This window comes from Erwinia sorbitola, assembly GCF_009738185.1.
Lineage (GTDB): Bacteria > Pseudomonadota > Gammaproteobacteria > Enterobacterales > Enterobacteriaceae > Erwinia > Erwinia sorbitola.
Window position 1 is genome coordinate 1,590,479 of the sequence record NZ_CP046509.1, and the last position, 113,738, is coordinate 1,704,216.

Genomic DNA, 113,738 nt, shown 5'->3' on the forward strand with positions numbered 1-113,738 from the left:
AAGCTTCGCTCACACGTCTGCAAACTGATTATATCGATCTGTATCAGGCACACCGCGATGACTCAGATACGCCCTTACAGGAGACGCTGGCAGCCTTCGATGCGCTGATCAAAGAGGGTAAAGTGCGCGCTATCGGTGCCTCAAACTACTCCGACGACCGCCTGCGTGAGGCGCTGAAAGTCAGTGCTGATAATGGCCTGGCACGTTATGAAACCCTGCAACCAGAATATAACCTCTACGATCGTGAAAATTACGAGAGCGGGCTGGAGCAGGTGGCAGAAGAACACGGTCTTGGAGTGATTAACTACTATTCGCTTGCCAGCGGCTTCCTCAGCGGTAAATACCGCAGCAAAGCGGACGCGGCGAAAAGCGCCCGTGGTCAGGGGGTGGTCGATAAGTATCTGAACGACCGCGGTCTGAAGATAATTAACGCGCTGGTGCAGGTAGCAGAAACCCATCATGCTTCCCCGGCACAGGTGGCGCTGGCGTGGCAGATCGCCCGTCCGTCGATCACGGCACCGATTGTCAGTGCGACCTCGCTCGATCAGGTTGATGAGCTGGCGAAGGCGGCGGTACTGAAGCTGAAAGAAGAGGATCTGCGTCTGCTGTCGGAAGTGAGCAGCTATTAATGTTTGCGGGTCAGGCGTGCCTGACCCCTACCAGTCCGTCAACACCGCAGCAAGGGTCAGGCGTGCCTGACCCCTACCAGCCCGGTAACACCGCAGCAAGGGCAGGCGTGCCTGACCCCTACCAGTCCGGTAACACCGCAGCAAGGGCAGGCGTGCCTGACCCCTACCAGTCCGGCAACACCGCAGCAAGGGCAGGCGTGCCTGACCCCTACCAGTCCGGCAACACCGCAGCAAGGGTCAGGCGTGCCTGACCCCTACCAGCCCGGCAACACCGCAGCCAAGGGCAGGCGTGCCTGACCTCGCGGCAGTCAACACACCTGTAGTGCGAAAGATGTAGGGGATTAGCGGAACATAACCTGCGCCCAGCGCGCCAGTCCTGCGGTCACTGAGCCGAAATCATCGCCGCTGGTCAGCGGGATATCGGGTAACTGCTGTTGCAGCGCGGCACGTAGCACAGGCGATCGTGCGCTGCCGCCGGTCAGGTAAATCACGTCAGGACGGGTGCCGCTGGTGTTTAATGCCAGCGTGACCTGCTCCTGGATGCGCTCCAGCGGCTGGCTGATAGCAGCCTGAAATGCAGCCACGCTGATATCTGTTTCCAGCCCGTTATCGATAAAGTTCATCGCCGTCAGCACCGTATCGCGATCGGAGAGAGCGATTTTGCTCTCCTCTGCCGCCCGCACCAGACGGTAGCTCAAACGCTGCTGCCATACTTTCAGCAGACGCTGCACTTTAAGCGGCTCGGAGGCATCGCGGATCAGATCCTGCAACTGTTTGCGCGATGCTGTTGCGTAGAAGTCGCTCTGTGCCGGAACGTCATTGATCGCCACCGCATTCCACCACGGCAGGGCGGGCAGGCCGGTACCTTTCACGGTTTCACCACCAAGCCCCAGCAGCGGCATCAGCTCTTTAAAAGCCAGCATAATATCCAGGTCGTTACCGCCAACGCGGCAGCCGCTGTGGCCGAGCAGGCTGTCGCCGCGATCGGCTTTATCGTGCCACTGTGGCCCCATCAGCAGCATTGAGCAGTCGGTGGTGCCCCCGCCGATATCCACAACCAGCACGCGGGTCTCTTTATCAAGTGTTGATTCAAAATCCAGCCCGGCAGCCACCGGTTCAAACTGGAAGATCACATCCTTGAATCCGGCACGGCTTGCTGCACGTGCCAGAATACCTTCTGCCTGCTGGTTGGCCTCATCGCCGCCCAGCCCCTGGAAGTTGACCGGGCGGCCAATTACTGCCTGAGTTACGCTGTCGTTCAGGCTGCTTTCTGCCGTCTGACGAATATGCAGCATGGTCGCGCACACCAAGTCTTCAAAGAAAGCGACCTGCTGTGGCTTCAGTCCACTGGCTCCGAGGAAGGATTTGGGGGATTTTACAAACCACACATCTTCCGGGTCATCCATATACTGAGCCAGTGAGGCGAGACCAAATTTAACGCTGGCAGGCAGAACCTCAATATCTTCTTCGCGATTAAAAGCCAGAGCGCGACGCAGCAGCGCCTGGTTTTCTGCCTGCGGGGTTGGAACCTGATGATGACGGAAAAGCCATTCGCTTACTGCATCACGGGTTGGCGCACACAGCATTGAGGGTAAATAGGGCGAGCCCTGCTCTAACGGCAGCAGCCTGGGTGCGCCGTTTTCCATAATGGCAATTGAGCAGTTTGCCGTACCGTAGTCGAAACCGATAAACATCGTTTCCTCCGCTGAGTGTGAAAAAAGGGGGCGACTTTAGCCTGAGTGCGGTATCGGCGCAAGCGGCAAAATAAGGTTTACTCAGACTACTTTTATTTATCCGGCAGCTTTGTATAGAATCGCGCCCACAAAACGGAATAACCGCCCGGTCATTTGGCCAGTGGCATGGAGATGCATGTGAGCTGGTCTGTACTGTTGCTGCTGGTGGCGTTGATGATTGCTCCACTATTACTGGGGATTACTGCGCTGGTGTTATTGCTACGCTGGCGGCATTCCCGCTCGCGCTGGGTTCTGCTGGCGCTGCTGGTACCACAAAGCCTGATCGTTGCATTATTACTCTGGCCGGGCGGGCTGCGTGTTGTGGAGTTTTCCCGTGAGATCCTGCTGCTGCTGGTGACCTTAATTGCCTGGCTGACGCTGTTACTGACGCGCTGGCAGCGAAGTCACGCAGCTCCTCTCCATGCGCTGGTTACCGGCTGGCTACTTTTTATCGTGTTTTGCGCCACGTTCTGGTTTGATCCGGGCCACCAAAGCACCATGAGCTGGACGCGTCACGAAAAGCAGATGCAGCACAATCTGGCGCTGCTGGAGCAGGGCGCGCGTACACAGCTCGACAGACTGCCGGATAACAGCGCCCGTGAACTTTTCTACCGGGCGGCGGCCAGGGACTATCCGGAGCAGACGCTACGCTATTTTATTCGCCGGGGCCTGTCACCGCTAGAGAAGACAGAGTACGGATTTACCCCCCTCAGCAAGGCGATCGAAAGCCATAATGCGGTGGCCGTTAAGCTGTTTCTTGCGGTGCTGACGCCAGCAGAAATCCAGGCGTTGTCCTTTGATTACGATCCGCTGCGCGACCTGCGTCTTGATCCCCCAGAGGGAGAGACGCGCCAGCGGCAGTTTTATAACACCATGGCGCTGTTATTAAAGGCGCGCCCCGACTGGATCCACCCGCGCGATCGATCCAGCCCGTCGTATATGACCACGGCGCTTTTCACCGGAGCTGGCCCGACTGCTGATTTCCTGCTGGCGTACCTGCCAGCGCCGGAAGGTCTCTGGCGGCTGATGCTGCTGGCATTGAATGATGATACGCCAGCGCTGATGGCCGCGCTGCGTCAGCAGCCGTCGCAGCTGGAACAGACGATCTCTGACGGTGCCGGGCGCAGTCTGTTTCTGATGGCGTGGATGATAAAGTATGCCCCGCAGCAAACCCGCACAGCGCTGCTGAACAGCAAGCTGATCATCTGGGATAATTTCCGGCGGCCGGAAGGTAACAACCAGCAGGGTGAGATGAGCAATACGCTGATAGATGAAGCCCGGGGCAACTGGCGTTTTCGCGATGAGTCACCCAGCGTGCTGCAACAGGTACTGATAAGCGCGATTGCCCAGGGCGTGACCCTGTCGCCCACGCAGATGCTGGCCGTGTTCCGCTACGAAGATGAGCCTGAGACTCTGAATATGATGTTGAGTGCCGGGCTGGCGTGTGGCCCGCTAATGTCAGCCAGCGCGCAGCTGCTTACTGACTCCGCACAGGATAGCAAAGTGCGGCGCTGGATCGGCGACGCCTGTCTGCATCGCTGAACAGGGAGCCACAGCAGGTGCAGATGAGGTTATTTAATCGCGAAGTGGCTGTCGGTCAGCAAGGCGGATAGCGGCTGACGTGGTGCGATAACGTCCCCCCACACCGTATTGATGCCGATGGTTGAGAGCGTATCCAGCGCCACCGGCAATTTTACTGGCCCGGCAAGGGTATTAATCCCCAGCCGCTGGGCGTGACCGTGAATAATCGACACCATCATCTCGTCCATCAGATTGCAGTGCACGTTAGCTACCAGTTCGCTGGCGAGGATCAGGTAATCGATCTCGTCTGCCGGTAGCTGGTTAAATGCATCAAGATTAAGGCCGAAATCGCGCAGCACAATGCGGCTTCCGGCGGCACGCAGACGGCTGATATTTTGGTGCAATATCTCATCACACTGGCTCAGTACATCAGCATTGATGGCAAACCAGATGGCGTCAGGCGGCACGTTATAGCGCGTAAATTCTGCCAGCGTATCGTTAATAAAAGTGCTATCGCGCAGGCCGAACCCGGAGAGCGGCAGCGCCAGCGTTAACCCCCTGCTGATAGTCCCCTGTGCATAATTCTGGAAAAACTCTCTGATCAGTTTACGGTCAAGGGCAACAAATAGATCGCTGTCATGCAGCCCTGTGCGGAAACTGACCTCGTCAATCTCGTGCCCTTCAGGAGTAAACAGCTGCATTTCAGCCAGGTAAAAACTGCTGGCAAGAGTTCTTCCCGGTGGGGCGGCGGCCCACACCTGTAACAGCATCGGCTGTTGAGCAATAATCTGCTCATTTTCAATACGGTTCATCACCGGTTTCAGCCGCTTCAGCAGATGGCTTTCATAGGTGGAAAGCTGGCCACGGCCATTATGCTTGGCGTTATAACAGGCCAGGTCAGCCTGCGCCATCAGTTCACTGGCGCTGGAGTTTTCCGGGCTGATCTGCGTCAGTCCTGCGCTGGCACCGACGTGATGTGTGCGGTTTTCCCACAGGAAGTCGTACTCATTGACTGCCTGCACAATACGCCTGATCGCTTCGCTGGCTTGCGATAATGAGCACTCTGCCAGCAGTACGCCGAATTCATCGCCACCGAGGCGGGCGAGGAAATCGCCAGCGCGCAGATGGCGCTGCATGACGCCGGAAATTTCACGCAACAGTGAGTCGCCTGCCGCATGCCCTGCGGTGTCGTTAACCGCCTTAAAACGATCGAGATCGATAAAGACCAGCACATGCTGCTTTTGTGCAGTGCAGGAGAGGATCAGGCGTTTTAACTGATGCTCGAAGCTTACGCGGTTCGGCAGACGGGTGAGCATATCGTGAGAGGCGCTGTAGCTCAGTCGCTTCAGCATTTCACGGGATTCGCTCACATCCTGAATCACCATCACGCTACCGATATTTTCCCCGGTCAGCTTCTTCAGCGGTGACAGACTGTAATGGATGGCAAACTGCTCACCAGCGCGGTTGTGCAGCACCAGTTCTGTATCCATCTCGCCAGGATTTTTTTGCAGAGGAAGATCGCACAACATCAGATTCTCGCGCGCAGGGCCATTGCTGCCCTGGGTAATACGCAGAATTTCGCTGATGGGTCTGCCCGATGCCTGATGCTGTAGCCAACCGCTCATTTTTTCTGCCACCGGATTCATAAAGATAACGCGCATCTCTTCGTCGGTGCTGATCACTGCCTCGTCGATGGCATCGAGCGTAATATGCATACGCTCTTTCTCCTCATGGAGCGCATCGGTAAGCTGACGGAGGGGGGTGATATCCTGATTAATACCCAGCATCCGTTCGACTTCACCTTTTTCATCCAGCACGACGCTGCACTGAGCGCGAATATGACGTATACCGATATCCGTTTCGATACGGAATTCAATATCCACTGGCAAGGTGGTTTTTATCGCATCTTCAAAGGCTCTGACTGCGGCGCTGCGGTCGGCGCTATGCAGGCTGTCAACCCAGTTCTGATAGCTGGCATGGGAATTAGTCGGAAGCCGGTATATCTGGAACATGCGTTTATCCCAGCTCATGACACCGCTTTGCAGATCCCACTCCCATACGCCAATCCCGCCAGCTTCGTTGGCCAGTGTGATGCGCTCCATCAGCCGCTGGTTCACTTTCTCCGTCTTTATAAGATCCGAGATATCCTCTATTTGCGAAATAAAATAGAGCGGTACCTGTTCACTATCGCGTACCAGTGACACCGTCAGCAGTGCCCAGAGGATCTGCCCGTCTTTACGAAAGTAGCGCTTCTGCATGCTGCAGCTTTCAACTTCACCCGCCAGCAGGGTTTTGACGTTTGCCAGATCGGCAGGGAGGTCTTCCGGCGGAGTAATATCTTGAAAAGTGAGCGCATACAGCTCGGCCGGCGTATAGCCAAGCAGGCGGCAGAGTGATTTGTTGGCCTGTAACCACTGACCTTTGACGGAGACCAGCGCCATACCGATGGCGGAGTATTCCATGGCATGGCGAAAACGCGTCTCGCTTTCAGAGATATTTTTGCGTTCTTCGCGAAACGAATGCATCACCAGCGTCATCATATGACTGGGGATCAGCGCCAGCAGGAAGGGGATCCACGGCATCGATTCCAGCGCCTGAAAATGAGAGGTATCACCAGGGATTAGCTTCAGTGCCAGCATTAGCGACATCATCGAGATGGTCGCCATATAGATCACAAAGGCTTCAAAACGTGGCAGCCGGACTGCGCTATAAAACAGAATGAGTACAACCGCAGTAAACGGCCAGGGAATATAGCGCAGGGAGAACCAGCACAGGATGAGCGTTACCATCAGCGTCAGCAGCGTCTCAAACAGCACATTCTGGCGCAGATGCCTGCGCACATAATCGCGCTGCCACAGCATACAGACCGGGCCAAAGGCCAGCATGCCGATCGCCTCAGAGAGAGTCCAGGTGGTGAAGAAATGCAACGAAAAATTACCTTCTACATTTGATAACCAGCTTGCCAGCAGACCGCCCAGCAGCGGGGTAAACAGGCCGACAGTGAGCATCATTTTGCACCAGCTGAACAGCGAGTTTAGCGGGGCATCGCGATCGAGCAGCCGGCGCAGCAGCATCCCGCCTGCCATGGCCTGAACAAGGTTGACCAGCGGAAATTTGAGATTGTAAGGTGAGGTGCCCAGCACGAGAGTATTCGCACAGATAATACCCAGAAGAGTTCCCAGCAGCAGCAGCGGGAGCTGATGTCTTGGGTTGCGAAAAATAACGATGGTCATCAGGGCGGTAGAGCACCACAGCGGCGAAATCTGGCCTGTGGTTTTAATCAGTTCCAGACAGTATACGGTGACGACAAAACTTAATAATCCCAATAGCAGGCCGTCTACCCACGTTGGGTTGAAGGGAGCTACACGCGTTAAAGTTTTTATCGTCATTACATATCCAGCACAGCGCCGAAATAGGCGGAATCTTAATATCTAGTAACATGCTAGCATAAGAAATAGACGATAAAGCGGCAAAACCAAAAGATCGCGTTATTCTGACGATTGAAGCAAAGAACTGGCGCCATTACTGGCGCAGTTTGAGCAGTTCCTCACGAGTCCATGCGTGGTCAATCCCGGCAATTTGCACCGACAGACGTTGCAGAAACTGTTGTGTGGTGGCAATACGCCCATGACCAATCAGCAGCAGCGGCAGCAGCAGGGCAATACCTAACTGCAAGGGCGAGAATCCTCGCGGACGAATGTGCCGATGCGCCACCAGAAATGCAGTGCTGAGAGAGAAGCCCAGCAGCAATCCGGTCACCACTTCACTGACGGAGTGATAGTCCAGCGCCAGGCGCGAAAGCCCCACCATCAGCGGGATGAGATATCCAATAGCCACCGCCGCGCCGCGCCAGACTGTCGCCAGGCGGCCGCTTAACAGCCAGAACATCACGGGCCAGAGAGTGGCTGACATTGCGCTATGGCCGCTGAATCCCGTGAAGTTGTAGCGTGCGCTGCCAATGCCAAAGCCAAGGAAGGCAATTTTTGACAGGCTGACCACGGCACCGGCGGTACAGAATGCCAGCACCCAGTACCAGGCTATACGTTTATTGTCGCTTTTCCAGTGGAGTAAAAACGCCATTATGGCAGCGGTGGGGATCAGCAACATGCTGTCGCCAAAGTAAGTCAAAATATGGACAAGATGCCAGGACACGCGTTTTCCTTTTTACTGTTTTTCTGCCCGTCAGTTTAACGATGAAAGTTATTGTCGCCTAACGGGAAAGTCTGAAAAGATCGCAGGCGCTTTTTTCTGGCATCAGCAGGGGTTACTCCCTATAATTGCGCCCGCTATACCCGTCATATTTCAAGCCGCAGGTGCATTGACCGGCATTATTTGCCTGCAATTTCAAATCTGCCGGGTATGCTTACCCTTATATTGTCTCAGAATCAGGTCTTTAATATATGACTGACAAGTCGCATCAGTGCGTCATCGTAGGTATCGCAGGCGCTTCAGCCTCGGGAAAAAGTCTTATTGCCAGCACGCTGTACCGTGAAGTGCGCGACCGCGTAGGTGATGAAAATATTGGCGTCATCCCCGAGGATGCCTACTACAAAGACCAGAGCCATCTCACCATGGAGGAGCGGGTCAAGACCAACTATGATCATCCCAGCGCCATGGATCACAATTTGCTGTTGCAGCATTTGCAGATGCTCAAAGCAGGGCAGCAGATTGAATTGCCGGTTTACAGCTACGTTGAACATACCCGTACAGAACAAACCATCTGCCTTAAGCCGAAGAAAGTGATTATCCTTGAGGGGATTTTATTACTGACGGATGCGCGCCTGCGTCAGGAGATGAATTTCTCTATCTTCGTGGACACCCCGCTGGACATCTGCCTGATGCGTCGTATGAAGCGCGATGTCAACGAGCGCGGGCGTTCAATGGACTCGGTGATGGCACAGTATCAGAAGACGGTGCGTCCAATGTTCCTGCAATTTATTGAACCTTCGAAACAATACGCCGATATCATCGTGCCGCGCGGCGGAAAAAACCGTATTGCCATTGATATCCTGAAAGCAAAAATTAATCAGTTCTTCGAGTAATCGAAGCGTTTGCCGGAGTACCTCATGAGATTATGTGACCGCGATATAGAAGCCTGGCTTGATAACGGAAAGCTGGATATTGATCCCCGCCCGCCGGTGGAACGTATCAATGGTGCAACCGTTGATGTGCGCCTGGGCAATCAGTTCCGCACTTTTCGCGGTCATACGGCTCCTTTTATTGATTTGAGTGGCCCTAAAGACGAAGTGAGTGCGGCGCTGGATCGGGTGATGAGCGATGAGATTGTGCTGCCGGAAGGTGACGCGTTCTATCTGCATCCCGGTGAGCTGGCGCTGGCCGTAACGCTGGAGTCGGTGACGCTGCCGGATAACCTGGTGGGCTGGCTGGATGGCCGCTCTTCACTGGCGCGTCTTGGTCTGATGGTTCACGTGACCGCTCACCGTATTGATCCAGGCTGGCAGGGCCGGATTGTGCTGGAGTTCTATAATTCAGGTAAACTGCCGCTGGCACTGCGTCCAGGTATGCTGATTGGCGCACTCAGTTTTGAACCGTTGTCTGGCCCGGCAGCCCGTCCGTATAACAGCCGACAGGATGCGAAATACAAAGGTCAGCAGGGTGCGGATGCCAGCCGTATTGATAAAGACTGATACGCTATTATCAGTAAGCGACCGTGCTGAGTGAGCCAGCGCCGCTGTAAACTGACAATGAGTGGTTAAACCCTTTAGATTTCAGCTTGCAGCCAGGCGGCAACTGAGCAAGTCCCCGGGAGCTTACAGCAGTAAGTGACCGGGGCGAGGGAAGGAAGCCCGCGCCGCTGTAAACTGACAATGAGTGGTTAAACCCTTTAGATTTCAGCTTGCAGCCAGGCGGCAACTGAGCAAGTCTCCGGGAGCTTGCATCAGTAAGTGACCGGGGCGAGGGAAGGAAGCCCGCGCCGCTGTAAACTGACAATGAGTGGTTAAACCCTTTAGATTTCAGCTTGCAGCCAGGCGGCAACTGAGCAAGTCCCCGGGAGCTTACATCAGTAAGTGACCGGGGCGAGGGAAGGAAGCCAACACCGCTGCAAACTGAAAGATGAAGGGTTTAAGGAGAAGGCATGAAAAGATTTATTACCACCCTTGCCATACTTTTGGTGGTGATGGTGGCTGGCATGACCGCTCTGGTTGTGTTGGTCAATCCTAATGATTTTCGCGCCTACATGGTTCGTCAGGTGGAGCAGCATAACGGCTACAAGCTGGCGATTAATGGTGATCTGCGCTGGCACGTCTGGCCGCAGCTAAGTATTCTTTCCGGCCCGGTGACTCTGACCGCGCCTGGCGCTGCGCAGCCCGTCGTTAGCGCACAGAATATGCGCCTGGATGTTAACCTGTTCCCGCTGCTCTCTCATCAGCTTTCAGTCAAGCAGGTGATGCTGAAAGGTGCGGTAGTGCGTCTGACGCCGGACAGTGACAGTCAGCGCCCCCCTGATGCGCCTATCGGCCCCGCCGAACCGGGCAATGCCCCGTCGGTGAGTGATGTCACGCGCGGCTGGAAGTTTGATATTGCCCATCTGCGGATTGCCGACAGTCTGCTGGTATGGCAGCAAAGCAACGGCGAACAGCTGAACGTACGGGATTTTAACCTGGCGCTGGATCAAACTCAGCCGCGCCGTGCCCATCTTATTCTTAGCAGCCGTATTAACCGCGATCAGCGTGAATTGCAGATTAATATCGACAGCGATCTGGATATTACTGATTACCCAAACCGCATCGGCGCGGTGGTCAATCAGTTTGATTATCAGCTCAAGGGGGCAGATCTGCCTCAGGACGGCGTTAAGGGTCATGCCCTGATGAAAGCCCATTGGGTGACGTCTACACAGCAGTTCAGCCTGGAAGAAATTAACCTTAGCGCTAATGATAGCCAGCTGACCGGTACGGTGTCCGGTTCGCTGGGTGCCCGCCCGCAGATTATGGCCCGCCTGCATGCAGCCAGCCTTAATCTGGATGCACTACTGGGGCTGAACCAGGTTTCTGAAGGTGCGGCCAGCGGTGCGGAATCGCGCTCAGGCCCTGCGCCCGTTATTGCCGCGCTGCCAACCCACGATAATGCTGATTCACCGCTTAATGCGATGGATGGCACTCTTTCGCTGGTGGCCGATAAACTGAACTGGCGTGGCATACAGATGAACAACGTGCAGCTGGATGCAGCCAGTGAAGACGGGTTGCTGACGGTGAATAATTTCAGGGGGGAGTCGATGGACGGCAGCTTCTCTCTGCCTGGTACGGTTGATGTTCGTAGCGCAAAGACCAAAGTGAGGTTGCAGCCCGATCTTGAGAAGTTTGCACTTTCTCCACTGCTGAAAGGATTTGAACTGCCGGATACGGTACGCGGAGAGCTTTCGCTGAAAGGAGACTTGCGCGGTGAGGGGCTGACCGTCGATGCGTTTAAAAAACAGTGGCAGGGCAGGGCGGATTTCAACCTCCAAAATGCACAGTTTGCCGGCCTTAATTTCCAGCAGCTGATTCAGCGTGCGGTGGAAAGCAACAGTACTAAAGTGCGCGGTGAAAGCGATGACAGTAAACCTAATCTGCAACAGATTCAGGGCCAGGTCACGCTGAACAATGGCCTGTTTAATTTCGGCACCCTGGATGCCCGCTCAGACCAGCTTAATTATACCGGTGCAGGCATGGTTGATGTGGTGAAGCGGACGCTGGATATACGCTTTGGCGTTACGGTGACTGCGGGCTGGAGTGGTGAAAGTGCACTGGTTCAGCGTTTGCAAAAAACGCCGGTGCCGTTACGCATCTATGGCCCCTGGTCCGCCATCAACTACAGTCTCAAAGTGGATCAGGTGCTGCGTGAAGAGCTGCGTGACGAAGCACGCCAGCGTCTGAAACAGTGGATGGGGCGTAACCCCGACAGCGATAAGAAAAATGATGTGAAATCACTGCTGAAAGATCTGTAAGAGGTTAGCGGGCGACGTGTGCCTCGCCCGCTTATCCTATGTCCGATCGACGGTGGGGATAATCTGCACTTTCTGCACCCGGTGGCTCTCAACCTGAAGCGTACGGAAAAGATAATCACCTACCTGGACCTCTTCTCCCTCCTGCGGCACGCGCTGCAAATGCTCCATCAGTAATCCTGCCAGCGTCAGGTATTCACGCTTTTCATCCAGCACCAGCGGCAGATGCATTGCCAGATCGTCGAGCGGCATATGCCCGTTCGCTGTCCAGCTGCCATCGGCATTCTGCTGTATATCGTAGCGCGGGTCGACTTTCTCCCCTTCGTTAGGGAGATTCCCGGCGATAGTTTCCATCACATCACTTAGCGTTACGATGCCCTCGACTGAGCCAAACTCATCCACTACAAAAGCAAAATGTGTGCGCGCAGTGCGGAACTGCTCCAGCGCGGGCAGCAGACTCAGCTGCTCAGGGAAAACCAGCGGCTGGCGGATCAGTGCGCGCAAATCGAGATCGTTACCGTGCAGCGCCTGTTTAAGCAGATCGATAACATGAACCACGCCAAGCGGCTCATCGCTATTTTCAGTAATAATCAGCCGGGTGTGCTGATTATTATCGAGCAGCGCCATGATTTTTTCCGGTGATTCGGCAAGGTCAATATGCTCAATATCATGACGCGAAGTCATAATGCTGCTGACGCTGCGCTGACCCATCGCCAGCACGCGGGCAATCATCATGCGCTCCTGCTTATTAAAAATCGCTTTACGCCCGGCATCGGCAACCAGTGATGAGGTTTCCTCATCCATCTCTGCCTGTTCATGATGGCCACGCAGCAGTCTCAGTACGGCTTCTGCGGTACGTTTACGCAGGGGAAGCTTCGCTGAGAGGAAACGCCGACGGTTAAACTGCGCCAGCTGATTCAGCGCTTCGATAATCACCGAGAAACCGATAGCAGCGTAGAGGTAGCCCTTCGGAATATGGTAACCAAAGCCATCGGCTACCAGACTGAAGCCGATCATCAGTAAGAAGCTGAGACATAAAATAATAATAGTCGGGTGGCTGTTAACAAAGCGGGTCAGCGGTTTACTGGCCAGCAGCATCAGGAAGATAGCGATAATAACCGCAGCCATCATTACGGCCAGATGATCAACCATTCCGACGGCGGTAATCACGGAGTCGAGGGAAAAGACCGCATCAAGCACCACAATCTGCGCCACCACCGGCCAGAAGCGCGCCGCACGTTTCTGCGGGCCTTCTTCTTCATCTTTGCCTTCCAGCCGTTCGTTCAGCTCTACGGTGGCTTTGAACAGTAAGAATACGCCGCCGACCAGCATAATCAGATCGCGTGCACTAAAAGGGTGCCCGTTTACGCTAAACAGTGAGTCAGTCAGTGATGCCAGCCAGGAGATGGAGGCCAGCAGAGCCAGACGCATCAGCAGTGCCAGCATCAGGCCGGTTACGCGCGCACGGTCGCGTAATGCGGGGGGAAGTTTCTCTGCCAGAATGGCAATAAATACCAGGTTATCGATACCCAGAACCAGTTCCAGCAGAACCAGCGTGACCAGGCCGGCCCAGATTGAGGGGTCGGCGATCCATTCGAACATTGTCTTTACCTGAACAGCATATTGAATGATCAATGATGAGTCGTAATCGCCACCATTTCAACCTGTAATCCAGGTACATCGCCTTTGCTGCATCCGTGATGAGTGATAAGTCAGTTTCGTTGCTGAATTATTAACCGTCATTTTCCGAAATTCTTAAACTGTTTCTTTTCAGGAATAATCGTATAGGGCCAGCTTGATTAAAGAGTAATACTTATATCCTGAATACACGGGCGTAAGATTAATCTTAATTGTGATATGGAATTAATATTGATTTGACTATGAGCGGAGTTAGGCAATGAGTGGTACTGACGCAGCTGCAACGTAGTCTTAATCCTAAAAGAAGGTACAGGCGCGGGGAGCCTCTTGTAAACAGGCCATTTATAACTAGTATAGCAACGTGTTACTGAATGTCTGCGTGGATGTTGTATTTAGCGCAGTACTGGCGGATTTAATGTTGATTTATGTGAATGAAGACACACTTCCGCTGTTTAAACGCTAAAGCTTGCCGCCAGAAATGGCAGGGGAACAACATAAAACACCAACATTTTACAGCGCATTGGCAGCTACAAGCCAGGGGCGGTAGCGTGTCCTGACGAGTCTTAAGACTGTTCAGGAAGCGCCGCGGAACAGTAAACGTTCGTGTTGATTTTCTTGCCAAAATCTCTAGCCGCTATGCCAGCTACGATGACCTTTTTGTCAGACTCCCTAAAATAAGTTTCCTGTGTAATAACTGATGTGTTGATTAAATACTCATCTCACCAGGTCAGAGACCAATAAAACACAGGCTTCCTAAGATAAAAAATTACGAGTTAACTATGCGCGATATTGAATTTACCTTTAAAGGGTTGTTAATAAAACTGTCATTGGCTCTTTCGGATCTCATCTGTTTTAATGCAGCGCTGGCATTAGCCATATTGCTGATTAATAGTTTTCCGGGTGATACTCTGTCAGATATTCCAGCAATCGACTTCAAATTGACTATAGCAACACATATTATTCTTTCTGTTGTTTGCGTGGGCTGGTTCTGGGTGAGATTACGCCATTACACCTACCGCAAACCCTTCTGGTTTGAGTTAAAAGAAGTCTTCAGAACTGTCCTGGTCTTTTCTGTTATTGCTCTGTCCATCAGCGCATTATCCAAATGGGAATTGTCCCGCTGGATCTGGGTATTAACCTGGCTGCTGGCGATGGTGCTAATCCCGGTAGGACGTGCCGTAGTGAAGCGCGTACTTAACCGCAACAATCTGTGGAAAAAGCAGTCGATCATTTTGGGCAGCGGTAAGAATGCGGAAGAGGCTTATCAGGCGCTGCAAAGCGAAGAAGTGATGGGCTTTGATGTTGTGGCCTTCTTCGACGTTGATGGCAGCCAGCCAGCGCACGAGCTGTTTGGTATCCCCGTCATCAAAGACGAGCAGACCCTGTGGAACATGGTGAACAGCGAAACGCAGTTTATCGTGGCGGTGGAATATGAGCAGAGTCAGTCACGGGATCTGTGGCTGAAAAATCTTGCTAAACATAATTGCCGTTCAGTCTCGGTGATCCCTTCTTTACGCGGTGTGCCGCTTTATGGCACGGATATGGCATATATCTTCAGTCATGAAGTGATGATCCTGCGCGTGAACAACAATCTCGCCAAGCGCACTTCGCGCTTCCTGAAACGTACCTTTGATATCGTTGGCGCACTCAGCATTATCACTATGCTGCTGCCTGCGCTGGCCACACTGATCTTTATGGTGTCACGCGATGGCGGTGCACCGATTTATGGTCACGAACGCGTTGGCTATAAAGGTCGCAAATTTAAATGTCTGAAGTTCCGCTCAATGGTAGTGAACTCGAAAGAGGTACTGGAAGAGGTGCTGCGCACCGACCCGGCTGCACGTGAAGAGTGGGATAAAGACTTTAAGCTGAAAAATGACCCTCGCATTACCCGCGTTGGACATTTTATCCGCAAAACCAGCCTTGATGAATTGCCGCAGTTATGGAATGTCGTTCGCGGTGAAATGAGTCTGGTGGGGCCTCGTCCGGTTATCGAAGCCGAGCTGGAGCGCTATGCGGGTGATGTTGATTACTACTTTATGGCTAAACCAGGTATGACCGGGCTATGGCAGGTAAGTGGACGTAACGATGTTGATTATGAAACCCGCGTCTACTTCGACTCCTGGTACGTGAAAAACTGGTCACTTTGGAACGATATCGCCATCTTGTTCAAGACTGTTGGTGTGGTTCTGAAACGTGATGGGGCTTATTAAAACAAAGCCAGAGGCTGACAACAATGACCACTAGAAACAGAGCCTGATTCAGGCACTTAGGTGATACCGGGTTTTCAGGTATGCCTTTTATACCCCAATAATTCGAGTTGCAGTTACCGTCTTGCAACTCGAAGTATCACGGGTAAAGACGCTACACAGCGGCGGTCTCGCCATTATCATTCCAATTACTGATAGCGATAAACCAGATGATTAAAATCAAAACTAAATTGATTCCCCTGCTGGTCTCAGCAGCGCTCCTTTCCGGTTGTACTATCGAACCGGGCAGCCATCTTTCAACCATGGGCAAAGATGTTGTTAAGCAACAGGACAGTGATTTTGACATCGACAAATACGTTAATGTCTTCCCGCTGACGCCGAGCCTGGTTGAACGCATGAGACCAAAACCGGTAGTTGCACAGGCGAATGACGCCCTGCAACGCGAAGTTCAGTCTTACGAATATCGCATCGGTGTCGGTGATGTTCTGACGGTTACCGTCTGGGATCACCCGGAGCTGACAACACCATCCGGTCAGTACCGTAGCGCCAGCGATACCGGTAACTGGGTTCATTCCGATGGCACTATCTTCTATCCGTATATCGGCAAAGTGCGCGTGGCAGGCCGTACCGTCCAGGAAGTGCGCGATGAGATTGCCCGCCGCCTGGCGCAGTATATCGAAAGCCCGCAGATCGATGTCAGCGTAGCGTCGTTCAAATCGCAAAAAACCTATGTAACCGGCGAAGTCACTACCTCCGGCCAGCAGCCAATCACCAACGTTCCGCTCACTATTCTTGATGCGGTCAACGCTGCCGGCGGCTTAACCGCTAACGCCGACTGGCGCAATGTGGTGCTGACGCATAATGGCCGCGAGCAGCCAATCTCCTTGCAGGCACTGATGCAGAACGGTGACCTGTCGCAGAACCACCTGTTATATCCGGGTGACATTCTCTATGTGCCGCGTAATGACGACCTTAAAGTGTTTGTTATGGGCGAAGTTAAACAGCAGGCTACGCTGAAAATGGATCGCAGCGGTATGACGCTGTCCGAGGCACTGGGCAATGCGCAGGGTATGGATCAGACCGTTGCTGATGCAACGGGCGTCTTCGTTATTCGTCCGACTAAAGGGACTAACCGCAGCAAAATCGCCAACATCTATCAGCTCAATACTAAAGATGCCGCCGCGATGGTAATGGGTACCGAGTTCCAGTTAGAACCTTACGACATTGTGTATGTCACCTCTACGCCACTGGCCCGTTGGAACCGTGTGATTTCACAGCTCGTTCCGACCATCAGCGGTGTTTACGATGCAACACGTACCGTGCAGACGCTTCATAACTGGTAACCGCCGGGAAACATTATGATTAATTCAATCTTAGTTGTTTGTATCGGAAACATCTGTCGCTCCCCCACCGGGGAGCGGCTGCTGAAGTCCGCACTACCTGAGAAGAATATCGCATCCGCGGGACTGGGAGCCCTGGTTGGCCACGCTGCTGACGACACCGCTACCAGCGTGGCCGCAGAGCAGGGTGTGTCACTGCAAGGGCATGTGGCACAGCAGCTCACGTCAGGCATGTGCCGGGATTATGACTTGATCCTGGTGATGGAAAAAAAACATGTCGACCAGGTCTGCCGCATCAACCCATCCGTACGAGGCAAAACCATGCTGTTTGGACACTGGATCAATCAGCAGGAAATCGCCGACCCGTATAAAAAAAGCCGCGATGCCTTTGAGGCCGTGTACGGAATTCTTGAAAACGCTGCCCAGAAATGGGTCAACGCATTAAGCCGATAGTTGGGATCTCCATGAAAATAAAAAGTAAGGCACCGTCAGCGCCTCGAGACGATTCGAACGGGTTCGATTTGGCGCATCTTGTGGGACAATTTGTTGATCATCGCTGGATAATCGTGGCTGTTACCGCGTTATTTATGCTGATGGGTACGCTATACAGCCTGTTTGCAACGCCGATTTATAGTGCGGATGCGATGGTGCAGGTTGAGCAGAAAAATGCCAACACCGTGTTAAACGATCTGACGCAGATGATGCCGAATTCACAGCCAGCATCAGCGACCGAAGTACAGATTGTGACTTCACGTATGGTATTGGGAAAAACCGTTGCTGACCTCGGACTTGACGTACTGGTGCAGCAGGATTATTTCCCGGTGATCGGCAGAGGCCTGTCGCGCATGCTGGGCAACAAGCCGGAGCAGATTGCCATTTCACGCATGAAAGTGCCCGCTATCTGGGATAAACGCCAGTTAACGATCGAAGTGAATGGCCCGGACAGCTACACCGTCAGCAAAGATGGCGATGAACTGTTTAAAGGTAAAGTGGGTCAGTTTGAGCAGCACGGCGATGTCACCATGCTGGTTAGCGATATAAAAGCGGAAGAGGGCACCAGCTTCACCGTTACTAAACTGAGCGACCTCCAGGCGATCAAACTGGTTTACAACAACCTGACGGTTGCTGATATGGGCAAAGATACCGGCGTTCTGGGTCTGACCTATACCGGTGAAGATCCGGAGCAGATCAGCCAGGTACTGAACCAGATCATCAACAACTATCTGTATCAGAACGTTGAGCGTAAATCAGAAGAAGCAGAGAAGAGCCTGACCTTCCTGCAAAGCCGACTGCCGGAAGTGCGCGCCAAGCTGGATCAGGCTGAAGACAAGCTGAACACCTATCGCCGTCAGAATGATTCGGTGGATATGTCGCTGGAAGCGAAATCAGCCCTCGATTCATCCGTCAACATTCAGAGCCAGCTTAACGAGCTGACCTTCCGTGAAGCGGAAGTGTCGCAGCTGTTTAAGAAAGATCACCCGACTTACCGCGCGCTGCTGGAAAAACGCCAGACGCTGATCGACGAGCAGAAAAAGCTGAATGGCAAAATCAGCCAGATGCCACAGACTCAGCAGGAAATTGTGCGTCTGACGCGTGATGTCCAGGCCGGTCAGGAAATCTACATGCAGCTGCTGAACCGTCAGCAGGAGCTGAGTATCAGCAAAGCCAGCACCGTGGGTGATGTTCGTATCATCGACCATGCGGAAACTGCCGGTACGCCAGTTGCACCGAAAAAACTGCTGCTGATCTTAGCCAGCCTGGTAGCAGGTCTGGTGGTATCAGTTGGTCTGGTACTGCTGAAGGCGCTGTTCCATCATGGCATTGATAATCCTGAGCAGCTGGAAGAGCTGGGCCTGAGCGTCTATGCCAGCGTCCCGCTTTCCGAATGGCAGCGTAAAAAGGATGCCGAAGCACTGGCGAAACGCGGCCTGAAGGTTAAAGCCGATCCGCACAATACGCTGCTGGCTCTGGGCAACCCGACTGACCTCTCCATTGAAGCGATTCGCAGCCTGCGTACCAGCCTGCACTTTGCCATGATGGAAGCTAAAAACAACATTCTGATGATTACCGGTGCCAGCCCGGGAATAGGTAAAACCTTTATCTGTTCTAACCTCGCAACGCTGGTGGCGAAAGCCGGTCAGAAAGTGCTGTTTATCGATGGCGATATGCGCCGCGGCTACACCCATGAACTGCTGGGTGCCGAGAGCAAAAAAGGTCTGTCGAATATTCTGTCCGGTAAGACGCCGTTCAGTCCGGATCTGGTTCAGCACGGTGATTACGGCTTTGATTTTATCGCCCGTGGTCAGGTGCCGCCAAACCCGTCTGAACTGCTGATGCATAGCCGTATGCAGGAGCTGCTTGAGTGGGCCAGCAGTAATTACGACCTGGTGTTAATCGATACGCCGCCGATTCTGGCTGTCACCGATGCGTCTATTATCGGTAAGCTGGCAGGCACCTCATTAATGGTAGCGCGTTTCGAAACCAACACCCTGAAAGAAGTGGAAATCAGCTACAAGCGCTTCGCCCAGAACGGTATCGAAATTAAAGGGGTTATCCTTAATGCCGTCGTCCGTAAGTCAGCTAATGCCTATGGTTATGGCTATGACTATTACGACTACAGCTATAAGCAGGATGCAAAAAGCTAACTGACCCTGAGGAACCTTTCAGCCACGCGTTGGGAGGTTCCTTCTTTTATAGACTGTTTTTTTGGACGAATAAGGTGCCTGGCAATGAAGGATATTTTCTTTTCCATCGTCATTCCTGCATATAATGCATCCGAATCTATCGTGACAACGCTGGATTGTGTGGCGGCGCAGAGTTACCAGAATTTTGAAGTGATCATCATTGATGATAAATCTGCCGATGCCGATAAACTGGCGGCAGTGGTGCAGTCAGAACGTTACAGCCAGCTGAAGATTAATCTGGTGCTGTCGCAGGAGAAGTTAAACGGTTCCGGTGCACGTAATAAAGGCATCGAACTGGCGACCGGCGATTACATCAGCTTCCTTGATGCCGATGATGAGTGGCATAAAGATAAGCTACTGGAAAGCCTGAAGCTGATTAATCAGCTGGAAGGGCAGGGCAAGCAGAAGTTTATTATCTACAGTCAGGTGAACATTATTCAGGATGGCAACTTCCTGAAAGTGCTGCCGTTGCAGCAGGTAGGACGCCATGAAACCGTCGCTGAATATCTGTTTGGCTGCTATGGCTTTATCCAGACCAGCACCATCGTGCTGAAGCGTGAATATGCGCTGGAAATTCGCTTCGATCAGAAGTACATCCGCCATCAGGATTACGACTTCTGTATCCGTGCTGACAAACTCGGCTACGAGTTCGTGATGATTGCCCAGCCGCTGGCTAACTATCACCTGGTGACCAAATTTGGTTCCAAGCATAAAGGCGAGTCGGTGAAATATTCCTTCTTCTGGCTTGAGAATATGAAGCCGTATCTCACCCGACGGGATATACATACCTACAAGGCCTATAAACTGCCGCTGCGCTATAAGATGGACGGTAAATCGTTCCAGGCCAGCCTCAGCTTTGCCCGTTACTTTTTCTTAACCAATAAAGATAACCGCACTTACTTCCTCAATCGCGTTAAAGATAAACTTCGGGCGCGGCTCGGAGGAAAGTAATGTGAACAAAATAATAATAATTGGGTGGGAAACACTATGGCAATTTATTGGATAGTCAGTTACAGCATACTGGTTTTATGTTTCTTTGAACTGGCGACGATTAACCAGGCGAATGAGCCAAAAATGAAACGCGTCACCACCTACTTCTTTTTTATAGCGGTGGTGGGACTGATTATGTTTGCGGGCTTCAGAGGCCCGAACTCTGGCATCGATGACTGGCAATATCTTGGGTTCTTCTATGATTTCTCTCGTCAGACGGGAATCAGTGGTTATGAAACCGTTGCGGACATCTATCGCTACGAGAACCTGTTTATGCTGCTGGCGTGGGTGCTGTCGTGGTTTACCCATGAGAGTTACTTTTTCCTGCTGTTTATCAGCTTTATTGCGGTGTCGACGAACGCCTGGATCTTTAAAAAATATTCGCCGCTGATTCTTTGTTCGCTGTGCCTCTATTCGGCACACCTGTTTATTAACAAAGATATGAACCAGATTCGTTTCGGGCTATCCAGCGCCTTCGCGGTGGCCTGTATCTGTTCTGCGGCGGGGCGTAAATATTTTCTGGCGTTTGTGTTTCTGGCATTCAGTACCCAGTCACACTCCACCGGCTATGCCGTGCTGATGGTGCTGCCGTTCCTGTTCCTCAGGGAGCGTAAATATTTCGGTATTGCCATGGTGCTGGCGGCGATCCCGCTGGGCTTAATTGGCGGTAAAAAGCTGTTCCTTGATACGCTGGGAATTGTACCGGTCATCGGTGACCGTGCTATGGGCTACAACGGCACAGTATTTGATGCGGCCTCTCCGGTATTTGGCCTGGCGAACTTAAAAAACATCGCCTTTATCGCTTTCTTTACCGTGGTCTATTTTAACCGGCCAATTAAAGAAGAAGACCGTATTGCTTACATCCTGTTTATCGCCTACTCGGCGGGTGCGGCGGTACGTATTATCTTCTCGGACTTTTCCATTATCGGTGGGCGCGTTGGTAACCTGTTCCTGCACTGTGAGCCGTTACTGCTGGCATTCCTGATGATGCGCATCCGTAACACATTGCTTAACTTTGGTCTGCTGTTCGCCATGACCTCCTATTATCTGGCGTACAACACCATTTTGTCAGTGCAGTCGATCAATGGTTACAGCATCGCACCACTATTCAGATTGTTTTAATAGCCAAAACTGTAGGGGCCGGGTACGTCCGGCCCTGATAATTTAATAATTTCTAAACTTCAGATTCAGGGTATCAGATGAATAATCAAATCGGCACGGTAGGGATTATTATCCCGATGTACAATGCGCGCGCGACTGTTTTGCGGGCGGTGCAGTCGGTGATTGATCAAACTTATACCGACTGGCGGATCTACCTGATTAACGATAAATCTACCGATGATTCACTGGAATTTGTACGACAGCACTGTACTGACCCGCGTATTACTATTCTCAGTAACGAAGTGAATCTCGGCGCGGCAGAAACCCGTAATGTGGGATTAAAGGCAGCCCGCGAGCCGTTTATTGCCTTCCTCGACAGTGACGATGAGTGGGCCAGCGACAAGCTGATGTTACAGACTGCCTGTCTGGCAGCGGGCGATGACCTGGTAATTAGCAACTACAGCTACCAGTCACGCACTAAAGCTTACGACGTACGTTACGGTAAGCCGCTGTTGATGAAAGATAATTTCGTTAAAAAGCAGTTCCGCATCTGCTTCTCATCGGTCTGCTATCGTCGTCCGGCGCATACGGTACTGTTTAAGAAAAAAGGGCACGAGGACTTCCTGTTCCTGTATGAGCTTTTTGAACAGTACAAACAGGCGCGGGTGATAGATAAAAATCTGGTGACCTATTATGAAATGGGTGATTCCCTGTCGCGCAATAAAAATAAAGCGGCGAAGTGGCACCTGGATTTGCTTAAGTATATTTATAAAAATAACCCGTTAAAAGTTTATTACTACTACGTCTGGTACATGGTTAACGGCGTGTTGTTTACCTTAAAACATCGCTGATCTGAGGTGGCTTAAATAATGAAAAAAATCGTACTGGTCATCAAAGATGCCTACTCCTATGCCGGAACTGAGAATATCTGTAACTTCATGTCAGAGTGCTTCGGCGATCAGCATGAAGTGACCATCTACTCACTGGAGGGATCGGGAGAACCGTTCTACCCTTTCAGCAAGGTGCAGCAGATCGTCAGCTTCAACGGTGAAAAAAATCCGCTGAAGGCCGCCGTGAAAAAGATTCAGCAGCAGCAGTTTGATGCAGTGTTTCTGATTAGCATGGGCCGCCTGAGCGTGATGTTTGCGCTTTACAGCATGATGACAATGAAAAAGAAACGTGCCCGTGTCTATGCCTGCGAGCACGTCGCGATTAACTCCTTCAGTAAACCTATCAAACTCCTCAAATACCTGATGCTGCGCTACTACGATCGCGTGATCGTCCTGACCGACAAAGATCATCAGGTGTTTAACAGCTGGAATATTCCCAGCACTACCATCCCAAATCCTGTGGTTTATAAAAATCTCCAGCGCACGACGCGTCATCGTCAGGCGCTGGCGGTAGGGCGCCTCGATCATCAGAAAGGTTTCGATCTGCTGCTCGACGTCTGGCAGGGCTTTGTTGCCACCAACCCTGACTGGAAGCTGGTGATCGCCGGTGATGGTGAACTGAAAGATGACCTGCTGGCACAGGCAAAACGCCTGAACATCAGTGACAGCGTCAATTTTGTTGGTCGCGTCAGTAATATCAATGACTACTACCGCGACAGCGATATGGCGCTGATGACCTCGCGCTATGAAGGTCTGCCGCTGGTGCTGCTGGAAGCCAAGTCCTGGTCGCTGCCGGTCGTCGCCTATGACTGTCCTACCGGGCCGCAGGAAATTATCAATCATCAGCAGGACGGTTTCCTAGTGGCGATGAACGACAAAGCCGCTTTTATCGACAGTATGAACCAGCTGGCCCATGACGATGATCTGTTCTACGCCATGAGCGCGGCCACCAAAACCACGGCCCTCAAATTTGATGGCAAAGTGATTAAAGAGAGCTGGCTGTCGCTGATTTAAGGACAGTACCGCTTCCAATGGCAGTATCTCTGGACATCTGTTTCACGCCTGCCTTGCAGGCCCAAAAAAATTGACCATGGGATAACACCAATGAAAAGAAGAGAATTACTGACGGCGTTGTCGTCGATTGTTGCAGGGCTTTCTGTAACTTCGTTTTCCAGTGCGGCGGCGAAAAGCGATCCCGCGCTGGCATTAAAAGGCATTACTCCCGCCGAGCTGCCGAAGGGCGATGTTCCCATTCTGACGCCTGAAAACGTCTACACCATGCCAGATCAGTTCTGGAAGAATTTTAGCGGCAAACTCTATATCGGCAAGGCCGGTGCTGACCCGACTCAGTCCGGTAATCTGATTAATCTTTATCTGCGCGACGCCTCGGGCAAACTGTCGCAGGTACAGCAGCCGGTGGCGCTGAATAAAGGCAGTTTCGAGCAGTTTATTGCCGACAATGCCGCGCTGATTGCCGATCCGTCGCACTCAATGGCAGTGGTTGATGATGCGGGTAATACGCTGTTCAACATTCCCGATGTGACCCGCGGGGCGAATAATTTTAGCCAGCGCCTGGCGCAGCCTGCCGGTTATCAGCTGATTGGGGAAATTCCCTCGGTCGACGATCTGCGTAAAACCCGCCCGCTGTTTAGCGGGGCGAAAATTAAGCTGAAAAGCTGGCATGAAGGGTTGGAAGTCGGTGGCGGTGAGTTTGTCGGCACGCTTGAGGCCGCTAAAGACGACGGCGGCGTGATCATCTCCTCCGGGGCTGATTATCACTGGCGGCGCGTGGTTGAAGACTTCAACCGCCTGACGCTGTTTGATTTTGGCGCGATTGCCGATGGTAAAACCGACAGCGCTCCGGCGATCAAGGCGATGTATCAGTGGGCACAGGATGCCAACCAGCAAATCTGTCTGCAATTCCCGGCTGGAACATTTTTTGTCAGCGCCTGTGATTTCTCTCAGCAGCAGACGCGTTTCTTCCGCGTATCCGGGGCGATGGTTAATTTCGGCTACTTCCCGGCGACCACTATTGTATCTGACGGTAATTCAGACTTCGTATTCAAAGTGAATACCCGCTGGGTGGAAGTCAGCAATCTGCAATTTAACGGACGTACTGACACCCAGCCCAATAAGCAGGGCTTCTTCGATAACAAATGTGAAGGCGGCCAGTATTTCCGCGGTGCCTGCCTGCGTTTTGTGCGCGTGGGCGGTACCGCCATCAGCCTGATGGATACCCTGGACTGCAAAATTGACCAGTGGTATGCGCTGCGCTGTAGCGGCGACGTCATTAAGTCGGTCTGGTCTAACGCGCCGAAAGGCAAATGGGATCACAGCACGGCCATTGAGCTTTCCAACTTTAATGCCCAGTACTGTACCGACGGCAAAGTGCTGAACCTGCAACGCTGTGGCCAGTCGCTGATTCATAACGGCTGGATTGAACATACCGAGTTCCCGGGTGATATCTCTAACGGGCAGTGGATTATCGATGCCCTGAGCCTGGAAACCTGTAAAAACCCGCTGATTGCCCATAACTCGCGCCTGAATATGCGCCAGACCAATCTTCAGGCCGGCAGCTGGATCGACAATTCGCTGGCGGAAGGTGAGTGGCTTGGTGCCTGGGAGCGCGGATCCACCCGCGTTGAATCCTACGGTATTGCCGTCGATGGCAGCATGAAATACAACTATCTGACGTCACGTTTTCGTATTGAAAACAACAGTGATCAGCAGAAGTGGGTAGAGCTGGGCAATATCTATACGCCGGATGTGGGCGATGCCTGGGAGATTGAAATTTTCGGCCAGTCCTCCTTCAGCAACGGCAGTGGCAATGCGCCGCTGAATAAAGTGGTGGGCGATAAAACCACCGGCGGCCGGGCGATTATCAGCCTGCAACGTAAAACTCATAAATTTGAAGCCTCCTGGCATGCAGAAGGTGCCAGCCCGGTACTGGATGTGATGATCGTCACTCCCCATGACACCGATGTGCGCGTATTTGTCAAAATCGATGGCTGGGTAGCTTCGGCCGGGGTGCTGATCAAGACCACTGCCAAAGACCGCTTTAAAACTGGCCGCTGCGCGCGTTTCGACAGCAGCATGGCGTTTGGCAAGCCGCCGACCGGCAAAGATGTCAGCCGTGCCAGCCAGCGTTTCAGTCTGCATAACGGCAAAGCCGGGATTGGTGCCAATGAAGCGGGAGATCTGCTGATGGCCTCGCGTCCGCTGAGTGCCGAACAGGTGAATACCGATCATCCAGAAGGCTTTATTTCTATCGTGCTGAACGGCAAGCAGGTCGCGATCCCGTACTTTTCCCTCAAATAATTGGCAGTTTTCCGTCAATGCGCGGAAATTTCAGAGTTATCAGGCTGTTTTTCCAGGGCCAGGACAGGCAGCCTGTTTTAAACGATTCAGCTGCATTGATGGGCGTTTGGCATTCCTGGGACAATAAGAGTTAATAATTAGCAATTTATTGGCTAATTAAGCCTGTAAAAAATTACAAAAATTTTTCTGGAGTAGTTATGAAGATTTTATTAGTTGGCAATCATACATGTGGAAATCGTGGTGATGGCGCTATTTTACGCGGGATTATTGATTCGTTAAACCTGGCAAGGAACGATCTTGATATTGATGTTATTAGCCGTTATCCAACCAGTTCTGGTTACCTGCTCCAGCAAGAGATTTTGCCTGATGCGCTCTTTTTGCAGACTAAAAAGGGCAAAAACAAGCTGTTTGATAAGATAAAACGCCGTCTGATGCCAAAAATCATGATGGCGCATATCGCTAATCGCGGCCTGTTTAAGCTGTTTCCGGTACCGCAGTATTTGCAGGAATTTAGCGACAACCTTAAGCAGTATGATGCGATTATCCAGGTCGGCGGCTCGTTCTTTGTTGATCTCTATGGTCCGTTGCAGTTTGAGCATTCGCTGTGCGCGCTGCTGGCAAAAAAACCGATCCATATGATCGGTCACAGCGTCGGCCCGTTCCAGAAGCCGCGTTTTAATGAAATTGCTAATTTTGTCTTTGATCGCGTCGATAGCCTGGTACTGCGCGAAAGCGTCAGCCTGGAGATGATGAAACAGGGCGGCATTACCACTCGTAAAGTGGTCAAAGGCGCTGATACCGCCTTCCTGGTGCGTGCGCGTGAAGTGGCGGAACCGGGCCATAACCTGGTGCACTGGCAGCAGGTGATTGGTCAGCAGAAAACTATCGCCATAACCGTGCGTGAACTGGCGCCGTTCGACAAGCGTCTGGGCGTGACTCAGCAGCAGTATGAGGCCGCGTTTGGCCGTGTGATCAATGCGATGATTGAGCGCGGTTACCAGGTGGTGGCGTTCTCCACCTGTACTGGCATCGACAGCTACAACAAAGATGATCGCATGGTGGCAATGACACTGAGCGACCATATCCAACAGAAAGATAAGTACCACGTGATCATGGATGAGTTTAACGACCTTGAGCTGGGCATCATGCTGGGCCAGTGTCATCTCACCATCGGCACCCGTTTGCACTCCGCAATTATCTCCATGAACTTTGGTACACCTGCGGTGGCGATTAACTACGAACACAAATCTCTGGGCGTAATGAACCAGCTGGGGCTGCCAGAGATGGCCAGCGATGTGAAGAGTCTGATGGACGGCAGCATTATCACCCGGGTGAATAATGTGCTGGATAACTACGATGCGGTGAAGCAGCAGGTCGACCAGGCTGTGGAACAGGAGCGGATTCTTGGCAACCGCATCACTGATGACGTGGTTAAACGCTTAGGGTGAACCCATGAAACTGACATTTTTCACCATGCGATTTCCGGTTTCCTCTGAAACGTTTGTTCTGAACCAGGTAACGCATTTTATTGATATCGGCTACGACGTTGAGATTATCTCGGTTTTCCCGGGGGATCTGGTTAACCGTCACGGTGCTTTTGACCGCTATAATCTGGCAGAGAAAACTCACTATCTGCTGCCGGAAGAGAAGGTCAGTAATGCGGATAAACTGAAACAGCGTCTGCAAATTGTGCTGCCGAAAATTCTCAATACTGCCACGCTTAAATCCTTCAATATCGGGCGCTACGGCGCCCAGTCCAGCAAGCTGCTGCTGCCTGCAATTGTTGCCGCTAACAAAACTCCTTTTGTTGCGGATGTCTTCCTCGTCCACTTTGGCTATGCCGGAGCGCTTGCCAATAAGCTGCGTGAACTGAACGTTTTGCAGGGCAAACAGGCGACGGTATTCCACGGTGCTGATATCTCACGTCGTCATATCCTTGAAGAACATAAAGACGATTACGCCCGGCTGTTTACTCAGACTGAACTGCTGCTGCCTATCAGCCACCTGTGGGAGAACAAGTTGATTAGCATGGGCTGTGCGCCGGAGAAAATTCATGTGACGCGGATGGGCATAGAGCCGGAGAAGTTTAATCTTCACGTCCGGGAGTCGCTGCATCAGCCGCTGCGTATTCTCTCCGTTGCCCGCCTGACCGAGAAGAAGGGGCTGGGCGTGGCGATTGACGCCTGTAAAATCCTTAAAGCTCAGGGTGGGCTGTTTGAGTACACCATTGTCGGCAACGGCGAACTGGAAGATGAATTACGCGCCAATATTGAGGCGGCAGACCTTGCCGACTGCGTGAAAATGGTCGGTTTCAAGCCGCAGGAAGAGATTAAACGCTATCTGGATGATGCGGATATCTTCCTGCTGCCGTCGCTGACCGCAGCCGATGGCGATATGGAAGGCATCCCGGTGGCGCTGATGGAAGCGATGGCGGTCGGGCTACCGGTTGTCTCCAGCGAGCACAGCGGTATTCCTGAACTGATCGAACATAATGTCTCTGGCTGGCTGGCCCCGGAAGGTGACGCCGCAGCACTGGCCGAAATTCTGCTGAAACTGTCACGCGGTGAGGCCGATGTGGCACCGGTGGTGGTCGCTGCGCGGCATAAAGTCGAAACCGAATTTAACCAGCATATCGCCTACCGTGAGCTGGCAGAGATTCTGGAGCAACTAGCGTGAGTAGTTTAAAAAATCAGGCCGTATGGCTGTTTGGCGGCACCTGTTTTGCCGCAGTACTACAGGTGATACAGCTTGGCGTGCTGGCGCGTAAGCTGGAGACGCATGAGCTGGGTATTCTGGCGATTATTAACGCCATTCTCGCCGTGGCGATGGTGCTGCAGGATATGGGGATGAGCAGCTATATCGTGCACCGGCAGAACATCACCCGTAAAGAGCAGAGCACTATTTACTGGGTGAACGTTTTACTCAGTCTGCTCACCGGGCTGTTGCTGATTGCTATTGCCTGGCCCATTGCCTATTTCTACCATATTCCGGAGCTCACCGGGCTGATTATGCTGACCAGCATCAACTTCCTGGTGCTGGGGTCGCTCTCTCAGTATCAGGCACATTTTGTTAAAGCCAAACGCATGGTGCTGCTGGCGAAGATTGAGATGGTCACCAAGTTTCTCGCCTTTGCGCTGACGGTGGGGCTGCTTTATTACTCTCCGCTTAACGTATCGGCAGTCATCCTCGGCCTGTTTGCCAATGCGGCAATGCGTATCCTGTGCATGATCTGGTTTGGTGAGAAGTCCTGGCGGCCAACCTTCGAGTTTGATAAATCGACCTTCTTCAGTTCGATAAAATACGGTGTGTATCAGCTTGGCTCACAGACTATTAACCAGCTGCGTACTCAGGCCGACTCCCTGATCGTTGGTAAAGTGATGGGCGCTGAAATGCTCGGGGTCTACTCACTGGCGAAAGAGCTGGTGCTGCAACCGCTGAAACTGGTGACGCCGGTGATTAACCGTCTGGCACTGCCACGCTTCGCTGAAAAACAGCATGAACCGGCTCAGTTACAGAAGCTGTTCCTGAAAGGCACCTTCCTTATTATGCTGTTCAGCAGCCTGATGTATCTGGCGATCGGTATCCTTTCCCCGGTGGTGGTGCGAGTGCTGTACGGGCCGGCGCATGAAGCGGTCGGTCAGCTGATCCCACTGATGCTGCTGTTCGGTATGCTGCGTCCGATGGGCGGTCTGACGGGGGCAATATCACAGGCCAATGGTCGTACTAACGTCGAGTTCTGGTGGAACGTGGTAGCGAGCATCATTGTGGTGCTGGTACTGGCAACCACCTGGATCTGGCCAAACGTCTGGTATGTGGCGCTGACGCTGTCGATTTCTCAGGTACTGATTTCGGCCTTTGCCCATCCGTTCTTTATCAAACCGGTGATTGGCATTCCGTTTATCCCGTACGCTCGTCAGTGGATGTCGGTAGCGGTAGTGTTTGTCGGTATCATGGCGTTAGTGAGTTATTTTAATCTGTTTGTCAGACCGGAATGGTTTACACATTTGTTGTAACCCGGTAATAACATAACCGTCATAATAGCGCGCAGCGGCCAGATGCCCCGGTTACAGAGTTATCTTTCTTTCCGGGGACTTACGCCGCTATCGCCATTCAACATCGCGAATTTATACGCATATATAAGGTCACCCGGTGGGTGGCCTTTTTTTATTGCTGGCCCTGGAGCTTATTTTTAAGATTAAGATTATACTTGTGAATCATCTCTTTAATGCATAATCAGTGGACGTTTTTTTACTTCATTTATATGGAAACACTATGACCAAGCTTAAAGCAGTTATCCCGGTTGCGGGTCTCGGTATGCATATGCTCCCTGCTACAAAAGCCATTCCTAAAGAGATGTTACCTGTTGTCGATAAGCCGATGATTCAGTACATCATCGACGAATGCGTAGCAGCCGGTATCAAGGAAATTGTTCTGGTGACCCATGCATCCAAGAATGCAGTTGAAAACCACTTTGATACCTCTTACGAGCTGGAAGCCCTGCTTGAAGCGCGCGTTAAACGTCAGCTACTGAGCGAAGTACAGTCTATCTGTCCGCCGGGCGTGACGATTATGAACGTGCGTCAGCCGCAGCCGCTGGGCCTGGCTAACTCTCTGCTGTGTGCCCGTCCGATGCTGCATGATGAAGCATTTGTGGTAGTGCTGCCGGATGTGCTGCTGGATAACGCCAGTGCCGATCCGCTGCGTTACAACCTGGCCGCCATGGTTGCGCGCTTTGAAGAGACCGGTCGCAGCCAGGTGCTGGCTCACCATATGCCAGACGTTGACCTTTCTGAATACTCGGTGATCACCACCGAAGAGCCACTGGACTTCCCGGGCAAGGTCAGCTCCATCGTTGAGTTCGTCGAAAAACCAGATAGCCCGCAGACGCTGAATTCCGATCTGGCTGCGGTTGGTCGCTACGTGCTGTCAGCCGATATCTGGTCTGAGCTGGAAAACCTCGAGCCGGGTGCCTGGGGCCGCTATCAGCTGACCGATGCCATTGCTAACCTGAACAAAAAACAGCCGGTTGATGCGCATCTCCTGAGTGGCGACAGCTTCGACTGTGGTCGTAAGCTGGGCTATATGAAAGCATTTGTGACCTGGGGTCTGCGTAACCATGCCCAGGGCCGTGAGTTCCGTGAAGAAATCCAAAAAATCCTGGCTAAGTAATCTAATCAATAAAGGCCGCGCCGGGCGTGGTCTGAAGGAGTCAACATGGCAATTTTAGTAACGGGCGGGGCAGGCTACATCGGTTCCCATACCGTGTTGTCGCTGCTGCAACGTGGGGATGATGTTGTTGTTCTGGATAATCTGAGCAACGCCTCGCGCGAGTCAATTAACCGTGTAGAGAAACTCACCGGTAAGACCGCCACCTTCTGTGAAGGGGATATCCTCGACCGTTCATGCCTGCGCGACATTTTTGCCAGCCAGAGCATCAGCGCAGTGATCCACTTTGCTGGTTTGAAAGCAGTTGGTGAATCAACCCGCAAACCGCTGGAGTATTACCAGAACAACGTCACCGGTACCCTGGTGCTGCTGGAAGAGATGCGTGCTGCTGGTGTAAATCAGTTTATCTTCAGCTCCTCAGCGACCGTCTACGGTGCCGATGCTCCGGTTCCTTATGTGGAAACTACGCCGATTGGTGGCACCACCAGTCCGTATGGCACTTCCAAACTGATGGTTGAACAAATTCTGCGTGATTATGCAAAAGCGAACCCGGAATTTAAAACCATCGCGCTGCGCTACTTCAACCCGGTTGGCGCGCATGAATCAGGCCTGATTGGCGAAGATCCTAACGGTATCCCCAACAACCTGCTGCCCTATATCGCTCAGGTCGCCATTGGCCGCCTGGAAAAGCTGGGGATCTTCGGCGGTGATTACCCGACTAAAGATGGCACCGGTGAGCGTGACTATATTCATGTGATGGATCTGGCAGAAGGTCATCTCAAAGCGCTGGATCATATCGCATCAGTTGACGGCTACAAGGCTTATAATCTTGGCGCAGGCGTCGGTTATTCGGTGCTTGAAATGGTGAAAGCCTTTGAAAAAGCCGCTGGCAAACCAGTGCCTTACCAGATCTTACCGCGTCGTGATGGCGATCTGCCGGCATTCTGGGCCGATGCTTCGCTGGCAGACAAAGAACTCGACTGGCGTGTTTCACGCGGAATTGATGAAATGATGCGCGATACATGGAACTGGCAGTCAAATAATCCTAATGGATATCGTTGATTCAACGGCTAAGTGATTGAACAAAAAACTCCCGCATCAGGGAGTTTTTTGTTTTTAACAGAATCAACAGTGCATTGAAATTTACAATAAAATTCAGACGATAGCGGGAGTTGAAATTTTTTTCTGCTGACAGTTGCTTTAAATTTATACAATCTGATGGTTAAAATGTACGTGTTGCGAGCAGATAGGTTTTTTTAAGCTTAAAGTGTGCAGATTAAGCTTGTACCGATGTAGGCGAAGTATGAGAATTATAACCTGCTTATGATAAGGCATATGTAGACTTATTTCTGGGAATTTTCTGGAAAAAATGGACAAGTCTTACAATGTAATCCGACTATGCTTATGTAGGGCGACTGCGATTGAAGCTATCTGGCAGCTATAGTCAGGGGCGGTAGCGTGGGTTCATGAAAACATACTTATATTTAGTGAGCGCAGGTACAAATATGCAAGATATCGTTTTCCTTTTCCTGGGAGCGCTGACGCTGCTGTTTATTGCACGCAAAGTCGCTCGCCGTGTCGGGTTAGTCGATAAACCAAATGCACGTAAGCAGCACAAAGGAAGTATTCCTCTGGTCGGAGGCGTATCAGTGTACTTCTCTTTGTGGCTGATCTTTGCGCTGCAACCAGGATGGATGCCTGAATTCCCTGTTTATATGTTTTGTATTACGCTGCTGCTGATTGTGGGAGTACTGGACGACCGTTTCGATCTTCCGGTTATGCCGCGTATGCTGCTGCAAATAGGTGTAGCAGGCATCATGATGTACCAGGGACTGTATCTCTCTTCGCTTGGAACAGTCCTTTTTGGCTATCCGCTAATGCTGGGTGCCGCTGGCTATCTGGTGACGGTATTCGCCGTTATCGGTGCGATAAATGCCTACAATATGATCGATGGTATCGACGGTCTGCTCGGTATGCTAGCCAGTGTCACCTTCTGTTTTCTGAGTATTGTCTTTGCTCTTGGCGACCGCGACGGTCTGGCGATGTGGTGCCTGGCGCTGGTCGTAGCCTGCATGCCCTATATTTTGCTCAATCTTGGCGTGCCCTGGGGGCAGAAGTTTAAAGTATTTATGGGTGATGCGGGCAGTATGCTGATCGGCTTCACCGTCATCTGGCTGCTTATTATTGCCTCTCAGGGCGAAAAAGCAGTGATGCGCCCGGTGACCGCGCTCTGGCTGATTGCGCTGCCATTGATGGATATGCTGCGTGTCATGGTTTCCCGACTGCGCCGCCGGTGCAGCCCCTTCCGCCCCGATCGTGAACATCTTCACCATATTTTGATGCGTGCTGGTTTCAGTCAGCGCGGTACCTTGATGATAATGACGGCCGGGCAGGTAATAAATGGTATGATCGGGGTGATTCTGGCTGGTTGCCATGTGTCTGATAACTGGCAGTTAGCCCTGTTCATTGTCTGCTTCTTTTCTATGCTTTACGCGGTGCGTTCGGTTGAAAAAATTACTCATCCCGTTGAACGTCCGATAGCAGTGAAGTAAAGCGATAAATTCGTATCAACATGCCAATGATGTGAGAAGAGAGAGTTCCAGCGTGAAAATTTTAGTGACCGGCGGTGCCGGTTTTATCGGTTCTGCCGTAGTACGTCATATTATTGAGCAAACCTCAGACAGCGTAGTCAATGTTGATAAGCTCACTTACGCGGGTAATCTCGAATCATTGGCAACCATCAGTAATGATGCACGCTATGCCTTCGAACAGGCAGATATCTGCGATCGCGCAGCACTGGATGCCATTTTTGCCGCTCATCAGCCGGACTGTGTGATGCACCTTGCGGCAGAAAGTCACGTGGATCGCTCTATTACCGGGCCAGCGGACTTTATTGAGACCAATATTGTTGGTACCTATGTCCTGCTGGAAGCCGCGCGCAGTTACTGGAACGGACTGGATGCTGAACGTAAAGCGGCATTCCGTTTCCATCATATTTCTACCGATGAAGTGTACGGTGATTTACCGCACCCGGATGAAGTGGGTACAGACCCGGCTCTCCTTCCTCTCTTTACCGAAACAACGTCCTATGCGCCAAGCAGTCCATATTCTGCCTCTAAGGCTTCCAGCGACCATCTGGTTCGTGCCTGGTTGCGTACTTACGGCTTCCCAACGATAGTCACAAACTGCTCAAACAATTATGGCCCGTACCATTTTCCGGAAAAATTAATTCCGCTGGTGATCCTGAATGCACTGGACGGTAAAGCGCTGCCCGTATATGGCAAAGGCGATCAGATTCGTGACTGGCTATATGTAGAAGACCATGCTCGCGCGCTGTACAGGGTAGTGACAAAAGGAACAGTCGGTGAGACCTACAACATCGGCGGACATAATGAGAAACAGAATATACAGGTAGTACAGATTATTTGTGATCTGCTGGACGAAATGGTGCCAAAATCCGGCAGCTATCGTGAGCAGATTACCTATGTATCCGATCGACCAGGCCATGACCGCCGCTACGCAATTGATGCTTCTAAAATCAGTGCAGAACTGAACTGGCAGCCTGAAGAGACATTCGAAAGCGGTATTCGTAAGACGGTAGAGTGGTATTTAACTCATCGCCAGTGGGTAGACAATATCAGGAATGGCGCGTATCAGAGCTGGATTGCACAGCAGTACGAAAATCGCTAATTATACCCGTCATACTTCAAGCCGCAGGATCGTTGGCTCTCCTCGCGCACCCCGGTCACTTACTGATGTAAGCTCCCGGGGATTTGCTGCGTGGCCGCCTGCCTGCGACTCGAATTATTTAGGGTATACGTGTTTAGTTAGGGTATAGATGGCGTCTTACTTCAGGCCGCAGGATCGTTGGCTCTCCTGGTTATGCGGCTCATCCCAGTCACTTCCCTTGTTAGTTCCTGGGGATTCGTTGCGTTGCCGCCTGCCTGCACCCCGAAATATATTAGGGTGTAAAATATTAAAGTAACTGAAAGCGTGTGAAGGAAATAATGATGAAAAAACGCAAAGGAATAATTTTAGCTGGTGGTTCAGGAACAAGATTGTACCCTGTGACGATGGCTGTCAGTAAGCAACTACTTCCGGTTTATGATAAGCCGATGATCTACTATCCGTTAACGACATTAATGCTGGCCGGTATACGAGATATTCTGATTATCAGTACACCACAGGATACTCCGCGCTTTGAGCAGCTCTTTGGCAACGGAAATCAGTGGGGATTGAATTTATCCTATGTCGTTCAGGAGAGTCCGGATGGACTGGCTCAGGCGTTCATTCTCGGTGAAGAGTTTATCGGAGACGACGACTGTGCACTGATCCTTGGTGACAATATTTTTTATGGTCATGACCTGCCGAAAGAGCTGGAAGCTGCGGTTAACAAACCGTCTGGCGCTACCGTCTTCGCCTATCATGTAAACGATCCTGAACGATATGGCGTCGTGGACTTTGATAAGCAGGGTAAGGCGCTCTCTCTGGAGGAGAAGCCTAAAAAACCGAAAAGTAACTATGCGGTGACCGGCCTCTATTTTTATGACAATCGTGTTGTAGAAATGGCCAAAAATATCGAACCCTCTGCGCGCGGCGAGTTAGAGATAACGGATATTAATAACCTTTATCTTAAAATGGGTGAGCTGTCTGTTGCTATTATTGGCAGGGGCTATGCGTGGCTCGACACAGGAACACACGAAAGTTTAATTGAAGCGAGCAACTTTATTCAGACGCTTGAAGCTCGTCAGGGATTAAAAGTTTCCTGTCCGGAAGAAATTGCTTACCGCAAAGGCTTTATTAACGCAGAACAGTTAAAACTGCTGGCAAAACCGCTGGCAAAAAATGCGTATGGTAAATATCTGATGAAATTGCTGAAAAGCGATAACATTGGTTGATAATTGTTTTGAACTGCTGATGGACCTGAGCCAATGTCAGACCAAGAAATGAAAGTAACTATTTTCGGTGCCGGTGGGTTTATTGGTAGCCATCTTACCGCTCAATTTGAGTCACATGGAATTAAAGCCTGCCGTGGCGACTGGAGTAAACAAGATTTCTCCGGTGAAGACCTGGGAACGGTAATATTTTGTGGCGGGGTAGGTGATTGCAGTAAAGTCGATGAGGTTATCTCTTCTCATGTTGATATTGTTCGCCATGTGATTAATACGGCGAAATATGATTTTCTGCTATATGTGTCATCTACCCGACTGTATCTTGGACATGAGTGTGCTGACATCGACACGCCGTTGACCATGCATCAACAGGATAAGCGCGTATTGTTTAATCAGGTGAAACTTCTGGCCGAGACGGTAATTAAGTCTCAGCCACTTCCCTATGCGATTGTCCGTCCATCCAATGTGTATGGCAGCGCCTACACCAGCAAACTATTCCTTCCTTCGTTAGTTCGTGATGCGGTCACTAAAAAAGAGATAAATCTTTATGTCACGCCAGAGTACAGCAAAGATTATGTCCATATTGATGACGTGACCCATGCGATAGAGCAAATCGCCATGCAGCGCCTGCAAGGATTATTCAATATTGCCTCGGGTGAAAACGTGTCTGCCAAAGAATTAGTGGATTTTATTGTGCAGAGAACGGGCTGCAACGCCGTCTGGCACCCTGTGCAAACAGATGACACGTTCCCGCCGATCGACGTTAGCCCATTAGAACAACAGCTCGCCTTCAGGCCGAAATCTGTTATCAGCATGCTGGATGAAATGATTGATGTTTTCCAAGATAAATTTAATCATTAAAGCAATAGAGAAGAAAAACTCAATCATAATCGGGTTGGGAACAAACCTGTCAGGAAACCTGATTCTTTTTCTGACAACAATGTATATGACCAATAATGTTACAGAAGATCAATATGGTCAGTTCAGGCTGACCTTTGCTCTGGTATCTATTCTGGTTATCTCTTTGATGTTAGGCAGGGATAGCTCTGTTCTCTATTTTTATCAAAAAGAAAAGACAGATAAGGCCATCCTGGAAGAGGTATTTAGCGGTCTGGCGCTGGTAGTAGTGGGCTGTCTGGCCCTCTATTACTGTGATGATTACATCCTTAAATACTTACTGAATGGACATGTATCCAGAGAGAATTATCATCTTTCTATATTGATGATCCCTCTTTGGGCTGCATATAATCTTTTAACTCCAGTGGTGAGAGTAAAAGGTTTTATTAATACCAGTTTTATATTATCAAACCTTATTCAGCGTGTTTTGCGCTTCCCATTTTTACTGGCATTTGTCTGGCTCGGGTACAATAATTTCTGGGGATTGGCATGGAGTATGATTCTTTCGCAACTCCTGTTGCTGGTCGTCCTGATCGTCTATGTAAGCAGCCTGTTATCCTGGCGCTTACCTAATCCGCTCTCATTTTTCTCCCGTTTTGGTTACTCCTTCAGCCTGGGAATGAATGCCATTTTACTGGCTGTGGCGGGGAAAATTGATGTAATTGTTATCGGAAAACTGTCGACAATATCGAACGTTGCGATTTACGACATTGTTACATCGCTGGCTGTTGTCTCACTCTTTCCTTATATTGCATTGTCCAAGAGCTATGAACCTAAGCTATTTAATTTCTTTGAAAATACTGAAAAGCACCCAGCCTACAAGAAAAATTTTACGCTTTCGCTCAGTCTGACGACAGTGGCAGGGCTATTTTTTATTCTGTTTAGTCAGGATGTGCTCGCGTTATTCGGTAAAGAGTATATAGCTGGCTCTCTTGCGCTGATTATTATCTCCATATTCTTTATTATGATTGCCTGCACGGGTGCGGTAAATGAATGGATGACGATGAATAGCTATGCGCGTATCAACTTCTTTATCCTGCTGATCAGCGGTATTGTAAACGTATTTTTATGTTATTTATTAGTTCCTGATTACGGCCTCCCGGGTGCCGCAGTCGCTTTGGGCGGTGCGTTGCTGTTTTCAAAGGTTGCTGCAATGGTATTTATTGCATACAAACATAATGTTGGCATGTTAATTGTTAATTATAAGCAGTTACTGATAGTAGTATCATTTGTTGCTATATCTCTTGTTAGTCATGATTTACCATTGATAATAAAATGCGTGATCTATCTTTTATTATCCTCGCTGCTTATTTTATTAAATAACAGTATACGGCAGCGAGTTCTGAAACTGGGTAATTAAAGTGCTAATATATATATTTCTTTATACAGTCTTTTTGATAGTCCTGCTGATCGGTACCATACCGGAAGCAAGACGCTTTGAACGCGTTACCCTGCTTTTTATCATGATCTCCCTCTGGCTGGTTGTTGCTTTAAGTGAGTCTGTGGGGCCTGACTACGACTCCTATCGTGCGATGTATGATGCGCAAAATAATAATTTCGCAAAGCAAGAATTCATGTTCAGATGGATAGGAAACTGGTTAAGTGGAAATGGGTTTTCCTTCCAGGTTTTCTATTTCACCATGATTAGCCTCTATCTGTTCTTCTTGTATTATGTGTTTAAACGCTATCGAAATTATTTAGTGCTGAATTTCCTGATATTTATTATTATGCCGTATGGCTTAATTGAAGGGGGATTCACCTATATTCGTCAAAACGTTGCGATAGCAATATTCTATTTTTCACTGATATATCTTGTTGAGCGACGTCTGATTAAGTATTTTGCTTGTGCTTTTGTAGCCATGCTATTCCATAAGTCAGCGGCACTGGTAATACCGGTATACTTCCTGGCGAAGAAAAAGATAAGCTCACAGAAAAGCCTCTTAATTTATTTTAGCGTTCTGACGTTTAGTCTGTTATTGATTCTTCCCGCATTCCGCAGCCTTATCTTTGCGGGTATAGGGCTTATTCCCGGATATGGCAACACCTACCTTGAATTCAGGGGCGGAGAGTTCCTCACAACGGTAAGTACTAAAGGCATGGTCAGCTATGTCTACCAGGCTTTACCCATCATTCTGTTAATGATTTATAGAAATAGCGTAGTGAAGAGTGAAATCGATAATGTTCTGTATAATCTCACGTTATTCTCACTTATTGCACTGACCCTTGCGTTACAGATGCGAATTATGCTCCGGGTAGAGTACTACTTTGTTATAGCAAAAGTATTCTCCATTCCTCTGTTACTAAATGCATGTGAAACTAAGCGAAACCGAACAATCTCTTTATTGGCAATGATTGCTTATTTCTCAATATATTTTGTTGCACTGTATTATACCGGGGCAGAGAAGCATCTGTTTCCGTATAGAACGATATTTGGCTTCGAGGTTTTATAATGAAGTGTAATGGTGGTTTCCTTCTGATATCTCCTAAGTTTTTTGGATACGAAAAGGAAATAAAAATTGAGTTGGAACGTCAACTCAAGGCTGATGTCAGTTACTGTGACATCAGACCCAAGAATGATTTCTTTACGAAATTATTTATGCGTATAGGCGCAACGTTCCTGATTAAAAAAAGAATCAAACAACATCAGGATGGAATAATTGAAAAGATCCGCCAGGAGAAATTTTCAACAATATTACTGATAAACCCTGAAGGGTTAAGTAATGAGTTTTTTAAAAAAATAAAGGATGTTGTTCCTGGTGTGAATATTATTCTTTATTTATGGGATTCTATAGAAAATAAACCTCTCGTGAAACCGCTGTTAAGTAATTTTAGTCAAATTTACTCTTTTGATAAAAATGATTGTCAGCAATATGGTTTTGATTTCTTGCCTCTGTTTTTCAGTAACTCATATGATAAAATTGCGCGTTTAACTACACCAAAAATTGATATTGCCTTTATCGGAACAGTGCACAGCCAAAGAATGAATGTGATAAAAAAGGTTGAGGCTGCATCTGTGCGCGATAATTTCGTTTTTTATAAGTATCTCTATATCCAGAACTGGATCATTTTTGTTGTCAGAAAAATTGCTGATAAAAACTTTAAAAACGTCTCACAATTTACGTTTAACTTTACCCCACTGACCTCGCAAGAAATTAATAGTGTTTATGCTGATACGAAAGCCATTTTGGATATCGAGCACGATAAACAGAAAGGCTTGACTATGCGTACCTTCGAAACGCTCGGTGCTGGTCTGAAGCTCATCACAACGAATAAAAATATCATCGATTACGATATCTACACTCCAGAGAATGTTCTGGTAATCGACAAAGACAATGTTCACATTGACCCGGAGTTCTTAAACACTCCGTTTAAGGATTACCCGGAAGATATCATTGGGAAATACTCCCTTTCCTCATGGGTTAGTACCATTCTTAGTTCGCAAAAAAGAGATTTATGACGGTGAGTAGAAAAATATTAACGATTGGATATTATGCCGACTTTTCTCGGTTTTTTAAGAGAATAGCCGACGAAACCAAAAAAATTAATCATAATATTGAGTTTTTACACGTCGATCTTTTCCTTAGCGGCTACCTCTATTCCGTCTTTAACGGACAAAAATCTGTATATCTTCCCTGTCAAAAAAGCAAAGCAGTACAAACCACTGACGTACGTGACGATGATTTCTACAGGCAATTTATTGTTTACCATCAGCGTCTGCTTCCTTCCTTGAATGAAGGTGAGCTAATTGCGCAGGCAAAGAAATATTATCACTATTTCAATGAATTACTCTCTGACTATCAGCCTGACCTGATTATTGTCAGCGGTGATTCAAGAATGCCCGCTGAAATCGTTCATCATCTGGCGCTTGAAAAAGATATTAAAATAGCCTGTTTCGAACAGGCCCCTTTGGGTCGAACTATTCTCGATCTCAAAGGAGTTAATGCTAACAGCTCTTTCCGCTATCTTGATCCGCAGATCATCGAAGCTTCCGTCAGCGATGATTATCATCTTCCACCTCAGGCTAAGTGGAAAAAATATAAGTTCTTCCGCGTTGTTGATTTAGTCGTCGAGAAGTTTCTCCCATTCCTCGTTCCGGTGGAGCAGAGAAGACCCGTCAGGCATAAGATTAACAATAAACAGTATGCAGATTTGCTGGAAACAAAATCTCTGGTAGCAGAGTCTCATCCTGCTGCTAAGAAGCTTCTGCTGGTTCTGCAAGTGCCTGACGACGTTAATATGATCTATCACAGTCCCTGGTTCTCATCCCACTACCAGATTGTTAAGCAGGTGACAGAAAATTTACCTGAAAACACCCTCCTGGTGGTACGTGAGCACCCTCTGTTCAGACAGCTGTATGAACCTGAGATGTATAAATATATTAGCGAGAATGACAAAGTATTTTTCGATAACTCAGGCTCTCTTGATCAGGCGATCTCACAGTCCGACCTGGTGGTGGTCAACAACTCCACTGTTGGCTTAGAGTCAATCGAAAAAGGCAAAAAAGTGGTCGTGCTGGGTAACAGTTATTATGATGCCAGTTCGCTATGCTATAAATATCAGGGCGATAATCTCAACAGCTTGATTACTGACGCTTTGAACGGCCCGGCTCCCGATGAAGTTTACAGAAAGAAATATCTGAGTTATCTGTTTAACCATGTTTTCATTCGTGGTCATTTCCGCGATCTTGATGGCCCTGCGCCGGGTGAAATAGCGAAATGGATTATTAAAAATGTTTAAAATTTTTTGGTTTGTCAGGTTTCTTTTCTACAAGCTATTTCTGCTTAATGGAAAGGGATGGAAGTCCTACATCGGTAAACCTGTCTTCTTTAGTGGTTTAAAAAATGTGAACGCAGGGGAGAAGTTCCGGCTTTATCCTGGCTGGCGTATTGAAACTCATGACGGCGGTAAAATAGTTATCCATGATGATGTGTCAGTAGGTCATGGATTGCATCTCATTTCAGTTGAAAAGCAGGTCACTATCGGAAAATCAACGGTGATATCTTCAAACGTGATGATTACCAATTCTGACCATGGTTATGAAGATCTGAACGTACCGATTTATCAACAGAATATGATCTCCAAAGAAACGATTATCGGTGAGTGCTGCTTTATAGGCGCTGGCGCCAAAATATTACCAGGTACGGTGTTAGGCAAGCAGTGCGTGGTTGGCGCTAATGCAGTCGTCAAAGGGTGCTTCCCCGATCGGTGTGTGATATCGGGTGCACCAGCGAAAATAATTAAGCAATACGATCACTCTCTAAATGAGTGGGTCAGAGTAAAATAACAGGTGACAAATGTTAGTACATAATACGCGTATTCCGGATGTCAAAATTATCGAGCCAAAAGTGTTTGGCGATCATCGCGGGTTTTTCCTCGAGACATTCGAGAAAAGGCGCTACCAGCAGATGCTGAATATCGATTTTGATTTTGTACAGGATAATCATTCGCGTTCATCACAGAATGTATTGCGCGGGCTGCATTTCCAGACGAAAAATCCCCAGGGCAAGCTGGTTCGTGTTGTCAGAGGCGAGGTTTTTGATGTGGCTGTAGATATTCGTAAAGAGTCACCAACCTATGGACAGTGGGCGGGGGTGATTCTTAGTGAAGAGAATAAGAAACAGTTCTGGGTACCACCCGGCCTTGCCCACGGTTTCGTTGTACTTAGCGAATTTGCTGACTTCGAATATAAATGTACCGACTACTATAATCCGCAGTTTGAAGCCTCACTCCTTTGGAATGATCCTGATGTCGGTATCGAGTGGCCGGTTTCATCGCCGATTCTTTCGGAAAAAGATAAAATGGCTAAAAAACTCGCTGATTTAGATGAGTTTTTTTGATTTCCATACTGATGTAATTAGTGATCATCCTGTTATTTAACTGGCGGGTAGTGATGATTTTATCAGCGATATCCCTGCTGTTTATGTCGTTACTGGAACTATCAGAATTCACTTAGCAAGCTATCGCACCAATCACTACCCTCATCACATAAACCTGAGTTAACATGTCTGGAACATTAACCGCAGTCGTAGAACTGCTGGTTTTCTCACCTAGACAGGAGTAGGTATGTCCAAGCAACAGATCGGCGTTGTAGGTATGGCTGTAATGGGCCGTAATCTGGCACTCAATATTGAGAGCCGTGGCTACACAGTTTCTATCTTCAACCGCTCGCGTGAAAAAACCGATGAAGTAGTCGCAGAGAACCCAGGTAAGAAGCTGGTTCCTCACTACAGCATTGAGGAGTTTGTTGACTCTCTGGAAAAACCTCGTCGTATCCTTTTGATGGTGCAGGCTGGTGAAGCAACCGATAAAACCATCGCCTCTCTGACTCCTCACCTCGATAAAGGCGATATCCTGATCGACGGTGGTAACACCTTCTACAAAGACACCATTCGCCGTAACCGCGAACTCTCTGCGCAGGGCTTTAACTTCATCGGTACCGGCGTATCTGGCGGGGAAGAGGGCGCACTGAAAGGCCCATCTATCATGCCTGGCGGCCAGAAAGAAGCTTACGAGCTGGTTGCGCCAATCCTGACTGAAATCGCCGCTGTTGCTGAAGGCGAAGCCTGTGTTGCCTATATGGGTCCGGACGGTGCGGGTCACTATGTGAAGATGGTGCATAACGGTATCGAATATGGCGACATGCAGCTGATTGCAGAAGCCTACTCACTGCTGAAAGGCGCGCTGAATCTGAGCAACGACGAGCTGGCTAAAACCTTTAGTGAGTGGAACGAAGGTGAACTGAGCAGCTATCTGATCGACATCACCAAAGATATCTTCACTAAGAAAGATGAAGAAGGTAACTATCTGGTTGATGTGATCCTTGATGAAGCGGCCAACAAAGGCACCGGCAAATGGACCAGCCAGAGCTCTCTGGATCTCGGTGAGCCGCTGTCGCTGATCACTGAGTCAGTATTTGCCCGTTACCTCTCTTCACTGAAAACTCAGCGCGTTGCGGCCTCTAAAGTGTTGAGCGGTCCTAAGGTTCAGACTGTTGAAGGTGACAAAGCTGAATTTGTTGAGAAAGTTCGTCGTGCACTCTACCTGGGTAAAATTGTTTCTTACGCTCAGGGCTTCTCACAGCTGAAAGCTGCCTCTACTGAGAACAACTGGAACCTGCATTACGGTGAAATTGCTAAGATTTTCCGCGCCGGTTGTATCATCCGCGCTCAGTTCCTGCAGAAAATCACTGATGCTTACGCTGATAATGCCGACATTGCTAACCTGCTGCTGGCACCTTACTTCAAAAATATCGCTGATGAGTATCAGCAGGCGCTGCGTGATGTGGTTGCCTATGCTGTTCAGAATGGTATTCCAACTCCAACCTTCTCTGCTGCCATCGCTTATTACGACAGCTACCGTTCTGCGGTACTGCCAGCGAACCTGATTCAGGCGCAGCGTGACTACTTTGGTGCGCATACTTATAAGCGTACTGATAAAGACGGTGTGTTCCACACCGAATGGCTGGACTAAGCCACTCTCCCCCCGCATCGCGGGGGGTATTTTCTGCCACCCCCTCCTGATTTTAAGACAATCCTTCTGGCGTTTCGCTAGCGGCTCTACTACCTTTTGCACGAATAATCTTAAAAACTGAGCTGGTTTTTTCAAGTTGAGCAATCATGAATCAAAAAAATAATATTAATTCTGAACAACGTGAGTCGTTAGATCGTAATGAACTGGATTTGTTAGATGTTATTTTCCAGTTATGGCAGGGTAAATGGATCATCATTGCCGCGATGGTTATTGCACTTGCTGCTGCCGGAGTGCATCTTGCAACGAAAAAACCGCAATGGAAGTCAACCGCAATTCTGACGCAGCCCGATGCGGCACAAATGGCCTATTACAGTGGCATATTAAATCAGCTCTTTATCGCCGGTAAGAGCGGCAATGGTAATAACAGTGACCAGGCTCCTCCGGTTCAATTTTCACCTGTGTTTTTACAGCAAAATATGTTCAGTCGCTTCTCTGCTACCCTGGCTTCACCCAACAGCAGCAATGCGAGTATTACCCTGTTAGATAAGACATCGAGCTTTCCCATAAGTGTCTCTGTCACAGCGGATTCAGCCAGCCACGCACAGGCGCAGCTATCAGGTTTTATCCAGCAGGTGAATACAAAAATGGTCGACGATTATCAGGCTGAAATTCAAGGCACTATCAGGGAGAAAATAGACGAGCTGACGGCGTCGCTGCTGGCACAGCAAAAAATGGCTGTGCAACGTAATGAGCATCGTCTCGAAGTTATCCGCTATGCGCTGAAAATTGCCGAAGCGTCAAATTTATCCCGATCTCAGCTGACTCAGGCGGAAAACCTGTCAGATGATACGCTCTATCTGTTGGGTAGCGATGCACTGAGCGCCATGATTGCTAATCAGTCAAATAAGCCGCTGGTTCTCGATAGCGATTATTACGTTACGCAGGCGCAGCTGTTGGCCATTTCTCAGTTAAAACCTGATGCGGGAAATTTACAGCCGTTCACTTATATTGCCGAGCCTGATCTACCCGCAGCGCCTGTTAGCGCGCGAAAATCTGTGATGCTATTGCTGGCGGCTATTATCGGTGGCGTTTTGGGTTCTGCAATTGTGCTCGGGCGTAATGTGGCAACGGCATATTCGCAACGTAAGAGAGAAGAGTAGAAATCAGGCCGGATCACCCCGGCCTGGAAAGCAGAAAGGCTTACTTATGACGCTGGCGCAGGTTCTCAATCACCGTTGACAGGTTCAGATCCTGATCCTGTAGCAGAACCAGCAGATGGTAGATAAGATCGGAGGCTTCATTGGTCAGCTCATGGCGATCGTTTACCGTGGCTGCCAGTGCGGTCTCAACGCCTTCCTCTCCCACCTTTTGAGCGATACGCTTGGTGCCGCTGGCATACAGACTGGCGGTATACGAACTTTTCGGGTCGGCATGTTTACGCTCTGCCAGAATCTGCTCCAGCTGATAGAGAAACGACCAGTCTGACGCCGCGGGTGAGAAGCAACTTGAGGTGCCGAGATGGCAGGTCGGGCCAACGGGATTCACCAGCACCAGCAGCGTGTCGTTATCGCAGTCCGGCGTAATGCTGACCACATTCAGAAAGTGCTCTGATGTCTCGCCCTTAGTCCACAGGCGCTGTTTGGTACGAGACCAGAAGGTGACTTTGCCACTTTCCAGCGTTTTCGCCAGTGCTTCCTGATTCATATAACCGTGCATCAGTACTTCACCTGAGACAGCGTGCTGTACGATAGCGGGCATCATCCCATCGGTTTTCACCCAGTCTAGCCGGGATAGCTGTTGTTCTGTTAACACACGCGAATCTCCACACCTTTTTCAACCAGAAAGCGTTTCAGCTCACCGATATTAATAATCTGTTTATGGAATACCGAAGCCGCCAGTGCGCCGTCTACGTCGGCGTCGCGGAAGGCTTCATGGAAATGTTCCATGGTGCCTGCACCACCTGAAGCAATCAGCGGTACTTTACAGCGTGCACGCACTTTTTGCAGTTGTACCAGGTCGTAACCATTGCGTACGCCGTCCTGGTTCATCATATTCAGAACAATTTCACCTGCTCCACGCTTTTGCACTTCTTCCACCCAGTCGAGGGTTTCCCATGTGGTGATGCGGGTCCGGCTCTCATCGCCGGTATACTGATTAACATGGTATTTCCCGCTGGCACTGTCATACCAGGTATCAATCCCTACTACGATGCACTGCACGCCAAAGCGATCGGCCAGGCGGGTGATTAACTCCGGATCAGCCAGCGCCGGGGAGTTAATGGAAATTTTATCCGCGCCGAAGGAGAGCAGCAGGGCGGCATCTTCAACCGACTTAATCCCACCCGCCACGCAGAAGGGAATATCAATCACTTCTGCTACCCGTGAGATCCAGCTTTTATCCACCACGCGTCCATCGCTTGAGGCGGTGATATCATAAAACACCAGTTCGTCTGCGCCTTCTTCCGCATAACGCTGCGCCAGCGGAACAATATCACCGATGATTTCGTGATTGCGGAACTGCACTCCTTTAACGACCTGGCCGTCACGCACGTCCAGGCAGGGGATTATCCGTTTTGCCAGCATGAAATAGCCTCCGATACGGTGAATTTATCTTCCAGCAGAGCGCGACCGACGATCACGCCCTGTGCGCCACAGCCGCGCAGGGCGGCAATATCAGCCAGGGATCCGATACCGCCCGAGGACTGGAAGGCAATGGTCGGGTAGCGCGCGGACACTTCACGATACAGCTCCACGTTCGATCCACTGAGCGTACCATCACGCGAAATATCGGTGCACAGTACGTGTTTCAGGCCGAACGGTAAAAACTGCTCAATCACCTCTTCCAGCGTGATACCGCTGGCTTCCTGCCAGCCGCTGATAGCCACTTCTTTGCGGTTGCTGGCGTCAATGCGCACGTCGAGGGCCAGTACAATAGCTTCAGCACCGTACTGTTTAAACCACTGCTGTACTTCTTCCGGCTGCTTCACCGCCGTTGAACCTACCACCACGCGGGTGGCACCGGCTTTCAGCAGTGCTTCCACGTCGTCTTTCGTACGGATGCCGCCGCCAACCTGTACCGGCACGCTGACGCCCGCCAGCAGTTTGGTCAGCAGGGGGATCTGGCGTGCGGCCGGATCTTTCGCCCCGGTCAGATCGACCAGATGCAGCACCTGTGCCCCCTGCGCTTCATAATCCTGTAATCGCGGCAGCGGATCGCTGCCGTAGTCGCGCTGCTGGCCGTAATCGCCCTGATGCAGACGCACCACCTTGCCATCAATCAAATCTAATGCCGGGATAATCATGCCGGTTACATCTCCAGGAAATTTTTCAGCAGCTGCGCACCAGCGGCACCGGAACGCTCCGGGTGGAACTGCACGCCAAAGAAGTTATCTTTCTGCACCGCAGCGGTAAAAGGTTCACCGTAATTGCACTGGGCAATAGTGAATTCATTTACCGGCATGGCATAGCCGTGGACGAAGTAGAAATAGGTTCCGTCTTCAATCCCGCGAAACAGATGATTACCCGCCTGTGAGGTGATCTGATTCCAGCCCATATGCGGCAGCGGCAGGCCGTGGTCGGTCATGCGCTGCACCGGCTGATCGATGATATTAAGAGTCGCTATGCCGCCGTTCTCATCACTGCCGCTGCCGAGCAGCTGCATACCGAGGCAGATGCCGAGCACCGGCTGCGTACAGGCTTTAATCAGCTCAATCAGCTCACGCTCGCGCAGCTGATCCATCGCTGCCTGCGCGGTGCCGACGCCCGGCAAAAACAGCTTATCGGCGTTCAGCACGATATCCGCTTCTTTGCTGACTACCGGATCATAGCCGAGGCGCTGCACGGCCCACTTCACCGACGACAGGTTGGCGCAGCCAGTATCGAGGATCACTACATCCATTACAGCACCCCTTTTGAGCTGGGCAGGGTGTTACCCTCCACGCGGATCGCCTGACGCAGCGTACGGCCAAAAGCTTTAAACAGGCTTTCAACACGGTGATGGTCGTTTTTACCTTTGGTGCGCAGGTGAATGGTGCTGGCCATGGTGTAAGAGAGGGAGCTGAAGAAGTGCTCGACCATCTCGGTACTCAGGTCACCCACGCGCTGATAGCTGAATTCTGCTTTGTATTCCAGGTGCGGACGGCCAGAGATATCCAGCGCACAGCGGGCCAGGCATTCGTCCATTGGCAGTACAAAGCCGAAGCGGCCAATACCGCGTTTATCGCCCAGCGCTTTCAGTAACGCCTCGCCCAGCGCCAGACCGGTATCTTCTACGGTGTGGTGATCGTCAATATAGAGATCGCCTTTCACGTCGATATTCATACGGAAGCCGCCGTGGGTGCAGATCTGATCGAGCATATGGTCGAAGAAACCCACCCCGGTATTAATCTTGCTTTCGCCTTCGCGATCCAGCCACACCTCGACCTTAATCTGCGTCTCTTTGGTGTTGCGCTGCACCAGAGCATAGCGGTCACGCCTGGTCAGCTGCTGCTCAATAGCGTTCCAGCTCAGACCATCCTTGCCGTACAGCAGGCCGCTGATGCCCATATTACTGGCCAGTTGCACATCGGTGGCGCGGTCACCAATAACATAGCTGTTAGCGGTATCAATTGCGCCTTCGGCCAGCCAGGCTTCAACCATTTTGGTTTTGGGTTTACGGCAGTCACAGTGATCTTCCGGCAGATGCGGGCAAATCAGGATATCGCTGAAGTTCACGCCCTGCGAGCTGAGGATCTGCATCATCAGATTGTGCGGGCCGTCAAAATCGTCCTGCGGGAAGCTGCTGGTTCCCAGCCCATCCTGGTTGGTGATCATCACCAGCTGATAGCCTGCTCTCTGTAACGACAGCAGGGCAGGGATGACGTCAGGCTCGAAGGCCAGTTTATCCATGCGGTCTACCTGAAAATCTTCTGGCGGCTCAGAAATGAGGGTGCCATCGCGATCGATAAAAAGGACTTTCTGACTCATGCTTGCTCCTGAGAAACGGGTGAACCGGGTAGTAATTTCAATGCGGCAACGGTGCGCTCGCACTCTTCAGGGGTGCCGATAGAGATGCGCAGGCATCCGGCCAGACCAGGCTGCTTATTCTGGTCGCGCAGAATAATGCCCTGATCCCATAACGTTTTAAATACCTGACTGGATGCTGTAAAGCGCGCCAGAATATAGTTGGTGTCGCTGGAAAATACCTGCTCGACACAGTCTAAAGTCCGCAGTTCGGCGATCAAGCGATCGCGGGTGGCGACCAGCTGGCTGACGTGCTCACGCATCAGAGCGATACCCTGGTCACTCAGCGCCTGGCCTGCAATATCTGCTACCGGCGTGGAGAGAGGATAAGGGGCAATCACCTTCATCAGCAGCGCGATCACTTCGGCGTTAGCGAGGGTAAATCCGCAGCGCAGGCCCGCCAGCGCAAAAGCTTTGGAGAGGGTACGCAGCACCACCAGGTGCGGATACTCTTGCAGCCAGCCGGTCAGTGAGGCCTGCGGGCAGAATTCGATATAGGCTTCATCGGCAACTACCAGCGCTTTACCACGGGTCATCTCCAGCAGCTGACGGATATCTTCCGGGTTGATCAGATTGCCGGTCGGATTGTTCGGGCTGCACACGTACACCAGCTTTACCCCCTCCAGCTGATCCGCGATGGCCGGAAGATTAAGCTGCCAGTCGTCGCGAGCTTCCACCGTACGGTACTCAATGCCGATGGTTTCAGCGCTGACGCTGTACATGCCGTAGGTAGGCGGGCAGAACAGCACCGCGTCTTTACCCGGCTCACAGAAGGCACGCATCAGCAGCTCGATGCCTTCATCGGCACCGCGGCTGACCAGCACCTGATCCGGCGTCAGTCCGGCGTAGGCGGCGTAGCGCTCAATCACCCGCTTTGGCTGACATTCCGGATAGCGATTCAAGGTCTGCTGACTGAGCTCAAAAGGCACCGCCAGCGGATACTCATTGGCGTTAAGCCATACATCGCCGTTGCCCCCGAGGCGGCGTGCCGACTGGTAGGGTGTCAGAGCGCGCACGTTGGCGCGGGCCAGCTCTTCAATTTTGCTGCTCATGGCTTCTCCTTCAGTGCGGCAACGCGCAGGGTAACGGCATTTTTGTGAGCATCAAGCAGTTCAGCAGCGGCCAGGGTTTCAATGGTGGCAGCCAGCCCCATAAAGCCCTGCGGCGTCAGTTCCTGCACGGTCATACGCTTCTGGAAATCCGCCAGACCGAGGCTGGAACAGGTTGCCGTATAACCATAGGTCGGCAGTACGTGGTTGGTTCCTGAAGCATAATCACCCGCTGATTCCGGTGACCAGTCACCCAGAAACACCGAACCGGCGCTGGTGATGCTGTCGATCAGGTCGCGTGCCTGGCGGGTCTGAATAATCAGATGCTCCGGCCCGTAGCGGTTGCTGATCTCCACGCACTGTTGCAGGTCACGCGTGACAATCAGGCGGCTGCTCTCCAGCGCTTTCGCGGCGGTGGCAGCACGCGGCAGTTCGGCCAGCTGGCGCTCAACGGCGGCGGCAACGGCCTGCGCCATGGTTGAGGATGGCGTCAGTAAAATAACCTGCGAATCCGGGCCGTGTTCTGCCTGTGACAGCAGATCGGAGGCCACGAAGTCCGGCGTGGCTCCTTCATCGGCGATCACTAACACTTCAGACGGGCCGGCTGGCATATCAATTGCTGCGCCGTCAATGCGCTGGCTTACCTGGCGTTTGGCTTCGGTAACGTAAGCATTGCCTGGCCCGAAAATTTTAACCACTTTAGGCACGGATTCGGTACCGAAGGCCAGCGCGGCAATCGCCTGCGCACCGCCCACCTGAAACACTTCCTGTACGCCGCACAGACGCGCCGCATACAAAATTTCATCAGCAATCGGCGGCGGGGAGCAGAGCACCACACGGCCGCAGCCCGCAATACGCGCCGGGGTAGCCAGCATCAGTACCGTGGAGAATAGCGGCGCTGAACCGCCAGGAATATAGAGGCCGACGGACGCCACCGGGCGTGTGACCTGCTGGCAGCGCACGCCAGGCTGCGTTTCGATATCGACCGCCGGAAGCTGCTGGGCGATATGGAATTTATCAATATTGGCGACCGCAACGGCCATCGCCTGTTTGATCTCGTCACCGAGACGCGCACAGGCGTCGGTGATCTGCTGTTCGCTGACACGCAGCGCATCAACCTGGGTCTTGTCGAAGGTTGCACTGTAGTAGCGCAGCGCATCGTCACCTTCACTCAAAACCTTGTCGAGAATATCTCGCACGGTAGCACTGATGCTCTCTGAGGCTTCAAGCGCTGGACGCAGCAGGAGGGCCTGTTGTTGTTCGGCACTACAATCCTGCCAGGCAATGGGGGTCATCAGGGTCGCCATCGAATTACTCCATCATCTTCTCAATAGGCAGTACCAGAATCGAACTGGCACCGAGTTCTTTCAGTTTTTCCATCGTTTCCCAGAACAGGGTTTCGCTACTGACCATATGCATCGCTACGCGGCTCTTATCACCGGCCAGCGGCAGTACGGTAGGGCGCTCGGCACCTGGCAGCAGGGCGATAATATCGTCCAGACGTTCGCTTGGGGCGTGCAGCATAATGTATTTAGATTCACGCGCCTGGATCACACCCTGGATACGCGTCATCAGTTTGTCGATCAGCTCCTGCTTGGCGGCAGGCATTTCGCCATCACGCTGGATCAGGCAGGCTTTAGAGCGGTAAATCACTTCTACTTCACGCAGGCCGTTAGCTTCAAGGGTGGCACCGGTAGAAACCAGGTCACAAATCGCATCCGCCAGCCCTGCACGGGGTGCCACTTCAACGGAACCGTTCAGCAGGCAGGATTTGAAATTCACGCCCTGCTTGTCGAGATACTTTTTCAGCAGGTGCGGATAAGAGGTGGCAATACGGGTGTTTTGTAAACACTGTGGCCCGGTGTATTCATCATCAACATTCATCGCCAGCGACAGGCGGCAGCCACCGAAATCAAGGCGGCGCAGGGTAAAGTAACGCGGGTCTTCGCCCTGAGCGCGGCGGTTCAACAGCTCCTCTTCCAGCACGTTTTCACCGATAATGCCGAGATCGACTACGCCGTCCATTACCAGGCCAGGGATATCGTCATCGCGCACCCGCAAGATATCAATCGGCATGTTCTCTGCGAAGGCAATCAGGCGCTGCTGCTGAAGGTTGATTTTAATACCGCAGCGAGCGAGCAATTCGCGTGATTCATCGCTTAAACGGCCTGATTTCTGCATAGCTATGCGTAAACGGGTGTTATCTAACATCGGTAGTTATCCTTTTTTCCTGTCTGAATGTTGTTCCGCGTTGTTCCGATCTCCGGGCATAAAAAAAGCCCCCGGAAGGCGATCTTCCGGGGGCTTAGTTTGCGTTCTGCACCACTGGAAGATCCTGATCGTCTCCCAGCACACATCGCCTGAAAGACTAGTCAGGGTGATGGTGATGATGGTGGTTGAACTGAACGCGTGTCATAAAATTCTCTTGGATGAATGATTATTCATTACGTGCTAAATAACCTAACGAGAATAAGCGTGAGGTGCAACACTTTTTTGTTATTGCTAACAAATTCTCTTATCAACTGTCGGTTGTCAGCAGCAGAGGGCTGGCGTAGCCTGAGGGCATAATGTCTGCGTAAACAGGAGCTGAGGGATGAAACGAGTCGCTATTGTTGGCCTGGGGTGGCTGGGGATGCCGCTGGCAATGTCACTGGCGGGAGCTGGCTGGCAGGTTACCGGCAGCAAAACCACACCCGATGGGGTCAATGCTGCACGCAGCTGCGGCATTGATGCTTATCTGCTTGAGCTGACGCCCGAACTGAACTGTGGGGCTGAGGATCTCGAGGCGCTGCTCAGTGTCGATGCGCTGGTGGTAACCCTGCCCGCCAGCCGCACTGCATCCGGGGGTGAAAATTACCTGCTTGCGGTACAGCAGCTGGTGGATAGTGCGCTGGCATTTAACGTGCCGCGCATTATTTTTACCAGCTCAACCTCTGTTTATGGTGAGCGCAGCGGCATAGTTAAAGAGAGCAGTGTACTGGAGCCGGTCAGCGTGGCGGGGCAGATATTACAGACGCTGGAAAGCTGGCTTCACAATTTGCCGAATACCTCGGTGGATATTCTGCGTCTTGCGGGGCTGGTCGGCCCTCATCGCCATCCTGGGCGTTTCCTTGCCGGAAAAAGCGATCTTGCCCACGGCAATCAGGGCGTTAACCTGGTGCATCTTGATGATGTGATTGAAGCGATCAGCCTGCTGTTACAGACGCCGAAAGGCGGGCATATTTATAATCTGAGTGCTCCGCAGCACCCGGCGCGCAATCAGTTCTACCCGCAGGTTGCCCGCCAGCTGGGCCTGACGCCGCCCACCTTCCTGAGCGATAATGAGAAAGAGAGCGGCAAGCTGATTGATGGCAGTAAAATAACCCGCGAGCTGGGTTTTGAATACCGCTACCCCGATCCTACCCGGATGCCGCTGTCATAATAGCTTCAGGGCGAGGCAATGCCTCGCCCGTCTGTCACACGGGGCTATACGCCCAGCCGATCCCTGAGTGCATACCACGCCGCACCAATGGCGGTAAGCGGAACGCGCAGGCGACGTCCGCCGGGGAAGGGCAGGTGCGGAAGCGTGGCGAAGGCATCAAAGCGCTCCGCATCGCCGCGCATCGCTTCCGCAATCAGCTTCCCGGCCAGATGAGTGCAGGTCACTCCGTGGCCGCTGTCACCCTGCATATAGTACACACCGTTCTCAAGGCGTCCGAACTGCGGCATCCGTGACAGGGTCAGCAGAAAGTTACCGCTCCACGCATAGTCAAATTTGATGCCAGCCAGCTGCGGGAAGGTTTTCAGCAGTTTAGGGCGAATAAGCGCATCGATATCCCCCGGATCCCGCGCCCCGTAGATCACGCCACCCCCATATAACAGGCGGTTATCGGCGGTCAGACGGAAGTAATCCAGCAGATAGTTACAGTCTTCTACACAGCGATTATTAGGCAGCAGCGACAGCGCCTTGTCCGCTGAAAGGGGTTCAGTGGCGACGATTTGCGAGCCGCAGGGCAGGCTTTTTCTCGCCAGCCGTGGTTCAAGATGAGGAGCGAGATAGGCATTACCGGCAAAGATCACAAAGCGGGCGCTCACCTCGCCGCGTGCCGTACGCACCCGATGCGGGGTACCATAATTCACTGCGGTTGCCGCTGAGTTTTCATAGATGCGTCCGCCGTGACGACGAATGGCTTCGGCTTCACCCAAAGCCAGATTCAGCGGATGCAGATGGCCGCCACGCTTATCCAAAAGCCCGCCCACGTAGCGCTCAGTTCCCACTTCGCGCCGGATACCGCTCTGATCGAGCAGCTCCACATCGTGATTGCCGTAGCGCTGCCATAAGCCGTGCTGGGTGGTCAGATGCTGCATCTGGCGCTGATTCAGTGCGGCAAAAATACCGCCCTGACGATAGTCGCAGTTAATCGCATAGCGATCGATGCGATCGCGTATGATCGTCGCCCCTTCAAACATCATGCTGCCAAGCAGGCGCGCCGTCTCTTTGCCGTAGCGTTGTTCAATGACATCAACATCGCGGCTGTAGGAGTTCACTACCTGGCCGCCGTTACGCCCGCTGGCACCAAAGCCAATGCGCGCCGCCTCCAGCAGCACTACGTCGTAGCCTGCCTCGGTGAGGAACAGCGCGGAAGATAATCCGGTGAAGCCCCCGCCAATAATGCAGACATCACACTCAATACTCCCTTCCAGCTGCGGCCAGGGATCGTGCGGATTAGTGGTTGCGGCATAATAGCTGTTGATATGTTCCATACTTTATTCCTCTGGCGCAGGGGAAGGGGAAAAACTCCTCCCGCGTGATAATCCGCTTGTCAGAACGTGGCTGGAGTATGAGCGCTGATAATGCGGCAGGGCCGGGCCGATGAATTGGTAAAGCTGTGCGGTTTGCCGGTGTCGATCACGTAGCTCTGCCCGGCGTATAGCGGGAAGCTCTGGCCGCTGATGGTAAGAATAATTTCTCCCTCCAGCACGGTGCCGGTCTCTTCCCCCTGATGACGAATTTTTTCGCCGGTGGTGGCACCCGGCTCGTAGCTTTCCAGCAGCATCGCCAGCGTCCGCTGGGGGTTGCCGTTGTGGATCAGCCGCAGCGAAACCCCCTGGCTGCCGATGTCGATCAGCTCATGAGCATCAATTACCACCTTTGGCGTCTCATCCAGCGCCTTTTCGGCAAAAAATTCGGACAGTGACAGGCCGTATACCTTAAGCAGTTTTTGCAGCGTGCTGACCGCCGGGCTGACTTTATCCTGTTCGATGGTGCTGATAGCGCTGTGCGTCAGGCCGGACAGTTCCGCCACGCGCCTTTGTGATAATCCCATCTGCTGCCGTAGCTCTGATAAGCGCCGCCCGGGTGCCAGCATGGTTTCGCTCATGGCCGGGCTTCCTTTTTCACCGAACGACAGGCGGCGATAAACCCTTCAAACAGCTGGCGTGAGAGGGCGGAAGTGGTGCTGTGCCATTCCGGATGCCACTGTACCGCAAGGGCAAACGGGTGCTGACGGTGGCTGACGGCTTCGATCAGCCCGTCTCCGGCGCGCGCCTCAATGCGCAGGTCATCCCCTGTTGTGCGGATACCCTGCTGATGCAGGGAGTTCACCCAGAATTTCTCGCAATCATTGACCAGCGGTGCCAGCAGGCCGCCAGGTTCCACCCACACCTCATGGGCCGGGGCATACTGCTGATCCAGCAACAGCTCTTCGTCTTCACGATGCTCCTGCAAACCCGGAACCTGGTGCAGCTGGCGATGCAGCGTGCCGCCAGTGGCTACCACCAGTTCCTGTAAACCACGGCAAATGGCCAGCAGTGGCATCTGGCGATCCAGCGCATAGCGGATCAGGGCAAAAGAGAGCGCATCGCGCCCGGGATCGGCCAGCGCCTCGCTACCGCTTTCACCGTAGTGGTGAGGTTCGATATTGCTGGGGCTGCCGGTAAGCAGGATGCCATCCAGTACCGTCATAGCATTTTCTAATAGATGAGGAGCGGACATCAGTCCGTGGGGAAGCGCCAGCGGAATACCGCCACCAGAGAGAATCGCGTCGAGATATTTGTTATGCACCATCTGAGTCGGATGGCCGCCTTTATCAATCTGGCACATCACCACGCCAATCAATGGCTTGTCAAAAATAATGCCCATCTCTTCCCCCCTGTCGCTGGTCAATATATCAACCAGAAGACGCCAGAATGGCGGCTAACTGTGCAATATAATTTCAATCTAGCAATCAGTTGATTAATATTCAAACGCAATAAGGGCAAAAACAAAGCATCCTGTAACATTTGCACACTTTTTGTGTTGGCGCTATGTTAAGAGAGTGGCTGTTATTTTGAGCAGCGCTTAATGACCTCAACAGAGTCCCGGGTGGCTTCATGACAAACATCGTGGAAGTAGAAGACTTCACGCGACACAGTGAAGAGAAACGAACCAGCGCGTTCCGGAATGAAGTGAAAGCTTATCTGGAACGCCATCCTGAAACGCAATATGCCGATATTCTTCTTAATGATTTAAACGGGGTGTTTCGCGGTAAACGTATCCCCATCGCCAGCCTGGCAAAGCTTGATAAAGGCTGTTATTTCCCGGCATCTGTGTTCGCCATGGATATTCTGGGCAACACCGTTGAAGAGGCGGGGCTGGGCCAGGCGCTTGGCGAACCCGATAATATCTGTATGCCGGTGGAGGGCACTCTTACCCCGTCCGCTTCTGACCCGCAACATCTGGCACAGGTTCTGCTGACCATGTGCAATCAAGATGGCACTCCCTTTGACGTTGAACCCCGAAACGTACTTAATCACCTCTGGCAGCGACTGCGCAATCGAGGTTTGTTTCCGGTGGTAGCGGTAGAGCTGGAGTTCTATCTGGTCGATAAGCAGCGCGATGCGGAAGGTGATATTCAGCCGCCGTGTGCGCCGGGCAGCGACGATCGAAACAGGCAGAGTCAGGTTTACTCCGTCGATAACCTGGATCACTTCTCTGCGGTGCTGGGCGATATTGATGCGCTGGCACATGTGCAGGGAATTCCGGCGGACGGCGCTCTGGCGGAGGCATCTCCAGGGCAGTTTGAAATTAACCTGCACCACACCCGCCATGTGCTCAGTGCCTGCGATCATGCGGTTCAGCTTAAACGCCTGGTTCGACAGGTCGCCGGACAGCACGGCATGAGCGCCACGTTTATGGCAAAACCTTATGAGGAGTACGCAGGCAGCGGGATGCATGTGCATATCAGTATGCTGGATGCTGCCGGACATAATGCCTTTGCCTGTGACGACGGCAGCGATTCACCGCTGTTAAAGCGTGCGCTGGCCGGAATGATTGATCTGATGCCTGCTTCTATGGCGCTGCTGGCACCGAACGTAAATTCTTATCGGCGCTTTCTGCCGGATGCTTTTGTGCCGCTTCAGGCATCCTGGGGGCATAACAACCGTACCGTGGCCCTGCGTATCCCTTGTGGAGACCAGCAGAACCACCGCGTGGAGTATCGCGTGGCCGGAGCCGATGCGAATCCCTACCTGGTGATGGCGGCTATTCTGGCGGGCATACTGCACGGGCTGGATAATCAGTTGCCGCTTCTCCATGCGGTAACCGGTAACGGTCATGAAGCTGAGGGGAATCCGTTACCGATTCGTCAAAGCGATGCGCTTAACACCTTTGAACAGAGTCATGGGTTACAGACGCTGCTGGGAACGCGTTTTGGTTTTGTCTGGCATCAGTGCAAACATCATGAACTGATGCATTTTGAGCGAATGATTACCGCGACCGAAATCGACTGGATGTTTAAAAACGCCTGAAAATACCTGTGCGGGCGTGCCTGTCACGCCCCGCTAACTGTCTGAGATCAATTAATTGTAACTGAAGCTCTCAGGGGCTTGTCATTGTGCCTCTTTCTGGTGCAGAATGTGCGCCCTGCAAAACGATACCTGTAAACCGACGCTGATTTACCCGGCGGCGGTATTTTTTTATCTGTCGGTAAGCAGGCAACACAATTTTCGCATTTAAAGAGGCCGGTTCATAACCGGATAGATATTCGCTTTTAAATACACTTTGACGTGTTTTATTGAGGAAACAACAACCATGGGGCTTCACCATCTTACTCCAGCGTCTGCTGGGATCCGCCAGCGCGATGACTACGGCGCCGCAGCAGGTTACGACTTCACACCTGCCTGTATTTCCCAGAATCCTCTCCAGATAAGCTATCGCACATTGCGTAGCTCCCCTGTGGTTCAGCCCAGAAAGGTTGACGCTATGGGGAGGCTACATCATGTCGCTTGATACCCTCAATTCAGCCGCCCAGCCGCGTGCAAAACTGAAAAAAACGCTGACGTTATTGCCTGTTGTCATGATGGGTCTGGCTTATATGCAGCCAATGACCTTATTCGATACTTTTGGCATTGTTTCTGGCCTGACCGATGGCCACGTCGCAACCGCATACGCATTCGCGCTGATTGCTATTCTGTTTACCGCACTGAGCTACGGCCAGTTGGTACGTCGGTTCCCGTCTGCGGGTTCTGCCTATACCTATGCGCAGAAAGCGATCAGCCCGCACGTCGGCTTTATGGTCGGCTGGTCTTCGCTGCTTGATTATCTGTTTATGCCGATGATCAATATTTTACTGGCGAAAATTTATTGGGAAGCGCTGGTTCCCGGTATTCCATCGTGGATCTTTGTGGTGTTACTGGTGGGCTTTATGACCCTCTCTAACCTCAAAGGCATCAAAACCGTTGCCAACTTTAACAGCGTCATCGTGGTGCTACAGGTGGTGGTGATCGTGGCGATTATGGCCATGGTGGTCTGGGGTGTGGCGCACGGCGAAGGCGCTGGCACACTGGTCAGCAGCAAACCATTCTGGTCTGAAAATGCCCATGTGGTACCGATGATCACCGGGGCAACGATACTCTGCTTCTCCTTCCTCGGCTTTGACGGCATCAGTTCGCTGTCGGAAGAGACTAAAGACGCAGAGCGTGTTATCCCGAAAGCGATCTTCCTTACTGCGCTGATCGGCGGCCTCATCTTTATTGTGGTGTCGTATTTCCTGCAACTGTACTTCCCGGATATCTCGCGCTTTAAAGATCCGGACGCGTCACAGCCGGAAATTATGCTGTATGTGGCAGGCAAAGCCTTCCAGTTCGGCATTCTGATCTTCTCCTGTATCACCGTACTGGCTTCCGGTATGGCGGCACATGCTGGCGTATCTCGTCTGATGTATGTGATGGGGCGCGATGGGGTGTTCCCGGAACGTTTCTTCGGTTATATCCATCCGAAATGGCGTACTCCGGCACTGAACGTACTGCTGGTGGGCGTGATTGCGCTGTCATCGGTGTCGTTTGACCTGGTGACCGCAACGGCGCTGATTAACTTTGGTGCGCTGGTGGCGTTTACCTTTGTTAACCTGTCGGTGATTTCACAGTTCTGGATCCGTGAAAAGCGTAACAAGACTCTGAAAGATAACTTCAAGTTCCTGGTGCTACCGATGCTGGGCGCGCTGACAGTTGGCGCTCTGTGGGTGAATCTGGAAGAGAGCTCAATGGTGCTCGGTCTGGTATGGGCGGCAATTGGCCTGATCTATCTGACCTTTGTTACCCGCAGCTTCCGTAATCCGGTGCCGCAGTGCAGTGAAGATTTGATGTAATCTGTTCGTCCCGGGTCAGGGCAACCCTGACCCGGGGCAATAAATAGTATTGTTCCTGCTACGACACCAGCTCCCGTGCATACTCAAACAGCGCTTTCAGCTGATCCAGTTTAACCTGATCCCCTTCGTACTGATTAAACAGCATCTCCAGCTCCTGCACATAGCTCTGTACCCGCTCCGGGTTGAGCATCTCACGACGATGCTGTAGCCAGCGTTTCTGCTCTGCATCATCCAACGTTCCGGGATAGTTACGGGCGCGGAAACGGAACAGCAGCTTTTCAATACGTGCATCATTAAAAGCGATATCGAGCGCCGGGAGATTTTCCGGGGCAGTCTGACGAATAATGTTCATCGCGTTGCGGTCGGCATCGCTAAAAAAGCCCGAATAGAGCTGGGCATCAACGTCATCTGACGGGGTGAAAGGTTCCGCATCGGCATACAGAGTCACCACTTTTTCCCGCACTTCAGGATGCTGGCGCAGCAGGGTAAGGTTATCCAGGCAGCGCTGGCGGTCGATGCCAATACGTTCAGCATCTTCCGGGCGCAGCGTATTAGCCGGAGCGACCACCGGACACTTGTTGATATGTACCAGCTTCAGCGGTACTGGCGAGGCATCCCCAAGCTCACTGCGGGGCGTATACAGGCGCTCACGCAGCTCATCTGCATTCAGGGTCAGCAGCGGTGTCATATCGCCGCCAAGGTCACAGGTGATCAGGGCATTGCGATTCTCCGGATGCCAGGCAAGCGGAGCAATCCAGCTGGTATTGCCGCGTGCGGCACCGAACATCCCTGAAATATGCACCAGCGGTTTCATCTGAGGAATATCAACCAGCGCGCTCACTTTCTGCTTATTGCGGTGACTAAAAAGGAAGTCATACAGGCGTGGTTGCTTCTCTTTCACCAGTTTTGCCATGGCGATAGTGGCATACACATCTGACATCGCATCATGGGCGTTTTCATGAGCAACGCCGTTGGCTTTTGTCAGGTGCTCAAGACGGAAGCTCGGCAAACCGTCGTCGTTTTCCGGCCATTCAATTCCATCCGGGCGCAGGGCATAGCAGGCGCGCATCACATCGAGCAGATCCCAGCGGCTGTTACCGTACTGCCAGCTCCAGGCGTAGGGGTCGTAAAAGTTGCGATATAACAGGTTGCGGGTAACTTCATCGTCAAAACGTACGTTGTTATAGCCCACAATACAGGTGTTGGGTTCGCTGAATAGCTGATGGATGCGATGGGTAAACTCCGCTTCGCTGACGCCGCGTGCGCGTGCAATCTGCGGAGTGATGCCGGTAATCATCACGGCTTCAGGCTGCGGCAGATAGTCATCCGCAGGCTGGCAGTAAAACACCTCCGGCTCGCCGATAATATTGAAATCCATATCGGTGCGGATCCCGGCAAACTGAGCGGGACGATCCAGTGACGGACTTTTGCCGAAGGTCTCATAATCGTGGAAAAGGAACGTAGGTTGATTAGTTGTGTCTTTCACTGTTTCTCTCTGTTCACTTCTGTTCGTTAACTCTCTGAAAATGCAGTGTTCAACCCTGCTTATAAACCCTGCTTTGTTCATGTTCGTTCATGATTGTTCATTGCGGTTCGCTTTAGTCCATGCGATATTGTGTACAGAACTGGTACAGAATCCCTGAAACCACGCGTACAGAAAATTATTATGGCCCTCAGTGACACTAAACTCCGCTCCATACATACTAAACCATATTCGGGAAGCCCTGAAGTAGCAGACGCTGATGGTCTTAGCGTTCGCATATCGCCGAGGGGTGTTATCACATTTCAGTATCGATACAGATGGGGCGGGAAAGCCCAGCGATTAGGTCTTGGCCGATACCCGGCGATGAGCCTAAAGGATGCCAGAGCAACGACCGCCGACCTTCGCGTAATGTATGACAGCGGGAAAGACCCGCGCCTCTACTTCGAAAGCGAATCTGGCGATAAGAGCATGACTGTTGCTGATTGCCTGGATTACTGGCATGAAAATTATGTAAAAGTGGCATTGAGGCCAAGAACGCAGGTGTTATACGAGTCAACTCTACTGAAGAATCTCCGTAATTCTTTCCCTGGGCGCTCAATCTCTGGCATATCTGTAAAACAGTGGGTAGATCTGTTTACTGCTCAGGAGAGGGATAACCCACGTCGAGCGAGACAGCTTCTCACACAGATGCGTTCAGCTATTGGCTGGTGCATCCGCCGCCAGGTAATAGATAACTGCTCTGTAATGCGCATCTCTCCGAAAGACGTTGGCACCCGGTCAGAAACGGGTAGCCGTGTCCTGACGTATACGGAGCTGGCGAAAATCTGGATCGCGATAGAGAGGAGCAGGGCGGCCACATCTAACAAGCTTCTTCATCAGATGCTGATGCTTTGGGGGGCGCGAGTATCTGAACTACGCCTGTCCGAACGGTCAGAGTTCGATATGAACGAGCTGGTATGGACTGTTCCGAAAGAGCACAGCAAAATGGGTAACATCATCAGAAGGCCTATTTTTGAGCAGATAAAGCCCTTGCTTGAAAAGGCGATGATGACGTATGACCAGGCGCTATTTCCGGGGGCCAACATCAAGCAGCCGATAACTATTTCAGCAGCTAACAGGTACATCCAGAGGGTCAGAGATGGGATGGACTTAAACTACTGGCGGGCGCATGATTTCAGACGAACCCTGGTCACGCGCCTTTCTGAAGAGGGTGTGGCCCCGCATGTTACAGAGAGAATGCTGGGGCATGAGCTTGGCGGGGTAATGGCTGTATATAACAAGCATGACTGGCTTGAGGAACAGCGGAAGGGGTATGAGTTGCATGCCGATAAGCTGCTCTGGCACGTTAAGAGGCTTTCTGATTAACGCCGCCGTTAAGCAGCCATGAGTCGACTGCGGAGCGAAGATATGCTTTCGGCCTGGTTCGAACTGGCATGGGGAAGTTGTACTTGTTGCAGTAGTTCCACATCGTTGTACGGGATGTGATATGCAACTTCTCCATGACCTCATCCTCTTTGATAAGGGCTGTGTCAGACATAGTTACCTCGGTAGATAGATGGGGGAGGTTAAGACTTGAGAAAGAGAATCCAGTGAGTTTTGTCACCCTTTCCAGTACGCTGCCAGATCGTTGGTTTTTGGTCAGTTAGCTCGATGACGTGCCGAACAGGAATTTGAGTTTCATTCCATTTGAATACCAGCGTGCCTTGTGGACGCAGCACTCTAAATGCTTCGGAAAATCCCTTTCGGATATCTTCTCGCCAACCATCCCTGTCTAGCACTCCGTACTTTTTTCGCATCCATCCATTTTCTCCAGCACGATCAAGATGTGGTGGGTCAAAAACAACTTGAGAGAAACTATTATTGGCGAATGGAAGGTGACGGAAGTCTGCGATCACATCTGGGGAAATATTTAAAAGACGACCATCGCAAAGGACATGCTCCTCACATCGACGGTCTGAGAAAATGGCCCGGTCATCTTGCTTATCAAGCCAGAACATCCTTGACCCGCAGCACATGTCTAAAATTGTTGTTTCACTCATGATCTAATCTCCTTTCTTCCCACCTATCGACTGACAAACCACATTAAGCCATAGCCATGCCCGGCCACGATGATTTGCGGGGATTAGCGTGGCTATTTTTGTTGAGTGCTTGTCGAGAATCTGTCGGTAGGTGAGAGTGTTTGATTTGCTGAAGTATTCGTTAAGTGCCGCTCGGGCTGTGCTGTTTATCGCGTTTTGAGCTTCTGGCGACATTCTGTCTCTCCATGCAATCCATCCACACCTCACGGGCCAGAACGCAGCGAGGAATACTCCAGATAACGCTGCGCTTCCCCGTCACCCCGGCGTATGTGATTTCTTCGCTCATGTAAGCTTCGAATGATTTCTCTGATTCAGTCATCGCTCACCTCTCCCTTTCGATATCCAGCATCATAAAGTTGAGCGCAGATATCGTAAATTGCATAGCCGCAGGGCTTTGGAGTGGATGCCATTTCAGCAATCGCATCCTCACGCCTGCGCTCTGCTTCGGTGCGGATAGGGCGGAATTCAACTTCACTTAACCCATAACTCACTTCCCTGGTCGACAAACGGACAGCGACGGTTTCTACGCCGATGAACAGAATTTCACAACTCAACCAGTTACCACCGCACCAAGAGCGTTCACACATAGCTCCCACTGGCGGCAAACCCTCGCCATTCCACGATGACTGCTGTGCTGCGAGGGCGGCTTCGTATTGCTTTCTGTTAACCTTCACCTCAGCATCATGATGTTGAGGTCTATGGTCTTCGCTTAACTCATCGTGAAACCACCCCCACACCCCAGGCCGCATTAATCTGTCGTAGTCCTGCCATATTTCGTCAACACCTTCAGGCCACCCACCACGCTTAGGTAGCTCATTCACCAAAATATCAATAAGCTTCATGCTACAGCCCTCTGTGATTTAGCCCTCTGCCACTTCTCGTCATCCTCGCGACACTCAGCACAGCAGTAGCTCGTACCCGGCTGTGACTGTTCGCCACAATCTGCGTTCCGGCATACTGGCGATGGTGGCTCCGGTACTTTGCGATTAGCCAGCGCTATCTCAACAAGATGCTGCTCACGTGCTGCTGCTTCATCTAAAATGTCTGCATACATGAGATTTCTCCGTAATTTGGGCGTAAAAAAAGCCGCATTAGCGACTGTGTTTTGCTGATTTGGTTTTACTGTTGAGGCGTGGAATAGTGAGTAATAACCGTGGTCTCCGCGCCGGGCTTCGCCGGGTCAAAGCTGACATGCGGCATGCTGGCCGCTGGCGGGATTGTGTAGAGAGGGACAACGGAATACCCAACATCTCCTTCTTCGCGAAGCTCATTTAAATAATCCACCACCCCCGCAAGTAGACCGCCGTCACTATCAACGCACACATCATCAAAGTGTGCATTCCCGTCGCAATCAGCAATTGCGTACATGAAAGGCTTTTCATACGCATCCATCACCGTCAGCAGGGCGCGTAAGGCCGTAATTACTTCATCATCTTTCACATCGCAATAACATTCTTCATCGTACTGCGCTACAAGTTTCTCCAGCCGCCCCCGCCCGCCGATCTGATCAATAAGTTCGTTAATCATGCCCACCACCACTCGATTACTAAATGACCCAGCCAAATTGACCGCATTGGCCCATCAATCCACGCAGAAAAATACTGCCACTTTGATTTCTTCTGCCACGACATAGCTAACCACCAGCCACCATGTTTTCCTGGGATGCGAATTTTCATATCTTCCGATCCCACTTAACGCCAGCTGCATCGAGTGCTGCAAGCCATTTAGTATCGTGTTCCTGAATAGCTTCTTTAAGCCATCCGATACACTCCGTGCCTGGCAACTCAACAACCTTCTGCCCCTGTACATTCAGACTGCTAATTCTCTCCGCAACCTGTATCGCCCAGCGCCCAGCATCGAAAAACAATTGTTCGTTCTGATATTCAAAATCATCTGGATAGCACCCCGTGTCCTCACAAAATTCGTTCCATACATGTTGCATGATTTTCATGATTTTCTCAGGCGGCAACACGGCAGGCTGTGCGACGGTGTAGAGTTCTTTTAGGTCTGTTACCTTACCTGTTTCAATCATCCATTCAGCTGGCCGCTCTTTTGATAGCTCATCTCGCCAGTTCTGGAATCCCTCGCACGTCTCACAACCAGCATAGCGATATGCATATGCAAACGGCTCACCCGCCGCAGCATCGCGCCGCGCGAGTTCGGCCTCTGCTTCTCTGCGCTTCCTGAATTGCGCCTTTCGCTGGCTTCGAAGATTAAATTTTGACAACTCAGCCATATGCAGTTGATGCTCAGAATTTGCTAGGCGTTGCTTCAGCTCGTCGCGCTCACGCCTCAGTTGCTCATTCTCTGCGAGTAAATGGTTAGCATAATTAGTGGTGTCAAAGCTCATGGCTGCTCTCCTGCACGGATGCGGGCGCGTACTTCATCTGCATAGTCGCGCTTGAACTCGGCTTCATCAGCATTCGGCAGGAACTCTACAGCAGAAAGAACGGCACCGGATATGTCATGCACCATCGCGGGGGTGTCATCGATAAACCCTGACTCCCACGCCGCTAGTATCCTGTTTGCTGCGAAGTGGATACCCTCTGCGCGTGCCAGCGCCCGCAGCTGCCCCTGAAGCGCTGCGACCTCCGCTTCCAGCTTCATATAATCTTCTGCTCGTACCATGTCGATAACAAACGGATCATGATCGGTCGTATCGTGAAGCAGGCTTCTGTCAATTCCATATAATTTTGCTTTCATATCTATCTCCCGCCGACCGCAGTCAGCCAGTTAAATCCGATGATGTAATCCAAAAGCCAGCTTTTATCAGCCTGGCTCTACGTGCTGCCGCCTCAATACATGCCTGGCGTTGTTTGTCGCCACGGTCTCGCAAAGAGTTAATGCTGACGACGATTGTTTTATTCGTTGCCGCTGTCGACGTGATGCGCCGGGGATTTCGAACCAGCGTGTAGAGCCTGTCTCGCTGCCCGGTTTCCTCGTCGATATACCATTCTCCCGCTGATATTTCGGCGGTGGCGCTGACGAGGTGTCTTTGTGCATTGAGTTGCCGATGAATACTGCGGAGGGGTAATTTTGTTGCCATGTGGAGCTGACGCCCTGTCATTGGCCCTTTGCTAAGAAGCCAGATGGCCTTTTCCTTTAGTCCATCATTGGGGCCGCCGCGACCACGGCGGTACATTGCAATTTTCTTCATCATTAATCCTGTCTTACTGCGCCACCGAGACCATAATGCGGCGTGTGGTAATCGAGATAAGTGGTGTCCATTTCGTAAACGATGATTTCCGGGCGTCGAGGGTAAAATGCGGCCTGCTCTGCATAGCGACGAGTCATCAGCCTGGCTGTGCGCTGTGACGCCGACAGTGTGTTGATGCGAGGGTGTGGCTCTCCGGCTTTCAGCGCCATCCATGCTCTCCCTGCGTCCCACGCTATGCTTTCAATCTGACGCTCCCTGTCAGTCATTCGTGAAGCTTTGTAGCGGTACGATGCCCGCCGATATTCCGGCAGGCGGGCGCAATGCTCCTGTTGTTCAGGTGTGAGTTCTCTCATTTGAATTCCTGCCGGGGAGGGATTAAGCGGCTTGCTCTAATTCAGCCTTACGGATGTCGTAAACATCTTTGGCCTGCGCCTGTTGCTCTGTGCCGCGCAGTGTTCGCCACGCCTCCTCAAACGCAGGCTTTAGCTCTTCTATTGAATGGGCTGATGTTGCCAGATCTGTGAAGTGCTTCAGTGCTTCCTCATGCGGGTTTACACCCGAATCAAGCCAGCTAAGTAGCTTCTTGCCGGTTTCCTCTGACAGAATTACTGGATCAGCATTGGAGAACAGCTTTGTACGATCCTTCGTCGCGCTTGCGTGATGCGACTCATGCACCAAGTCGAGAACGGTAGTGAACTCATATTCGACCCCATCGCGCTGCTCTGACTTCATGCCGAGTTTCGCTACCTTCTTTCGTCCGTTCTCTTCCACCTGGGCTGTTTCCGTTTTGCTTCGCATGGTGGCGATTACATGCATATTTGTGCGCAGGATGGCATCAAGGAACGCGCGATGGCGTGGGTTAATATCACTCCACGCTGACCAAGAGTTACCGCGATACTTTGCTTTTGCGATGGTGTCAACAAGCTCCAGACACCCACCAATCCCGGCCCATTCATGCGTGATACTGTCTATAACGATGCAGTCGTATCCAGCTTTTTCAGCTGCATTAATGGCCTCAATAAAGCGCTCAGGGCTAAATGGTGGCTCCAGTTCCAGTACGTCGAAATCAGCAATATCAGAGTAAAGTGATGCGCTTCCTTTCTCGGTATCAACTACTGCAATCTTTCCGCCAATTCCTTTGGCAATGAGTAGGGCGCTGTATGTTTTCCCTGACCCGCTCGGCCCGGTAAGAGCCAGCCGTAGCTTGGCTTTCTTTCTCATGGCTTTTTCAAATTTCATTTTATTTCCTCAGAAGGGCGGATTGCCCAAAAAGAACATTTGGTTGAGTTTTTCGCATCTTGCACAGTTCAATGCAGCTTTTTGCTGCTTGCTCCATCCTTTGCGCCGGTAATAGAGTGCGTCAGTGATGAAGCCACGCCGCCTACTGATGCTTTCCTGAGTGGTTCTTGCAAGTTGGCTCATGGCCGACCCTCCGCTTTGAGGAATTCCACCAACTTATCCAGCCAGCTCTTGCGCGGTGGCGGGGTGAAACTGGCGCTGTTTAAGATGTTGGACGAGTGAAACTGGATAGATTTGAATGCGTCAAAATCGGAGCCACCCACACGGGTAGCCCCAGCAAATGAAAGTTGCATGGGTGGTTCCTTTGAATTGAATTGATTAGTAGGTGATGCTGGTATGCGGGATTGAGTTGTTCATAAGGGCTTTTAGTGTGGCGATAGCCTGTTCACGATTTAGCCCTGCGTGTTCCATGAGGCCTTTTACAACATCTGTTCCGACTGCTTTCCGATGCGCTTCGTTGGCTGCACGTTTCGCGGCTTCATCGGCGACTCGCTTCTCTTCAGCCAACCGTGCTGCTTCTTTTTGTTCGGTTTCACGCTTAATTCGGTCAGCTTCTTCCTGGGCTTTTCGCTGCGCTAATTCGATGGCCTGCTGCTTTTCCCTTTCTGCCTGCTCACGCGCTTCCTTTGCCAGTCGCTCGGTGCGTTCCTGCGCCTCTCTGGCTTCGCGTTCTGCACGTTCCTGTGCTGCGATGCGTTCGGCCTTCTCCTTTTCTGCCTGAGCAATCAACTGTGCTTCACGCTGTGCGGCCGCCTCCCGGTCACGCTGCGCCTTTGCCTTTGCTTCCTTCCACGCCTGCTCAATTGCCTGGCGCTTAATCTCTTCTTCATGAGCTATGCGCTGGCGCTCTGCTTCGGCTTTCGCTCCAGCAGCGTCGCGGTCAAATTTATCGTTCAGCAGCAGGGCTATTTCGTGATCGGATTCGAAACTTTCACGAGCTGCTTTATCAAATGCTTCGTTATCAGCCAGGGCTTCTGTGTGCCATTCCAGCATCTGCTGCTCGGCCTTAATGCGGTTCTGTTCGGCTTCCCACTCAGTAAGCGGAAGTCGCACTTCATCGCGAAGCGTGTCGCACTCTGTGACAAAACGCCGTAATTCTGCTTCAGCGGGCTTTACCGATTCTTTCAAGTGCCGGAGATAGTCACGGCCTGGTTTCTCAATCAGCGTCTTACTGCGTGACACCTGCGCAGCAAGTGATGCCACCCGGGCGCGACCTTTCGCCGTGGTCAAGTCAGGCACCTCGTTCACCTGTTGACGAATCAGCTCAAGGTACCGTTCAAGGCCGTTGGCAACATAAAGGGAAGGGGCTTGCTCAGGCTTAATTTCGAGTACAGCGATCTCCGTGGTATCAGTCATGACCACTCCTGTTAATTGGTTATTCACATGTCGGCGCTGCCTGAGCAGGCAGCATTGCGAGTTACTATCATGGTGTGCTCCTGGCAATAAAAATCCCCGCGATTACGAGGCTGCTAAATGAGTCCGAGCTCATAATTAAGCTCGTCAAGACATTCCTTGTCCGATTCGAAGAAGTAATCCCACGCCTCTTGGTCAGCATGACTTCTAACCAACTGCCACTTCCATCCACCAGTGTGCTGGGCTCGTCTAAAAGTTTCTGTAATTCGGTAGTGCTCATTTTCACCTCGCCGTCACAGATTTAGCTGGTTTACGATGCCCGGCTGCATACAGCGCCACATCTGGCAGGCACATTGCCCCGGTCTCTTCTTTCACATCACGAACACTCGGCCCGTTGATTGCTCTTGCTACTTTCGGCGTACAGCCTTCTGACAGCTTCGTGAATGCTGCTTCAAGCTTCCTTGCCATTAATCTGTCAGCGTCACACAGAGCTTTGTACGCTGCGTAATGCTCACCACGTTCACGCATCCGGCGTGACTTACTGTTGTTCTTTGTGGGTAGATAGCTAATTACCGTCATTTTCACTCCCGAATTCTTTGGCTAACATGAAGATATTGTGCTGAACCTTTCGCATAGCGAACTCACCATGCAGCTCAATCGCCTTTTTGTTATATGACTCAACGGCAAGCTTTTTTTCTTTAAAGTTGCCAATGTGAATTCGTTTCGAACCTGATTTAATGTATGAAGTCCAAGAGCGATCTTTTGTTGAGTACCTGACACCCACATAACCACTCTTGTTCGCCCTGGTAAGGCCGATGCTTTGATTATTTTGACTTCGAGTAACCTCTCGTATATTGGTTATCCTGTTATCAATCCTGCATCCGTTGATGTGGTCTAGGTGCATGGGCTCATTGCCGGTAATCATCTTCCAGATGATTCTATGAAGCGTGTAAAGTCGCCCATCAACACGAACCATCAAGTACCCACTTCCACCTACTGTCCCGCCGCTCTTGTCAAGTTTTCGAGAGCCCTTAGGCTGCCTCCACCACACAAGCCCCGTATCAGCGTCATACCTGAAAGTTTCGAGCAGAAGCTTTTGGGGTGGCAGCGGTATTCGCTTTGACCTGTCTTTAGTCATGCTTCCTCCAAGTAATTCCAGCTATGCAGGCTAGCCAGCCCACATAAATGTTTCACTTTGGCCTACCGCAAGCGGCGGTAGAATTCCTCGTTGTTAAAGAGCGTGACGTGCATCGTGTTGATGAGATGGATAATAGCTTTGGCTATTATCCATGTAAATAGCTATGACTATTATTTGATAGCCTTGTATATTATTTTATTGATAGTTAAAGGTATTTATTTTTTAACGTGTCAAAAATTAGCGCGTTTGAGAGGCTGTGTTGGGTGAAATTTAATCAGAAATGGTTGTGGGAGATTGATGGAAAGAGGAAAAAGCGGCATTTATCGCTGGTGAGATAGGCGGTGCGGTCGTCGATCTGATAGTGCAGGGGATTTCATCAACATGGTTGATAGCCTGGAGGCAAAGATCAGAACGGTAGGCAACACGATACACAAAGGGGTGCTGCGAGATGCTGCGAGATGCTGCGGCGATGGTGAGGAAGGGGAGTTGATTGCAGGTGCCTTTCGGTCATGCTGCTTGATAAATAAAGTATCGATGAAGGGGGTGATCGGCGTCACCACTGGTTAACTGTTTACCATTAGTGACATCGTTAACCGAAAATTGGATCGCCGATAGGCTCAGGCCACATGCGGGTTTGCAGGGAATTTTTAGCGAAAAATGTACGTGCAGTGGATCACCAGAAAGCAGGCACAAAAAACCCGGCGCTAGGTTATGCTGCCAGTCTTTTTATCCATGATTCTCTTTTCGAGAAAGGCAGGACATGGCTAGATTCATTAAACAATAAAGAAAGTTGCTGCATCTGCTCGCCAATCGCTTCACTGTCCACGATGACAAAGCGATTGTTAAGTGCATCGTTGGCGTTCTTTAAATCAATTAGTTTGCCAAGCAATGAGTATGCACTGTTCCAGCTACCACCATGCTTTACACTGGAGGTGAAGATATACTTTGGATCAGTAGTTTTTACCGTAACTGGGATGGTAATTTGGTGCCCACTCATACCAGTGACGTTATCTTTAAGTTGCAGCATTCCTTTAGGCAAGGAATGATACAGAAAATCAATAACAACGCTTTCAAATCTCTCAGTGTGGACAGGTTGATGCCAGTCTACTGACAGCGTAGATGCTAAAATACCTGCCCTGATTATGTCAGCAGTAACGTTGCCGATATTGTTTTCTGTGGCCCATCCGATAATCTCGCCGCGGTCATTTAGTTCAGTTCCTTCCCTGTGGAGTAGGAAGCGAATTTCTTCAAACCGTTTTTTTGTGATCGAGATGCCTCGCGCTTCCATATTCATTAAAGCGTCGCACCGATCGCTAATCAGGAAGCGTCCGTTTACCTCTCTGACAAACGCGCCAACATGCTCCCCATCGTCACAATAAGTGAATGGGCTGATAATTCTCATGGTTTCGCCAATTGGATGGCATTCGAAACCAAGTTGTGAAATCACCGTTGAGCACATCATAAGCCTAGTCCTATCTGTCCAGATTCATCCTCAAGAGGGATAGGTAATTTACCTGTGTAAGTAACGTTTAACTGTTTGCAAAAGTAGTCCCAGTATCCTACCAGGTCGTGGGGTTTTATGTCATCGATTATAGGGAAACCAATCTTTTCACTATAGTACCCCGCCTCTTCGTAGTACACATGATAGTGAGGCCCGAAGACGCTGTCTTGATAGTCTGGTCGATCAATTTTGTAATTGTTTTTATGCTTATCAAATGGATAAGTATCAACTGCAAAAACTCTCTTTTTGTTGTACAAGGCAACAATGTTGATTTTGGGATAAGACGTTTCAGGAAAAGTGTGGGACTCATGATCCGGTTTCCACTGAAGAAGAAATGAGAGGCCTTGAATGGGTATCTCATCTTCATCCGATGGAATAACTTGTAACTGCAACCACAGGAGAGGCCTGCTAGGCGGCGGTTTAACGCCCCACCTTACACCTGTAAAATCTACCCTTTTTGCGCAATACAAAACATGGTCGACTTCGGCCTGACTGGGGAGGTAATCATCTGATTTAGCCACAAATTATTCATCCATTATCATTTTTTTATCCTACCCGAACGCCTCTCCGGCCACTGGGCTATCAGAGCTTGTTATATTTCAGTGACTCATGGATCAGCGCCTTGCCCATCACGTAAAACTGATACTGTGTGGTGTCAGTCACGTACCATTTTTCATAGGCTGGGTTGTCGGATAAAACCGCGAGTTTTTCTCCCTGCATCTGCAATCGCTTAACGTGGAATGTTTTTCCGTACACGAAAGCATAGACTCCATCAGTTCGAAAATCTCTCACGGAAACATCAAAGAACAACCTGTCACCGGAGTTAACGGTAGGTGACATGCTGTCCCCGTCAACTGTCATTACCTTCACATCATCAGCTGCTCTATTACCAAACAGTGACCTCGCGTGCTCTGAGGTAAACTCAATAGCGTGAAGCACCTCAACAACATCAGAAAGCATGTATCTTCCTGGCCCTGCACTGACTTCCAGATCTAGAACGTCCACCCTGTAGATACCGTCCTTGTTTGCAACCTCAAATTTTATTGGCTCTTGTCCATCCAGCCTCATTGGCCCATGGCCAGAAGAAAGCCACTCAGGCCTAACGCCAAGCACCCGGGCTATGTCTACAGCCCGTTTAGAACCTTTGGCTCCGCCGCTAACCAGCTTCCAAACACTGGGTTGAGCCATGCCGACAGCCTCAGCAAGCGCTCCCTGAGTTATATCAGCCTCTTTCATCGCAAGGGCCAGTCGTTCTGAGAATGTCATTTTTTCCATAAACTCATTTTATAGCTACGGCTATTTGTCTTTCAAATAGCTTTGTCTATTTACTTTCTTAATAGCCAAGACTATTATTGCAGTTAAAATCAAGGCAGGAGCTATTTATGGTCAACAAAGCTATTAAGTCTGCTATCGACTTTGTAGGCAGCCAGCAGAAACTGGCAGAGGCCTGCGATGTTAAGCAGCCATCAGTATGGGCTTGGTTGCACGGGAAAAAGAAAGTATCAGCTGAAAATGCAAAACGCATCGAAAAGGCGACAAATGGAATCATCCCTGCTTACCAGATCCGACCTGATTTAACTGACCTGTTCCCTCATCCGAACAAGGCAGCATAAGCACTACCGCTCTTTAAAATCCGGAACCGCTCCGCCGCTTGTGGGGCAAAACCAATGTGGCACCCCGCGGGGTGCGCACGTAACTAACTTACTAATCAACAAGGACAAGTATTAACGATGGAACACGCAAACGAACGCAAATCAGGAAGTATTGCATTTATCGGACGCCATCTGCTGGCATCCGCGCACCACGCTTTAACTAACACACGTCAGTCAGTCGTCGCAAGGCTGCTTAACGTAGCTGATTCAACGGTTCTTCGTCGCACAGAAAAATACCCGGAGATTATGGAAACTCTCGCTGCCTGCGGTGTAGAGGATTTTGTGATGTCCGGGGAAAAGAAGATGCCGCTGGAGCACTACCGGCATCTGATCTGGATACAGCTTGAATACTCACGGCTGCAACTGGAAATGACAAAAGAAAAGCCGCAAGAGAGCACGAACTCTTTTGCGGCCTGATAGCAATTAGCGATCACTAATAACTGGAGAAAAGTATGCCAGGAATACCTGTGTATGTAAACAGTGGCGGGGTGAGTGAGCCTCTCACAATAAATACCGAAGCTTTGACTAACGTACCGATGCCCGATGACATGCGTCTTTCGGGATGGGTATACATTTTATCAAATGACTATATGCCAGACGTATACAAAATCGGCATGACAACCAATGAGCCTGAGCTTAGAGCAAATCAAATATCTCAGGGAACGGGTATTCCGTTTCCTTTTGCTGTTCATGCAGCCTATTACTCGGAAAAACCCCATCATCACGAGTCGATTATTCATGACTTATTAAAACAATATCGCATCAGCTCAAACCGTGAATTTTTCCATTGTTCACTAGAGGTTATTGAGGATGCATTTTCTGGGGAAGGCCTGGTAGAGAGGGGCACTCCGCTAGAAGTTATTGCGGACACTTATGATGTGATCTGTCTAGAAAAGGCCGAGCCGTGGTCTCTTGATGCCCTACTTGAAGATATAGGCATCACCGTATTTGGCTGCAAGTACGCAGCCATTAAAAGGCTGGTTGAGATAGCCGGTGAAAGCATTACAAAGCTAAACCGCTGTGGGTGCTCACTGCTCATTAATAAATCGAGCGCCACACCAATCCTGTCGTACACAACTCAATCTATGCGGGCGCATGAGAAGAAGCTCAATGAAGCTGGAGTTTATGGCCCAAGCAAACCGTGGAGTTTTTAAATGGCCAGATCCAGGAACATCAAACCAGGCTTTTTCACTAACGATGAGCTGGCCGAATGCGATCCATATGCGCGCCTGCTTTTCGTTGGACTGTGGACTATTGCCGACAAAGAAGGGCGCTTAGATGACCGCCCTAAGAAGATTAAAGCGCTTGTACTTCCTTTCGATAACGTCGATTGCGATCTGATGCTACAACAACTTCATCAACGCAATTTCATCACTCGATACTCAGTAGAGTCGAAGCCGTTCATCCAGATTAACAACTGGAAAAAGCACCAGAACCCTCACTGCAAAGAAGCGGCAAGTGAGATACCAGAACAGTTAAAGGAAGTTACCGCACCTGAAGAAGAACCGGGAAAGAATGGTGCAATGTCAGTACAAAGTGATGAATTAGAAGTGCAACCTATTGAAAATAATAGAGCACCAGAAAAGCACCATGCTAGTACCGTGCAAGAACAGCACGAGAACAATTTAAATCCTGCTGATTCCCTTAACCTGATTCCTGATTCCCTTAACCTGATTCCTGATTCCCTTAACCTGATTCCCTATAACACCCAAGCCGCTGAAGCGACTTGCGATAGCGATATTCAGGCAACCGTTCATTCCATGTCAGGCCGCTATGCATTCGAGGGAAATATCGTTCGTTTAAATCACAAGGACTACGAAGCCTGGAAGCTGCTTTATCCGAACATCGATTTGAACTACGAACTGCAAAAGCTTGATATCGAATTCACTCACGAAAAGCCGAAGAACTGGTTTATCACTGCCAGTCAGAAGCTTAGTTATCAGAACAAGCACGCCACCCCACGAACCTCTACGGCTTCACGCCGAGTGGCAAATGAGAACTTTGCTGCTAAAAACTATGGCACCACGGATACGCCATCTTGGATGGAGGGATGATGATGGGATACCAGCAAGAAATCGAAACCCTGCAAGGCAAGATTCGCAACCTTTCCGAGCCGCCAAAGAAAATTGAGCACACTGAGCTTAATGTTGTCACCGCCTACTGTGACAAGCACGGTGAGTTTGAGCAGCGCCAGCGCAAGGCATCCATTGGCAACCTGGTTACTAAGACTGAATGCCCTGAGTGTCTGAAAGAAAAACTACTCGACCTGAAATTGAAGCAGGATCATCAAGACGCCCGGGAGAAATCAGGGAAAATTAAGCGTCTCATGGATAATTTGCTTCTTCCAGAACGATTTGCTCACGCCACGCTGGATAACTACCACGCTGTGAATGAAGACGCTAATCGCTGCCTGAAAATCTGTAAGGCCTACGCCAGTAAATGGCCGGAACGGCTTAAGCAGGGCGGCGGGCTGGTAATGTGCGGCAAGCCTGGAACTGGAAAGAATCATCTGGCGCTGGCAATCGCAAAGCACGTTATCAACCAGCATCAGAGCGCTGCAATGTTCACCACGGCGCTGCGGATCGCCAGGATGTTCAAATCCACCTGGAGTAAAAACGCAGAGCAAACAGAGACTGAGGTTATTCAGAAATACACCGACCCCGACTTGCTAATCATCGACGAGGTTGGTGTCCAGTTCGGTAGTGACTCTGAAAAGCTGATCCTGTTTGAAATTATCAACACCCGGTACGAAAAAATGCGCCCGACCATCCTAATCAGCAATCTTCCCAAAGACGAATTGTCAGCGTTTATCGGGGAGCGCGTGATTGACCGAATGAACGATGGCGGCGGATGCACACTCGCATTTACTTGGGAAAGTTATCGTTCGAGGGCTGCTTGATGCTGGGTGAATGGATAAAGAAGCAGGTGCGCGAACAGGAACGCCGCGAATCTGACGCACGATATGACCTGTTATGCCGACTACCGGCTAACACGTTCGCAGCGATTTACGCTGAAAACTATGAGGTCTTCACGGGAGCCATGTACAACGGCGAATACTACAGCGAGGGGGAAATCTACTCCGCATCACTGGCGCGGGGTGAAGGATATGAGGTGTTGCTATGACAGATAAATTACCAACGGTTATCTCAGAGAGCGAGATGCAGATAGTGCCAGGACTAACGATCACTGTGATGGTTCTGGATAACGGGCGTCGAATTATCCCCGCTGAAGATATGCATCGGGCATGTGAATGGCTTGGTATGGATTTAGCCGACGTACTCCAGCGCTCGGTTGTAGCAGAGCAGGTGAAATCATGAGTAAAAATAATAGCTTTGTGATTTACAACAACGATGGAGAGCATGGTCGCATGTACTTCACTGGCACAGAGTGGGGCGGCCCCGGTTATTTCAACCGAATAGGCGGCGCGTATCTTTTCGACACTATGGCAGAGGCTGAGGATGTCAGGAGCTGGCTTGATGAAGCACTTGTTTTACCACAGGAACATTTTATTGAAGAGGTCATCAATGAATAATTTCCGCAAGCAGGTGAAATCATGAAAATTAAAACCAGCGACATCATGGTGTGCCGCGAGCTTTCAGTGGACGGCGATTGGGTTGCTCGGATGGCTTATTACTCCGAGGAGAAGTCATTGCTCATGAGCAAAAAGATAATCGACATGTTCCTGACAGAAGTGAAGATGCTGCACAAACACAGACATATCAGGGCCGGGCAGCCAGCCAGAGGGGGTGAGTGATGTATCAGGTTTACTTAGTCGCGTATTCGCACAGTCGCGGAACGGGACGAGCATTTAATTACCGAATTGACGGACAGCCGCCGAGTGTGAGTGACATCGAAAGCCTCGAGAGGAATATCTCAGCTAGCAATGACTGTAGTGGCGTTTGCGTAACTGGAGTTTATAGGCTGGCGGATCAGAAGAATATTGCGGGGAGGCATCATGATGGACTACAGCAAACTGAGTGATGCGGAGATAAACAGAAAAGTGGCAGCTATCATTTTTCCTGGTGATCAAAATATAACGCCTTATTCTCATCGACCTGATGTGCAGGTTTTCCACAAAAACGACTGCAACACAATGAAGGACTACTGCAACAACCCCGCAGACGCCTGGCCGATTATTGTGGCTAATAAAATAGCTCTCATCTGGTATGAAACAGAAAAAAAATGGAGCGCATCTGGATATTACAAAATGGAAGACGGATGCTGGGAGTGGGATTATTTGCCTGATGAGTATTTTTCAGATGAAAACCCCCTTCGCGCCGCGATAATCGTATTCCTGATGATGCGGGAGAGTGAGTGATGAAAATTGCATTGCCGGGACGCGGCGGGGTTGGTGGCTGGCTATCACAATGGGCCATTTCGCTCAATCTGGCTGGGCCATATATGCATTGAGTGGTGGTGGAGATGAAAGAAATCTACACAACAGAAATCATCATATCTGGGCTGCTAATTTTAGTGGCCCTTTTTATTTTGTGCTGGGCGGGGAGGTAACCGTGAACAAACAGAGCTATTTTCTCGTCGACATGCAGCGGCGAAACAACTGCACCGAATTCATCCGCAACCTACCAGTAAGCCCCGAATCACCCCTCGTAGTAACCATCCAGGAACGAACCCGTAGCCTCGACCAGAACGCCAAACTTTGGGCATGTCTTAACGACATCTCAGAGCAGGTTAACTGGCATGGCCGCAAGCTGACCAGCGAAGAGTGGAAGCATGTTTTTACCGCTGCGCTGAAAAAGCAGGACGTTGTACCGGGCATCGATGGCGGGTTCGTGGTGCTGGGGCAGTCAACAAGCAAAATGCGCGTCAGTGAGATGCGCGACCTCATTGAGTTAATCAGCGCCTTTGGTGCAGAGCATGGAGTCAGATTTGGTGACGATGCCGCGCTGGCGATGCGCTAGGCCAAACAGTACGGGAGAGCAGCATGAGTAAAGTAAGAATAGCAATTATTAACTTCTTAAAAGATAACAATTCCTGGTCATCGTCAGGAGATATAGCGAAAGCGATCAGCTATAAAGCGTCGTCAGTCCGCATCAGTCTCACAAGCATGTACAGAAACGGGCTTGTAATTCGCAGAGAAAAACCGGAGTCGCAGGGCGGGTTTCTGTATCGAAAAAGCGACGTTCCGTCGGGGTTTGGTGTGAGCGGAAAAATATCAGAATTCGACCGCTGTATTAGAGGGGTTCGCGCATGATTGCCGACATCCAGACAATCCCCGAGCTGCTGATAAAGACTCGCGGCAATCAGACTGAAGTCGCAAGAATGCTCAAATCCAGCAGGGGCACTATCAAGAAGTACGCCGGCGATCGCAAGGCGCAACGCCACGCCATCGTCAACGGAACGCTGATGATATTTCGCGGAGAGCAGGGAATCTGGAAACGGAGGGCTGAGTGAAAAGCACGTGGTATACACATCCGGAACCGATCGACACCGCCGCCGCAAACGAACTCCTCGAACGATACGCCTCCCGCAAAATACCAGCTAAGAAGATGCTAGCCACCGATCCTCGGTTATGGCTCGTATCCGCGTATCTGCCAGAGGGTAACTATCCACCGCGTTGCGACAGGACTTTCGAGAATAAAATGTGGAGTTAAATCATGATTAAAGGCACAACGCCGAGACCGCCGAAGCCCCGAAAATGCAAATGCTGCTCTGAGAAGTTTATCCCCCGCAACACCCTGCAAACCGCTTGCTCTCCCAAATGTGCCATCCAACTCGCGAAGCAACTCACCCAGCGCAAGCAACAGCGCGAGGAGAAAGCTCTACGAGACGATCTTCGCTTGAGAAGGGAAAAGCTTAAGGGTGTTTCAGAGTGGCAGAAAGAGGCGCAGGCGGCTTTTAATCGCTATATCCGGTGGCGGGATTACTACAAACACTGCGTGAGTTGCGACGGAATTCTGCAGCACATCGGCAATTACACCACGGGAAGCGCAGTTGATGCCAGTCACTACAGGTCACGCGGCGCGGCATCTCACCTAAAATTCAATCTCTTCAACGTCCACTCAGCTTGTACCAGGTGCAACAGGCAGTTAAGCGGCAACGCTATTGAATACCGGATCAGGCTTATCGAGCGAATCGGTATCACGCTGGTTGAGCGCATTGAGTCCGACAACACCCCGAGAAAATTCACCATCGATTACCTGAAGCGTGTGAAAGCAATATTCACGCGCCGGGCCCGTCATTACGAAAAGCTGCGTAAGCGGCAAATGGAGTGTGCAGCATGACAAAAGAATACGTGAAAAAAATCAACTACCCATGTGAAACCGCCGCGATTTTTCAGGATGTCATTTTTGTCATTCGACCTCAGCATGCCTCAGATCTTCTCATCGAGGCAGATAAAGCGGCTGAGTTCTATCTGAACCACTTCCCCTACGCCACATTAGAAAACGTCAGAGAGGGCATTCGCTACAGCTTTTGTGGACTTTATCTGAGTGACGACCAGATTATCCGGGATGCAGCATGATCGCCTACCTCCATCACAAATGGCTCCTGCTACGACTGTACCGCACCAAATCCTCGTTTATGTACGACTACCGCATCCTTCAAAACGTCAGCCACATAATGAGGAAGGCCCCATGACCTGGTTAACCCGTCTACTCAGCTACTTCAAGCCAGTCACTCCGATCATCCAGCCAACTCACACACAATCCTGGGCAGTTACTCCAAAGGGGAAGAAGCGATGAGAATCGAACGTGACTATCAGTTGGTAGTACGCCTGGCCGATATTCGTACTGCGGCAGACATGCGCCGACTCTTCGGCACCGGATGGAAGACGATAAACAGATCGCAACAGGCATGGATTCGTCACCTGCTTACCGTTTGGGGTGGACACCTCTCAGGCGATGAGTACGAACGCGGTCAGGTTAACGTTATAGGGCGACTCATGATGCGCTGCGAATGGAGCGAGCAGAAAGCCAAACAGATAGAGAGGGTGGTAACAGAGCTTCACTGTGAGGGCTACAGAGGGGAGGAATTGATGCGAAAAGCTCGCGATATTCTGGTTCCGCAATCATCCACAAGCAACATCATCGCTCTCGCCAAAGAATCAGATGATGCCGCTTTCATGGAATCAGTAATCGTTAAGACCTTCGGGCGCGACAACCCCCTCCGCTCTGTAGCCAGATTACGATACTGCAAGTGCAAGAGCGCGCAAAACATTGCTCAGAGCCTGATTTACTTCACTGGCATCACACCGAAAGAGGCAAGAAACAGAATGGAATGGGCGCAGGACATCCTTGAAGGAGAATTGTTTTATGCTGTTAAGCGCGAACAGGAGAAAGAAAATACTGCAATATCTGCCTGATAGCACGAATTGCTAAAGACATTGGGCAATAAACCTGGCACATTGCAGATATGCTCGGGAAGCAAAGCGAACTGAGCGCGGTGATGCTGAAATGAAGTGTCGCAAAGAAAGCCCCACCTTAAATGGTCGGGGCTTTTTGCTTTTATGGGTAAGGCAATTCCTTTTGCCAGCCAGTAAACATTACTTTTTCAGGCTTTCAGCGAATAACTCGACGGCTTTAGATATCACCGCTGATTGTGGCATATCTTCCTCTTTAGACAATGCCTCTATAAGTTCAATAATTGATATCGGAAGCTTGTACGACTTTGGCCGAACGCCACGGCGCTCATCGCTTTTCTTCTGAGTGTCGACTCTTGACTGTGCCATGAAAAACTCCTAAATTGAGGGTTAGGGTGGAGGGGATTTCTCCCCTCCTTCTGACTGACTTAGTATGCTGGCAAGCTAATCACTAAGAGGACAATCAGAATGATGATTAACTTCATCATAACCCTTTCCTTATGCTGGCCTCGCTTCGGTGAGGCCTTTACCGTTTCAGCGTCTTGCTGATGTAATGATTATAGGTATACCTACATATTTAGGCAAGCACTATTTCATGTTAAACGGTAAAAATATCAAATTATTAGGCTCACTTCGGTGGGCCTTTTTCTTTTGCGCCATTCGAATCAACACTCAACTTTCCTGTTAGCTCGTTGCGGCGCACTTTAAACAAAAAAATCCGCACAGTGGCGGATTCTTAGTTCACTCAATAGCGCAAGGCGGAGCTTCTTCTATCGACATGATGAAGTTTACTCGGACTTGTTCAGCTCAACATTTAGACAATTCTGAAAACGGACAAGTCCCCTATGCGGGGGTGGAAATTGAAAAATATGCCTTATAAATCCGATCCGGGCTTTATTGCCACGCTGATTGCGCTGGGCATGACTGTACTCGGCGCGGTGGCTGCATATGCCTATAAAGTTCTGAGTGGTGATGCCTTCAGTTGGCGCACGCTTTGCCTTCAGTTAATCGTATCAATATTCGCCGGGTTCCTCATGATGCTGCTTGCCACGTACTGGGCGTGGCCACAGGAAGTAACCGGGGCAGTCTGCGGAATGGCTGGCTGGTCAGGCTCATCACTCATTAAAGCATTGGAAAAACGCTTTCTTCAGAAAGCCTCTGGCGATATCGGAGTATCAGGTAATGACTAAAGACCAGTTCAGACGCGCTGCGAATATCACTCAGTCTCTGGCTGATAAATGGTTCGATCCAGTTAAGACCGCAATGAATGAATTCGGCATTGACACGCCAAAGCGGCAGGCTTACTTCATTGCTCAGGTCGGCACCGAGTCCGGGGGCTTCACTGGCATCAGTGAGAGCTTCAATTACTCAGTGGCCGGCCTGGCTATCTTCGGCACACGACTGACAGTAGCACAGCGCGAGCGGCTGGGCCGGAAGCCTGGTGAACTTGCGTTATCACCTGGGCGTCAGATGGCGATAGCAAATCTCGTTTATGGCGGCAGATACGGCAACAACATGAACGACGATGGCTGGAAATATCGCGGGCGCGGACTGAAGCAGGTCACATTCCGCGATAACTATGCAGCATGCGGAAAAGCACTGGGTATCGACCTGGTGAATCAGCCTGAATTACTGCTGACCGATTCAAATGCTGCCCGTTCTGCCGGATGGTTCTGGAAAGCCAATAACTGCAATCAGTTCGCTGACGCAGGTGATGTAGCTGGACTTACAAAGCGCATCAACGGCGGCAATAACGGGCTTGATGACCGCAAGGCCAGAACGAAAATTGCGGAGAGTGTTCTATGCCAGGCGTGAATGCACTGAAAATCCTGATTCCGGTTATCTTCACTGTCATCATCATCGGCTTTATTGCAAAGCTGGGTTATGACAATCAGAGCCTGACTGACAGTAACGAACGCCTGCGTACATTAAACAGCGAACTACTCAGCAAGAACAATGACCTCGCGGCCACGATTAAGAACCTTGCCGACCGGGTTGGTGAGCAAAACCAGATTGTCGCAGCGGAAACCAAGCGCCGCGCCGCAGCAGAGATGAAACAACAGGGGTTGCAGGATGAAGTTAAAGATGCGCTCCGCGAGAGCAAGCCCAGCGTTATGCTTGTGCCTGATGATGTTGTTGAGCGGCTGCGCCAGCAAGCAGATTCAGTACGCAACGGTAGCGACACCTCATCTTCCGATACCAGCCAGCCTGCTAAGTGAATGCCCTGTCCCGCTCATACCGAAAGATATGACATACGGTGACAGCGTACTGCTTAACTTCCAGCTACTCGACTCACTAGACGAGTGCAACGGAAAGCTAAGGGCCATCAGCAAGATTGACGAAAACAGAGCCTGACTTTGGTCGGGCTTTTTTTATGCCCGCAGTAAAACCTCCGCGCACCGCAATGCGCTTCTAACCAAACCGAATCCTATCCCTTTGAAATGAGCCTTTGAGGAAGTCAGTCTAGTGCTGGCGAGCCTTCGGTTGGCTGATTTCCATTGCGGCAAAGGTTCATCTCAAAGTAAGGAAGTACGCAATGACATATCCAACGGTAGTGAATGGCATGGATTTTCGTGACCTGGTTTTCCTGACCGGAACTGAGTCATCAACTGACACTTTCAAGGTGGCTAAGGCTTTTGGAAAGGTTCACAAGGATGTACTGAGAAAAGCGCGTACCGTTATTGGGCAGTGCTCGCCAGAATTTGCAGAGCGCAATTTTACGCTTTGCCATGAAAACAATGAGTTACAGAACGGAAAGCCACAGCCATTTTATCAAATGACGAGAGATGGCTGGACGATGCTGGTATTCAGCTTTACTGGCAAAGCCGCAGTAGCTTTCAAGGAAGCATACATAGCAGCATTCAACTGGATGGCTGACATGATTCGCCAGGGCGTAGCCAACCTGGAAGCGGAACGTAATGCAGCGATACTGGAATACATGAAAGAGAAAGATGTGGCCAGTATGTCGGGGCGCTTACTGAATCGCTGGGGAAGGGTGAAGAAACCGCAATTGCTGGCGCGCATTGAGCGAATCGAGCAGCACGGGCAGATAACTATCCCCGGCCTGCCACAGTGACTATCACAAGGCCCATTTGCGAGTGGGCCTGATGATGATATTTTGACTCCTAAATTCAAAAGGAGATGCCATGAAATTTTTCATCGTTTGGGAGCATTACTCTAACCAGTGGGCATTGCTTGAAAAGGGATATCATTTTCTTGAAGTAGATAATCCTTCACATTTAGATATTGAACTTGGTGATTATTTTAAACGACTGGCTGAAGCCAGAGGAACAAATAAAAAGTTTTTGGTGCCTGTTCAATGCCAGCTAATGCCTAACTCGCGAGAGGATAATGAGCAATTGCAGGTATTCGAAGAGACGAGTCATGAGCTTGATCCTTTGCTAAATGAGGTTGTAGCGTTTCTAGTTCAAAAGCAAAGAGTATCAATATCGGGCATACAGCATAATTTCCGCATTAGTTATAATCGCGCAGCTCGGATTATCGAACAAATGGAAGCGCAGGGCATTGTTTCTTTACCTGACCATAACGGCAAGCGTGAAGTGCTTTAACAAATATCACCTTTACAGTTAATTGATGTCGCACCGCCTCCGGGCGGTTTTTTATTGGAGTAAACATGGCAGCACCTGACTGGGAGGCTATCGAATCGGCTTACCGGGCTGGCTTGATGTCTCTGCGTGAAATCGCCTCACAGCACGGCATCAGTGAAGGGGCTATACGCAAAAGAGCAAAGCGGGATGATTGGTCGCGTGATCTTGCCGCAAAGGTGAAAGAGCGGGCTGATGATCTGGTACGCAAACAAGAGGTACGCAAGCAGGTACGCACTGAGAACGCACTGTCAGAACGCGTACTGATCGAGGCTACTGCTGAAGTCATTGCCACTGTCCGTATGGAGCATCGCGGTGATATCAAGCGGGCCAGGCAAATCACTAATGCACTCTTTGATGAGCTGGGTGCTGAATGCGCTGATGTTGCCTCACTGGAAAAACTGGGCGAAATGATGTTCAGCCCGGACGATAAAGGACAGGATCGTCTCAACGAAATTTATCACAAAGTAATCAGCATGCCTGAGCGCGTGAAGTCGGTTAAGGCTCTGAGTGACGCGCTGAAGAATCTGATAGGCCTCGAACGCCAGGCGTATGACATCGACGGGCCGGAAGGCGACAACTCCGTTAAAAAACTATCAGATCTCATGGATTCCTTGTCTCAGGGGGCGTAATGAAACCTGAGCACCTAAAGCTGCTGGCTGATAAAGACTGGCGACTGAATAACCTCTACTGGATTACCGATAAAGAAGGCAAGCCTACACGCTTCAGGATGACGCCTGAGCAACGCGAGTACTTCGAAGGCATCCATACAAGAAACATCATCCTGAAAGCGCGTCAGCTCGGTTTTACGACTGAGGTGTGTATTATCCAGCTGGATGCGGCTCTGTTCGAGTCGGCTAAATGCGCCCTGATCGCCCACACTCTAAATGATGCAAAGCGCCTGTTTCGCGAAAAGGTGAAATTTGCATATGACCGACTTCCTGAAGAGATTAAAGCGGCTAACCCTGCGAGTAATGACTCTGCCGGGGAGTTGGTATTTAAGAAGGGCGGCTCACTCTATGTAAGCACTTCGTTTCGTGGCGGTACGCTGCGTTACCTGCACGTTTCAGAGTTCGGCAAGATATGCGCAAAGTATCCAGATAAAGCCCGTGAGATTGTCACTGGTGCTTTTGAGGCTGTATCAACCGGATGCTTTGCCACTATCGAAAGCACAGCAGAGGGGCGAGCGGGTTACTTCTTCGATTACTGCCAGACTGCTGAAAAGGCCGCATTGCAGGGCAAGAAGCTTTCCCCGCTGGACTGGAAGTTCTTCTTCTTCTCCTGGTGGAAGAATCCGCAGTACGCAATCGACCCGGTAGAGGCGTTACCGCCGCGCCTGGTTGATTACTTCGATGAGATGGAAGCCAAGCACGGCGTAATCCTCAACGAGCGCCAGAAAGCCTGGTACTTCGCCAAAGAGAAGACACTGGGCGACGACATGAAGCGGGAATATCCAACGATACCCGCTGAAGCATTCCAGCAGTCTGTTGAAGGCGCATACTACGCCAAACAGTTCCGCTGGCTCTATACCAACAAACGCATTGGCACCTTGCCTGATAACTCACACCTACCGGTTCACACGTTCTGGGATATCGGCGTGGGTGACTCTACGGCTATCTGGTTCGTGCGTGAGGTTGGTGAAGAATTCCACGTCATCGACTACTACGAAAACTCCGGTGAAGGCCTGCGTCACTACATGAAGGTGCTGAAAGATCGTGGTTATGAATACGGTGAGCACTGGGGGCCGCACGATATCGAGAACCGTGAGTTCGGCTCTGATGCCAAATCCCGCAAAGAGTTGGCGCGTGAAGGGTACGAAATCGACGGGAAGACTTACTCCATGACATTCAAGGTTGTGCCGAAAACTGGCGTCGATACCGGGATAGAGTCTGTACGTGAGCTGTTACCGAAATGCGTTTTCGATGAAGAGAAGTGCGCAGAAGGCATCACCCATCTCGAAGGATACCGCAAGGAATGGGACGAAAAACGCGGGTGCTGGAATGACAAGCCTCTTCATGATGCAACATCACATGGCGCTGATGGATTCCGTTACTTTGCTGTTGCGAAGAACAACCATAAGAAAGTCGGCGCAATCTTCTTCTAAGGAGCACCAGTGAGTGATTTAACAACCGGGGAGCAGTTCCTCGTTAACGCCCTTGCTGATGCTGTGGGCCGCCAGCGCATGCTGTATGCAGGCATGAATGGCAACACTAAACGCACGAAGCTATGGGACGAGTTTGGTTATCCCGAGCAGGTCGATTTTGATGGCTACTACCGGGCCTATGAGCGCAATGCCGTGGCCCACGCAGCCGTGCATAACCTGCTGGATTCTTGCTGGGTTGACAGTCCGACAATTATTGATGGTGAAGAGGGAAGGGAGTCTACCGAAACCACGCCATGGGAGAAGCAGGTAACCAAGCTGCTTAAGAAGCACTGGCCGAAAATTAAAGACGCAGACCGCAGGAACCTGGTGGGACGGTACTCAGCGCTGCTGATTCAGTTCAAGGATGGTGGCGACTGGAAAGATGCAGTGAATGTCACGACGGTAAAATCTCTGGGCGAGAAGGCGGTTGTTCGTCTTATCCCGGCATGGGAATCACAGGTCGTGCCAGGAACCTATGTTACTGACATGCAGAGTGACCGATACGGGCAGCCAGAGCTCTATTACTTCAATGAGCAGCCTGTCGGAGATGATAAAACATACGGCCCAACTCGTAGTGTTCAGGTGCATCCAGATCGCATCATCATCATCTGCGAAGGCTCTGAAGACGAGAACATGCTTTCCGGCGTTCCTTTCCTGCGTGCCGGATATAACAAACTGCTCGACCTTGAGAAGATTTCTGGCGGTAGTGCGGAAGGATTTCTGAAGAATGCAAGCCGTCAGTTAGGTATTGCCTTCGATAAAGACACTGACATGGCTTCGCTGAAGAAGTCCGCAATAGATGCAGGATTTAAAGACCTCGGGGATGCGCTAAACGATAAAATTACCCGCATGAATCGCGGGACAGATGCAGCACTCGTAATGCAGGCTGGAGCACCATCGGTCTTGTCAGTGGCCGCAGCTGACCCTTCGCCATCATGGACGGTGGCCGCTAACGAGTTTTCCGCCTCAATTCAAAGCCCGTTCACCATTCAGTTTGGGCAGCAGACGGGCCGACTTGCATCTGATGAAGATAAAACAGCCTGGGCCAAGCGGTGTAACGGTCGCCGATGGGGGCATCAGACAGCACTGGTTACGGTAGTGATTGAGCGCTTCTGGTTGTTTGGCGTAATTCCGCCTCCGGCCTCGGGTGAAGTAACGCTGGCATGGTCAGACTTACTTGCGCCCAGTGAGAAAGAGAAAATCGCTAATATGCAGGCTATGGCAACTGTGGCGAAAGATACTCAGCAAGCCTACGGCACACCGGCGGTGGATGAAAACGAAGTCCGTGCAGTGGGTGAGCTTGAGCCACGAGAAACGCCAGCTACACCCAACCCAAACAAGAAGCTTACCGACGAGGATCCGCTGAATGATGACAGCAGCGCTAACCCGAATCGGGACGCCAATCGTACCGCGTAATAAAACAGACCCAACGCAATCCTCACGGCAGGTTGGCCGGATGTATCGTGACATCGAGTCGCGCTATCTGGACATCAAACGCAACCTGAAGTTGCTATTCGACCAGCGGCTAACCGGGCGCGTGCGTGAGGCTAACAGCGAGCGTGGATTCATCCTCTGCAATAACGAAGATGGCCCCGCAACGCTCTATAAGGTCAACGCTGGCACCTACATCTACGATATGACAGCGGCGCAACTTGCCGACCTGTTACAGCGCGTACAGATCATTCTTGATGATGCCCTGCTTGATGGTGGCAGCCAGAACCTGTGGGCGCTGGATTATGTCGTAGCTGAGTATGAGCGCGGCACACATCAGGCGTTCACCAATCTTTCGGTGCAGTCTCCTGTGTACGCACAGCAGACCACGCTGGCGCAACTACTGAGCACCCCTGCATATCAAAACCAGATAGCAGCGGCTTATGTCTCCACATATAGCGAATGGAAGGGTATCAGCGATGCTGCTCGCGTTGACCTGGCTAATGTCATTGCTGATTCAATTGGGCGCGGCGTAAACCCGAGAGAGACTGCATCGGTTATCAGTAAGCGTCTAGACGTAAGCATGGCGCAGGCTAAGAACATTGCGCAGACCGAGCAGGTTGGGGCATTGCGTAAAGCTCAGTGGCAGGAAACTGACTGGGCGCGCGAGCGGCTAGGGCTAAATACTAAACTGCTGTGGCTGTCTGCATTGAAGCTGACAACGAGGAGCTGGCACGCAGCCCGGCATGGAAAGACCTATACCACAGAAGAAGTTGAAGCCTTCTACGCCGAGAATGGTAACCGCTATCACTGCTACTGTTCACAGATCCCTTGCATCGTTGATGATAATGGTGATGTGGTTAACAGAGCGCTTGTCAGAAAGCTGGCAGAAGAGCGCGGTGCGTGGGGGGTGGCGCTAAAACAAAAGGCTGGGGTACAGCCTGGCGTGGATGCTTCTTACCGCCCACCACAATATGATCGACTCAAGAACGTAACGCGTGTCAACGCATGGGCAAAAGGTACAGTTGCAGAAAACGTCAAAATCCCGGCCGGATGCAATATTGAGCAGCTTAATAACTGCATGTCTTTGACGCTGGAATTACAAGATCGCTTTGCTCTCCCTAAATTCCGCTATCTCGGCGGTGTGACTGGCGATATACACAAATACAAACGCAGCAAAGGCATGATCGGGGGTTATGCACACCGGGTCAGCGCGATGCTTGTGACGCGCAATGCATTCGACGCGCAGGATTTACTTGATATTGATATAAGAGCTCGCGCAGCCGGGTTCACAGCTCAGGCGCTTAAGGCGGCGGAACTCACAGGTAATAGGGCGCTAATTAGTGCAGTCAGCGGTGCTGATGCGATTTCATGGCATGCCGTGCCGACACCACGGGGTGTGTTTGCTCACGAGTTTGGGCATGTGTTGCACCGTAGCTTCCCTGAGCAACTCGACAAAGTTGCACGTGACGCATACGGCGCGGGTTGGCAATATGCTGTGAGCAAATACGGGCAAACGAAATATAGTGAGTATGTTGCAGAGGCATTCTCTCTCTATATCGAAAATCCTACAGAGGCCCGGCTAAGGCTATACCCGCCGCTGCTAGAAGTTTTCAAGAAAATGGATAAAGCCGTAAAATGAAAAATTATGACAAGGCCGTGGCATTGATAAATCAAACAGAGCTGCCTGATGACGCGGAAGAGCAGTTAGATGAGCTTGCTGAAAAATCAGAAGATCTCGAAAAAGCAATGATCGAAGGTTTGGGTGAAGCGCTATTTGAACGGCGCAATAGCTGATTTTATTTTAAGGAAAACAGGTCGCTCAGGCGGCCTTTTTTTATGCCTGAAATCCACCAATGAGGACACAGCATGTCACGCATCTGCGTAAACGTGCTGTCGGTCATCAACTCCGCATCAAACATCACCACTGAAACCATTAATGGCGCAGAGCACATCGTCGTGAAAAACGTTGTGCCTGTCCGTGACGGCATCGTGCTGAACGGCGGATTGTACCCGGCAGAAGAAAACACGAAGGGCTACAAGAGCCTTGAAGATAAACCTATGCCTTACGGCCATCCGAAGGTAGACGGTCGCCACGTCAGTGCCAGCAACGTGAGGGCGGTGAATGAATACCACATTGGCGCATATACGCGAAACGTCAGAAAAGAAAATGGTCAGGTACTGACTGATGCAGTCATTAATCGTCGATTTGCTGAAGGCTCTGAGAAAGGCCGGAAAGTTCTGCGGCGCCTTGATGACATGAAAGCAGGGAAGTCGGTCGAGCCTATCAGCATCTCTACGGGGCTGCTGCTCAACCGCATTGAGGCAAAGGGTGAATCAAACGGCAAGCGATACACCTGGATCGCCACAAATCAGGTTTATGACCATGTAGCCATTCTTCTTGATGAGCCGCCAGCCGGAACTCCAGAAGAGGGGATAGGCATGTTCGTTAATGCTGAGGGCGACGAAGTCCAGGTGGAAACCGTAAATCTCTCAGATTGCGATACGCCAGACCCGCAAGACCCCGCTTTAAAGCAGATGTTCAACAACTTCATGGCGTTTTTCAGCGCCAATAACAAGCCCGTCAAAGAGGAAGCAAACCCGATGAAAGAACTCATCACTAACGCGCTGAAAGCGAAAGGCAAAGAGGTTGAAGGCAAAACCGATGCCGAGCTGATGGATGCGTATAACCAGATGGTCGCTGAAGAAGCAAAGGCGAAAACCGACGCTGAAGAAAAGGCGAAGAAAGAGAAAGAGGAAGCTGATAAAGCAGCGAAGCAGCCAGCCACCAACGCAGAAGAAATGCCAGCCTGGGCGAAGCTGCTTACAGAGCAGGTATCTGCGCTTAACAGCCAGTTCACCGCTAACTCTGACAAAGAGAAGGGCGAAAAGCGTGCTGCTGTGAAGGCTAAATTCGGCATGACCGATATCGCTGTGAACGCGCTGGACGGTGAGCCGCTGAATGAGCTGTTTGCTCAATGCCAGACATCCACTGGCCTGAACGGTGCATTCCGTCAGGCTGTTACAAATCAATCATTCAGCGAAATGCCGGAGTAAATAATGGCTAAAGATGGAAAGCACGTAATTCACGCCGGTGGCATTTTTGCCAACCCGCAGTTACATCGTGAGGGCGCGGCCGCAGCAGATACGAAGCCCGGTACTGTAGGGTTCTTTGATACAACAACGCAGAAGTTCACTGCGTCAGTAGATGGTAACGAAGATGCAATTCTGTACGTGGCAAATTATGACTATCTGCGTTGCAAAACTGTCGATGACACAATTAAGGCAGGTGACTGGGTTGTTGCTATGCATCCAACTGATGGCGTTTTCTTCAACGTTCCAGCGGCGGCAGGTACTTATAAAAAAGGTCAGCCCCTGTCAATTGTGAACGGGCAAGTAAAAGCCAAAGCTGCGGATACATCCACGCGCTGCTATGTGGAAGAAGACCATTCGTACACCATCGCGACAGCAGGCGACCTCCTGCGCGTTGTCATTAAGTAAGGAGCACTCGAATGTTTGTATTTTCCGCTAAGAAGGCCACCGAGACCCGGAACCTTGAGGCTAACACAGCTCAGTTCCAGGAACTCCAGTTCGCCCGTAATTCCAGTGCTCAGGCAGTGGCTGATTTCATCGCCCGTACTCGCGTTCGCGGGGAGGCTGCCAATGCTCCTGCCTTGGATGCAGTAAACGCTGTCGATGATATTCGTCGCCTGTATAAGACATATGATCAGACCGTGATGGCAGAGTTTGAGCCTAACACAGAGTTCACGCTGCTGAATGACCTGATGCCTCTGTCTCGCTCCGTACGCCTGGAAGAGTCTGTGTATGAGTACGCCCGCACTGGCGGTCGTGGCTGGGCTCACACTTCCATGTCAGGCCAGATCGGCGCGGCTCTGGATGCCAAGAGCTACACCTTTGACGGAACCATGGTTCCTATCCATGACTCCGGATTCAAGTTCAACTGGCGCGATCCGGTATTCAACAAAGGCAATGCGCTGTCATCACTGGCTGATGCTCAGGCCGGTTCTGTCGATGATGTTCGCCGTCAGTACGTTGATTACATCTGGGAAGGTTTCCGTGATGCAGCGGGCAACTACATCAAGTTTGACGATAAGACCTGGAAAGGCCTGCGTCATGACGAGCGTGTTGCCCAAGTTACACTGACCGTTAACTTCGCTACCAGTACAGACGTTAAGGCTATGCGTGCAGGCGCGATTGCTCTGCGTGATGTGATGAAGTTGCAAAACCTCCAGTACGGACAACAGACCTGGTATGTGTCAGCAGAAATCATGTCGAACTGGGAACAATATTTCGATGTGAACTCCCTGCGCACAGTGCTGGAAGAAATCGCCAAATTGGCTGGAATTTCAGCTATCAAAGAGGATGCAGAGCTTTCAGGTAATGAAATCGTGATCATCCCGCTGGCTGCTGGAGTTATCGCTCCAATCGTAGGTCAGGCGTTCGGCACCGTTGCCGACCCTCGTCAGTTCTATAACTCTGACTACGTGTGGCGCACCTGGGGGGCTGCTGGCCTGATGGTCAAGCAGGACATCAACGGTCACTACTCTGTTATTCACGCTTCGAGCTAAGGAAACAACATGGCACTCGTAAAGGTATTGGTAGCAAACCTCTTTGCCGGTGCCAATCTTCAGAAGTTGGAGATTGGCAAGGTTTACGACGTTGGCAGCGCTATCGCGGAAAAATGGATTGAGCAGGGTAAGGCAGAAGCTTCGAAAGAGAAGGCCAGTGAAAAGCTGACCTTCGAAGTGGCAACCCCATCCGCGCCGGTCAGCACTGACACATCAGTGTTGCAGTCAAAACTGAATGAGGCGCTGGAGCAGCTGAAGGCGGCACAGGAATCGGCAGAGGCGAAAGAAAAAGAGCACGCCGACGCACTGGAAGCCGAGAAAAAGCGCGCTGACGATGCAGAGTCGGCGCTGGCAGCAGCACTGAAAAAGGATAAGTAACCATGGCAGTGCAGATAACAGCAGCGCAGGTTAAACAGCAGTTATCTGCGCTGGGTTACGCCGTACCGGATTTCATGATTGATGCCTACCTGTGCAAGCTGGGCAGCATAAGCATGTGCCTGGAGGCGGCTGGCTACGATGATTGCGATCTGACGCTGATTCAGGTGTACGCCGTGACGCTAATGGCTATCACAGCATACAGCCAGCGCATTAAGTCACAGTCAGCGCCTTCAGGGGCGTCCCGGTCATTCGATTACAGCGGCGATGTAAAGACTATGCGCAATACGCTCGCGGCGCTCGATACGTCAGGCTGTACGTCATCTTTGCCGATTGATGTAGGGAGCAGCGTTGGGTTCTTTGACGTTGTTGGGGGCTGCTGATGGATATACCAGCATCATTGCGCCTGCCTCGAAAATTCCAGCGCGTGTGGGTGAAAACGGATAGCGGGAAGGAAACGACCGCTTACGTTAACACCGCGGGTGAGTGGCGCATTAACTGCCCGCGCATCGCTGCTGAAAATCCTACTGTCGTGAGCTGGAGGGAGTGACATGTCATCTTTAGCCAGTTGGTCATACACGTCGCAGGCGACCATCTGGAAACCCTTGGGGCTGGATGAGTACGGCGATTCCCTTGGCTGGTCTGAGCCACTGGTGATTTCCTGCGACTATCAAGGCGGGTTGAGTAAGCGTCTGGGTGCCATAGGCGGCGAGAAGGTAGTTAAGAACACCATATGGACGGAGTACGCACTGGCAGATACCGGTGATTACATCCTGATTGGTGCCTCGAGTAACCCTGACCCGATCGCAGCGGGCGCTGATGAGGTGATGCAGGCCATTCGCTATGCTGACACCTTCGAGCGAACCGCTGACGACTTCGCAATCCTGACAGGAGTTTGATATGGGAGTGAAAGTTAAAGGCATCCGCCAGGCACAGCAGAACCTAAATCGCCTGGTCGGCGATATTCAGGGACGAAAAGCGGTGCGAGCTTTGCAGAGTGCGCTGATTATCGGTTCATCTCAGGCAGCGCTTTACACGCCTATCGATACCTCAACGCTAATCAACAGCCAGTATCGCGAACTGGACGTCAATGGGACTCGGCTCACCGGGCGCGTGGGCTACTCGGCTAACTATGCGGTTTATGTTCATGACCCGAGCATGCCGCAGAACTTCCGGCGCTCAACTGCGCAGAAAGAGTTCCTTACGAAAGGCTTCGAAGATACACGCGAGCTTATCGACCGAACCATTAAAAAGGAGATGTCTCTGTGACCCCTCCAATGCACAAGCGTGTGCTCAATTATTTCAATGATGCCGCTCTAACCACTGGCTATCTCGCTCAACTTCTTGTGTGGAATGACACAGGAAATCTCACTGATAACTTCATGGTATTCCGTCCAAATGGCGGTGGCGCTGTCCGCAACCAGCTTGGCGGTGAATATTACGTAATGGTTGATGTCATTGGTGCTAAAGGTGCCAATGGCGCAGTTGACGAGCGTGTACAGGCTATCATCGATTTCGTTCAGCAAAACCCAATGGTCGACGCCTGTGTTGGCTATCTGGAAAATCTCGGCGGCATTCCTGCCCCCGTTCAAACAACCGAAGGCCGCTTGGTCTATCGGCTTCAGTTTGTTGCCACATTCGGCAGCTAAATAAACGTCAAAGAGGAATTACCCATGGCTGATTGCCAGAACAGCAACGAACGTTTGTTCGGTGGTGCCGTTGTGCTTGAAGTTGCCGATGGCTGTAGCGACACGCTGCCGCAGGAATCGGAATGGAAAGCGCTGGCTGCCGGAACGAGCAAAGGGTGGGACTTCTCACCTAACACAGTAACTTCAGATGCGGATGACGGTGGCGGCTTTGTTGAGAGCATCATCACCAACTCAGATTTCACCATCAGCTTTGAAGGTGAAGTGCGCAAGAAAGGTAAGCTGGATCAGTACGGAGTAGGTCGCTTCATCAAGTATTTCGCCGCAGAGCTGAAGGCCCGCCGACAGCCAGGTATATGGGTGCGCATGGAATACGGTGAGGTCACTTTCCGTGGTTACATGGTGGTTACGGCGCTGAGTTCCGATGGTGGCACAAACGATATTGTAACCTTCTCCACTGAGTTCAAAGTGGGCGATGCCACAACCATCGAGGTTCTGGATAGTGATGACACTGTGCCCGCCACAGGTGTCACCGTCACTCCTGCCACTACGTCTCTGGCCGTAGGTGCAACGCGCCAACTGACCGGAACTGTACTGCCGGCTGACGCAACAGATAAATCCGGCACCTGGACAACCTCTGACGCGACAAAAGCAACGGTCAGCTCTACCGGGCTGGTTACTGGTGTTGCAGCAGGAACCGCGACAATCACCTTCACCTCAACTGACGGTGCGTTTACTGGCTCTACTGCGGCGACCATCACCGCTTAATTGCCATTTCAGGGGCTTCCGCCTGGCGGCCCCGAAAATGTCTGTTACCGGATTAACCCATGACACCTTACAAAGAGATTGGAGAGTGCCTGATTACCGCTGGAGAGAATGAATACTTCTTCCGGCCATCATTCTCAGCAATGAGCCGAATCGGGGAGCCACAGGAGATAGTGCAGGCATTCTATGACCTGCATAACGATGAGGTGACACCGCTGCTTCAGCGTGGCCTGGATGCATACGGAACTATACCTGCATGGCTGCTGGCCCATGTGAACCGCAGGGAGATTGGGAAGCCTGCAATCATAGCAGCAATGAGCGTTCTCACAGCCTGTTGCGAGCGTGACCTGTCACGGCTTATAGGTGAGATTATCCCCGGCAAATCTGGCAAGTGGACATTCGTCTGGCGCAAAGGCGCGATGCCTGCTGTTGAGATGGTGCTCATTGCTCAGTCGCTTATCACCCACGGCATCATCGGCAAAGCGAAGGTGCGCCAGCTTCAGCGCCACGAAAGCAATCAGGCCACTACAGAGTTCAATGCTTTCGAGTACATCAGCGCTGCGCGTAACCACTTCGGCATAAGTCGGGATGAAGCGGAGCAGTTGAGCATGACGGAATTTTCCCTGCTTCTTGCAGCAAAGTATCCCGACAAGAAAGGCTTCACGCGTGATGAGTACGAAGCAGTTGCCGATGACTACCTGGCTAAAAAGGCGAGACGCCTTGCGAAGTCTGGATAAGTTAAGTTTTCGTTTCAACTTGGTTCAATTTATTACGCGATGGTTCGTCTTGGTTCGTCTTGGTTCGTCTTTGTTTGACTTCGTTGTGTTTATGGTTATGATTAGGTCATAACGTTCACGGAAGCCCTTATGGAAAGAGATAACGGTTTAGACTATTTGCTTTCACTGCATGGATCTACTGTGTACCGGGATGATGGCTATTGGTGGAAAGTTGATGTGTGGGAGGTAAAACCAACATCTTTCATACCCCATGGTGTACGTTACAGTTTAACGTTGCATGATAAGTACAACACTCGCGTCTTTGGCATAGACAATGCTCATGGGATAAAGTTACCTAAAAAGGGCTGTTATTCTGGCAGGTTGGTCTATGACCACATACACCGTACCCCTCATGATAAAGGGTATCCATACGAGTTTGTGTCAGCAGCGCAGCTTATAGAAGACTTTTTCACAAAGTCAGACGAAGTCATAGCTCAACGAGAAAGCCGAGGTTAAAAAATATGAAAGCTCTTATTGGTGTGATGCCTGAAGAGCACATCCGTCAAAGGATGCTTGCTATCGTAAAAGGCGAGTACAAACCTGAGCCGGGAGAGCCAAAAGTCTGGTTTACATCTGTAAATGCATTGGCTCAAGTCCTGAGTAATGAGAACATTGAACTTCTGCGTCTAATGGAAGAACAAAAGCCGGAAACGATTACCGAGCTGGCTGAGATGTGTGGACGCAAGAAAAGTAATCTCTCTGTAACTTTAAAAACTCTTAGTTCGCGGGGATTTGTTCGCCTTGAGAAGTTAGGTCGTGGCGTAAAGCCTGTAGCTCTGTTCACTGATTTTGATATTCAGGTAAAGCAAGAGTTTACTGTGAAGTTTGAACCAAAGGCCGCTTAGGCAGAGCAGGCATCAAAGCGCTGCGCCATCTGATCCACGGCGCTGATGTGGCATAAGCCCTGATTTCAAATCGGCCCTAATCAAACCCGCACTCGCGGGTTTTCTTGCTTCACATTGCATCAGCTTCCCTTTAGGATAATAGCCACTTTAATTGCATGGTAATTTGAAATGAGAATACTTTGGGGTATAAGCGCACTTCTTTCAGTTTTTGGTTTTTTTCAAGGCGTTTTATTGGTATCAAGCGCAAATGGTGCGCCACAGCAAGCTGCCGGGGCTGCTATGGGGCTGGCTTTATCAGTTATACCTTATTGCTTCTGCCGCGCGCTGCAGCAGATGAGACCTCGCGAAGTGGTCATCAAAAATGAGGAGAGCAAGTGATGAAAAGTAAAATAGCATTTGTATCCTTTTTGATAGCCACTTCTTTCTCATCAGTTGCCGCAGATTGGTATGCATCCTATGACAACGATGAAATGCGCGGGACAGCACAGAAATTCATCCAAACTGAATCTGATAACGCTGTAGAGTTTGATTTTCCCTATAACGGCGGCTCTAAGATGAGCCTGCTACTACGCTCAAAAAAAACTGAACTTAAAGAAGGGCAAAAAGCAGAAGACTTGCCGTTAACTGAAGCAATATTGACTATCAGTAAGGGACAGTTCATCTGTAGTTCTTTCAACGATTGCCACGTCTCAGTAAAGTTTGATAGTGGCAAAATAGAGAAGTTTTCAATGTCAGAAGCAAGCGGTGGCAGATCTGATGTCATGTTTTTTGATAACTCTTCTTCATTCATAAAAAATGTTAGAACACATAAAAAAGTCATAATTGAGGCCGAGTTCTATCAATCCGGAAATAAGCAGTTCAAGTTTGACCTTACTGGGCTCACCACAGCCAAAGGCTAAATATAAACAACATAACAAACCTCGCCAAGGCGGGGTTTTTTTTCGCCTGGAGAAATGCAAATGTCAAAGCAGGACATAGGTCAGCTGGTCTATGAAGTATCGATGGACGTTCAGGAGTTGATGGAGGCTCGGCAGAAAATCGACTCTCAATTATATGGACTGAATAAATCCGCCAACTCAGCTGGGCAGAGCATTGATCGACTGGAGAAGAAGACAGAAAACCTTGGTGGTGGCTTTACCCGGCTGGCTTCCGCTGTTAAGGGTTATATCACAGTACAGGCTGCACTTAAACTTATTGAAATAGCTGACGACATGGCAATGCTGCAGGCGCGAGTAACCCGCCTCAGCGGGAGTATGGAAGAGGCAAAAAATACCATGGCATCTTTATCTACGATCGCCGCAAATACTGGTAACAGCCTCGCCAGCACCGAAAAACTTTGGGAGACACTGACCGCTAGCTTAAAAGAAGCTGGAGCCACTAACGGTCAGGTTCTTATGCTGACCGACACGCTTCAGAAAATTGGTGTGGTGGGTGGCTCATCTGCGGAAGAAATGTCAAATGCCCTTCGTCAGTTCGGACAGTCAATGGCCGGTGGAGTTGTGCGAGCTGAAGAATTCAACTCGGTGCTGGAAAATATGCCGGAGCTGGCAAGACAGATGGCAGCTGGTCTTGGCCTATCTATTGGACAGTTGCGTCAACGTATGCTTGAAGGAAAGCTCACTGCTGAAGATGCGCTAAACGCGATCCAGAAGCAGGCGTCGAATGTAAATACCGAATTCGACAAGATGCCAGTGACAGTAGATCGGGCCAAAAATAGCCTTGATGTCGCCTTCAAAAACATGATTAACGATCTTAATCAGTCTATTGAGTTAACTCAAGAGTTGGCAGGGCTGATGCAGTCTGTTGCCAACAACCTAAATTTCTACAACAAAAATGTGGGCGACTCATCCCGCATGCCTAAGCTGATTGAGCTGCAAAAAGAGTACAACTCAGAGCTGAGGGACGGGCAGCGCTGGTATGAAACAGATACTATTTTCCAGCAAAGGCGCGGAGAAGCAGCGAGAAAACTGAAAGAAACAGAAGGTGAGATTGCTCACATCAGAGCTAAAGCAGCCAAAGATCTGGAGGAATCCAGTAAACCAATATCCGTTAAAGGAGCTACGTCAGGAAATAGCAAGCAAGATGATCTGATTAAGAAATCTCAGCGCCGCATAGAACTATCAAAGCGCGAGGGAGAGGCTAGGGCTAGATTGCAGGCGCAGTACGATGCTGAAGATGCAGGAATTAAAAGTGACGACCCGCGAGTTAAATCTCTGCAAGACCAGTACGCAGAAATTTACCGAAATACTCAGGCACAGAAGACTAATAATGCCGAGGGTAAAAAGTCTGCCTCACAAGCAGAGTCGATAGCAGAGAAGCTGGCATCGTTAAAAGAGCAGGCTGCGCTGTCTGCCGAATCCACAAGAGAGTTAAGCCGTGAGCAGGCAATCCTCACAGCGCAGCAGTCTCTTGGTAGCTCCGCCAATCAAGCTGACATCAAGCTCGCTGGCCAGTACGCTGCCGCAAAATGGGATACAGGGAATGCTATCCGCGCTCAGGCCGCCGCAGAGAAGTTGCTGCCAGAAGCCAGAGAGAACGCAAACTACAAGCAGGATATCGAAGACCTGAAAACTGCGCTTGATGCTAAAAAGATTACTCAGCAGCAAGCAGATGCTACATCTGAGCAACTCGCCAAACAGCATCAAGTTAACCTCGCTAAGATCCGTTCAGAGCAAGTCGTCACTCCTGAGCAGGTAGCGGCGGGCACCGTTGACCCTGTGCAGGCACTGGCAAATGAGAATGCTCAGAAACTTGCGCTGATCCAGCAGTTTGAGGAGCAAAAGATAATCACTCAGCAGCAGTCACTTGCGCTGATGAACGCAGCTAATACTCAGTACGAGCAGGCAAGAATCGATGCTGCGTGGAAAATATGGGAAAACCAGAATACTGCTAATCAGCTTCTCGGTAGCGCTATAGACTCGCTGCAAGGTGGTGCTACCAACGCAATCACTGGACTTCTGAATGGCACTCAAAGTTTAAGTGAAGCTTTCGCAAACATCGGCTCAACCATACTGAACAGTGTCGTTAGCAGTATTGTTCAAATGGGGCTTGAGTGGGTTAAAGCGCAGATGATAGGTCAAACTGCGCAAACCTCAGCAATCTTGTCGAACCAGGCAACTGCGACTGCCGCGCTAGCTGCCTCAACTGCATCAGGCATAGCTTCAGCAGCGACATTGTTGGCTGCATGGTCACCAGCGGCAATGGCTGCATCAATTGCAACATCAGGAGGTGCTGCGGCCGCAGGGATGACAGGTTACACCACTGCAATGACAACAGCCCAAACAATGGCCATAGCCGGCGCACGTAAGAACGGCGGCCCAGTCAGCGCTGGCAGCATGTATCAGGTCGGTGAAGGTGGTAAGCCTGAAATCTACCAAGCCAGCACCGGGAAGCAGTACATGATACCTGGTGATAACGGCAAGGTGATCAGCAATAAGGACATGATGGGAGCAGGTGGTGGCGGCACATCACTGAATCAGGTGATGAACCTGACCGTGAATACCACTAATGGTCTGGACGATGCCACCATCAAGCAGCTACGCCAGGCTTGGAAGACAGACACAATGCTTATAATCAGAGACCAGAGCACCAGGCCAAAGGGTATGCTTCAGGGCAGGAAGTAATATTTTCGAGCTGGTATAATTCAGCCTCAATTAAGAGGAGACGATACATGGCAATGGAAATTGAAGTCGGTAGGATCACTGCTTATGACAACGTAAATGGGCAGGGAATTCTGGCAGAAGTTGCTTTCAAAGATTATGAAAAAACTCAGCAGAATATTATCGTCGACGTGTTGCTGCCTTTAGATAAAGGCGCCTCACTTGTCGAGATTGAAGAAAAGGCCACTGAAGAAGCCAAGAGAAAACTTAAAGAGCTTGTCTCCGGTTTTTAATACCGCCTGAACTACACCCATGACCCGCTCCGGCGGGTTTTTTATTATCCGGAGTACCCATGCCAGAAACATTCACATGGAGCCCTCAAAAAGGCTTCACGATCAGCCGTGCGCCGAATGTAGCTGTCGTCAAGCTTGGCGATGGCTACGAGCAGCGGCAGGTTAAAGGCATCAACCCACTGATGGACAGCTACTCACTGACGTTTATCGGTGTTGATGGGCTATGCGGTAGACCAAATTACGCGAAGCAGGCAGAAGCGTTCCTGGAGGCGAGAATGGCTGTCGAGTCATTTTACTGGACGCCATCCGATACCGCAGTACAGGCGCTCTTTGTTTGTCGGTCATGGCAGGGAAAGAAAACAGGTGGTCAGTACGAGCTGACCGCAACATTTGAGCAGGTTCCACGATAGCCGAAAGGCGGGAGATATTTATGCTGAACCATAAAAAAAATGAAGTTTTAAATATTGATATTTCTGACATCAAAGAATTGGCGGAGCGAGTCCGCCAACTGGATGAAGCTATTATTTTATTTGATAAGCACGTGCAAGATAATCTTGAGCAATTTCTTTTAAGTTAACCCCTGCCTCATCTGTGGGTTGAATTTCCAAAGTTTTTTTTACTTGAGATTTAATCTGAGATTTAACCTCTTCTGGCATGGCGCCCAGTAACGAACGAATGATCGAATCCTGCACAATTTGCTGCGTTCTTAAATCTGTAATTTGTCGTTGGAACGTATCTAAAAGTTCACCTAAATCTGAATTCATAAAGTCCCTTATCCAGAGGTAATCAGCCATCCCTCATTTTCGGTGTACATCCGTGCCCAAACACGGACGGGCTGAATACTCAACATAACCTTAAGTGTCTATCAGCAACATCCTGATATTCGATCAGTACTCACCTTAAGAGCTGCCGCCCGGTGGCCTTTTTTTTATATGGGCACAAGATGAGAGACATACCAGCAGAGCTAATAATCGAAAGCGTCGATGCAGGTGTCGGCGCGATGATCGACCTGTTTGAAGTCGACCTTCAGTCGTTTGGCGGTGACGTGATCCGTTTTCATGGCGGCACCAACGGTTATTTCAACGATGTCATATGGCAGGGCCGCGCTTACTCGGCTTACCCGATTTCCGTTGAAGGTTTCGAAACGAAATCTGAGGGAACGTATTCGCGTCCGACAATGAAAGTAGCGAACATTACCGGGCTGATAACCGGCATCAACCACGATTTCGAGGATGCTCTAGGTGCGGTTGTAACGCGCCGGCAGGTGCTGGTTAAGCATCTCGACACGGTGAATTTCCCAAGCGGCAACGCAAGTGCAGACCCGACTATGGAGGCTGTGTCGCGCTACGTAATTGAGGAAATGGCGGAGGAGACCTTCGAGACGGTGACTTACAACCTTGCCACTCCGGTTGACTGCGACAATGCAATCATCCCAGCTCGCACGATTCTGGCTGACGTATGTCAGTGGGTTTACCGAGGCGACGGTTGCGGTTACTCCGGTGATCCGGTTGCTGACGAGAAAGACAATCCAACCTCTGACATGTCGCGCGACAAATGCTCCAAGCATCGCAGCGGCTGTCGTTTTCGTTTCGCTAAACCAAGTGCGCTGCCATACGGCGGCTATCCCGGCTCGGCTAAGGTGTCCTGATGATTGAATCTGAATGCCTGGCATATGCCGCAAAGTCAGCAAATGAGGTGTGCGGCCTGATTATTGAAGGCATGCGGTTGTGGCGGTGCGCGAATGAACATCCCGATCCGGGGCGTAACTTCCGGGTAGGCGAACAGGATTGGCTTGAAGCAGAAGAGACGGGAGAAATCACTGCCGTTTTTCATTCTCACCCTGAGCAAAAACTGGTGCTGTCAGCTGCCGATCGTACTGCACAGTTGGCAACCGGTATCCACTGGTGGCTGGCAAGCGGGGGTGAACTACGCAAATTTCGTCCTGTGCCGCATTTGCTGGGCCGCAGGTTCGAGCATGGCGTGATGGACTGCTACACGCTGTTTCGGGACGCATACCACCTGTGCGGTATTGATTTGCCCGACTTTGAGAGAACCAACGGTTGGTGGGTGCGCGGTGAAAACCTCTACTTGAAGAATATGGCGTCCAACGGGTTTCACGAGGTTGGCTTCGAAGTTATTCAGCCAGGCGATGTGATTATCCGCCGCGCATTCCCCGAGTGCGACCCATGCCACGCCATGATCTGGCTTGGTGACAATATCGTCCTGCATCACGAAGTGCACGGCAGGCTTAGTCGCCGGGAACCGCTTCGTCAGATTCACGTACCTCTGATCCACTCCATCTGGAGGCATGAACAATGCTCATCTTTAGATTTACAGGGAATTTACGACGACATTTCCGCCAAATCACTTTAAACGTAGATACGCCATCGCAGGGGCTGCGCCTGTTGCTAGCTCAGTGCCCCGCATTCAAGCGCGACTTCTATCAGACTAGGTTGCGCATGCGCATTGATGGCAGCGACATCTCTGGTGACAACCTCGAATTCCACATGAACCGGCACATCAAAGACGGCGCTACGGTGTTGTTCGTGCCGATCGTTGAGGGTTCGATTTCTGCCGTGGCGGCAGCGTGGATTATGGTCGCGGTTACTGTCGCTTCAGTCGCCTATTCGCTCTATATGACCTCGCATATGAAAACGAACTCATCAGCGGATCAGGACACCAATTCCATCACCAACAACTCATTCACCAGCGCGGAGAACCGCACAGGGCAGGGCAGGCCGGTGCCGCTGCTTTTAGGTGAGATGGTAGTTGGCTCGAACGTAATCAGCCTTGGCATCGATACATCGAACAACCAGGACTGGAATATCTCAATTAGTTAAGGTGAAAGCATGGGCTCAGGCGGCGGCGGTGGCAGCACCCCAAAACTAATCGACGACAACCTCAAATCGAAGCAATTCCTCCGCGTTCTCGACCTCATCAGTGAAGGCCCAATCTACGGGCCGGTAGACCAGCAGCACCTTTCCTCGTTCATGCTGAATAAGACGCCGGTCACCGACTCCCTCGGCGGCACGACGATTAATGGTGTTAGTGTGGCATGGCGTCCGGGAACGGCAACGCAAACACCAATTAACGGCTTCAACGCCATTGAGGCGACAACGGTCGTTAACACGGACGTGACTCAGGCTACGCCTCTGGTGCGCACGGTTACGGACACTGACGTTGATCGCGTGCGCATGAACATCGGCGTGTCCAGCCTTGTGGAGCAGGACACCAAAGGCAATCAGCACGAAACGTCTGTGACGATGGTTATCGAAACGCGCTCGGGCAGTGCGGGTGCATGGCAAATCCAGAAGACCGTGACAGTTACTGGTAAGCAGTCTGGCGAGTATCTCGAAGCTCATCTGTTTAATGCTCCAGAAACGAAGCCGTTCGATATCCGCCTGCGCCGCGTAACAGCGGACAGTTCAAGTGACTTGCTAAACAACGGCACCATCTGGAACAGCTTCACCGAAATCACCGACGATAACCTTTCATACCCCTACGCTGCTGTAGCCGGTTGCGTGGTTGATCGTGACCAGTACACAGACACACCTTCGCGCACTTACCATCTGCGCGGGCTGATTGTCGATGTGCCGGATAACTATGACTCGATCGCTCGTACCTACACCGGCATCTGGACCGGTGGCTTCAAATCAGCCTGGACGAACAATCCCGCCTGGCTGTTCCGCGCACTGGTGAAGAATACGCGCTACGGTCTGGCACGCCGCGCTGGCTATGTTGATGTCGATGACGGCAGCCTGTACGAGCTTTCGCAGTTTTGCGATCAGCTTGTCGATGACGGCTTTGGCGGCAAAGAGCCTCGCTTCACACTGAATGCCTACATTACCGAGCAGAAAAGTGCGCGTGACCTGCTGGACGATATCGCTGGCATGTTCCGCGGCATTGCATTGTGGGATGGCATGCGCTTCTCAGTGATGCTGGATAACCCTCAAGACCCGGTTGCATCAATCACAAATGCGAATGTTGTGGACGGACTGTTTACTTACAGCTCTATGAAGCGTTCAGAGCGCTATAACGCTGTAATCGTCTCATGGACGGATCCGAACAACGGCTGGTCTCAGGTTAAGGAATACGTGTCCGACGATGGCCTGATTGACCGCTACGGCTACAACGAAACCACTATGGAGGCTTTCGGTTGCACGTCAAGAGGTCAGGCGTTCCGCACAGGCAAATGGTTAATCGAAACTGCTAAACGCGAAACCAAAAAGACAACCTTCAAGATGGCACGTGAGGCAATTCGCTTTATCCCGGGCGACGTTGTGGAGGTGCTGGATAACAACTATGCAGCGACACGTTTAGGCGGCCGTATTATCTCGCACAGTGGTACTTCCATTACAGTCGATGCGGATGTGTCTGAGTTAGCCGGAAGCGGCGATAAAATGTCGATCATGGGTTCAGCGGGTAAGTTTGTTAAGAACGAGATTGCCAGCGTTACAGGTCGCGTTATCCGCCTCAAGACAGCGCCAGCGTGGGTACGTGATGGCACCGTGTTCGTGATTTCTACTGACGAAGTCGCGCCGCGGTTGTTCCGCATCATGGGAATTTCTGAAGACGAGAATAATTCTGTTTATTCCATATCTGCGACCCTGTACGACCCGAATAAGCAGGCCGTAGTTGATGATGGCGCGGTATTCGATACGCCCGGCGATACGCTCAACGGTTATCGCGTGCCGAACATTGAGAATCTGCGCATCTTCAACGTGAATAGCGAAACCATTCAGGTTTCGGCGACGTGGGAGACTGCAACGCTTACCAAGAAAATTGTATTCGAGCTGTATGTCTATAGCATGGATGGAAAGGTGGTTGCACAGTACGAAACAGACCAGTTCCGCTATGAGTTTTACGGCCTCAATGCTGGCAGTTACACACTGGGCGTGCGTGGGCGCAATGAGAACGGGATGAAAGGAGCGGAGACGCAGGCTGGCCTGGTGATCGGCGCTCCTTCAGCGCCAACTTTCATACAGTGGACGCCCGGGCTCTTCTCCGCTGACATAGTGCCGGTGATGAACGTTACGGCCACAACTGACACTTCTTTCGAGTTCTGGTACACGGGAGAGTTGCCAGCACCTGACGCCGGAAGCATTGAAGACCAGGCTCGGTTTCTTGGCAGGTCATCACAGTGGACGCTGCACGGCCTGAAGGCTGACACTACGTATTATATGTACGTAAGAACTAAGAACGCATTCGGCGTATCTGACTTTGTCGCAATATCGGGCAAAGCGTCATCTGACATTCCAGGGATGATAGATATCATCGACGAAGCCATCCGCGAGTCCGAAGCATTCGACAGACTCACAGGGCAAATTGATACCGGCATTGAAGCAATTCTTCAAAACGCGCTTAATCTCGACTCCAGCGTTAGTCATCAGTTTAAACAAGTGGGCGAAGTAAGGGCTGATGTACTCACTGTGAAAACTACGATCGCTGATGTCGATAAAGCGATAGCTGAACTTTCCACGCGGGTTCAGGCTCAGTTTGATGGCGTTACTGCATCAGTAAATGAAAAGCTCACTGCAACGGTAAAATCAGATGGAATTGCATCGGCATTCTATGATGTCGGACTTCAGATTTTGCGAGGCGGGGTTTATTACAAAAGCGGAATGGCGATGGGCATTGAACCTGACGGCAGTTCGTATAAATCCACGATTGCTTTCAATGCAGATCAGTTTGGTATTTACACGGGTAGCGAGGCAGGCGGTTATCAACTTGCGTTTGCTGCTATCAACGGACAAGTATTCCTGCGCTCTGCATTTATTCAGGACGGCTCTATCGACAACCTTAAAATTGGTAACTATATCCAGTCTAATAACTATATTGCAGGAGTGTCTGGTTGGCAGTTGAATAAAGCTGGAACGTTTGTAAACTATGGCTCTGTGACGGGGGAGGGGAAGATGAAACAGGACAATAATACGATCAGTGTGCAGTCGGCGTCGGGCCAATTGATACAGTTAGGGCGGTTAACGGGGAGTTTCTAATGGCTGAATGGGGGCTAAGAATATGGGACGAAAATGGGAATGATGTTAACACCGGACTTGTTCGCATTCTTGTGCTAGGTACAGCCAAGTTAGCATCAGGTCAAACTTCAGGGGCTTGGTCATTCAGCATGCCACCTGGGTATGTGGCGGGGTATTTATTCCAGAATACATCTCCCACTGGAACGACAAATCGAAGGGTATTTAATATATTAAATGGAACCATATCACTTTCGCCTGCGGATGGTAACTACGGCGAAAATACTGAACCGTCTACAAGTGGTAATGTAATCTTCTATGCAAGGAAACCATAATGGCAAAGTTCGGAGCGTTACTTGAAGATGCGAAAGGTAATCCTTTTTATGTTGATGATACAATGCCTCTGTGCCTTGTAAACAAGATAACTAAAACACTGAATGTATCAAATACGATAGGAGGCGTGATACGCGTACACCCCAATGATGGGGCGGTGAGATTTATCTTTTGCAAGGGAAACAAAGCCGAGGTGAATTTCTATTATATACTTGACTCGACCTCAGGAATGTACATTGTAAATTGTAGTGGCCCCGGAGATTTTATTGTTGATGTGTATGTTTTTGGTTATCAATACCAGACACCTCCAGCCTGGGGAATGGCAATATGGGACGCACAAGGAAGATGCATTATCACAAACGAAACAAAAGTGCTAAGAGGTATACAACCGCAAGGAAATAATGGTGCAGATAGCGCTGGTTTTAATGTCGATACCACGCTAATCGGTGAGTATGCTGTGGCACCAGATTGTCTGGGTTACATGGCTGGTGTGATAAATCAGGGCGGACAGGTTTATCCCTTTGTTGCCCCTGCGTATACGTCAGCATATTTTAACGGGACGAGCACCAGGATAAAAGGGGCATTCAGAGGTGATCTCGGAGGAGGGGGGGCGAGTAATATTCAATATGTAAACCACAGGAATACAATAAAAGCAATAGATGTTGGTCTGTATTAGCTTGCTTGGTTAATTAAAATCAGTTAACTAACGGAAGCTTTGAGAGTAAGATAGGAATCATTAATACTAAGGATCTTGATTATGCTAAGGATTGCCAGTTTATTGTTCGTTATATTTATATTATCTGGTTGTGGTGGTTTTTTTGAGAAGCAAGAGCCTGCTTGCAATGGAGTTGCATTGCTTTCAGGTCAGGAAACAGTAGTCCAAATTTACGCTGTCCGTAAGTGGGCAAACCAGACCCAGTATAAGGCCGGATACCCATTCAACTGGCAGTGGGTAAATAAAAATAACTTCATTCGTACTACATGCGAAAAATAATTCGCTCTAACAACAGAGACCCGGCCACCGTGCCGGGTTTTTTATTATCCGGAGAAAATTCTATGCCAGCAGGCACTATTAAATTAACAAATGGCTCAAAAGTTGTGTCAGGGATCGGCACTACTTTCACTAACGAGCTAAAAGTAAATGACTTCATTGTTGTTGTTGTTGGTGGCGTTACTTACACACTTGGCGTAGAGACTATCACGTCAAATACTTCGCTGACACTAAACACTCCCTTTGCAGGGCCGGCGGCGCCAGGGCTGGCGTGGAGCGCTGTCGCTAATCAAGCGCTTGTTGGAATCACAGCGCAAATTGCAGCTGACACAGCAAGAGCAATTCGCGGACTTAATCATGACAAAGATAATTGGCAGAAGATTTACAGTGCGAGTGACAAAATTACTATAACTCTCCCGGACGGGAGCTCTTATACCGGCCCTGGCTGGAACGCTATCACTACAGCATTAAGCAATAAAGCTGATTTAGCGAGCGGTGCTGTTGCGATTGTGCAGGGCGGAACCGGGGCAAAGACCGCAGCTGGCGCAAGAAGAAATATGGGACTTCTTGCGCCCGAGGACGTTTCGTGGATACCCGTCACACTTCAAAATGGATGGACTGTTACGCCGGGAGGCAGGGCTGCTTATAGAAAAGTTTTGGGATTATTACAGCTCGATGTGACAATAAATCCAGGAACGTCTACAGACTGGACTTTGCTTTTTTCATTACCTGTTGGGTTCAGGCCTCCATTTACTTTTAACCAGGTTGTTTTCAGTAATGGTTCGAATACTACAACACCGCCGCGTGTATCAATTGGATCAAACGGAATTGTATCCTGCGTTAACATATCATCTGGCGCAGGAATATCTTTTAATATCACAATTCCGTTGCAGTGAATTCTTGCTCGTGCGACAGACCCTCTTTTTTAGCATGTTTTTATCTGATTGATTTTTATAATGGTTAAAAAGAGGGTCTGGACGAGGAAATAAGGTAAAAAGCTAAAGAAGTAAATGGGTTAGCGCGGTAAGATAACGGTTTACTGCCGCACAGGCAGCTTAGAAGTTTATGCAGACGAAATCCAAGCTGGCAGAACGGTTTACTGCCGCACAGGCAGCTTAGAAGACCTGAGCCGAAGTTGTAGCTGCAATTGCGGAGTTTACTGCCGCACAGGCAGCCTAGAAGTGATAGTTGTCGCCGCCAGATCATTGCCCTGACCTTCAGGCACAAAAAACCCGGCGCGGTGGCCGGGTTAATCTTTAGATGGTTTTGATGAGGGGAAAAGCCCACGTATCACACCCAGGAAGGCCGCAAAAACATTCAGTGTTACCGCTGTAGTGATAGCAATCATTACTTCCTTAGGGAATAATTCAAATCCAAATATTTTTGCGTATCCATAACAAAAAAGAAGTATTGACCACCCATAAAGCGTTTTCCTAACGACTTTATAGGCCTTTTCTCCGAATTTGTCTCTTAAAGCCCTATCAGCTTTTCTATCCTCAACTTCTTCATTTAGAAGTATCAGGTCTTTTTCACTGGATTTTTCTTCCCGGACTCGTTCGCCTGCAGGTGGCTCGTCGACTTGAGAAAGAGTCTGGCCAGTTGGTGATGCCTCATTAGATAGCTCCGTTGTGTGCGGCGGAGCTATCTGACTTAATATGTCCTGATTAGTCTGCCCTGACATGGTTATAAATCATCCTGGTTACTGGGGTTTGGGTTCAGGGTGAATGTAGTTTGCCATGTCTTCATAACTAATTATTGACCCATCAGGGCCACGCAAACTCCATGCAACACCTTCTGCATGAGTCATAGCAGACAACTGTGTTCCAGAAAATTTACCGTAAACCTCAGTAATGCGATCAATCAGTTGATTAGCCGCAGTATCGTTAGGGTCAACTTCAGGCGTTATAAGCCTGATGCCATTACCCTCCGGAGAGGGAACCGCGCGTGTCAACTTATTGGTTATAGGCCTATAACCATAATCTTTAAGCTCATGATACAGCGAAGTTATCACTGGGCCATGACGCCACCGCGCGAAACTATCGTCTATAAGCGGAGTTCCGTCATACAACTTCAGGAACCATGACTGCGCATAAAACAATAGCTTCTGGATCTTCATGGGGGACAAGTCAGGTATTTTTCCTTGCCTAGCCCTTTCAATGAAGGCATTAGCAACCGCGTTCGCAGAATAAGCCATGATTCGCCTCCTTTGGGTTTAAATTTAGACAATGCCATCCAGTACCAGAAGTGAAAACTCCCAGAAAGCACTGTATGGATTTACAGTGATTGCTCAAATTTGATTATAACACGTGGAGAGATTTTAGGTAGAACTAAAAAACCATATATAACATGGATTTACAATGAAAGGTGTCATTCTGTATCACTGCGTTTAACTCAAAATGGTTGAGAATGCAACAATCTAGCTGCGCATGTTTTTTTAGTCAAAAAAGGCCGCATTTCTGCGACCTCTCATCACGTCACCCGAACGCCTCTTCGGCCACCGGGCTTTACCCTATGATAACCCAGGCTAATGAGTTAGAAATTATGGTGATTTAATCAGGCTGGATGAATGAACAGGAGGCGTACGCCTTTGGATAAATCTCACCATAAATCATCGCCCTGAAAATTCCTTCCCATTGTCCGATTGATCATTCTCATTAGCTGATCAAACAATACTGTATATCCAAGCAGTATTGAGGCGGTTACTGGTTAGGCCGGACATACGAAGATGATTTCAGGCTGGAGAATGTTTACTGCCGTGCAGGCAGCTTAGAAGTATCATTACTGTCGATCCATCAATCCATTGACTCCGTGTTCACTGAGCTTGTCCAGCATCAGCATGCCGTTGCTTTCCTGATTTTGAAGCTCCAGCAACTTGTTGCGCATATCATCGAGCAAAGGCTCGATTGCACCACGTTTGCGAACGACCTTGCTGATAACTTCTTTCTCGAAATCATAGACGGCCCTGTGTACAGCCGAGGTGATTTTCATGATGCGGCGACATTCCTCCCCCAGCGCTGGCAAATCTTCTACAGAGAATGGCTGTGGCGATGACCTTCCGGTGGCAGATCGCAGGCAGTACCAGATACCTGCATTCCACGACTGGTCGAACTTCATTCCATTTGTCATCATCCACACCAGGCGCTTGAGGTTATTCATGTCGGAAGGTGCCAGTGGTTCTGATTGCGGACGCTTCTCATAGCGGCCAGTTTTGCGGATCGCAGGCAACACTTCGTTAAATACCCAGTCCTGGAATTGTTTTGCTTCTGGCTTGTTGCTGCGGAAGATGACGCGGTAGAGGTTGGGTTCGTTGACGTAAACCAGCTGTTGTTTGCCGCCTTTCGTAGGGGTGTATGTTTTACATATACCCTTCTCATCAAGCTGTGCCGCTAGTTGGCTGACGTTTTTAATATCTAAAACTTCACATACGTCTTTCAGGCAGAACCACGGCTCACCGTCGATTACCTGAATTCGTACATCATGGGATTCTTGGAATGAAAATGATACTGGCTGGATAGTTAATGCTGTCATGGTAATGACCTCGTGTTAGTGAGACTTACACCACCTTCGAGACCAATCTTGGGTGGTGAGTTGTGCAGAGTTGGTCTTACCGGCTAACACGAACCCGGCGCTTCCGAAGAAGCCCCCACACAACCCACCATAATTTTGATGTGATCGTGCTTCGCGCATAAAAAAACCACGTCAGGCGTGGTGTGCGCCGTGTTAGATATCCGGGAGACCAATCCCGACAGCCGATTTTGCGGCTGCACGGGGAATATAGCCCCGGATATCTAAAAGAGTCAAGATGAATGGGTGAGGTGGAGAAAGGGAGATTGATGATTTCAGACTAGAGAATTGAGGTGCGTACATAATTGCGTACATAAAGCGAGGCTGTCAATTAAGATGCCAGTAATGGCGGGCGTTTCAGGGCTGCGTCTCATAATCGTGGAAGAGAAAAGTTGGTTGTACTGGCTTATCTTTCACTGTATTTAATTACCCACGTTTGATGAATTATCTTCATGATTTTGCTGGTGTTATAAGTGATAACTGGTTTATCTACCTGAGTCTGTACCTGTTTGATTATTGATGCGTTGGCGAGTTTATGACTTATTGAGTGCATAAAATCACAATCAGGTGAGTACAAAATAGTATTTTGGCTATCAGCAACACAAACCTACCTTCCATCTATGGTAAACCATATCCCTGCGCATCTGAAATAACTGATTTGAACGGGGGCGGGAGTCAGCAGGAACTCCCGAAGATAGAGCAAAAAACACACCATTTACTTCACATATTACAGCCTTTGCAAGGCGTAAACAGCCTGTCTGAACTTGTATAGCGATCCAATTTACCCGCCCCTGGCAACACCTGCAACCTTTGGTTAAATAGTAGTAATGGCGTATCTGAAGTGAATATAAAGACCAAATATGGGCAGCACCACGCAGAGCTTAATATTTAAAAAAACCTTAAAATATTGAGGGTTTTATGATTTAGAAATTTCCTGGTGGGTGGTATGTTTATGGAAATTTTACTATGAGGTTTACCATGCATCGCAATGATGTTATTGATTCATTCAGAGCAATTGCTATATTTCTTGTTACCGGGTTTCATATTTCAGGATGGGCGCTATATGGTTCCGGTGTCGTATTTTCTGATATCTCAACATTTATCAACTATGGTCAATTTGATGCCATTGGAATTATAGGGAATGGTTGGGTCGGTGTAGGCATGTTTTTTGTTATATCCGGATACTGTATGGCCAACTCCGTAGCCAGAAGATTCTCTCACGGAATGAGCGCCAAAGCTTATGCTAATTATGCGTTGAATCGTCTTATGAGAATCGGGCTACCTTACTATGTGGCTATTCTCGTCTGGGTTATCTTAATCGACCGGTTTGGCGTAACATCCAAATCTACAGGGATAAAAGATATTCTGACGCATCTGTTTTTTGTACATAATACATCAAAAGAAACGATGTACTCTATCAGCGGCGTCTTTTGGTCACTGGCCGTTGAAATGCAGTTCTGCATGATACTACCTTTGATATTCATATTTTTTAAATCATCAGCTATGCGCTGTACAGCGCTGTTGTTATCATTGGCATTCACTGTAATGATAAATAAGTTTTCGAAAAGTATTCTTTTGACGTGGAGCATTGCTTCATACCTTTATCTTTTTCTTCTTGGCTGGTTTCTCGCACTTCTCCCAAATTATTTCAAGATAAAGTTTGCAAGTCTTTGGGTGTTATTACCCGGTTTTATCGCTTTCAGTCTTTTGATTTGCTATAGAGGGAACAATTATGACATGAATCTCAAGCTGTATGA

General features: G+C 50.5%; 126 protein-coding genes, 2 pseudogenes and 1 other annotated feature (2 of these 129 running past the window's edge). Of the genes and pseudogenes, 88 read left to right on the forward strand and 40 right to left on the reverse strand.

The window, feature by feature from the left end:
• A protein-coding gene (locus GN242_RS07065; RefSeq protein ID WP_156287130.1) for an aldo/keto reductase crosses the window boundary here: on the forward strand, positions 1-629 show its 3' portion. It extends 334 nt beyond the left edge of the window; 629 of the gene's 963 nt are visible here — the last part of the coding sequence; its start codon lies off the left edge, out of view; the stop codon is at positions 627-629.
• Positions 630-970: 341 nt separating this feature from the next.
• Here the strand turns inward: GN242_RS07065 and yegD are convergent, their stop codons facing one another.
• Entirely contained in the window at positions 971-2,323 is a 1,353-nt protein-coding gene (yegD, locus tag GN242_RS07070) for a molecular chaperone (protein WP_154751666.1), read from the reverse strand.
• A gap of 177 nt (positions 2,324-2,500) precedes the next feature.
• Between yegD and GN242_RS07075 the strand changes: the two genes are divergently transcribed.
• A complete protein-coding gene (locus GN242_RS07075; RefSeq protein ID WP_156287131.1) occupies positions 2,501-3,904 on the forward strand; it encodes an ankyrin repeat domain-containing protein in 1,404 nt (467 codons plus the stop codon).
• Between the two features lie 29 nt (positions 3,905-3,933).
• On the opposite strand, the gene GN242_RS07080 is transcribed toward GN242_RS07075, so the two are convergent.
• Positions 3,934-7,272 carry a diguanylate cyclase gene (locus tag GN242_RS07080; protein ID WP_156287132.1) on the reverse strand — a complete coding sequence of 1,113 codons (3,339 nt, stop codon included), beginning with the start codon at positions 7,270-7,272 and terminating at the stop codon, positions 3,934-3,936.
• A gap of 133 nt (positions 7,273-7,405) precedes the next feature.
• A complete protein-coding gene (locus GN242_RS07085) occupies positions 7,406-8,035 on the reverse strand; it encodes a phosphatase PAP2 family protein (protein ID WP_374189533.1) in 630 nt (209 codons plus the stop codon).
• Positions 8,036-8,283: 248 nt separating this feature from the next.
• On the opposite strand from GN242_RS07085, the gene udk reads away from it, so the two are divergent.
• The 3 genes from udk to asmA all read left to right on the forward strand — a co-directional run bounded on the left by udk (position 8,284) and on the right by asmA (position 11,828).
• On the forward strand, positions 8,284-8,925 hold the full coding sequence (udk, locus tag GN242_RS07090; RefSeq protein WP_154751663.1) for a uridine kinase: 642 nt from the start codon (positions 8,284-8,286) through the stop codon (positions 8,923-8,925).
• A gap of 24 nt (positions 8,926-8,949) precedes the next feature.
• Positions 8,950-9,531, forward strand: a complete 582-nt coding sequence (gene dcd / locus GN242_RS07095) for a dCTP deaminase (RefSeq protein WP_154751662.1) — start codon at positions 8,950-8,952, stop codon at positions 9,529-9,531.
• Positions 9,532-9,980: 449 nt separating this feature from the next.
• Complete coding sequence (gene asmA / locus GN242_RS07100) at positions 9,981-11,828, forward strand: outer membrane assembly protein AsmA (protein ID WP_154751661.1); 1,848 nt, start codon at positions 9,981-9,983, stop codon at positions 11,826-11,828.
• A gap of 36 nt (positions 11,829-11,864) precedes the next feature.
• Here the strand turns inward: asmA and GN242_RS07105 are convergent, their stop codons facing one another.
• On the reverse strand, positions 11,865-13,427 hold the full coding sequence (locus GN242_RS07105; protein ID WP_154751660.1) for a TerC family protein: 1,563 nt from the start codon (positions 13,425-13,427) through the stop codon (positions 11,865-11,867).
• An 815-nt stretch (positions 13,428-14,242) separates the two neighbouring features.
• On the opposite strand from GN242_RS07105, the gene wbaP reads away from it, so the two are divergent.
• The 26 genes from wbaP (at position 14,243) to GN242_RS07235 (ending at position 45,581) form a co-directional block, all read left to right on the forward strand.
• Positions 14,243-15,676, forward strand: coding sequence for an undecaprenyl-phosphate galactose phosphotransferase WbaP (gene wbaP / locus GN242_RS07110; RefSeq protein WP_154751659.1), 1,434 nt, complete (start codon positions 14,243-14,245; stop codon positions 15,674-15,676).
• 206 nt (positions 15,677-15,882) lie between these two features.
• Complete coding sequence (locus tag GN242_RS07115) at positions 15,883-17,016, forward strand: polysaccharide export protein (RefSeq protein ID WP_154751658.1); 1,134 nt, start codon at positions 15,883-15,885, stop codon at positions 17,014-17,016.
• Positions 17,017-17,031: 15 nt separating this feature from the next.
• Positions 17,032-17,466 carry an arsenate reductase/protein-tyrosine-phosphatase family protein gene (locus GN242_RS07120; RefSeq protein ID WP_154751657.1) on the forward strand — a complete coding sequence of 145 codons (435 nt, stop codon included), beginning with the start codon at positions 17,032-17,034 and terminating at the stop codon, positions 17,464-17,466.
• Positions 17,467-17,477: 11 nt separating this feature from the next.
• Positions 17,478-19,658 carry a tyrosine-protein kinase Wzc gene (wzc, locus tag GN242_RS07125; RefSeq protein WP_154751656.1) on the forward strand — a complete coding sequence of 727 codons (2,181 nt, stop codon included), beginning with the start codon at positions 17,478-17,480 and terminating at the stop codon, positions 19,656-19,658.
• A gap of 84 nt (positions 19,659-19,742) precedes the next feature.
• Positions 19,743-20,648: a glycosyltransferase family 2 protein gene (locus GN242_RS07130; RefSeq protein WP_154751655.1), complete on the forward strand. Its 906-nt coding sequence runs from the start codon at positions 19,743-19,745 to the stop codon at positions 20,646-20,648.
• Positions 20,649-20,684: 36 nt separating this feature from the next.
• A complete protein-coding gene (locus GN242_RS07135; protein WP_154751654.1) occupies positions 20,685-21,809 on the forward strand; it encodes an EpsG family protein in 1,125 nt (374 codons plus the stop codon).
• Between the two features lie 77 nt (positions 21,810-21,886).
• Positions 21,887-22,639, forward strand: coding sequence for a glycosyltransferase family 2 protein (locus GN242_RS07140; protein WP_154751653.1), 753 nt, complete (start codon positions 21,887-21,889; stop codon positions 22,637-22,639).
• An 18-nt stretch (positions 22,640-22,657) separates the two neighbouring features.
• Positions 22,658-23,692, forward strand: coding sequence for a glycosyltransferase family 4 protein (locus GN242_RS07145; RefSeq protein ID WP_154751652.1), 1,035 nt, complete (start codon positions 22,658-22,660; stop codon positions 23,690-23,692).
• A gap of 90 nt (positions 23,693-23,782) precedes the next feature.
• Positions 23,783-25,996 carry a phage tailspike protein gene (locus tag GN242_RS07150; RefSeq protein WP_156287133.1) on the forward strand — a complete coding sequence of 738 codons (2,214 nt, stop codon included), beginning with the start codon at positions 23,783-23,785 and terminating at the stop codon, positions 25,994-25,996.
• Between the two features lie 197 nt (positions 25,997-26,193).
• Positions 26,194-27,444, forward strand: coding sequence for a colanic acid biosynthesis pyruvyl transferase WcaK (gene wcaK / locus GN242_RS07155; RefSeq protein ID WP_154751650.1), 1,251 nt, complete (start codon positions 26,194-26,196; stop codon positions 27,442-27,444).
• A gap of 4 nt (positions 27,445-27,448) precedes the next feature.
• Positions 27,449-28,672 (forward strand): glycosyltransferase, encoded by a 1,224-nt coding sequence (locus GN242_RS07160; protein ID WP_156287134.1) that lies wholly within the window; start codon positions 27,449-27,451, stop codon positions 28,670-28,672.
• Positions 28,669-30,009 (forward strand): lipopolysaccharide biosynthesis protein, encoded by a 1,341-nt coding sequence (locus GN242_RS07165; RefSeq protein WP_156287135.1) that lies wholly within the window; start codon positions 28,669-28,671, stop codon positions 30,007-30,009. Before GN242_RS07160 ends, GN242_RS07165 begins: the two co-directional genes overlap by 4 nt.
• Positions 30,010-30,268: 259 nt before the next feature.
• Positions 30,269-31,165, forward strand: coding sequence for a UTP--glucose-1-phosphate uridylyltransferase GalF (gene galF, locus GN242_RS07170; RefSeq protein WP_154751648.1), 897 nt, complete (start codon positions 30,269-30,271; stop codon positions 31,163-31,165).
• A gap of 45 nt (positions 31,166-31,210) precedes the next feature.
• Positions 31,211-32,224 (forward strand): UDP-glucose 4-epimerase GalE, encoded by a 1,014-nt coding sequence (gene galE / locus GN242_RS07175; protein ID WP_154751647.1) that lies wholly within the window; start codon positions 31,211-31,213, stop codon positions 32,222-32,224.
• A 443-nt stretch (positions 32,225-32,667) separates the two neighbouring features.
• Positions 32,668-33,714: a UDP-N-acetylglucosamine--undecaprenyl-phosphate N-acetylglucosaminephosphotransferase gene (wecA, locus tag GN242_RS07180; RefSeq protein ID WP_154751646.1), complete on the forward strand. Its 1,047-nt coding sequence runs from the start codon at positions 32,668-32,670 to the stop codon at positions 33,712-33,714.
• Between the two features lie 52 nt (positions 33,715-33,766).
• Positions 33,767-34,852, forward strand: coding sequence for a dTDP-glucose 4,6-dehydratase (gene rfbB, locus GN242_RS07185; protein WP_156287136.1), 1,086 nt, complete (start codon positions 33,767-33,769; stop codon positions 34,850-34,852).
• A 320-nt stretch (positions 34,853-35,172) separates the two neighbouring features.
• A complete protein-coding gene (gene rfbA / locus GN242_RS07190) occupies positions 35,173-36,060 on the forward strand; it encodes a glucose-1-phosphate thymidylyltransferase RfbA (RefSeq protein WP_154751852.1) in 888 nt (295 codons plus the stop codon).
• Between the two features lie 33 nt (positions 36,061-36,093).
• Entirely contained in the window at positions 36,094-36,915 is an 822-nt protein-coding gene (locus tag GN242_RS07195; RefSeq protein WP_154751645.1) for an NAD-dependent epimerase/dehydratase family protein, read from the forward strand.
• Positions 36,887-38,311, forward strand: coding sequence for a lipopolysaccharide biosynthesis protein (locus tag GN242_RS07200; protein ID WP_154751644.1), 1,425 nt, complete (start codon positions 36,887-36,889; stop codon positions 38,309-38,311). The genes GN242_RS07195 and GN242_RS07200 overlap by 29 nt, the downstream gene beginning before the upstream one ends.
• Before the next feature lie 34 nt (positions 38,312-38,345).
• Positions 38,346-39,401: an EpsG family protein gene (locus GN242_RS07205; protein ID WP_154751643.1), complete on the forward strand. Its 1,056-nt coding sequence runs from the start codon at positions 38,346-38,348 to the stop codon at positions 39,399-39,401.
• Entirely contained in the window at positions 39,401-40,408 is a 1,008-nt protein-coding gene (locus GN242_RS07210) for a WaaS/CpsH family glycosyltransferase (protein ID WP_156287137.1), read from the forward strand. Before GN242_RS07205 ends, GN242_RS07210 begins: the two co-directional genes overlap by 1 nt.
• On the forward strand, positions 40,405-41,688 hold the full coding sequence (locus tag GN242_RS07215; protein ID WP_154751641.1) for a capsular polysaccharide export protein, LipB/KpsS family: 1,284 nt from the start codon (positions 40,405-40,407) through the stop codon (positions 41,686-41,688). Before GN242_RS07210 ends, GN242_RS07215 begins: the two co-directional genes overlap by 4 nt.
• The gene (locus GN242_RS07220; protein ID WP_156287138.1) at positions 41,681-42,235 is read left to right on the forward strand and encodes a DapH/DapD/GlmU-related protein; all 555 of its coding nucleotides are present in this window, start codon (positions 41,681-41,683) and stop codon (positions 42,233-42,235) included. Before GN242_RS07215 ends, GN242_RS07220 begins: the two co-directional genes overlap by 8 nt.
• Before the next feature lie 10 nt (positions 42,236-42,245).
• Positions 42,246-42,788, forward strand: coding sequence for a dTDP-4-dehydrorhamnose 3,5-epimerase (gene rfbC, locus GN242_RS07225; protein WP_154751639.1), 543 nt, complete (start codon positions 42,246-42,248; stop codon positions 42,786-42,788).
• 226 nt (positions 42,789-43,014) lie between these two features.
• Positions 43,015-44,421: an NADP-dependent phosphogluconate dehydrogenase gene (gene gnd / locus GN242_RS07230; RefSeq protein ID WP_154751638.1), complete on the forward strand. Its 1,407-nt coding sequence runs from the start codon at positions 43,015-43,017 to the stop codon at positions 44,419-44,421.
• Between the two features lie 146 nt (positions 44,422-44,567).
• Complete coding sequence (locus tag GN242_RS07235; RefSeq protein WP_156287139.1) at positions 44,568-45,581, forward strand: Wzz/FepE/Etk N-terminal domain-containing protein; 1,014 nt, start codon at positions 44,568-44,570, stop codon at positions 45,579-45,581.
• Between the two features lie 40 nt (positions 45,582-45,621).
• Here the strand turns inward: GN242_RS07235 and hisIE are convergent, their stop codons facing one another.
• The 9 genes from hisIE to hisL form a co-directional block, all read right to left on the reverse strand.
• Positions 45,622-46,233 carry a bifunctional phosphoribosyl-AMP cyclohydrolase/phosphoribosyl-ATP diphosphatase HisIE gene (hisIE, locus tag GN242_RS07240; RefSeq protein WP_156287140.1) on the reverse strand — a complete coding sequence of 204 codons (612 nt, stop codon included), beginning with the start codon at positions 46,231-46,233 and terminating at the stop codon, positions 45,622-45,624.
• On the reverse strand, positions 46,227-47,003 hold the full coding sequence (gene hisF / locus GN242_RS07245) for an imidazole glycerol phosphate synthase subunit HisF (protein WP_156287141.1): 777 nt from the start codon (positions 47,001-47,003) through the stop codon (positions 46,227-46,229). Before hisF ends, hisIE begins: the two co-directional genes overlap by 7 nt.
• Entirely contained in the window at positions 46,985-47,722 is a 738-nt protein-coding gene (gene hisA, locus GN242_RS07250) for a 1-(5-phosphoribosyl)-5-[(5-phosphoribosylamino)methylideneamino]imidazole-4-carboxamide isomerase (RefSeq protein ID WP_156287142.1), read from the reverse strand. Before hisA ends, hisF begins: the two co-directional genes overlap by 19 nt.
• A gap of 5 nt (positions 47,723-47,727) precedes the next feature.
• The gene (gene hisH, locus GN242_RS07255; RefSeq protein WP_154751634.1) at positions 47,728-48,318 is read right to left on the reverse strand and encodes an imidazole glycerol phosphate synthase subunit HisH; all 591 of its coding nucleotides are present in this window, start codon (positions 48,316-48,318) and stop codon (positions 47,728-47,730) included.
• Entirely contained in the window at positions 48,318-49,385 is a 1,068-nt protein-coding gene (hisB, locus tag GN242_RS07260; RefSeq protein ID WP_154751633.1) for a bifunctional histidinol-phosphatase/imidazoleglycerol-phosphate dehydratase HisB, read from the reverse strand. Before hisB ends, hisH begins: the two co-directional genes overlap by 1 nt.
• Positions 49,382-50,473 (reverse strand): histidinol-phosphate transaminase, encoded by a 1,092-nt coding sequence (hisC, locus tag GN242_RS07265; protein WP_156287143.1) that lies wholly within the window; start codon positions 50,471-50,473, stop codon positions 49,382-49,384. Before hisC ends, hisB begins: the two co-directional genes overlap by 4 nt.
• The gene (hisD, locus tag GN242_RS07270) at positions 50,470-51,777 is read right to left on the reverse strand and encodes a histidinol dehydrogenase (RefSeq protein ID WP_156287144.1); all 1,308 of its coding nucleotides are present in this window, start codon (positions 51,775-51,777) and stop codon (positions 50,470-50,472) included. Before hisD ends, hisC begins: the two co-directional genes overlap by 4 nt.
• Positions 51,778-51,781: 4 nt before the next feature.
• The gene (gene hisG, locus GN242_RS07275; protein ID WP_154751630.1) at positions 51,782-52,681 is read right to left on the reverse strand and encodes an ATP phosphoribosyltransferase; all 900 of its coding nucleotides are present in this window, start codon (positions 52,679-52,681) and stop codon (positions 51,782-51,784) included.
• Positions 52,682-52,740: 59 nt separating this feature from the next.
• Positions 52,741-52,863: a sequence feature (His leader region), on the reverse strand.
• Positions 52,839-52,886 (reverse strand): his operon leader peptide, encoded by a 48-nt coding sequence (gene hisL / locus GN242_RS07280; protein ID WP_100396937.1) that lies wholly within the window; start codon positions 52,884-52,886, stop codon positions 52,839-52,841. It overlaps the preceding feature by 25 nt.
• 177 nt (positions 52,887-53,063) lie before the next feature.
• Here hisL and GN242_RS07285 point away from each other — a divergent pair, with 177 nt between their 5' ends.
• Entirely contained in the window at positions 53,064-53,891 is an 828-nt protein-coding gene (locus GN242_RS07285; RefSeq protein WP_156287145.1) for an SDR family oxidoreductase, read from the forward strand.
• A 44-nt stretch (positions 53,892-53,935) separates the two neighbouring features.
• Here the strand turns inward: GN242_RS07285 and GN242_RS07290 are convergent, their stop codons facing one another.
• From GN242_RS07290 to puuD, 3 genes are read right to left on the reverse strand one after another with little or no spacing between them, the layout of a single operon-like run.
• Positions 53,936-55,213 (reverse strand): NAD(P)/FAD-dependent oxidoreductase, encoded by a 1,278-nt coding sequence (locus GN242_RS07290; RefSeq protein WP_154751628.1) that lies wholly within the window; start codon positions 55,211-55,213, stop codon positions 53,936-53,938.
• A 59-nt stretch (positions 55,214-55,272) separates the two neighbouring features.
• Complete coding sequence (gene puuR / locus GN242_RS07295) at positions 55,273-55,830, reverse strand: HTH-type transcriptional regulator PuuR (protein WP_156287146.1); 558 nt, start codon at positions 55,828-55,830, stop codon at positions 55,273-55,275.
• Positions 55,827-56,591, reverse strand: coding sequence for a gamma-glutamyl-gamma-aminobutyrate hydrolase (puuD, locus tag GN242_RS07300; protein ID WP_156287147.1), 765 nt, complete (start codon positions 56,589-56,591; stop codon positions 55,827-55,829). The genes puuR and puuD overlap by 4 nt, the downstream gene beginning before the upstream one ends.
• A gap of 230 nt (positions 56,592-56,821) precedes the next feature.
• Here puuD and GN242_RS07305 point away from each other — a divergent pair, with 230 nt between their 5' ends.
• Entirely contained in the window at positions 56,822-58,237 is a 1,416-nt protein-coding gene (locus GN242_RS07305) for a glutamine synthetase family protein (protein WP_156287148.1), read from the forward strand.
• A 70-nt stretch (positions 58,238-58,307) separates the two neighbouring features.
• Here GN242_RS07305 and GN242_RS07310 read toward each other — a convergent pair whose 3' ends face one another.
• Positions 58,308-58,535, reverse strand: a complete 228-nt coding sequence (locus GN242_RS07310; RefSeq protein ID WP_154751624.1) for a hypothetical protein — start codon at positions 58,533-58,535, stop codon at positions 58,308-58,310.
• A 172-nt stretch (positions 58,536-58,707) separates the two neighbouring features.
• On the opposite strand from GN242_RS07310, the gene GN242_RS07315 reads away from it, so the two are divergent.
• Positions 58,708-60,075, forward strand: a complete 1,368-nt coding sequence (locus GN242_RS07315) for an APC family permease (RefSeq protein ID WP_154751623.1) — start codon at positions 58,708-58,710, stop codon at positions 60,073-60,075.
• Positions 60,076-60,133: 58 nt separating this feature from the next.
• Here GN242_RS07315 and sbcB read toward each other — a convergent pair whose 3' ends face one another.
• Complete coding sequence (gene sbcB / locus GN242_RS07320) at positions 60,134-61,561, reverse strand: exodeoxyribonuclease I (RefSeq protein ID WP_197094771.1); 1,428 nt, start codon at positions 61,559-61,561, stop codon at positions 60,134-60,136.
• Between the two features lie 180 nt (positions 61,562-61,741).
• Here sbcB and GN242_RS07325 point away from each other — a divergent pair, with 180 nt between their 5' ends.
• On the forward strand, positions 61,742-62,923 hold the full coding sequence (locus tag GN242_RS07325; protein WP_156287150.1) for a tyrosine-type recombinase/integrase: 1,182 nt from the start codon (positions 61,742-61,744) through the stop codon (positions 62,921-62,923).
• 200 nt (positions 62,924-63,123) lie between these two features.
• Here the strand turns inward: GN242_RS07325 and GN242_RS07330 are convergent, their stop codons facing one another.
• The 16 genes from GN242_RS07330 to GN242_RS07400 form a co-directional block, all read right to left on the reverse strand.
• Positions 63,124-63,597, reverse strand: a complete 474-nt coding sequence (locus GN242_RS07330) for a class I SAM-dependent methyltransferase (RefSeq protein ID WP_156287151.1) — start codon at positions 63,595-63,597, stop codon at positions 63,124-63,126.
• 160 nt (positions 63,598-63,757) lie between these two features.
• Complete coding sequence (locus GN242_RS07335; protein ID WP_156287152.1) at positions 63,758-63,955, reverse strand: hypothetical protein; 198 nt, start codon at positions 63,953-63,955, stop codon at positions 63,758-63,760.
• A complete protein-coding gene (locus tag GN242_RS07340) occupies positions 63,948-64,478 on the reverse strand; it encodes a hypothetical protein (RefSeq protein ID WP_156287153.1) in 531 nt (176 codons plus the stop codon). The genes GN242_RS07335 and GN242_RS07340 overlap by 8 nt, the downstream gene beginning before the upstream one ends.
• 277 nt (positions 64,479-64,755) lie before the next feature.
• Positions 64,756-65,163, reverse strand: coding sequence for a hypothetical protein (locus GN242_RS07345; RefSeq protein ID WP_156287154.1), 408 nt, complete (start codon positions 65,161-65,163; stop codon positions 64,756-64,758).
• 145 nt (positions 65,164-65,308) lie between these two features.
• Positions 65,309-65,986 (reverse strand): hypothetical protein, encoded by a 678-nt coding sequence (locus GN242_RS07350; protein ID WP_156287155.1) that lies wholly within the window; start codon positions 65,984-65,986, stop codon positions 65,309-65,311.
• Entirely contained in the window at positions 65,983-66,339 is a 357-nt protein-coding gene (locus GN242_RS21645; protein WP_197094772.1) for a hypothetical protein, read from the reverse strand. The genes GN242_RS07350 and GN242_RS21645 overlap by 4 nt, the downstream gene beginning before the upstream one ends.
• A gap of 22 nt (positions 66,340-66,361) precedes the next feature.
• Positions 66,362-66,796, reverse strand: coding sequence for a hypothetical protein (locus GN242_RS07360; RefSeq protein WP_156287156.1), 435 nt, complete (start codon positions 66,794-66,796; stop codon positions 66,362-66,364).
• A complete protein-coding gene (locus tag GN242_RS07365) occupies positions 66,796-67,146 on the reverse strand; it encodes a hypothetical protein (RefSeq protein ID WP_156287157.1) in 351 nt (116 codons plus the stop codon). The genes GN242_RS07360 and GN242_RS07365 overlap by 1 nt, the downstream gene beginning before the upstream one ends.
• Positions 67,147-67,168: 22 nt before the next feature.
• Positions 67,169-68,032, reverse strand: coding sequence for an ATP-binding protein (locus GN242_RS07370; protein ID WP_156287158.1), 864 nt, complete (start codon positions 68,030-68,032; stop codon positions 67,169-67,171).
• Positions 68,033-68,041: 9 nt separating this feature from the next.
• The gene (locus GN242_RS21650) at positions 68,042-68,215 is read right to left on the reverse strand and encodes a hypothetical protein (protein WP_197094773.1); all 174 of its coding nucleotides are present in this window, start codon (positions 68,213-68,215) and stop codon (positions 68,042-68,044) included.
• A gap of 195 nt (positions 68,216-68,410) precedes the next feature.
• On the reverse strand, positions 68,411-69,448 hold the full coding sequence (locus tag GN242_RS07375; protein ID WP_156287159.1) for a coiled-coil domain-containing protein: 1,038 nt from the start codon (positions 69,446-69,448) through the stop codon (positions 68,411-68,413).
• 279 nt (positions 69,449-69,727) lie between these two features.
• Positions 69,728-70,024, reverse strand: a complete 297-nt coding sequence (locus tag GN242_RS07380) for a transcriptional antitermination N peptide (protein ID WP_156287160.1) — start codon at positions 70,022-70,024, stop codon at positions 69,728-69,730.
• Positions 70,011-70,583 (reverse strand): HNH endonuclease, encoded by a 573-nt coding sequence (locus GN242_RS07385; protein WP_156287161.1) that lies wholly within the window; start codon positions 70,581-70,583, stop codon positions 70,011-70,013. Before GN242_RS07385 ends, GN242_RS07380 begins: the two co-directional genes overlap by 14 nt.
• Before the next feature lie 709 nt (positions 70,584-71,292).
• Entirely contained in the window at positions 71,293-72,045 is a 753-nt protein-coding gene (locus GN242_RS07390; protein WP_156287162.1) for a DUF1828 domain-containing protein, read from the reverse strand.
• The gene (locus GN242_RS07395; RefSeq protein ID WP_156287163.1) at positions 72,042-72,605 is read right to left on the reverse strand and encodes a hypothetical protein; all 564 of its coding nucleotides are present in this window, start codon (positions 72,603-72,605) and stop codon (positions 72,042-72,044) included. The genes GN242_RS07390 and GN242_RS07395 overlap by 4 nt, the downstream gene beginning before the upstream one ends.
• A 61-nt stretch (positions 72,606-72,666) precedes the next feature.
• The gene (locus tag GN242_RS07400) at positions 72,667-73,350 is read right to left on the reverse strand and encodes a LexA family transcriptional regulator (protein WP_154751791.1); all 684 of its coding nucleotides are present in this window, start codon (positions 73,348-73,350) and stop codon (positions 72,667-72,669) included.
• Between the two features lie 116 nt (positions 73,351-73,466).
• On the opposite strand from GN242_RS07400, the gene GN242_RS07405 reads away from it, so the two are divergent.
• The 17 genes from GN242_RS07405 to GN242_RS07485 all read left to right on the forward strand — a co-directional run bounded on the left by GN242_RS07405 (position 73,467) and on the right by GN242_RS07485 (position 81,057).
• Positions 73,467-73,697 (forward strand): transcriptional regulator, encoded by a 231-nt coding sequence (locus tag GN242_RS07405; protein ID WP_156287164.1) that lies wholly within the window; start codon positions 73,467-73,469, stop codon positions 73,695-73,697.
• A gap of 117 nt (positions 73,698-73,814) precedes the next feature.
• Positions 73,815-74,153 (forward strand): hypothetical protein, encoded by a 339-nt coding sequence (locus GN242_RS07410; protein WP_156287165.1) that lies wholly within the window; start codon positions 73,815-73,817, stop codon positions 74,151-74,153.
• Between the two features lie 35 nt (positions 74,154-74,188).
• The gene (locus GN242_RS07415; RefSeq protein ID WP_156287166.1) at positions 74,189-74,890 is read left to right on the forward strand and encodes a GIY-YIG nuclease family protein; all 702 of its coding nucleotides are present in this window, start codon (positions 74,189-74,191) and stop codon (positions 74,888-74,890) included.
• Complete coding sequence (locus tag GN242_RS07420) at positions 74,891-75,790, forward strand: hypothetical protein (protein ID WP_156287167.1); 900 nt, start codon at positions 74,891-74,893, stop codon at positions 75,788-75,790. It abuts the gene before it with no gap.
• 2 nt (positions 75,791-75,792) lie between these two features.
• The gene (locus tag GN242_RS07425) at positions 75,793-76,635 is read left to right on the forward strand and encodes an ATP-binding protein (RefSeq protein WP_156288206.1); all 843 of its coding nucleotides are present in this window, start codon (positions 75,793-75,795) and stop codon (positions 76,633-76,635) included.
• Positions 76,635-76,859: a hypothetical protein gene (locus GN242_RS07430; RefSeq protein WP_156287168.1), complete on the forward strand. Its 225-nt coding sequence runs from the start codon at positions 76,635-76,637 to the stop codon at positions 76,857-76,859. The genes GN242_RS07425 and GN242_RS07430 overlap by 1 nt, the downstream gene beginning before the upstream one ends.
• Positions 76,856-77,053: a hypothetical protein gene (locus tag GN242_RS07435; RefSeq protein WP_156287169.1), complete on the forward strand. Its 198-nt coding sequence runs from the start codon at positions 76,856-76,858 to the stop codon at positions 77,051-77,053. The genes GN242_RS07430 and GN242_RS07435 overlap by 4 nt, the downstream gene beginning before the upstream one ends.
• Positions 77,050-77,268 carry a hypothetical protein gene (locus GN242_RS07440; RefSeq protein WP_156287170.1) on the forward strand — a complete coding sequence of 73 codons (219 nt, stop codon included), beginning with the start codon at positions 77,050-77,052 and terminating at the stop codon, positions 77,266-77,268. Before GN242_RS07435 ends, GN242_RS07440 begins: the two co-directional genes overlap by 4 nt.
• A 21-nt stretch (positions 77,269-77,289) precedes the next feature.
• Positions 77,290-77,490 carry a hypothetical protein gene (locus GN242_RS07445; RefSeq protein WP_156287171.1) on the forward strand — a complete coding sequence of 67 codons (201 nt, stop codon included), beginning with the start codon at positions 77,290-77,292 and terminating at the stop codon, positions 77,488-77,490.
• Between the two features lie 201 nt (positions 77,491-77,691).
• Positions 77,692-78,054 carry a phage protein NinX family protein gene (locus tag GN242_RS07450; protein WP_231617140.1) on the forward strand — a complete coding sequence of 121 codons (363 nt, stop codon included), beginning with the start codon at positions 77,692-77,694 and terminating at the stop codon, positions 78,052-78,054.
• Positions 78,055-78,247: 193 nt separating this feature from the next.
• Positions 78,248-78,655, forward strand: coding sequence for a recombination protein NinB (locus tag GN242_RS07455; protein ID WP_197094790.1), 408 nt, complete (start codon positions 78,248-78,250; stop codon positions 78,653-78,655).
• 23 nt (positions 78,656-78,678) lie between these two features.
• Complete coding sequence (locus tag GN242_RS07460) at positions 78,679-78,948, forward strand: hypothetical protein (RefSeq protein WP_156287172.1); 270 nt, start codon at positions 78,679-78,681, stop codon at positions 78,946-78,948.
• Positions 78,945-79,148, forward strand: coding sequence for a protein ninH (locus GN242_RS07465; protein ID WP_156287173.1), 204 nt, complete (start codon positions 78,945-78,947; stop codon positions 79,146-79,148). Before GN242_RS07460 ends, GN242_RS07465 begins: the two co-directional genes overlap by 4 nt.
• Positions 79,149-79,351: 203 nt before the next feature.
• The gene (locus tag GN242_RS07470; RefSeq protein WP_156287174.1) at positions 79,352-79,978 is read left to right on the forward strand and encodes a recombination protein NinG; all 627 of its coding nucleotides are present in this window, start codon (positions 79,352-79,354) and stop codon (positions 79,976-79,978) included.
• The gene (locus GN242_RS07475) at positions 79,975-80,217 is read left to right on the forward strand and encodes a hypothetical protein (protein ID WP_156287175.1); all 243 of its coding nucleotides are present in this window, start codon (positions 79,975-79,977) and stop codon (positions 80,215-80,217) included. The genes GN242_RS07470 and GN242_RS07475 overlap by 4 nt, the downstream gene beginning before the upstream one ends.
• Positions 80,214-80,333: a YlcG family protein gene (locus GN242_RS07480; RefSeq protein ID WP_156287176.1), complete on the forward strand. Its 120-nt coding sequence runs from the start codon at positions 80,214-80,216 to the stop codon at positions 80,331-80,333. Before GN242_RS07475 ends, GN242_RS07480 begins: the two co-directional genes overlap by 4 nt.
• Before the next feature lie 100 nt (positions 80,334-80,433).
• Positions 80,434-81,057, forward strand: a complete 624-nt coding sequence (locus GN242_RS07485) for a hypothetical protein (protein WP_156287177.1) — start codon at positions 80,434-80,436, stop codon at positions 81,055-81,057.
• A 180-nt stretch (positions 81,058-81,237) separates the two neighbouring features.
• On the opposite strand, the gene GN242_RS07490 is transcribed toward GN242_RS07485, so the two are convergent.
• Positions 81,238-81,423 (reverse strand): ribbon-helix-helix protein, CopG family, encoded by a 186-nt coding sequence (locus tag GN242_RS07490; protein ID WP_156287178.1) that lies wholly within the window; start codon positions 81,421-81,423, stop codon positions 81,238-81,240.
• Positions 81,424-81,482: 59 nt separating this feature from the next.
• The gene (locus GN242_RS21915; RefSeq protein WP_145512522.1) at positions 81,483-81,542 is read right to left on the reverse strand and encodes a type I toxin-antitoxin system Ibs family toxin; all 60 of its coding nucleotides are present in this window, start codon (positions 81,540-81,542) and stop codon (positions 81,483-81,485) included.
• Positions 81,543-81,923: 381 nt separating this feature from the next.
• Between GN242_RS21915 and GN242_RS07500 the strand changes: the two genes are divergently transcribed.
• From GN242_RS07500 to GN242_RS07630, 28 genes and pseudogenes are all read left to right on the forward strand, one after another.
• Entirely contained in the window at positions 81,924-82,244 is a 321-nt protein-coding gene (locus tag GN242_RS07500; protein WP_156287179.1) for a phage holin family protein, read from the forward strand.
• A complete protein-coding gene (locus GN242_RS07505; protein WP_156287180.1) occupies positions 82,237-82,869 on the forward strand; it encodes a glycoside hydrolase family 19 protein in 633 nt (210 codons plus the stop codon). Before GN242_RS07500 ends, GN242_RS07505 begins: the two co-directional genes overlap by 8 nt.
• Positions 82,857-83,273, forward strand: coding sequence for a DUF2570 domain-containing protein (locus tag GN242_RS07510; RefSeq protein WP_156287181.1), 417 nt, complete (start codon positions 82,857-82,859; stop codon positions 83,271-83,273). Before GN242_RS07505 ends, GN242_RS07510 begins: the two co-directional genes overlap by 13 nt.
• Complete coding sequence (lysC, locus tag GN242_RS21965) at positions 83,185-83,409, forward strand: Rz1-like lysis system protein LysC (RefSeq protein WP_445224733.1); 225 nt, start codon at positions 83,185-83,187, stop codon at positions 83,407-83,409. Before GN242_RS07510 ends, lysC begins: the two co-directional genes overlap by 89 nt.
• Before the next feature lie 181 nt (positions 83,410-83,590).
• Positions 83,591-84,130, forward strand: coding sequence for a Rha family transcriptional regulator (locus GN242_RS07515; protein WP_156287182.1), 540 nt, complete (start codon positions 83,591-83,593; stop codon positions 84,128-84,130).
• Between the two features lie 298 nt (positions 84,131-84,428).
• Positions 84,429-84,623, forward strand: a pseudogene (locus GN242_RS21750) (DNA translocase FtsK); the annotation flags it as partial.
• A 65-nt stretch (positions 84,624-84,688) separates the two neighbouring features.
• Positions 84,689-85,291 carry a hypothetical protein gene (locus GN242_RS07525; RefSeq protein ID WP_156287184.1) on the forward strand — a complete coding sequence of 201 codons (603 nt, stop codon included), beginning with the start codon at positions 84,689-84,691 and terminating at the stop codon, positions 85,289-85,291.
• The gene (locus GN242_RS07530; protein WP_156287185.1) at positions 85,291-86,763 is read left to right on the forward strand and encodes a terminase large subunit; all 1,473 of its coding nucleotides are present in this window, start codon (positions 85,291-85,293) and stop codon (positions 86,761-86,763) included. Before GN242_RS07525 ends, GN242_RS07530 begins: the two co-directional genes overlap by 1 nt.
• Positions 86,764-86,772: 9 nt before the next feature.
• Positions 86,773-88,218 carry a DUF1073 domain-containing protein gene (locus GN242_RS07535; RefSeq protein ID WP_374189818.1) on the forward strand — a complete coding sequence of 482 codons (1,446 nt, stop codon included), beginning with the start codon at positions 86,773-86,775 and terminating at the stop codon, positions 88,216-88,218.
• Positions 88,169-89,140: pseudogene (locus GN242_RS21755) on the forward strand (phage minor head protein); the annotation flags it as partial. The gene GN242_RS07535 and the pseudogene GN242_RS21755, both read left to right, overlap by 50 nt.
• Positions 89,141-89,871: 731 nt before the next feature.
• Positions 89,872-90,030, forward strand: a complete 159-nt coding sequence (locus GN242_RS07545; RefSeq protein WP_156287187.1) for a hypothetical protein — start codon at positions 89,872-89,874, stop codon at positions 90,028-90,030.
• Between the two features lie 93 nt (positions 90,031-90,123).
• On the forward strand, positions 90,124-91,290 hold the full coding sequence (locus GN242_RS07550; RefSeq protein WP_445224731.1) for a DUF2213 domain-containing protein: 1,167 nt from the start codon (positions 90,124-90,126) through the stop codon (positions 91,288-91,290).
• A 3-nt stretch (positions 91,291-91,293) separates the two neighbouring features.
• Entirely contained in the window at positions 91,294-91,734 is a 441-nt protein-coding gene (locus tag GN242_RS07555) for a hypothetical protein (protein WP_156287189.1), read from the forward strand.
• An 11-nt stretch (positions 91,735-91,745) separates the two neighbouring features.
• Positions 91,746-92,822 carry a major capsid protein gene (locus GN242_RS07560; protein WP_156287190.1) on the forward strand — a complete coding sequence of 359 codons (1,077 nt, stop codon included), beginning with the start codon at positions 91,746-91,748 and terminating at the stop codon, positions 92,820-92,822.
• A 9-nt stretch (positions 92,823-92,831) separates the two neighbouring features.
• On the forward strand, positions 92,832-93,200 hold the full coding sequence (locus GN242_RS07565) for a hypothetical protein (RefSeq protein WP_156287191.1): 369 nt from the start codon (positions 92,832-92,834) through the stop codon (positions 93,198-93,200).
• Between the two features lie 2 nt (positions 93,201-93,202).
• Entirely contained in the window at positions 93,203-93,580 is a 378-nt protein-coding gene (locus GN242_RS07570) for a DUF7370 family protein (protein WP_156287192.1), read from the forward strand.
• 168 nt (positions 93,581-93,748) lie between these two features.
• A complete protein-coding gene (locus tag GN242_RS07575) occupies positions 93,749-94,096 on the forward strand; it encodes an uL10 family ribosomal protein (protein WP_156287193.1) in 348 nt (115 codons plus the stop codon).
• 1 nt (position 94,097) lies between these two features.
• Positions 94,098-94,466, forward strand: a complete 369-nt coding sequence (locus GN242_RS07580) for an HK97 gp10 family phage protein (RefSeq protein ID WP_156287194.1) — start codon at positions 94,098-94,100, stop codon at positions 94,464-94,466.
• A complete protein-coding gene (locus tag GN242_RS07585) occupies positions 94,463-94,846 on the forward strand; it encodes a phage tail termination protein (RefSeq protein ID WP_156287195.1) in 384 nt (127 codons plus the stop codon). Before GN242_RS07580 ends, GN242_RS07585 begins: the two co-directional genes overlap by 4 nt.
• A 24-nt stretch (positions 94,847-94,870) precedes the next feature.
• Entirely contained in the window at positions 94,871-95,611 is a 741-nt protein-coding gene (locus GN242_RS07590) for an Ig-like domain-containing protein (RefSeq protein ID WP_156287196.1), read from the forward strand.
• A gap of 59 nt (positions 95,612-95,670) precedes the next feature.
• Positions 95,671-96,345 carry a DUF6246 family protein gene (locus GN242_RS07595; protein ID WP_156287197.1) on the forward strand — a complete coding sequence of 225 codons (675 nt, stop codon included), beginning with the start codon at positions 95,671-95,673 and terminating at the stop codon, positions 96,343-96,345.
• A gap of 129 nt (positions 96,346-96,474) precedes the next feature.
• Positions 96,475-96,840, forward strand: coding sequence for a toxin-antitoxin system TumE family protein (locus GN242_RS07600; protein WP_156287198.1), 366 nt, complete (start codon positions 96,475-96,477; stop codon positions 96,838-96,840).
• 5 nt (positions 96,841-96,845) lie between these two features.
• A complete protein-coding gene (locus GN242_RS07605) occupies positions 96,846-97,229 on the forward strand; it encodes an HVO_A0114 family putative DNA-binding protein (protein WP_156287199.1) in 384 nt (127 codons plus the stop codon).
• Positions 97,230-97,397: 168 nt separating this feature from the next.
• Positions 97,398-97,607 carry a hypothetical protein gene (locus GN242_RS07610; protein ID WP_156287200.1) on the forward strand — a complete coding sequence of 70 codons (210 nt, stop codon included), beginning with the start codon at positions 97,398-97,400 and terminating at the stop codon, positions 97,605-97,607.
• On the forward strand, positions 97,604-98,128 hold the full coding sequence (locus GN242_RS07615; protein ID WP_156287201.1) for a hypothetical protein: 525 nt from the start codon (positions 97,604-97,606) through the stop codon (positions 98,126-98,128). The genes GN242_RS07610 and GN242_RS07615 overlap by 4 nt, the downstream gene beginning before the upstream one ends.
• A gap of 60 nt (positions 98,129-98,188) precedes the next feature.
• On the forward strand, positions 98,189-100,852 hold the full coding sequence (locus GN242_RS07620) for a tape measure protein (protein WP_309547454.1): 2,664 nt from the start codon (positions 98,189-98,191) through the stop codon (positions 100,850-100,852).
• A gap of 47 nt (positions 100,853-100,899) precedes the next feature.
• Complete coding sequence (locus tag GN242_RS07625; RefSeq protein ID WP_156287203.1) at positions 100,900-101,121, forward strand: hypothetical protein; 222 nt, start codon at positions 100,900-100,902, stop codon at positions 101,119-101,121.
• Between the two features lie 59 nt (positions 101,122-101,180).
• Positions 101,181-101,531, forward strand: a complete 351-nt coding sequence (locus GN242_RS07630; protein ID WP_156287204.1) for a phage tail protein — start codon at positions 101,181-101,183, stop codon at positions 101,529-101,531.
• A gap of 111 nt (positions 101,532-101,642) precedes the next feature.
• On the opposite strand, the gene GN242_RS07635 is transcribed toward GN242_RS07630, so the two are convergent.
• Positions 101,643-101,885, reverse strand: coding sequence for a hypothetical protein (locus tag GN242_RS07635; protein WP_156287205.1), 243 nt, complete (start codon positions 101,883-101,885; stop codon positions 101,643-101,645).
• 179 nt (positions 101,886-102,064) lie between these two features.
• Here GN242_RS07635 and GN242_RS07640 point away from each other — a divergent pair, with 179 nt between their 5' ends.
• The 7 genes from GN242_RS07640 to GN242_RS07670 all read left to right on the forward strand — a co-directional run bounded on the left by GN242_RS07640 (position 102,065) and on the right by GN242_RS07670 (position 109,313).
• The gene (locus GN242_RS07640) at positions 102,065-102,769 is read left to right on the forward strand and encodes a phage minor tail protein L (protein ID WP_156287206.1); all 705 of its coding nucleotides are present in this window, start codon (positions 102,065-102,067) and stop codon (positions 102,767-102,769) included.
• A complete protein-coding gene (locus GN242_RS07645; protein ID WP_156287207.1) occupies positions 102,769-103,494 on the forward strand; it encodes a C40 family peptidase in 726 nt (241 codons plus the stop codon). Before GN242_RS07640 ends, GN242_RS07645 begins: the two co-directional genes overlap by 1 nt.
• Positions 103,437-103,961, forward strand: a complete 525-nt coding sequence (locus GN242_RS07650) for a tail assembly protein (protein ID WP_156287208.1) — start codon at positions 103,437-103,439, stop codon at positions 103,959-103,961. Before GN242_RS07645 ends, GN242_RS07650 begins: the two co-directional genes overlap by 58 nt.
• A gap of 9 nt (positions 103,962-103,970) precedes the next feature.
• Positions 103,971-107,117, forward strand: a complete 3,147-nt coding sequence (locus tag GN242_RS07655) for a TipJ family phage tail tip protein (protein WP_156287209.1) — start codon at positions 103,971-103,973, stop codon at positions 107,115-107,117.
• Positions 107,118-107,427: 310 nt separating this feature from the next.
• A complete protein-coding gene (locus GN242_RS07660) occupies positions 107,428-108,102 on the forward strand; it encodes a hypothetical protein (RefSeq protein ID WP_156287210.1) in 675 nt (224 codons plus the stop codon).
• A gap of 81 nt (positions 108,103-108,183) precedes the next feature.
• Positions 108,184-108,420, forward strand: a complete 237-nt coding sequence (gene cor, locus GN242_RS07665) for a phage exclusion lipoprotein Cor (RefSeq protein WP_156287211.1) — start codon at positions 108,184-108,186, stop codon at positions 108,418-108,420.
• Positions 108,421-108,482: 62 nt separating this feature from the next.
• On the forward strand, positions 108,483-109,313 hold the full coding sequence (locus GN242_RS07670) for a hypothetical protein (protein ID WP_156287212.1): 831 nt from the start codon (positions 108,483-108,485) through the stop codon (positions 109,311-109,313).
• A 353-nt stretch (positions 109,314-109,666) separates the two neighbouring features.
• Here the strand turns inward: GN242_RS07670 and GN242_RS21655 are convergent, their stop codons facing one another.
• The 3 genes from GN242_RS21655 to GN242_RS07685 all read right to left on the reverse strand — a co-directional run bounded on the left by GN242_RS21655 (position 109,667) and on the right by GN242_RS07685 (position 111,945).
• Positions 109,667-110,098, reverse strand: coding sequence for a hypothetical protein (locus GN242_RS21655; RefSeq protein ID WP_197094774.1), 432 nt, complete (start codon positions 110,096-110,098; stop codon positions 109,667-109,669).
• Positions 110,099-110,116: 18 nt separating this feature from the next.
• On the reverse strand, positions 110,117-110,611 hold the full coding sequence (locus tag GN242_RS07680; RefSeq protein ID WP_156287213.1) for a Panacea domain-containing protein: 495 nt from the start codon (positions 110,609-110,611) through the stop codon (positions 110,117-110,119).
• Positions 110,612-111,195: 584 nt separating this feature from the next.
• Entirely contained in the window at positions 111,196-111,945 is a 750-nt protein-coding gene (locus tag GN242_RS07685; protein WP_156287214.1) for a BRO-N domain-containing protein, read from the reverse strand.
• Between the two features lie 1,002 nt (positions 111,946-112,947).
• On the opposite strand from GN242_RS07685, the gene GN242_RS07690 reads away from it, so the two are divergent.
• Positions 112,948-113,738, forward strand: partial view of an acyltransferase family protein gene (locus tag GN242_RS07690; RefSeq protein ID WP_154751622.1) — the 5' portion only. It continues 310 nt past the right edge of the window; 791 of the gene's 1,101 nt are visible here — the first part of the coding sequence; the start codon lies at positions 112,948-112,950; its stop codon lies beyond the right edge, outside the window.

Excerpts from the sequence above, each read along its gene's own strand:
- hisF (WP_156287141.1), bottom strand. The coding sequence starts at position 47,003 with ATGCTGGCAAAACGGATAATCCCCTGCCTGGACGTGCGTGACGGCCAG.
- GN242_RS07120 (WP_154751657.1), top strand. The coding sequence starts at position 17,032 with ATGATTAATTCAATCTTAGTTGTTTGTATCGGAAACATCTGTCGCTCC.
- GN242_RS07440 (WP_156287170.1), top strand. The coding sequence starts at position 77,050 with ATGAGTAAAAATAATAGCTTTGTGATTTACAACAACGATGGAGAGCAT.
- GN242_RS07510 (WP_156287181.1), top strand. The coding sequence starts at position 82,857 with ATGCCAGGCGTGAATGCACTGAAAATCCTGATTCCGGTTATCTTCACT.
- yegD (WP_154751666.1), bottom strand. The coding sequence starts at position 2,323 with ATGTTTATCGGTTTCGACTACGGTACGGCAAACTGCTCAATTGCCATT.
- GN242_RS07220 (WP_156287138.1), top strand. The coding sequence starts at position 41,681 with ATGTTTAAAATTTTTTGGTTTGTCAGGTTTCTTTTCTACAAGCTATTT.
- GN242_RS07545 (WP_156287187.1), top strand. The coding sequence starts at position 89,872 with ATGAAAAATTATGACAAGGCCGTGGCATTGATAAATCAAACAGAGCTG.
- GN242_RS07425 (WP_156288206.1), top strand. The coding sequence starts at position 75,793 with ATGGGATACCAGCAAGAAATCGAAACCCTGCAAGGCAAGATTCGCAAC.
- asmA (WP_154751661.1), top strand. The coding sequence starts at position 9,981 with ATGAAAAGATTTATTACCACCCTTGCCATACTTTTGGTGGTGATGGTG.
- wzc (WP_154751656.1), top strand. The coding sequence starts at position 17,478 with ATGAAAATAAAAAGTAAGGCACCGTCAGCGCCTCGAGACGATTCGAAC.
- GN242_RS07570 (WP_156287192.1), top strand. The coding sequence starts at position 93,203 with ATGGCAGTGCAGATAACAGCAGCGCAGGTTAAACAGCAGTTATCTGCG.
- GN242_RS07145 (WP_154751652.1), top strand. The coding sequence starts at position 22,658 with ATGAAAAAAATCGTACTGGTCATCAAAGATGCCTACTCCTATGCCGGA.
- GN242_RS07580 (WP_156287194.1), top strand. The coding sequence starts at position 94,098 with ATGGGAGTGAAAGTTAAAGGCATCCGCCAGGCACAGCAGAACCTAAAT.
- GN242_RS07575 (WP_156287193.1), top strand. The coding sequence starts at position 93,749 with ATGTCATCTTTAGCCAGTTGGTCATACACGTCGCAGGCGACCATCTGG.
- GN242_RS07460 (WP_156287172.1), top strand. The coding sequence starts at position 78,679 with ATGAGTAAAGTAAGAATAGCAATTATTAACTTCTTAAAAGATAACAAT.
- GN242_RS07285 (WP_156287145.1), top strand. The coding sequence starts at position 53,064 with ATGAAACGAGTCGCTATTGTTGGCCTGGGGTGGCTGGGGATGCCGCTG.
- GN242_RS07685 (WP_156287214.1), bottom strand. The coding sequence starts at position 111,945 with ATGACAGCATTAACTATCCAGCCAGTATCATTTTCATTCCAAGAATCC.
- GN242_RS07470 (WP_156287174.1), top strand. The coding sequence starts at position 79,352 with ATGATTAAAGGCACAACGCCGAGACCGCCGAAGCCCCGAAAATGCAAA.
- GN242_RS07625 (WP_156287203.1), top strand. The coding sequence starts at position 100,900 with ATGGCAATGGAAATTGAAGTCGGTAGGATCACTGCTTATGACAACGTA.
- GN242_RS07515 (WP_156287182.1), top strand. The coding sequence starts at position 83,591 with ATGACATATCCAACGGTAGTGAATGGCATGGATTTTCGTGACCTGGTT.
- GN242_RS07445 (WP_156287171.1), top strand. The coding sequence starts at position 77,290 with ATGAAAATTAAAACCAGCGACATCATGGTGTGCCGCGAGCTTTCAGTG.
- GN242_RS07465 (WP_156287173.1), top strand. The coding sequence starts at position 78,945 with ATGATTGCCGACATCCAGACAATCCCCGAGCTGCTGATAAAGACTCGC.
- GN242_RS07420 (WP_156287167.1), top strand. The coding sequence starts at position 74,891 with ATGGCCAGATCCAGGAACATCAAACCAGGCTTTTTCACTAACGATGAG.
- puuR (WP_156287146.1), bottom strand. The coding sequence starts at position 55,830 with ATGAGCGAAACCATGCTGGCACCCGGGCGGCGCTTATCAGAGCTACGG.
- GN242_RS07350 (WP_156287155.1), bottom strand. The coding sequence starts at position 65,986 with ATGAGCTTTGACACCACTAATTATGCTAACCATTTACTCGCAGAGAAT.
- GN242_RS07080 (WP_156287132.1), bottom strand. The coding sequence starts at position 7,272 with ATGACGATAAAAACTTTAACGCGTGTAGCTCCCTTCAACCCAACGTGG.
- cor (WP_156287211.1), top strand. The coding sequence starts at position 108,184 with ATGCTAAGGATTGCCAGTTTATTGTTCGTTATATTTATATTATCTGGT.
- GN242_RS07310 (WP_154751624.1), bottom strand. The coding sequence starts at position 58,535 with ATGGTGAAGCCCCATGGTTGTTGTTTCCTCAATAAAACACGTCAAAGT.
- GN242_RS07235 (WP_156287139.1), top strand. The coding sequence starts at position 44,568 with ATGAATCAAAAAAATAATATTAATTCTGAACAACGTGAGTCGTTAGAT.
- GN242_RS07105 (WP_154751660.1), bottom strand. The coding sequence starts at position 13,427 with ATGTTCGAATGGATCGCCGACCCCTCAATCTGGGCCGGCCTGGTCACG.
- GN242_RS07135 (WP_154751654.1), top strand. The coding sequence starts at position 20,685 with ATGGCAATTTATTGGATAGTCAGTTACAGCATACTGGTTTTATGTTTC.
- GN242_RS21650 (WP_197094773.1), bottom strand. The coding sequence starts at position 68,215 with ATGAGCCAACTTGCAAGAACCACTCAGGAAAGCATCAGTAGGCGGCGT.
- GN242_RS07645 (WP_156287207.1), top strand. The coding sequence starts at position 102,769 with ATGATTGAATCTGAATGCCTGGCATATGCCGCAAAGTCAGCAAATGAG.
- GN242_RS07490 (WP_156287178.1), bottom strand. The coding sequence starts at position 81,423 with ATGGCACAGTCAAGAGTCGACACTCAGAAGAAAAGCGATGAGCGCCGT.
- wbaP (WP_154751659.1), top strand. The coding sequence starts at position 14,243 with ATGCGCGATATTGAATTTACCTTTAAAGGGTTGTTAATAAAACTGTCA.
- GN242_RS07525 (WP_156287184.1), top strand. The coding sequence starts at position 84,689 with ATGGCAGCACCTGACTGGGAGGCTATCGAATCGGCTTACCGGGCTGGC.
- GN242_RS07430 (WP_156287168.1), top strand. The coding sequence starts at position 76,635 with ATGCTGGGTGAATGGATAAAGAAGCAGGTGCGCGAACAGGAACGCCGC.
- galE (WP_154751647.1), top strand. The coding sequence starts at position 31,211 with ATGGCAATTTTAGTAACGGGCGGGGCAGGCTACATCGGTTCCCATACC.
- GN242_RS07595 (WP_156287197.1), top strand. The coding sequence starts at position 95,671 with ATGACACCTTACAAAGAGATTGGAGAGTGCCTGATTACCGCTGGAGAG.
- hisA (WP_156287142.1), bottom strand. The coding sequence starts at position 47,722 with ATGATTATCCCGGCATTAGATTTGATTGATGGCAAGGTGGTGCGTCTG.
- hisH (WP_154751634.1), bottom strand. The coding sequence starts at position 48,318 with ATGGATGTAGTGATCCTCGATACTGGCTGCGCCAACCTGTCGTCGGTG.
- GN242_RS07340 (WP_156287153.1), bottom strand. The coding sequence starts at position 64,478 with ATGAAGCTTATTGATATTTTGGTGAATGAGCTACCTAAGCGTGGTGGG.
- GN242_RS07565 (WP_156287191.1), top strand. The coding sequence starts at position 92,832 with ATGGCACTCGTAAAGGTATTGGTAGCAAACCTCTTTGCCGGTGCCAAT.
- GN242_RS07530 (WP_156287185.1), top strand. The coding sequence starts at position 85,291 with ATGAAACCTGAGCACCTAAAGCTGCTGGCTGATAAAGACTGGCGACTG.
- hisG (WP_154751630.1), bottom strand. The coding sequence starts at position 52,681 with ATGTTAGATAACACCCGTTTACGCATAGCTATGCAGAAATCAGGCCGT.
- GN242_RS07375 (WP_156287159.1), bottom strand. The coding sequence starts at position 69,448 with ATGACTGATACCACGGAGATCGCTGTACTCGAAATTAAGCCTGAGCAA.
- GN242_RS07370 (WP_156287158.1), bottom strand. The coding sequence starts at position 68,032 with ATGAAATTTGAAAAAGCCATGAGAAAGAAAGCCAAGCTACGGCTGGCT.
- GN242_RS07210 (WP_156287137.1), top strand. The coding sequence starts at position 39,401 with ATGAAGTGTAATGGTGGTTTCCTTCTGATATCTCCTAAGTTTTTTGGA.
- rfbC (WP_154751639.1), top strand. The coding sequence starts at position 42,246 with ATGTTAGTACATAATACGCGTATTCCGGATGTCAAAATTATCGAGCCA.
- GN242_RS07605 (WP_156287199.1), top strand. The coding sequence starts at position 96,846 with ATGAAAGCTCTTATTGGTGTGATGCCTGAAGAGCACATCCGTCAAAGG.
- GN242_RS07365 (WP_156287157.1), bottom strand. The coding sequence starts at position 67,146 with ATGAGAGAACTCACACCTGAACAACAGGAGCATTGCGCCCGCCTGCCG.
- GN242_RS07200 (WP_154751644.1), top strand. The coding sequence starts at position 36,887 with ATGTTTTCCAAGATAAATTTAATCATTAAAGCAATAGAGAAGAAAAAC.
- GN242_RS07405 (WP_156287164.1), top strand. The coding sequence starts at position 73,467 with ATGGTCAACAAAGCTATTAAGTCTGCTATCGACTTTGTAGGCAGCCAG.
- GN242_RS07620 (WP_309547454.1), top strand. The coding sequence starts at position 98,189 with ATGTCAAAGCAGGACATAGGTCAGCTGGTCTATGAAGTATCGATGGAC.
- GN242_RS07150 (WP_156287133.1), top strand. The coding sequence starts at position 23,783 with ATGAAAAGAAGAGAATTACTGACGGCGTTGTCGTCGATTGTTGCAGGG.
- GN242_RS07500 (WP_156287179.1), top strand. The coding sequence starts at position 81,924 with ATGCCTTATAAATCCGATCCGGGCTTTATTGCCACGCTGATTGCGCTG.
- wcaK (WP_154751650.1), top strand. The coding sequence starts at position 26,194 with ATGAAGATTTTATTAGTTGGCAATCATACATGTGGAAATCGTGGTGAT.
- puuD (WP_156287147.1), bottom strand. The coding sequence starts at position 56,591 with ATGGGCATTATTTTTGACAAGCCATTGATTGGCGTGGTGATGTGCCAG.
- gnd (WP_154751638.1), top strand. The coding sequence starts at position 43,015 with ATGTCCAAGCAACAGATCGGCGTTGTAGGTATGGCTGTAATGGGCCGT.
- GN242_RS07315 (WP_154751623.1), top strand. The coding sequence starts at position 58,708 with ATGTCGCTTGATACCCTCAATTCAGCCGCCCAGCCGCGTGCAAAACTG.
- hisC (WP_156287143.1), bottom strand. The coding sequence starts at position 50,473 with ATGAGCAGCAAAATTGAAGAGCTGGCCCGCGCCAACGTGCGCGCTCTG.
- GN242_RS07410 (WP_156287165.1), top strand. The coding sequence starts at position 73,815 with ATGGAACACGCAAACGAACGCAAATCAGGAAGTATTGCATTTATCGGA.
- GN242_RS07400 (WP_154751791.1), bottom strand. The coding sequence starts at position 73,350 with ATGACATTCTCAGAACGACTGGCCCTTGCGATGAAAGAGGCTGATATA.
- GN242_RS07195 (WP_154751645.1), top strand. The coding sequence starts at position 36,094 with ATGTCAGACCAAGAAATGAAAGTAACTATTTTCGGTGCCGGTGGGTTT.
- GN242_RS07325 (WP_156287150.1), top strand. The coding sequence starts at position 61,742 with ATGGCCCTCAGTGACACTAAACTCCGCTCCATACATACTAAACCATAT.
- GN242_RS07215 (WP_154751641.1), top strand. The coding sequence starts at position 40,405 with ATGACGGTGAGTAGAAAAATATTAACGATTGGATATTATGCCGACTTT.
- GN242_RS07415 (WP_156287166.1), top strand. The coding sequence starts at position 74,189 with ATGCCAGGAATACCTGTGTATGTAAACAGTGGCGGGGTGAGTGAGCCT.
- GN242_RS07610 (WP_156287200.1), top strand. The coding sequence starts at position 97,398 with ATGAGAATACTTTGGGGTATAAGCGCACTTCTTTCAGTTTTTGGTTTT.
- GN242_RS07345 (WP_156287154.1), bottom strand. The coding sequence starts at position 65,163 with ATGATTAACGAACTTATTGATCAGATCGGCGGGCGGGGGCGGCTGGAG.
- GN242_RS07140 (WP_154751653.1), top strand. The coding sequence starts at position 21,887 with ATGAATAATCAAATCGGCACGGTAGGGATTATTATCCCGATGTACAAT.
- GN242_RS07360 (WP_156287156.1), bottom strand. The coding sequence starts at position 66,796 with ATGATGAAGAAAATTGCAATGTACCGCCGTGGTCGCGGCGGCCCCAAT.
- GN242_RS07680 (WP_156287213.1), bottom strand. The coding sequence starts at position 110,611 with ATGGCTTATTCTGCGAACGCGGTTGCTAATGCCTTCATTGAAAGGGCT.
- dcd (WP_154751662.1), top strand. The coding sequence starts at position 8,950 with ATGAGATTATGTGACCGCGATATAGAAGCCTGGCTTGATAACGGAAAG.
- GN242_RS07115 (WP_154751658.1), top strand. The coding sequence starts at position 15,883 with ATGATTAAAATCAAAACTAAATTGATTCCCCTGCTGGTCTCAGCAGCG.
- GN242_RS07160 (WP_156287134.1), top strand. The coding sequence starts at position 27,449 with ATGAAACTGACATTTTTCACCATGCGATTTCCGGTTTCCTCTGAAACG.
- hisD (WP_156287144.1), bottom strand. The coding sequence starts at position 51,777 with ATGGCGACCCTGATGACCCCCATTGCCTGGCAGGATTGTAGTGCCGAA.
- udk (WP_154751663.1), top strand. The coding sequence starts at position 8,284 with ATGACTGACAAGTCGCATCAGTGCGTCATCGTAGGTATCGCAGGCGCT.
- galF (WP_154751648.1), top strand. The coding sequence starts at position 30,269 with ATGACCAAGCTTAAAGCAGTTATCCCGGTTGCGGGTCTCGGTATGCAT.
- GN242_RS07505 (WP_156287180.1), top strand. The coding sequence starts at position 82,237 with ATGACTAAAGACCAGTTCAGACGCGCTGCGAATATCACTCAGTCTCTG.
- lysC (WP_445224733.1), top strand. The coding sequence starts at position 83,185 with ATGTTGTTGAGCGGCTGCGCCAGCAAGCAGATTCAGTACGCAACGGTA.
- GN242_RS07450 (WP_231617140.1), top strand. The coding sequence starts at position 77,692 with ATGATGGACTACAGCAAACTGAGTGATGCGGAGATAAACAGAAAAGTG.
- GN242_RS07380 (WP_156287160.1), bottom strand. The coding sequence starts at position 70,024 with ATGACGGTAATTAGCTATCTACCCACAAAGAACAACAGTAAGTCACGC.
- GN242_RS07640 (WP_156287206.1), top strand. The coding sequence starts at position 102,065 with ATGAGAGACATACCAGCAGAGCTAATAATCGAAAGCGTCGATGCAGGT.
- GN242_RS07630 (WP_156287204.1), top strand. The coding sequence starts at position 101,181 with ATGCCAGAAACATTCACATGGAGCCCTCAAAAAGGCTTCACGATCAGC.
- GN242_RS07480 (WP_156287176.1), top strand. The coding sequence starts at position 80,214 with ATGATCGCCTACCTCCATCACAAATGGCTCCTGCTACGACTGTACCGC.
- GN242_RS07560 (WP_156287190.1), top strand. The coding sequence starts at position 91,746 with ATGTTTGTATTTTCCGCTAAGAAGGCCACCGAGACCCGGAACCTTGAG.
- GN242_RS07590 (WP_156287196.1), top strand. The coding sequence starts at position 94,871 with ATGGCTGATTGCCAGAACAGCAACGAACGTTTGTTCGGTGGTGCCGTT.
- GN242_RS07555 (WP_156287189.1), top strand. The coding sequence starts at position 91,294 with ATGGCTAAAGATGGAAAGCACGTAATTCACGCCGGTGGCATTTTTGCC.
- GN242_RS07485 (WP_156287177.1), top strand. The coding sequence starts at position 80,434 with ATGAGAATCGAACGTGACTATCAGTTGGTAGTACGCCTGGCCGATATT.
- GN242_RS07670 (WP_156287212.1), top strand. The coding sequence starts at position 108,483 with ATGCCAGCAGGCACTATTAAATTAACAAATGGCTCAAAAGTTGTGTCA.
- wecA (WP_154751646.1), top strand. The coding sequence starts at position 32,668 with ATGCAAGATATCGTTTTCCTTTTCCTGGGAGCGCTGACGCTGCTGTTT.
- hisB (WP_154751633.1), bottom strand. The coding sequence starts at position 49,385 with ATGAGTCAGAAAGTCCTTTTTATCGATCGCGATGGCACCCTCATTTCT.
- GN242_RS07330 (WP_156287151.1), bottom strand. The coding sequence starts at position 63,597 with ATGAGTGAAACAACAATTTTAGACATGTGCTGCGGGTCAAGGATGTTC.
- GN242_RS21645 (WP_197094772.1), bottom strand. The coding sequence starts at position 66,339 with ATGAAAGCAAAATTATATGGAATTGACAGAAGCCTGCTTCACGATACG.
- GN242_RS07130 (WP_154751655.1), top strand. The coding sequence starts at position 19,743 with ATGAAGGATATTTTCTTTTCCATCGTCATTCCTGCATATAATGCATCC.
- GN242_RS07635 (WP_156287205.1), bottom strand. The coding sequence starts at position 101,885 with ATGAATTCAGATTTAGGTGAACTTTTAGATACGTTCCAACGACAAATT.
- GN242_RS07650 (WP_156287208.1), top strand. The coding sequence starts at position 103,437 with ATGCTCATCTTTAGATTTACAGGGAATTTACGACGACATTTCCGCCAA.
- GN242_RS07335 (WP_156287152.1), bottom strand. The coding sequence starts at position 63,955 with ATGACTGAATCAGAGAAATCATTCGAAGCTTACATGAGCGAAGAAATC.
- rfbA (WP_154751852.1), top strand. The coding sequence starts at position 35,173 with ATGAAAAAACGCAAAGGAATAATTTTAGCTGGTGGTTCAGGAACAAGA.
- GN242_RS07660 (WP_156287210.1), top strand. The coding sequence starts at position 107,428 with ATGGCAAAGTTCGGAGCGTTACTTGAAGATGCGAAAGGTAATCCTTTT.
- GN242_RS07435 (WP_156287169.1), top strand. The coding sequence starts at position 76,856 with ATGACAGATAAATTACCAACGGTTATCTCAGAGAGCGAGATGCAGATA.
- GN242_RS07600 (WP_156287198.1), top strand. The coding sequence starts at position 96,475 with ATGGAAAGAGATAACGGTTTAGACTATTTGCTTTCACTGCATGGATCT.
- GN242_RS21655 (WP_197094774.1), bottom strand. The coding sequence starts at position 110,098 with ATGTCAGGGCAGACTAATCAGGACATATTAAGTCAGATAGCTCCGCCG.
- GN242_RS07655 (WP_156287209.1), top strand. The coding sequence starts at position 103,971 with ATGGGCTCAGGCGGCGGCGGTGGCAGCACCCCAAAACTAATCGACGAC.
- GN242_RS07305 (WP_156287148.1), top strand. The coding sequence starts at position 56,822 with ATGACAAACATCGTGGAAGTAGAAGACTTCACGCGACACAGTGAAGAG.
- GN242_RS07290 (WP_154751628.1), bottom strand. The coding sequence starts at position 55,213 with ATGGAACATATCAACAGCTATTATGCCGCAACCACTAATCCGCACGAT.
- GN242_RS07475 (WP_156287175.1), top strand. The coding sequence starts at position 79,975 with ATGACAAAAGAATACGTGAAAAAAATCAACTACCCATGTGAAACCGCC.
- GN242_RS07390 (WP_156287162.1), bottom strand. The coding sequence starts at position 72,045 with ATGATGTGCTCAACGGTGATTTCACAACTTGGTTTCGAATGCCATCCA.
- GN242_RS07385 (WP_156287161.1), bottom strand. The coding sequence starts at position 70,583 with ATGACTAAAGACAGGTCAAAGCGAATACCGCTGCCACCCCAAAAGCTT.